At 69.0% G+C, this 114,240-nt stretch carries 102 protein-coding genes and 3 tRNA genes (1 of these 105 only partly in view); 40 read left to right on the forward strand and 65 right to left on the reverse strand.

The annotated features are described in order from the left end of the window. A protein-coding gene (locus ABIA36_RS18285; protein ID WP_369964000.1) for an ATP-dependent Clp protease ATP-binding subunit crosses the window boundary here: on the reverse strand, window positions 1-861 show its 5' portion. Its footprint begins 1,662 nt before the window's first position; only the first 861 of its 2,523 coding nucleotides appear in the window; it begins with the start codon at window positions 859-861; its stop codon lies beyond the left edge, outside the window. Window positions 862-964: 103 nt separating this feature from the next. Next, complete coding sequence (locus ABIA36_RS18290; protein WP_369964001.1) at window positions 965-1,396, reverse strand: hypothetical protein; 432 nt, start codon at window positions 1,394-1,396, stop codon at window positions 965-967. Window positions 1,397-1,484: 88 nt separating this feature from the next. On the opposite strand from ABIA36_RS18290, the gene ABIA36_RS18295 reads away from it, so the two are divergent. Then, a complete protein-coding gene (locus ABIA36_RS18295; protein ID WP_369964002.1) occupies window positions 1,485-2,468 on the forward strand; it encodes a pirin family protein in 984 nt (327 codons plus the stop codon). A gap of 12 nt (window positions 2,469-2,480) precedes the next feature. Here the strand turns inward: ABIA36_RS18295 and cls are convergent, their stop codons facing one another. Together cls and ABIA36_RS18305 are read right to left on the reverse strand one after the other, a co-directional pair. Further along, window positions 2,481-3,959, reverse strand: coding sequence for a cardiolipin synthase (gene cls / locus ABIA36_RS18300; RefSeq protein WP_369964003.1), 1,479 nt, complete (start codon window positions 3,957-3,959; stop codon window positions 2,481-2,483). A 135-nt stretch (window positions 3,960-4,094) separates the two neighbouring features. After that, window positions 4,095-4,268 carry a hypothetical protein gene (locus ABIA36_RS18305; RefSeq protein ID WP_369964004.1) on the reverse strand — a complete coding sequence of 58 codons (174 nt, stop codon included), beginning with the start codon at window positions 4,266-4,268 and terminating at the stop codon, window positions 4,095-4,097. Between the two features lie 113 nt (window positions 4,269-4,381). Here ABIA36_RS18305 and ABIA36_RS18310 point away from each other — a divergent pair, with 113 nt between their 5' ends. Continuing rightward, on the forward strand, window positions 4,382-5,206 hold the full coding sequence (locus ABIA36_RS18310) for a cytochrome c oxidase assembly protein (RefSeq protein WP_369964005.1): 825 nt from the start codon (window positions 4,382-4,384) through the stop codon (window positions 5,204-5,206). Between the two features lie 80 nt (window positions 5,207-5,286). Here the strand turns inward: ABIA36_RS18310 and lysS are convergent, their stop codons facing one another. From lysS to tilS, 14 genes are all read right to left on the reverse strand, one after another. After that, entirely contained in the window at window positions 5,287-6,813 is a 1,527-nt protein-coding gene (gene lysS / locus ABIA36_RS18315; RefSeq protein WP_369964006.1) for a lysine--tRNA ligase, read from the reverse strand. Between the two features lie 76 nt (window positions 6,814-6,889). Next, complete coding sequence (gene panC / locus ABIA36_RS18320; RefSeq protein ID WP_369964007.1) at window positions 6,890-7,765, reverse strand: pantoate--beta-alanine ligase; 876 nt, start codon at window positions 7,763-7,765, stop codon at window positions 6,890-6,892. A 66-nt stretch (window positions 7,766-7,831) separates the two neighbouring features. Next, complete coding sequence (locus ABIA36_RS18325) at window positions 7,832-8,638, reverse strand: Rossmann-like and DUF2520 domain-containing protein (RefSeq protein WP_369964008.1); 807 nt, start codon at window positions 8,636-8,638, stop codon at window positions 7,832-7,834. Further along, a complete protein-coding gene (locus ABIA36_RS18330; protein WP_369964009.1) occupies window positions 8,635-10,287 on the reverse strand; it encodes a PH domain-containing protein in 1,653 nt (550 codons plus the stop codon). The genes ABIA36_RS18325 and ABIA36_RS18330 overlap by 4 nt, the downstream gene beginning before the upstream one ends. Further along, window positions 10,284-10,769, reverse strand: coding sequence for a PH domain-containing protein (locus ABIA36_RS18335; protein ID WP_369964010.1), 486 nt, complete (start codon window positions 10,767-10,769; stop codon window positions 10,284-10,286). Before ABIA36_RS18335 ends, ABIA36_RS18330 begins: the two co-directional genes overlap by 4 nt. Continuing rightward, window positions 10,753-11,232, reverse strand: coding sequence for a DUF3180 domain-containing protein (locus tag ABIA36_RS18340; protein ID WP_369964011.1), 480 nt, complete (start codon window positions 11,230-11,232; stop codon window positions 10,753-10,755). The genes ABIA36_RS18335 and ABIA36_RS18340 overlap by 17 nt, the downstream gene beginning before the upstream one ends. Beyond that, window positions 11,229-11,762 carry a 2-amino-4-hydroxy-6-hydroxymethyldihydropteridine diphosphokinase gene (folK, locus tag ABIA36_RS18345; protein ID WP_369964012.1) on the reverse strand — a complete coding sequence of 178 codons (534 nt, stop codon included), beginning with the start codon at window positions 11,760-11,762 and terminating at the stop codon, window positions 11,229-11,231. Before folK ends, ABIA36_RS18340 begins: the two co-directional genes overlap by 4 nt. Next, a complete protein-coding gene (gene folB, locus ABIA36_RS18350) occupies window positions 11,759-12,157 on the reverse strand; it encodes a dihydroneopterin aldolase (RefSeq protein WP_369964013.1) in 399 nt (132 codons plus the stop codon). The genes folK and folB overlap by 4 nt, the downstream gene beginning before the upstream one ends. Further along, window positions 12,150-12,953 (reverse strand): dihydropteroate synthase, encoded by an 804-nt coding sequence (gene folP / locus ABIA36_RS18355; protein WP_369964014.1) that lies wholly within the window; start codon window positions 12,951-12,953, stop codon window positions 12,150-12,152. The genes folB and folP overlap by 8 nt, the downstream gene beginning before the upstream one ends. Beyond that, window positions 12,950-13,591, reverse strand: coding sequence for a GTP cyclohydrolase I FolE (folE, locus tag ABIA36_RS18360; RefSeq protein WP_369964015.1), 642 nt, complete (start codon window positions 13,589-13,591; stop codon window positions 12,950-12,952). Before folE ends, folP begins: the two co-directional genes overlap by 4 nt. Before the next feature lie 12 nt (window positions 13,592-13,603). Beyond that, the gene (ftsH, locus tag ABIA36_RS18365; RefSeq protein WP_369964016.1) at window positions 13,604-15,607 is read right to left on the reverse strand and encodes an ATP-dependent zinc metalloprotease FtsH; all 2,004 of its coding nucleotides are present in this window, start codon (window positions 15,605-15,607) and stop codon (window positions 13,604-13,606) included. Window positions 15,608-15,717: 110 nt separating this feature from the next. Then, window positions 15,718-16,068, reverse strand: coding sequence for a nuclear transport factor 2 family protein (locus tag ABIA36_RS18370; protein WP_369964017.1), 351 nt, complete (start codon window positions 16,066-16,068; stop codon window positions 15,718-15,720). 119 nt (window positions 16,069-16,187) lie between these two features. After that, window positions 16,188-16,739, reverse strand: a complete 552-nt coding sequence (gene hpt, locus ABIA36_RS18375) for a hypoxanthine phosphoribosyltransferase (RefSeq protein WP_369964018.1) — start codon at window positions 16,737-16,739, stop codon at window positions 16,188-16,190. A 16-nt stretch (window positions 16,740-16,755) separates the two neighbouring features. Continuing rightward, window positions 16,756-17,859: a tRNA lysidine(34) synthetase TilS gene (gene tilS / locus ABIA36_RS18380; RefSeq protein ID WP_369964019.1), complete on the reverse strand. Its 1,104-nt coding sequence runs from the start codon at window positions 17,857-17,859 to the stop codon at window positions 16,756-16,758. Between the two features lie 44 nt (window positions 17,860-17,903). Between tilS and ABIA36_RS18385 the strand changes: the two genes are divergently transcribed. Next, on the forward strand, window positions 17,904-18,395 hold the full coding sequence (locus ABIA36_RS18385) for an inorganic diphosphatase (protein WP_369964020.1): 492 nt from the start codon (window positions 17,904-17,906) through the stop codon (window positions 18,393-18,395). 94 nt (window positions 18,396-18,489) lie between these two features. On the opposite strand, the gene ABIA36_RS18390 is transcribed toward ABIA36_RS18385, so the two are convergent. Both ABIA36_RS18390 and ABIA36_RS18395 read right to left on the reverse strand, forming a co-directional pair. Further along, on the reverse strand, window positions 18,490-19,836 hold the full coding sequence (locus ABIA36_RS18390; protein WP_369964021.1) for a C40 family peptidase: 1,347 nt from the start codon (window positions 19,834-19,836) through the stop codon (window positions 18,490-18,492). Beyond that, window positions 19,829-21,064, reverse strand: a complete 1,236-nt coding sequence (locus ABIA36_RS18395; protein ID WP_369964022.1) for a M23 family metallopeptidase — start codon at window positions 21,062-21,064, stop codon at window positions 19,829-19,831. Before ABIA36_RS18395 ends, ABIA36_RS18390 begins: the two co-directional genes overlap by 8 nt. A 366-nt stretch (window positions 21,065-21,430) precedes the next feature. Between ABIA36_RS18395 and ABIA36_RS18400 the strand changes: the two genes are divergently transcribed. The 3 genes from ABIA36_RS18400 to ABIA36_RS18410 all read left to right on the forward strand — a co-directional run bounded on the left by ABIA36_RS18400 (window position 21,431) and on the right by ABIA36_RS18410 (window position 21,751). Further along, window positions 21,431-21,503: transfer RNA gene (locus ABIA36_RS18400), tRNA-Glu, on the forward strand. A 37-nt stretch (window positions 21,504-21,540) separates the two neighbouring features. Then, window positions 21,541-21,617 (forward strand) — tRNA-Asp (locus ABIA36_RS18405). A gap of 58 nt (window positions 21,618-21,675) precedes the next feature. Then, window positions 21,676-21,751 (forward strand) — tRNA-Phe (locus ABIA36_RS18410). Between the two features lie 73 nt (window positions 21,752-21,824). Here ABIA36_RS18410 and ABIA36_RS18415 read toward each other — a convergent pair. The 4 genes from ABIA36_RS18415 to ABIA36_RS18430 form a co-directional block, all read right to left on the reverse strand. Beyond that, entirely contained in the window at window positions 21,825-22,925 is a 1,101-nt protein-coding gene (locus tag ABIA36_RS18415) for a tyrosine-type recombinase/integrase (protein WP_369964103.1), read from the reverse strand. Window positions 22,926-24,055: 1,130 nt separating this feature from the next. Beyond that, window positions 24,056-24,430, reverse strand: a complete 375-nt coding sequence (locus tag ABIA36_RS18420) for a hypothetical protein (RefSeq protein ID WP_369964023.1) — start codon at window positions 24,428-24,430, stop codon at window positions 24,056-24,058. A gap of 441 nt (window positions 24,431-24,871) precedes the next feature. Beyond that, window positions 24,872-25,240: a hypothetical protein gene (locus tag ABIA36_RS18425; RefSeq protein WP_369964024.1), complete on the reverse strand. Its 369-nt coding sequence runs from the start codon at window positions 25,238-25,240 to the stop codon at window positions 24,872-24,874. Between the two features lie 617 nt (window positions 25,241-25,857). Beyond that, on the reverse strand, window positions 25,858-32,622 hold the full coding sequence (locus ABIA36_RS18430) for an RHS repeat-associated core domain-containing protein (protein WP_369964025.1): 6,765 nt from the start codon (window positions 32,620-32,622) through the stop codon (window positions 25,858-25,860). Window positions 32,623-32,792: 170 nt separating this feature from the next. On the opposite strand from ABIA36_RS18430, the gene ABIA36_RS18435 reads away from it, so the two are divergent. From ABIA36_RS18435 to ABIA36_RS18470, 8 genes are all read left to right on the forward strand, one after another. Then, the gene (locus tag ABIA36_RS18435) at window positions 32,793-33,680 is read left to right on the forward strand and encodes a UbiA family prenyltransferase (protein WP_369964026.1); all 888 of its coding nucleotides are present in this window, start codon (window positions 32,793-32,795) and stop codon (window positions 33,678-33,680) included. A 20-nt stretch (window positions 33,681-33,700) separates the two neighbouring features. Then, entirely contained in the window at window positions 33,701-34,732 is a 1,032-nt protein-coding gene (locus ABIA36_RS18440; RefSeq protein ID WP_369964027.1) for a sensor histidine kinase, read from the forward strand. Then, window positions 34,729-35,325: a response regulator gene (locus ABIA36_RS18445; RefSeq protein WP_369964028.1), complete on the forward strand. Its 597-nt coding sequence runs from the start codon at window positions 34,729-34,731 to the stop codon at window positions 35,323-35,325. Before ABIA36_RS18440 ends, ABIA36_RS18445 begins: the two co-directional genes overlap by 4 nt. 261 nt (window positions 35,326-35,586) lie before the next feature. Beyond that, window positions 35,587-36,048 (forward strand): hypothetical protein, encoded by a 462-nt coding sequence (locus ABIA36_RS18450; protein ID WP_369964029.1) that lies wholly within the window; start codon window positions 35,587-35,589, stop codon window positions 36,046-36,048. Window positions 36,049-36,080: 32 nt separating this feature from the next. After that, window positions 36,081-36,491: a hypothetical protein gene (locus tag ABIA36_RS18455; RefSeq protein ID WP_369964030.1), complete on the forward strand. Its 411-nt coding sequence runs from the start codon at window positions 36,081-36,083 to the stop codon at window positions 36,489-36,491. A gap of 215 nt (window positions 36,492-36,706) precedes the next feature. Continuing rightward, window positions 36,707-37,015, forward strand: coding sequence for a hypothetical protein (locus ABIA36_RS18460; protein WP_369964031.1), 309 nt, complete (start codon window positions 36,707-36,709; stop codon window positions 37,013-37,015). Window positions 37,016-37,924: 909 nt separating this feature from the next. After that, window positions 37,925-38,200 carry a hypothetical protein gene (locus ABIA36_RS18465; RefSeq protein ID WP_369964032.1) on the forward strand — a complete coding sequence of 92 codons (276 nt, stop codon included), beginning with the start codon at window positions 37,925-37,927 and terminating at the stop codon, window positions 38,198-38,200. Between the two features lie 617 nt (window positions 38,201-38,817). Continuing rightward, window positions 38,818-41,433 carry an AAA family ATPase gene (locus ABIA36_RS18470; protein ID WP_369964033.1) on the forward strand — a complete coding sequence of 872 codons (2,616 nt, stop codon included), beginning with the start codon at window positions 38,818-38,820 and terminating at the stop codon, window positions 41,431-41,433. An 11-nt stretch (window positions 41,434-41,444) separates the two neighbouring features. Here ABIA36_RS18470 and ABIA36_RS18475 read toward each other — a convergent pair whose 3' ends face one another. After that, window positions 41,445-41,846, reverse strand: a complete 402-nt coding sequence (locus ABIA36_RS18475; RefSeq protein WP_369964034.1) for a hypothetical protein — start codon at window positions 41,844-41,846, stop codon at window positions 41,445-41,447. Between the two features lie 118 nt (window positions 41,847-41,964). Between ABIA36_RS18475 and ABIA36_RS18480 the strand changes: the two genes are divergently transcribed. Continuing rightward, window positions 41,965-42,606 carry a hypothetical protein gene (locus ABIA36_RS18480; protein ID WP_369964035.1) on the forward strand — a complete coding sequence of 214 codons (642 nt, stop codon included), beginning with the start codon at window positions 41,965-41,967 and terminating at the stop codon, window positions 42,604-42,606. Window positions 42,607-42,658: 52 nt separating this feature from the next. Here the strand turns inward: ABIA36_RS18480 and ABIA36_RS18485 are convergent, their stop codons facing one another. Next, a complete protein-coding gene (locus ABIA36_RS18485) occupies window positions 42,659-46,729 on the reverse strand; it encodes an NACHT domain-containing NTPase (RefSeq protein WP_369964036.1) in 4,071 nt (1,356 codons plus the stop codon). Between the two features lie 358 nt (window positions 46,730-47,087). On the opposite strand from ABIA36_RS18485, the gene ABIA36_RS18490 reads away from it, so the two are divergent. After that, window positions 47,088-47,801 carry a hypothetical protein gene (locus ABIA36_RS18490; RefSeq protein ID WP_369964037.1) on the forward strand — a complete coding sequence of 238 codons (714 nt, stop codon included), beginning with the start codon at window positions 47,088-47,090 and terminating at the stop codon, window positions 47,799-47,801. Window positions 47,802-47,835: 34 nt separating this feature from the next. Here the strand turns inward: ABIA36_RS18490 and ABIA36_RS18495 are convergent, their stop codons facing one another. From ABIA36_RS18495 to ABIA36_RS18535, 9 genes are all read right to left on the reverse strand, one after another. Next, window positions 47,836-48,339: a flavodoxin family protein gene (locus ABIA36_RS18495; protein WP_369964038.1), complete on the reverse strand. Its 504-nt coding sequence runs from the start codon at window positions 48,337-48,339 to the stop codon at window positions 47,836-47,838. Between the two features lie 663 nt (window positions 48,340-49,002). Next, entirely contained in the window at window positions 49,003-49,869 is an 867-nt protein-coding gene (locus ABIA36_RS18500; protein ID WP_369964039.1) for a GTP-binding protein LepA, read from the reverse strand. Window positions 49,870-49,919: 50 nt separating this feature from the next. After that, window positions 49,920-51,278 (reverse strand): NtaA/DmoA family FMN-dependent monooxygenase, encoded by a 1,359-nt coding sequence (locus tag ABIA36_RS18505; RefSeq protein WP_369964040.1) that lies wholly within the window; start codon window positions 51,276-51,278, stop codon window positions 49,920-49,922. Further along, window positions 51,275-52,366, reverse strand: a complete 1,092-nt coding sequence (locus ABIA36_RS18510; protein WP_369964041.1) for an LLM class flavin-dependent oxidoreductase — start codon at window positions 52,364-52,366, stop codon at window positions 51,275-51,277. Before ABIA36_RS18510 ends, ABIA36_RS18505 begins: the two co-directional genes overlap by 4 nt. Beyond that, a complete protein-coding gene (locus tag ABIA36_RS18515) occupies window positions 52,363-53,184 on the reverse strand; it encodes a DUF1684 domain-containing protein (RefSeq protein ID WP_369964042.1) in 822 nt (273 codons plus the stop codon). Before ABIA36_RS18515 ends, ABIA36_RS18510 begins: the two co-directional genes overlap by 4 nt. A gap of 10 nt (window positions 53,185-53,194) precedes the next feature. Beyond that, on the reverse strand, window positions 53,195-54,214 hold the full coding sequence (locus ABIA36_RS18520; protein ID WP_369964043.1) for a transporter substrate-binding domain-containing protein: 1,020 nt from the start codon (window positions 54,212-54,214) through the stop codon (window positions 53,195-53,197). 36 nt (window positions 54,215-54,250) lie between these two features. Further along, window positions 54,251-55,009: an amino acid ABC transporter ATP-binding protein gene (locus ABIA36_RS18525; RefSeq protein ID WP_369964044.1), complete on the reverse strand. Its 759-nt coding sequence runs from the start codon at window positions 55,007-55,009 to the stop codon at window positions 54,251-54,253. Beyond that, window positions 55,006-55,989, reverse strand: a complete 984-nt coding sequence (locus ABIA36_RS18530; RefSeq protein ID WP_369964045.1) for an amino acid ABC transporter permease — start codon at window positions 55,987-55,989, stop codon at window positions 55,006-55,008. Before ABIA36_RS18530 ends, ABIA36_RS18525 begins: the two co-directional genes overlap by 4 nt. Beyond that, window positions 55,986-56,498, reverse strand: a complete 513-nt coding sequence (locus ABIA36_RS18535; protein ID WP_369964046.1) for a GNAT family N-acetyltransferase — start codon at window positions 56,496-56,498, stop codon at window positions 55,986-55,988. The genes ABIA36_RS18530 and ABIA36_RS18535 overlap by 4 nt, the downstream gene beginning before the upstream one ends. 151 nt (window positions 56,499-56,649) lie before the next feature. Here ABIA36_RS18535 and ABIA36_RS18540 point away from each other — a divergent pair, with 151 nt between their 5' ends. Together ABIA36_RS18540 and ABIA36_RS18545 are read left to right on the forward strand one after the other, a co-directional pair. After that, the gene (locus ABIA36_RS18540; RefSeq protein ID WP_369964047.1) at window positions 56,650-58,587 is read left to right on the forward strand and encodes an FAD/NAD(P)-binding protein; all 1,938 of its coding nucleotides are present in this window, start codon (window positions 56,650-56,652) and stop codon (window positions 58,585-58,587) included. Continuing rightward, window positions 58,584-59,012, forward strand: coding sequence for an SRPBCC domain-containing protein (locus ABIA36_RS18545; protein WP_369964048.1), 429 nt, complete (start codon window positions 58,584-58,586; stop codon window positions 59,010-59,012). The genes ABIA36_RS18540 and ABIA36_RS18545 overlap by 4 nt, the downstream gene beginning before the upstream one ends. Here the strand turns inward: ABIA36_RS18545 and ABIA36_RS18550 are convergent, their stop codons facing one another. From ABIA36_RS18550 to ABIA36_RS18605, 12 genes are all read right to left on the reverse strand, one after another. Continuing rightward, on the reverse strand, window positions 59,013-60,029 hold the full coding sequence (locus ABIA36_RS18550; RefSeq protein WP_369964049.1) for an isopenicillin N synthase family dioxygenase: 1,017 nt from the start codon (window positions 60,027-60,029) through the stop codon (window positions 59,013-59,015). 35 nt (window positions 60,030-60,064) lie between these two features. Beyond that, a complete protein-coding gene (locus ABIA36_RS18555; RefSeq protein WP_369964050.1) occupies window positions 60,065-60,643 on the reverse strand; it encodes a TetR/AcrR family transcriptional regulator in 579 nt (192 codons plus the stop codon). Window positions 60,644-60,683: 40 nt separating this feature from the next. Next, window positions 60,684-61,421, reverse strand: coding sequence for an SDR family NAD(P)-dependent oxidoreductase (locus ABIA36_RS18560; protein ID WP_369964051.1), 738 nt, complete (start codon window positions 61,419-61,421; stop codon window positions 60,684-60,686). A gap of 94 nt (window positions 61,422-61,515) precedes the next feature. Beyond that, window positions 61,516-63,177 (reverse strand): FAD-dependent oxidoreductase, encoded by a 1,662-nt coding sequence (locus ABIA36_RS18565; protein ID WP_369964052.1) that lies wholly within the window; start codon window positions 63,175-63,177, stop codon window positions 61,516-61,518. Continuing rightward, window positions 63,174-63,395 carry a UBP-type zinc finger domain-containing protein gene (locus ABIA36_RS18570; RefSeq protein WP_369964053.1) on the reverse strand — a complete coding sequence of 74 codons (222 nt, stop codon included), beginning with the start codon at window positions 63,393-63,395 and terminating at the stop codon, window positions 63,174-63,176. The genes ABIA36_RS18565 and ABIA36_RS18570 overlap by 4 nt, the downstream gene beginning before the upstream one ends. 28 nt (window positions 63,396-63,423) lie before the next feature. Then, window positions 63,424-63,927: a thioredoxin gene (gene trxA, locus ABIA36_RS18575; RefSeq protein WP_369964054.1), complete on the reverse strand. Its 504-nt coding sequence runs from the start codon at window positions 63,925-63,927 to the stop codon at window positions 63,424-63,426. After that, window positions 63,924-66,575, reverse strand: a complete 2,652-nt coding sequence (gene clpB / locus ABIA36_RS18580; RefSeq protein WP_369964055.1) for an ATP-dependent chaperone ClpB — start codon at window positions 66,573-66,575, stop codon at window positions 63,924-63,926. Before clpB ends, trxA begins: the two co-directional genes overlap by 4 nt. Then, window positions 66,566-66,883, reverse strand: a complete 318-nt coding sequence (locus ABIA36_RS18585; RefSeq protein WP_369964056.1) for a chaperone modulator CbpM — start codon at window positions 66,881-66,883, stop codon at window positions 66,566-66,568. The genes clpB and ABIA36_RS18585 overlap by 10 nt, the downstream gene beginning before the upstream one ends. Further along, complete coding sequence (locus ABIA36_RS18590; RefSeq protein WP_369964057.1) at window positions 66,880-67,830, reverse strand: DnaJ C-terminal domain-containing protein; 951 nt, start codon at window positions 67,828-67,830, stop codon at window positions 66,880-66,882. Before ABIA36_RS18590 ends, ABIA36_RS18585 begins: the two co-directional genes overlap by 4 nt. Window positions 67,831-67,834: 4 nt before the next feature. Next, a complete protein-coding gene (locus ABIA36_RS18595; protein ID WP_369964058.1) occupies window positions 67,835-68,371 on the reverse strand; it encodes a nucleotide exchange factor GrpE in 537 nt (178 codons plus the stop codon). Between the two features lie 14 nt (window positions 68,372-68,385). Continuing rightward, entirely contained in the window at window positions 68,386-70,269 is a 1,884-nt protein-coding gene (gene dnaK / locus ABIA36_RS18600; RefSeq protein ID WP_369964059.1) for a molecular chaperone DnaK, read from the reverse strand. A 30-nt stretch (window positions 70,270-70,299) separates the two neighbouring features. Continuing rightward, window positions 70,300-70,722 (reverse strand): Hsp20/alpha crystallin family protein, encoded by a 423-nt coding sequence (locus tag ABIA36_RS18605; RefSeq protein WP_369964104.1) that lies wholly within the window; start codon window positions 70,720-70,722, stop codon window positions 70,300-70,302. Window positions 70,723-70,887: 165 nt separating this feature from the next. Between ABIA36_RS18605 and ABIA36_RS18610 the strand changes: the two genes are divergently transcribed. Further along, a complete protein-coding gene (locus tag ABIA36_RS18610) occupies window positions 70,888-72,564 on the forward strand; it encodes a PucR family transcriptional regulator (protein WP_369964060.1) in 1,677 nt (558 codons plus the stop codon). A gap of 26 nt (window positions 72,565-72,590) precedes the next feature. On the opposite strand, the gene ABIA36_RS18615 is transcribed toward ABIA36_RS18610, so the two are convergent. Both ABIA36_RS18615 and ABIA36_RS18620 read right to left on the reverse strand, forming a co-directional pair. Beyond that, window positions 72,591-73,040: a DUF1931 family protein gene (locus ABIA36_RS18615; protein WP_369964061.1), complete on the reverse strand. Its 450-nt coding sequence runs from the start codon at window positions 73,038-73,040 to the stop codon at window positions 72,591-72,593. A gap of 75 nt (window positions 73,041-73,115) precedes the next feature. Beyond that, window positions 73,116-74,042 carry an SDR family oxidoreductase gene (locus ABIA36_RS18620; protein ID WP_369964062.1) on the reverse strand — a complete coding sequence of 309 codons (927 nt, stop codon included), beginning with the start codon at window positions 74,040-74,042 and terminating at the stop codon, window positions 73,116-73,118. Between the two features lie 114 nt (window positions 74,043-74,156). On the opposite strand from ABIA36_RS18620, the gene ABIA36_RS18625 reads away from it, so the two are divergent. Further along, window positions 74,157-74,723 carry a TetR/AcrR family transcriptional regulator gene (locus tag ABIA36_RS18625; protein WP_369964063.1) on the forward strand — a complete coding sequence of 189 codons (567 nt, stop codon included), beginning with the start codon at window positions 74,157-74,159 and terminating at the stop codon, window positions 74,721-74,723. A gap of 7 nt (window positions 74,724-74,730) precedes the next feature. On the opposite strand, the gene ABIA36_RS18630 is transcribed toward ABIA36_RS18625, so the two are convergent. From ABIA36_RS18630 to ABIA36_RS18655, 6 genes are all read right to left on the reverse strand, one after another. Further along, the gene (locus ABIA36_RS18630; RefSeq protein ID WP_369964064.1) at window positions 74,731-75,006 is read right to left on the reverse strand and encodes a hypothetical protein; all 276 of its coding nucleotides are present in this window, start codon (window positions 75,004-75,006) and stop codon (window positions 74,731-74,733) included. Next, window positions 75,003-75,359, reverse strand: coding sequence for an ATP-dependent DNA ligase (locus ABIA36_RS18635; RefSeq protein WP_369964065.1), 357 nt, complete (start codon window positions 75,357-75,359; stop codon window positions 75,003-75,005). The genes ABIA36_RS18630 and ABIA36_RS18635 overlap by 4 nt, the downstream gene beginning before the upstream one ends. Further along, window positions 75,359-75,661, reverse strand: coding sequence for an ATP-dependent DNA ligase (locus ABIA36_RS18640; RefSeq protein WP_369964066.1), 303 nt, complete (start codon window positions 75,659-75,661; stop codon window positions 75,359-75,361). The genes ABIA36_RS18635 and ABIA36_RS18640 overlap by 1 nt, the downstream gene beginning before the upstream one ends. 94 nt (window positions 75,662-75,755) lie before the next feature. After that, the gene (locus ABIA36_RS18645) at window positions 75,756-76,610 is read right to left on the reverse strand and encodes a serine/threonine-protein kinase (RefSeq protein WP_369964067.1); all 855 of its coding nucleotides are present in this window, start codon (window positions 76,608-76,610) and stop codon (window positions 75,756-75,758) included. Between the two features lie 77 nt (window positions 76,611-76,687). Further along, window positions 76,688-78,004 (reverse strand): diguanylate cyclase domain-containing protein, encoded by a 1,317-nt coding sequence (locus ABIA36_RS18650; RefSeq protein ID WP_369964068.1) that lies wholly within the window; start codon window positions 78,002-78,004, stop codon window positions 76,688-76,690. 102 nt (window positions 78,005-78,106) lie between these two features. After that, window positions 78,107-78,901, reverse strand: coding sequence for an EAL domain-containing protein (locus ABIA36_RS18655; RefSeq protein ID WP_369964069.1), 795 nt, complete (start codon window positions 78,899-78,901; stop codon window positions 78,107-78,109). A gap of 226 nt (window positions 78,902-79,127) precedes the next feature. Here ABIA36_RS18655 and ABIA36_RS18660 point away from each other — a divergent pair, with 226 nt between their 5' ends. Continuing rightward, window positions 79,128-80,477, forward strand: a complete 1,350-nt coding sequence (locus tag ABIA36_RS18660; protein WP_369964070.1) for an LCP family protein — start codon at window positions 79,128-79,130, stop codon at window positions 80,475-80,477. Window positions 80,478-80,510: 33 nt separating this feature from the next. After that, on the forward strand, window positions 80,511-81,338 hold the full coding sequence (locus ABIA36_RS18665; protein WP_369964071.1) for a hypothetical protein: 828 nt from the start codon (window positions 80,511-80,513) through the stop codon (window positions 81,336-81,338). A 6-nt stretch (window positions 81,339-81,344) separates the two neighbouring features. On the opposite strand, the gene ABIA36_RS18670 is transcribed toward ABIA36_RS18665, so the two are convergent. From ABIA36_RS18670 to ABIA36_RS18685, 4 genes are all read right to left on the reverse strand, one after another. Next, window positions 81,345-82,544, reverse strand: coding sequence for a mannosyltransferase family protein (locus ABIA36_RS18670; RefSeq protein WP_369964072.1), 1,200 nt, complete (start codon window positions 82,542-82,544; stop codon window positions 81,345-81,347). Between the two features lie 185 nt (window positions 82,545-82,729). Then, entirely contained in the window at window positions 82,730-84,094 is a 1,365-nt protein-coding gene (locus ABIA36_RS18675; protein WP_369964073.1) for a hypothetical protein, read from the reverse strand. 181 nt (window positions 84,095-84,275) lie between these two features. Then, window positions 84,276-84,803 (reverse strand): gluconokinase, encoded by a 528-nt coding sequence (locus tag ABIA36_RS18680; protein WP_369964074.1) that lies wholly within the window; start codon window positions 84,801-84,803, stop codon window positions 84,276-84,278. A gap of 1 nt (window position 84,804) precedes the next feature. Next, window positions 84,805-86,259: a GntP family permease gene (locus ABIA36_RS18685; RefSeq protein WP_369964075.1), complete on the reverse strand. Its 1,455-nt coding sequence runs from the start codon at window positions 86,257-86,259 to the stop codon at window positions 84,805-84,807. A gap of 143 nt (window positions 86,260-86,402) precedes the next feature. On the opposite strand from ABIA36_RS18685, the gene ABIA36_RS18690 reads away from it, so the two are divergent. Then, window positions 86,403-87,107, forward strand: coding sequence for a FadR/GntR family transcriptional regulator (locus ABIA36_RS18690; RefSeq protein ID WP_369964076.1), 705 nt, complete (start codon window positions 86,403-86,405; stop codon window positions 87,105-87,107). An 11-nt stretch (window positions 87,108-87,118) separates the two neighbouring features. Here the strand turns inward: ABIA36_RS18690 and ABIA36_RS18695 are convergent, their stop codons facing one another. Further along, window positions 87,119-88,399, reverse strand: coding sequence for a serine/threonine-protein kinase (locus ABIA36_RS18695; RefSeq protein ID WP_369964077.1), 1,281 nt, complete (start codon window positions 88,397-88,399; stop codon window positions 87,119-87,121). Further along, window positions 88,396-88,821 carry a hypothetical protein gene (locus ABIA36_RS18700; protein ID WP_369964078.1) on the reverse strand — a complete coding sequence of 142 codons (426 nt, stop codon included), beginning with the start codon at window positions 88,819-88,821 and terminating at the stop codon, window positions 88,396-88,398. The genes ABIA36_RS18695 and ABIA36_RS18700 overlap by 4 nt, the downstream gene beginning before the upstream one ends. 90 nt (window positions 88,822-88,911) lie before the next feature. Between ABIA36_RS18700 and ABIA36_RS18705 the strand changes: the two genes are divergently transcribed. The 4 genes from ABIA36_RS18705 (at window position 88,912) to ABIA36_RS18720 (ending at window position 93,342) form a co-directional block, all read left to right on the forward strand. Continuing rightward, entirely contained in the window at window positions 88,912-89,070 is a 159-nt protein-coding gene (locus ABIA36_RS18705) for a hypothetical protein (protein WP_369964079.1), read from the forward strand. A 138-nt stretch (window positions 89,071-89,208) separates the two neighbouring features. Further along, a complete protein-coding gene (gene mgrA, locus ABIA36_RS18710) occupies window positions 89,209-90,246 on the forward strand; it encodes an L-glyceraldehyde 3-phosphate reductase (RefSeq protein WP_369964080.1) in 1,038 nt (345 codons plus the stop codon). 307 nt (window positions 90,247-90,553) lie between these two features. After that, complete coding sequence (locus tag ABIA36_RS18715; protein ID WP_369964081.1) at window positions 90,554-92,146, forward strand: hypothetical protein; 1,593 nt, start codon at window positions 90,554-90,556, stop codon at window positions 92,144-92,146. A gap of 59 nt (window positions 92,147-92,205) precedes the next feature. After that, a complete protein-coding gene (locus ABIA36_RS18720; protein ID WP_369964082.1) occupies window positions 92,206-93,342 on the forward strand; it encodes a hypothetical protein in 1,137 nt (378 codons plus the stop codon). Here the strand turns inward: ABIA36_RS18720 and ABIA36_RS18725 are convergent. Continuing rightward, on the reverse strand, window positions 93,320-94,033 hold the full coding sequence (locus ABIA36_RS18725) for an SOS response-associated peptidase (protein WP_369964083.1): 714 nt from the start codon (window positions 94,031-94,033) through the stop codon (window positions 93,320-93,322). The two genes, ABIA36_RS18720 and ABIA36_RS18725, sit on opposite strands and share 23 nt — an antisense overlap. A gap of 428 nt (window positions 94,034-94,461) precedes the next feature. Between ABIA36_RS18725 and ABIA36_RS18730 the strand changes: the two genes are divergently transcribed. From ABIA36_RS18730 to ABIA36_RS18755, 6 genes are all read left to right on the forward strand, one after another. Further along, on the forward strand, window positions 94,462-95,988 hold the full coding sequence (locus tag ABIA36_RS18730) for a sugar transferase (protein WP_369964084.1): 1,527 nt from the start codon (window positions 94,462-94,464) through the stop codon (window positions 95,986-95,988). Continuing rightward, a complete protein-coding gene (locus ABIA36_RS18735; RefSeq protein ID WP_369964085.1) occupies window positions 95,988-97,193 on the forward strand; it encodes a DUF1972 domain-containing protein in 1,206 nt (401 codons plus the stop codon). The genes ABIA36_RS18730 and ABIA36_RS18735 overlap by 1 nt, the downstream gene beginning before the upstream one ends. Window positions 97,194-97,419: 226 nt before the next feature. Further along, the gene (locus ABIA36_RS18740; protein WP_369964086.1) at window positions 97,420-99,927 is read left to right on the forward strand and encodes a right-handed parallel beta-helix repeat-containing protein; all 2,508 of its coding nucleotides are present in this window, start codon (window positions 97,420-97,422) and stop codon (window positions 99,925-99,927) included. A gap of 128 nt (window positions 99,928-100,055) precedes the next feature. Beyond that, window positions 100,056-100,352, forward strand: a complete 297-nt coding sequence (locus tag ABIA36_RS18745; RefSeq protein WP_369964087.1) for a hypothetical protein — start codon at window positions 100,056-100,058, stop codon at window positions 100,350-100,352. Between the two features lie 19 nt (window positions 100,353-100,371). Beyond that, complete coding sequence (locus ABIA36_RS18750) at window positions 100,372-102,333, forward strand: alpha/beta hydrolase (RefSeq protein ID WP_369964088.1); 1,962 nt, start codon at window positions 100,372-100,374, stop codon at window positions 102,331-102,333. 92 nt (window positions 102,334-102,425) lie between these two features. Next, window positions 102,426-103,034 (forward strand): hypothetical protein, encoded by a 609-nt coding sequence (locus ABIA36_RS18755; RefSeq protein ID WP_369964089.1) that lies wholly within the window; start codon window positions 102,426-102,428, stop codon window positions 103,032-103,034. Between the two features lie 82 nt (window positions 103,035-103,116). Here ABIA36_RS18755 and ABIA36_RS18760 read toward each other — a convergent pair whose 3' ends face one another. After that, window positions 103,117-103,743: a hypothetical protein gene (locus tag ABIA36_RS18760; protein ID WP_369964090.1), complete on the reverse strand. Its 627-nt coding sequence runs from the start codon at window positions 103,741-103,743 to the stop codon at window positions 103,117-103,119. A 117-nt stretch (window positions 103,744-103,860) separates the two neighbouring features. Between ABIA36_RS18760 and ABIA36_RS18765 the strand changes: the two genes are divergently transcribed. From ABIA36_RS18765 to ABIA36_RS18790, 6 genes are all read left to right on the forward strand, one after another. Then, complete coding sequence (locus tag ABIA36_RS18765) at window positions 103,861-105,027, forward strand: glycosyltransferase (RefSeq protein WP_369964091.1); 1,167 nt, start codon at window positions 103,861-103,863, stop codon at window positions 105,025-105,027. A gap of 62 nt (window positions 105,028-105,089) precedes the next feature. After that, complete coding sequence (locus tag ABIA36_RS18770) at window positions 105,090-106,685, forward strand: polysaccharide biosynthesis tyrosine autokinase (protein WP_369964092.1); 1,596 nt, start codon at window positions 105,090-105,092, stop codon at window positions 106,683-106,685. Between the two features lie 2 nt (window positions 106,686-106,687). Beyond that, complete coding sequence (locus ABIA36_RS18775) at window positions 106,688-107,773, forward strand: glycosyltransferase (RefSeq protein ID WP_369964093.1); 1,086 nt, start codon at window positions 106,688-106,690, stop codon at window positions 107,771-107,773. Between the two features lie 26 nt (window positions 107,774-107,799). Then, on the forward strand, window positions 107,800-109,140 hold the full coding sequence (locus ABIA36_RS18780; RefSeq protein ID WP_369964094.1) for a lipopolysaccharide biosynthesis protein: 1,341 nt from the start codon (window positions 107,800-107,802) through the stop codon (window positions 109,138-109,140). A 57-nt stretch (window positions 109,141-109,197) separates the two neighbouring features. Continuing rightward, complete coding sequence (locus ABIA36_RS18785) at window positions 109,198-110,496, forward strand: hypothetical protein (protein WP_369964095.1); 1,299 nt, start codon at window positions 109,198-109,200, stop codon at window positions 110,494-110,496. Beyond that, entirely contained in the window at window positions 110,493-111,548 is a 1,056-nt protein-coding gene (locus tag ABIA36_RS18790; RefSeq protein ID WP_369964096.1) for a glycosyl transferase, read from the forward strand. Before ABIA36_RS18785 ends, ABIA36_RS18790 begins: the two co-directional genes overlap by 4 nt. On the opposite strand, the gene ABIA36_RS18795 is transcribed toward ABIA36_RS18790, so the two are convergent. Beyond that, window positions 111,524-112,468, reverse strand: a complete 945-nt coding sequence (locus ABIA36_RS18795) for a glycosyltransferase family 2 protein (protein WP_369964097.1) — start codon at window positions 112,466-112,468, stop codon at window positions 111,524-111,526. The two genes, ABIA36_RS18790 and ABIA36_RS18795, sit on opposite strands and share 25 nt — an antisense overlap. 1 nt (window position 112,469) lies before the next feature. On the opposite strand from ABIA36_RS18795, the gene ABIA36_RS18800 reads away from it, so the two are divergent. Next, on the forward strand, window positions 112,470-113,438 hold the full coding sequence (locus ABIA36_RS18800; protein ID WP_369964098.1) for a glycosyltransferase family 2 protein: 969 nt from the start codon (window positions 112,470-112,472) through the stop codon (window positions 113,436-113,438). Here the strand turns inward: ABIA36_RS18800 and ABIA36_RS18805 are convergent. Next, window positions 113,416-114,240, reverse strand: an 825-nt coding sequence (locus ABIA36_RS18805) for a PKD domain-containing protein (RefSeq protein WP_369964099.1), incomplete at its 5' end; no start/stop codon positions are given. The two genes, ABIA36_RS18800 and ABIA36_RS18805, sit on opposite strands and share 23 nt — an antisense overlap.

A 114,240-nucleotide genomic window follows, 5' to 3' on the forward strand; every position in this document is an offset into this window, starting at 1 on the left:
GTGGATCTCGTCGATGAAGGTGATGATGTCGCCGCGGGTGCGGATCTCCTTGGTGACCTTCTTCAGGCGCTCCTCGAAGTCACCGCGGTAGCGGGAGCCGGCGATGAGCGAGCCGAGGTCGAGCGTGTAGAGCTGCTTGTCCTTCAGCGTCTCCGGCACGTCGCCGCGCACGATCGCCTGGGCGAGGCCCTCCACGACGGCGGTCTTGCCGACGCCGGGCTCGCCGATCAGCACAGGGTTGTTCTTGGAGCGGCGCGACAGGATCTGCATGACGCGCTCGATCTCTTTCTCGCGCCCGATCACCGGGTCGAGTTTGTTGTCGCGCGCCGCCTGCGTGAGGTTGCGGCCGAACTGGTCGAGGATCTGGCTGCCGGCCTGCGCGGTCGCCTGATCGTTGCCGCCCACCTGGACCTGCTCCTTGCCCTGGTAGCCGGAGAGCAGCTGGATGACCTGCTGGCGCACGCGGTTGAGGTCGGCGCCCAGCTTCACGAGCACCTGGGCGGCGACGCCCTCGCCCTCGCGGATGAGGCCGAGCAGGATGTGCTCGGTTCCGATGTAGTTGTGGCCGAGCTGGAGGGCCTCGCGCAGGCTGAGCTCGAGGACCTTCTTGGCCCGCGGGGTGAACGGGATGTGGCCCGTCGGCTGCTGCTGGCCCTGGCCGATGATGTCCTGGACCTGCTCGCGGACGGCGTCCAGCGAGATACCGAGCGATTCCAGCGCCTTGGCGGCGACACCCTCACCCTCGTGGATCAGGCCGAGCAGGATGTGCTCCGTCCCGATGTAGTTGTGGTTGAGCATCTTGGCCTCTTCCTGGGCCAGGACGACGACGCGGCGAGCGCGATCGGTGAATCTCTCGAACATTTCTACTCCTCGCGACGCCGTTGCAGGGTCGGCGTCGATACATCGAGAGTAACCGCGGCATCCCGTGCTGCGGAGGCATGTTCGCTGGAGGCGTGACGCCGTGTCAGCCGCGGAGGGCGGCGATCGTGAGGGTGGTGTCGGGCAGCTTGACGGTGACGTCCGAGCTGGTCGTCAGGCCGCTGGGAGTGTCGAACACGGTGGTGTGCGGCACGATGTCGTGCGTGCAGACGCCGCCGGAGGCGGGGGCGAGCGTGGCCTCGAGCTGGTTCGACGCGACGACCTTCACCGACTGCACCGTCGGCGGGCAGGTGGAGCTCCCGTTGAGGACGATCCCGAACTGCTTGCCGTTCTGCAGCCAGGTCGCCCAGGCGGCCCCGCCCGCGCTGCTGGCCGGCGGCTGGACGCCCTGCGGCTCGCCCGCGTAGTCCTTCGCGGGTTTCACCTGCGTGCTCGTGCATCCCGCGAGCAGCAGCGCAACGGCGACGAGGGCGGCGGAGGCGGCGACGGAGGTCCGGGGGCGCGCTGCACGGTTCACGCGCTCATTCTATGGGCGACCTCCTGGGCCGCGGCAGGAGGTCCGGCCGGGCGGCCCGGAAGCGTACGCCGACGCCTAGGATGCCGCTATGAGCAACCTCGAGCGCGACCCGGTGGAGGTCCTCGCGGGCGACGACGCGGTCGTCGCGGACGCGGCGGTGGAGATCCTGGAGCCGCGCGAGGTGCCGCTCGGGGGCCCGCGCGCGATGACCGTGCGGCGCACCCTCCCGCAGCGCCGGCGCTCGCTGATCGGCGGCTGGTGCTTCGTCGACCACTACGGCCCGGACGACGTCTCGCGCACCGGCGGGATGCAGGTGCCGCCGCATCCGCACACCGGGCTGCAGACGGTGAGTTGGCTGTTCGAGGGCGAGATCGACCACCGCGACAGCGTCGGCAGCCACGCCCTGGTGCGGCCCGGCGAGCTCAACCTGATGACGGCGGGGCGCGGGATCAGCCACTCGGAGGTCTCCACGGCGGGGACCCGGCGGCTGCACGGCGTCCAGCTCTGGGTCGCGCTGCCTCGCGCGTCGAAGGATGTGGACCCGTTCTTCGAGCACCACGTCCCGGCGCCGGCGCCGCTCGGGGACGCGACGGTGCGGACGTTCGTGGGCGCGCTGGCCGGGAGCGGGACGACGGCGACCGTGTTCTCGCCGCTGGTCGGAGCCGAGCTCGCCGTGCCGGCCGGGACGAGCGTGACGGTCCCGCTCGATCCCGCGTTCGAGCACGGCGTGCTGGTCGACGCCGGCGAGGTGACCGTCGCCGGAACGGCGGTCCCGCTCGCGCATCTCGCCTACCTCTGCCCGGGGCGGGACGCCGTTGAGGTGGAGGCGAGCGCCGCCGGGCCCGCGCGCCTCCTGCTGCTCGGCGGCGAGCCGCTCGGCGAGGAGATCGTCATGTGGTGGAACTTCATCGGCCGCAGCCACGAGGACATCGTCGCGGCACGGGCCGAGTGGCAGCGCGATGTGATCGACGACGAGGACCCGGACGGCCGGTTCGGCACCGTTCGCGGGTACGAGGGCGGCGCGTTGCCGGCGCCGGCATTGCCGACAGTGCGGCTCAAGCCGCGCGGCTGAGGGCTCCTCCCTCTACTGCAGGGCGGAGGTGAGACGGGCGAGGTTGTCGAGCACGGTGGAGCGCAGGGGCTGCTTCATCCACTCGTCCAGGGTCAGCTCGCGGCTCTCGCGGCGGTAGCCGTCCTCGACCTCGCGCATCCTGTCTACGAACGAGCGTCCGCGCACCATCAGCGAGACTTCCATGTTCAGCAGGAAGGAGCGCATGTCCATGTTGCTCGACCCGATGACGGCCACGTCGTTGTCGATGGTGAAGTGCTTGGCGTGCAGGATGTAGGGCGCCTTGTACATCCAGATCCGCACGCCGGCGCGCAGCAGCGCCTCGTAGTACGAGCGCTGCGCGTGATAGACCAGCGCCTGGTCGCCGATCTCGGAGACGAACAGGTCGACGGCGATCCCCCGCTGGGTGGCGGTCGTGATGGCCGTGAGCATCGCCTCGTCGGGCACGAAGTAGGGGGAGGTGATGACGATCCGCTCCTGCGCGTAGTACAGCAGCGCCAGGAACAGCCGGAGGTTGTTCTCGCCCGCGAACCCGGGGCCGGACGGGACGACCTGGGCGTCCAGTTCCTCGGGGTCGTTGGCGTTCTGGACATCCTCGTCGGTGATCGGCTCGGTCTCGCGGCGGAGCAGTTCGTCGGTCTCGCTGTACCAGTCGGTGATGAAGATCGCGTTCAGACCGGCGACGATCGGGCCCTCCAGCCGGACGATGAGCTCCTTCCACTTGAGCCCGCGCCGGATGTTCGACCGCTTGTTGTAGCTGCGGTCGATGACGTTCTGCGAACCCATGAACCCCACCCGGCCGTCCACGATGAGGAGCTTGCGGTGGTTGCGGAGGTCGGGCCGCTGGTACTTGCCCTTCAGCGGCTGCACCGGCAGCATCAGGTGCCACTTGGCACCCATCGCGGTCAGGCGTTTGATCGTGGCCTTGTAGTCGGGCGTTCGCACCGACGCGATGTGGTCGAGCAGCACGCGCACGACGACGCCGCGGGCGACCGCGGCCTCCATCGCGTCGAAGAAGGGGGCGGTCGTCTTGTCCAACGTGAGGATGTAGAACTCGACGTGCACATACCGCTTCGCCTTGCCGATCGCCGCCGTCATCGACGCCAGCGACTCGTCGTAGTTCCCGTCGAGGGTGGCCCGGTTGCCGCCGACCAGCGGCATCGCGCCGAGGGTGCGGTTGAGCTCGACCACGGACTCCAGCCACGGCGGCCACGGGTGGTCGCGGCGCACCCGCTCGATGCCCTCGGTGCTGTCGATGATGAAACGGTTGATCTCGTCCTGCTTCTCGCGGCGCTTCTTCGGCAGCTTGTAGCTGCCGATCAGCAGGAAGAAGAGGACGCCGATGTACGGGATGAGGAAGATGGCCAGCAGCCACGCGGTGGCGGACGTGGGCTTGCGGTTGCGCGGGACGACGATGATGGCGATGACGCGGATGACGAAGTCGAGGAGCAGTGCGATCACGACGATCGTCGTGGTCAGGAAACCCGCGTCCATCCATCCCCCTCGGGCGTCAGGCGGCGAGGACGCCGGTTCGACGCCCTCGAATGCCTACCGTAGCGGGCGGCGAGCCTCCGGAGCGACACGGCGCACGCCCGCGCTCCGATCGCGAGACCGGGTCTGAGAGTGCATTCAGCCCTTGGGGGCGAGGCCGCGGCGGGCGCGTTCCTCGTTCTCCATGCGGGAATACACCATGCGCTCGGTGCGGTCGGCCCGCACGATAGCGCGCATGATCATCCAGAACAGCAGGCCCACGAGCACGGTCGGGGCCAGCGACCAGACGATTCCACCGATGATGTCTCCCATAGCGGGATAATGGTACCTCCCGCACATGTGAACCACGCCACCCCGGAGCAGCAACCACGCCTCCCATCCTCGTCTTCCTCAGCACCTGGTCCTTCGACCCGGCGGCCGCAGTCGTGCTCGTCGCGGCCGCAGGCCTCTACCTCGGGGGCGTGCTGTCGCTGCGGCGCCGCGGTCACCACTGGCCGGCGCGGCTGACGTGGCTGTACCTGCTCCTCGGGCTCGGCTCGTACGCGGTCATCTCCTTCGGCTTCCTGGGGGCCGAGAGCCGGGAACTCCGCTGGGCGTTCACGACCCGGATCGCGCTGCTGCTCTTCGTCGTCCCGGCGCTGGTGAGCCTCGGCAGGCCGATCGCGCTCGCCCGCGTCGCGCTCGGCCCGGTCGGTCAGTCACGCACGGACCGGTTCCTGCAGTCCCGCCCGGTGAAGCTGTTCGGCAACGCGATCTTCGCGACGGTGTTCGCCTGCGCGGCGTTCATGATCTTCCTGACCCCGGTCGCGGCGGTCCTCCGCGACTCGCCCTGGTCGGAGTGGACCATCTCGGTGCTGGTGCCGCTCGCCGGCCTGCTGATGGTGCTGCCGATCGCGGCCCACTCCGTGATGCACACCAGCTTCTTCATCACGGTGGAGTTCCTGCTGGCGTTCGTCGCACTGCTGCTCGACGCCATCCCCGGGCTGCTGCTGCGGCTCAACGACGCGGTGCTCGACCATGCGCCGGCGATCGTCGGCCCGTTGCCGCTCTGGTTCCCGAGCGCGCTGCACGACCAGCACCTGTCCGGCGACTTCCTGTGGTTCATCGCCGAGGTCGCGGACGTCCCGATCCTCATCATCCTGTTCATCCGGTGGATGCGCCTGGATCGCCGCGAGAGCAAGAAGCTCGACGAGCTGAGCGACGAGGAGATGGAGGCGCTCACGCAGGCGCACCTCCACCAGCGCGGCTGAGCGCCCCGCCATCGATTCCGGAGTTTTGTACGCCTGCACACGGCGTGTCGCGTACAGAACTCCGGAGCGGATTGCTGCGGCTACTTGACCAGGGGGAAGAGGATCGTTTCGCGGATGCCGAGGCCGGTGAGGGCCATGAGCAGGCGGTCGATGCCCATGCCCATGCCGCCCGTCGGCGGCATGCCGAACTCGAGCGCGCGCAGGAATTCCTCGTCCAGGCGCATCGCCTCGTCGTCGCCGGCGGCCGCGAGGCGCGCCTGCTCCACGAAGCGCTCGCGCTGCACGACCGGGTCGATCAGCTCGGAGTAGCCCGTCGCCAGCTCGAAGCCGCGCGTGTAGAGGTCCCACTTCTCCACCACGCCGTCGCGCGAACGGTGCGCGCGCACCAGCGGGCTGGTGTCGACCGGGAAGTCCATGACGAAGGTCGGGCGCACGAGGCCGGGCTTCACGTGGTGCTCCCACAGCTCCTCGACGTACTTGCCGGGCAGCGGGTGCGGCACCTCGATCTCGGCCTCCGCGGCCAGCTCGCGCAACCGCGACATCGGGGTCGCCGGGGTGATCTCCTCGCAGATGGCCTCCGAGAGGCTGTCGTACATCCGGATGCGGTCCCACTGGCCGCCGAGGTCGTACTCGGTGCCGTCGGCCCAGGTGACCACGTGCGATCCGGAGACGGCGACGGCCGCGTCCTGGATGAGCTGCTGGGTCAGGTCGGCGATGGAGTTGTAGTCGCCGTAGGCCTGGTACGCCTCCAGCATCGCGAACTCGGGCGAGTGCGTGGAGTCCGCGCCCTCGTTGCGGAAGTTGCGGTTGATCTCGAACACCCGGTCGATGCCGCCGACGACGGCGCGCTTCAGGTAGAGCTCCGGCGCGATGCGCAGGAACAGGTCGGTGTCGAACGCGTTGGAGTGCGTGACGAACGGGCGGGCGGAGGCGCCGCCGTGCATCACCTGCAGCATCGGCGTCTCGACCTCCACGAAGCCTTGGCCCGCGAAGGTGCTGCGGAGGCTCGCGACGGCCGCGGCGCGGTCGAGCACGTTGCGGCGGGCCTGCTCGCGGGCGATCAGGTCGAGGTAGCGCGAGCGGACCCGGGTCTCCTCGTTGAGCTCGTTGTGCAGGTTCGGCAGCGGCAGGATCGCCTTGGACGCGATCTCCCAGCCGCGGACCATGATCGACAGCTCGCCGCGGCGGCTGGAGATGACCTCGCCCGAGACGAAGACGTGGTCGCCCAGGTCGACCAGCTCCTTCCAGCGCGCCAGCGACTCCTCGCCCACCTCGGCGAGGGAGACCATGGCCTGGATGCGCGAGCCGTCGCCCGCCTGCAGCACCGCGAAGCAGAGCTTGCCGGTGTTGCGCTGGTGCACGACGCGGCCGGCGAGGCCGACGGTCACGCCGGAGGTCTGGTCGGCCTCCAGGTGGCCCCACTCCGCGCGCACCTCCGGGATGGTCGTCGTCACGGGGACCTGCACCGGGTACGCGCCGCCGCCCGCGTCGCCGGACTCGGCGATCAGGCGCTCGCGCTTGGCCAGGCGGACGGCCTTCTGCTCGCTGATCTCGTCGGCGGTGAGGTCGCCGTCGGCGTTGAGGTCGGTGGCGGGCGCTTCGGTCATCGTGTCTTTCCGTTCCGGCGGTTCTGTGCGGTGGAGGTTCTGTGCGGTGGAGGGCGGCGGTTCGTGCTTCGGGGGCTCAGCCGAGCGTGATGCGCGCGTTGTCGATCAGGCGGGTGGAGCCGACGCGGGCGGCGATCAGCAGGAGCGCGGGACCGCGGAGGTCCGCACCCGCTTCGAGGAAGGTGTCCTGATCGACGATCGCGAGATAGTCCAGTTTAACGACCGGCTCGGCCTCCACGCGCGCCGCCGCCGCTTCGAGAGCCGCGGCCGCTCCCCCGGAGGCGGCGGACGCGCCGGCGGCGAGCGCCTGCGACAGCGTGAGGGCGGCCCTGCGCTGGTCGTCGTCCAGGTACCGGTTGCGGCTGGAGAGCGCCAGACCATCGTCCTCGCGGACGATGTCGACCACGGCGATGGTGACGGGGAGGTCGAGGTCTTCGACCATGCGCCCGACGAGGTGCACCTGCTGGGCGTCCTTATGGCCGAACACCGCGACGTCCGGCTGGACGATGTGGAGCAGCTTGGCGACGACGGTCAGCATCCCGTCGAAGTGACCGGGACGGGAGGCTCCCTCGAAGAGCCGGCCGACCTCGCCCGCGGTGACCCGGGTGGAGGACGGACCGTGCGGGTACATCTCGGCGGCGGTCGGGGCGAAGACCAGGTCGGCGACGCCGTCGAGCGCGGCGACGTCGGCGTCGAGGGTGCGCGGGTAGCGGTCGAGGTCCTCGTCCGGGCCGAACTGCAGCGGGTTGACGAAGATCGAGACGACGACGAAGCCGCCCAGGTCGCGGGCGCGCCGCACCAGGCTGAGGTGGCCGCGGTGGAGGGCGCCCATCGTCGGGACCAGCACGACCCGGCCGGTGGGTGCGTCCGCCGGGCCGTCGAGCGCGGCCCGGCGCCGGGCGCCGGCCACCCGCTCGCGCAGTTCGGCGATGGTGGTCACGACGTCGGGCATGACGGTCCTCTCGGGGTGGTGGTGGTGGGGTCGTGGGACCGGCCCGGGGCACCGGTCGAATCCAGGCTACTCGCCGCGCAGGTACCAGCCGCGTCCGTCGTCGCCGGGGTCGCCCTCCCCTGGCGCGTCGTCCGCCCCGCCGAGCGCCTCCAGCACGTCGCCGACGTCGAGCGCGGTCGGCGCTCCCGCCCGGGTGAGGGCGTTGTCGACGGCCGAGCGCAGCAGCGAGCTGAGGAACGATCCCGGGTTCTCCACTCCGATCCCGGCGAGGATGCCGGTGGACTGCTCCACGATCGAACGGGAGAAGGCGGTCGCGGTCGCGATCGCCTCCGCGTAGGCGGGGCGGTCGGCTTCCGCGATGACGACGGGCTCGCCGCCCATCTCGACCACCAGGGCCTGCGCGATCGGGAGCACCGGGGTGGGCGCGGTGACGGCGAACCAGCTCTCCGCGAGCCGCGCCAGGTCGAGGCTGGTGCCGGTGAACTCCAGCGCGGGGTGCACCGCGAGCGGGATGGCGCCGGCCTCCGCCGCCGGGCGCAGCACCTCGATGCCGTAGGCCGGAGCGGTGTGCAGCACGAGCTGGCCGGGCTGCCAGGTCCCGGTCGCGGCGAGGCCGGAGACGAGGCCGGGCAGCTCGCGGTCCGGGACGGCGAGGATGACGAGCTCGCTGCGCTCCACAAGGGTCGGGACGTCCAGGATGGGCGCCTGGGGCAGCATCGCGCGGGCACGCTCGCGGCTCTCGGCGGATACCGCGGAGATGCCCACGATCGCGTGGCCCGCGCCGGCGAGCGCGGCGCCGAGCACAGGGCCGACGCGTCCGGCGCCGACGATGCCGAGACCGAGGCGGCCGGAGCGGCGGGTGGTGGCGTTCATGCGTCCTCCTCGGTGGGTCGCTGGTGGGGGGTGGAGTCGACCTCCGGCGCCACCCGCCAGCGGTGGCTGCGATCCGCGGTCGCGGCCTGCACCGCCCGCACGGCGACCGTCTCGAAGAGCTGCTCCCCGGTGGCCGCGTCCATCGCGCCGAGCCGGGGGTGCACCGGGCCCGACACCGTGTGGAAGCGCGCCTCCGCCAGGCCCAGCAGCCGGTCGAGCGGACCCTGCTGCAGTTCCAGGCTCTGCAGCCGGGCCAGCGGCACGACGGCGAGGCTGCGCCAGACGAAGCCGCGGCGCAACAGCACGGCGCCGTCCACCATGCGGAAGCCGGTGCGCTGCCACGACAGCGGCCGCAGCCAGATCGCGCGGCGCGGGCTGCCGGTGAAGGCGTCGCGGCCGCGGGAGGTCATCCCCTCCAGGATGGCCGCGTCATGCTCCGCGGTGAAGTCCGGCAGCACCAGCGACAAAACCTTCGCCACATCCGCCTGGTCGCCGACGGGCAGCATGGTCGTGTTCGGCTGGCCTGCCGCTCCCTTCTCGCGGGTGTGGCCGGCCGTGTCGATGCGGATCTGCCACCAGCCGAACGGCCGCCAGAGCAGCGGCTGCAGCACCTCGACGGCGTGGATGCGTCCGGGTGGCAGCGTCTCGTTGCTCAGGTTGAGCAGGCCGAAGCCGACCCGGACTCCGTCGGGCGTGCCCGCGATCGAGTAGCGCAGCGACTTCGTGAACCGGTTGATGTAGAAGCTGGCCGAGCCGATCAGTCCGGGGAGCACCACGATCAGCAGCCACGGAGCCCCCCCGGCCGAGCCGATCGCCAGCAGGACGATCACCACGGCCACGAACACCGTGAATCCGCTGAGCACGAGGGAGCCGGCGAGCCGGAGCGGTGGGATCTTGACGACCGACTCGGGCGGCGCCGCGTTCGGGTCGAGCTCTGGCGCGAGGAAGTCGTCGATGCGGCGGCCGACGAAGTCGCCCACCTGGGCGGCACGGGAGGACGTGGCCGGCAACGCGCCGGCCGGTGCCGCGGTCTCGGTCTCCCGCATCCCGGACGCGAGCCGCAGCACGTCCGACCGCAGGCCGTCGGCCAGCACCGAGCCGAGATACGCCAGCGTCACGTTCGCGTCGTGCCCCGCCACCGAGATCTCCAGCTTCGCCGCCCCGAAGATGCGGGCCAGCAGCGGCCGCGCGACGTTGATGCCCTGGATGCGGTCGAGCCGGGCCTTCCGCTGGGTGCGGAACAGGATGCCGCTGCGCACCTCCACGGCGTCGTCTGTGATCCGGAAGCTGTGCAGCCGCCACGACACGTAGAACGCGGCGAGGCAGCCGAACAGCACGACCGCGACGCCGAGCAGGGCCCAGCCCTCCCAGCCGTGGGTGTAGATCGCGTCGATCGGGTCGCCGCCGAGGTCGGGTGCGCCGACGAAGAAGCTCACCAGCCGCTCGCGGAGGTTGGAGAGCACGAAGCCGAGGACCGCGATGAAGACGATCCCGCCGCGCAGCAACGGGGTCGCGGGGTGGAGGCGGTGCCACTCGCCGTCGGTGAAGCGCTCCGCCGCGCGTTCGGCGGCGTTCAGCGGGCCGCCGGGGAGGGGTGCACCTGGCGCCCCGCTCTGCGGTGCGCCGGCCCCGGACTCCGGAACGGTCACAGTCCGGCCCGGCGGCTCTCCGCCAGCTCCACCAGCCGGTCGCGCAGCTCCGCGGCCTGTGGCTCCGGGAGGCCGGGGACGATCACGTTGGTCGCCGACGCCGCGGTCACGAACTTCAGGTCGGCCAGCCCGAGCATCCGCCCGACCGGCCCGCGCGTGATGTCGATGAGCTGCATGCGCCCGTAGGGCACCGAAACGAAGCGCTGGAACATGATCCCGCGCCGGAACAGCAGGTCGTCGGCGCGCAGGATGTACCCGATCGACCGGGTGCGCCGGTTCGCGATGAACAGCCCGATGAGCGTCGAGACCACCACCACGAGGAGGACGACCCACGCCCACGACCAGCCGGCGACCAGCCAGAGGAACACCGAGCCGGCGCTCAGCACGATCCCACTGAGGAGGGTGCTGACGACGACCACGACGACGTATTTCGGCGAGACCCGGTTCCACTCCCCGACGCTGAGGTCAATGCGAGCGGACACGGGCGGTCTCCGGGTCGTCGTCGTTGTCGTCGGGCGGGAGGGTGCAGAAGAACTCGGCGACCAGGCCGGCGACGAGCAGGATGACGGCGCCGGCCGTGCCGAGCGCGGTCAGCAGCACCGCGTTCGAGGCCGGCAGCACGTCCCGGGTGAGGATGTAGGTCAGGATGCCGGCGCCCGCGCCGGTCAGCAGCGCGCCGCTCAGGCTGCACGCCTTGGCGAACACGACGATCCGCATCGCCTGGAACGGGTCGATCCGCTGCGAGCTGCGGCCGCGCACGGCCCTGCGGATCGGGATGGCGAACGCCACGACGATGATCGCGACGGCGACCAGCGTGATCGGCAGCGTGAGCGGCGGCACGAACACGGCGAGGCCGGTGCCCGACGCCGCGAGCTCCGCGAGGAAGCCCACGACCAGCCCGAGCACCCCGAGGCCGATCAGGGAGGTGGGACGCGTGCGCCTCATGCGTCGCCGTCCTCGTACAGCGTCACCGGATCGGTCGCCTGCGCCGCCAGCGCGGCCACCGGACCGTAGCCCGGCAGCACGGCGTCCGGATCGATCTCGAGCCACGGCACCAGCACGAAGGCGCGCTCGTGCGCCCGCGGGTGCGGGAGGACGATGCGCGGATCGTCGTCGGCGACGATCCCCTGGTAGTCGACGATGTCGATGTCGATGGTGCGGTCGCCCCAGCGCTCCTCGCGCACACGGCCGAGGGCGTCCTCCACCCCGTTGACCGCGGCCAGGAGCGCCAGCGGGTCGAGGATCGTGTTCACGAGCGCGACGGCGTTGAGGTAGGCGGGCGCCTCCTCGTCGATGCCCTCGGGCTTGAGCGCGGGGGTCTCGTACAGCCGGGACACCGCCTCGACGCGGAGGCCGGGGTCGTCCGCGAGCAGGCGCAGCGCCTCCCGGATGGTGGCGACGCGATCGCCCAGGTTGCTGCCGAAGGCGAGCACCGCCGGCGCGCCCACGCGCAGGCGCTCGGGCCGCGGCCTCATGGCCGGCCCCGCAGGATGCGCACGGCGACGTCCTCGAACGGCACCTCGATCGGGGCGTCCGGCTTGTGGACGGTGACCTCCACCGAGTGCACCGGATCGTGCGCGAGGACCACTCCTGCCACCCGCTCGGCCACGGTCTCGATGAGGTCGACCGGGTCGCGGCGCACGGCGTCGGCGATCTCGGTCGCCAGCTCGCCGTAGTGCACGGTGCGGGCGAGGTCGTCGGAGGCGGCGGACGGCGACAGGTCGAGGTGCGCGGTCACGTCCACGACGAAGTCCTGGCCGTTCTCGCGCTCGAAGTCGAACACCCCGTGGTGCGCCCGCACGCGCAGGCCCGTCAGGACGATCGCATCCGGCGGCCTGAGCCGGGACGACACGGCAACGGAATCAGTCATCGCGTCCAGCTTGCCACGCCTGCACGACATCCAGGGCCATCCGCGTCGAGGGCACGTCGTGCACGCGCACAGCCCAGACGCCGGCCTGCGCGGCGAGCGCGGAGATGACGGCGGTCGGGGCGTCCCGGTCCTCCACGGTGGCGCCCTCGCCGAGCAGCGTGCCGAGGAACCGCTTGCGCGATGCGCCGATGAGGACGGGGTAGCCGAGGGTCTCGAACTCGTGCAGGCCGGCGAGCACCTGCCAGTTGTGCCGGGCGTTCTTCGAGAAGCCGAGGCCCGGATCGAGCACAAGCTTGGCCGGGTCGATGCCGTGGTCGAGGAGGCTCGTGACGCGGGCGGACAGCTCGGACCGCACCTCGGCGACCGTGTGGCTGTAGACGGCGCGCGAGTCGGCGGCGTCGAGGCGGCCGCGCCAGTGCATGACGACGTACTGGAGACCGGTGTCGAGCACCGCGTCGGGCATCCCGGCGTCGGCGAGGCCGCCGGAGACGTCGTTGATGATCGCCGCGCCCGCGTCGGCGGCGGCGCGCGCGGTGGAGGCGTTGAGCGTGTCGACGCTGACCGTCACGCCGTGCTCGGCGAGGGTGCGGATGACAGGGACGACGCGGGCGCGCTCCTCCGCCGGGTCGACGCGCAGCGCGCCGGGGCGGGTGGACTCGCCGCCCACGTCGATCAGGTCGGCCCCCTGCGCGACGAGGTCGAGCGCGTGCGCGACCGCGGCCTCCGGCTCCAGCCACAGGCCGCCGTCGCTGAAGGAGTCGGGCGTCACATTCAGGACGCCCATGATGAGCGTCACGCAGACTCCCCCGTCACGGATTCGGCACGAATGTCACGTTTGCGCTCGCGGGAGTCGACATCCGGCACGAATGTCGGCGTCATCAGCGCGATCAGTTCGGCACGGGAGGCGGGCTCGGTGAAGGCGCCGCGGGCGGCGATCGTCACGGTGGTGGCGCGGGTCTGCCGCGCGCCGCGGGTGGTCACGCACTCGTGCGCGGCGTCCAGCACCACCAGCACGCCGCGGGCCTGCGCGCCGTCCTCGATCGTGTCCGCGATCTGCTCGGTGAGCCGCTCCTGCAGCTGCGGCCTGGATGACAGCGTCTCGATCACGCGCGGGATGCGGCCCAGGCCGATCACGGCCTCCCCGGGCAGGTAGGCCACGTGCGCGACGCCGAGGAAGGGCAGCAGATGGTGCTCGCACACCGACCGGAAGGCGATGTCGCGCAGGATGACCGTCTCGGCGCGCGCGCCCTCCAGCGGCACCGGCTCACCGAGCTGCCCACGTGCGTCGACGCCCACGCCGGAGAAGAACTCGGCGTAGGCGTCGGCGACGCGCGACGGCGTATCGGTCAGGCCAGGACGCGAAGGATCCTCGCCGATGGCGGCGAGGATCTCGGCGACGGCGGCCTCGATGCGTGCGCGATCGAATCCGGTCATGCGGTGCGCGGCCTAGGCGGTCGCCGGCCGCGGCTTGATGGCGGGGGAACGCTTCGGCTTCGACGACGGCGGCTCGGAGTCGACCCCGCCGTCCACGGCTCCGGCGTCGATGGGCGCCTTCGGGAACTCGATGGGAGGTAGCGAGGAGATCGGACGCTTGTCGCTGGACAGCCACTGCGGGCGCTCCGGCAGCTTCTTCACGTCGGCGAAGATCTCGGCGATCTGGTTGTGGTCGAGCGTCTCGTGCTCCAGGAGAGCGGCGGCGAGACGGTCGAGCACGGCGCGGTTGTCGTTGATGACCTGCCACGCCTCGTCGTGCGCCTTCTCGATGAGGGCGCGCACCTCGCCGTCGACGCGCTCGGCGATCCGCTCGGAGTAGTCGCGCTGGTGGCCCATGTCGCGGCCGAGGAACATCTCGCCGTTGGCCTGGCCGAGCTTGACCGAGCCGATGTCGGCGCTCATGCCGTACTCGGTGACCATCTTGCGGGCGATGGAGGTCGCCTTCTCGATGTCGTTGGAGGCGCCGGTGGTCGGGTCGTGGAAGACGATCTCCTCCGCGACGCGGCCGCCCATCGCGTAGGCGAGCTGGTCGAGCAGCTCGTTACGGGTGACCGAGTACTTGTCCTCCAGCGGCATGACCATCGTGTAACCGAGGGCGCGACCGCGCGGGAGGATGGTGATCTTGGTCACCGGGTCGGTGTGGCGCATCGCCGCGGCGGCGAGGGCGTGGCCGCCCTCGTGGTACGCGGTGATCAGCTTCTCCTGGTCCTTCATCACGCGGGTGCGCTTCTGCGGGCCGGCGATGACGCGGTCCACGGCCTCGTCGAGCGCGCGGTTGTCGATGAGCTGCGCGTTGGAGCGGGCCGTGAGCAGGGCGGCCTCGTTGAGGACGTTGGCCAGGTCGGCGCCGGTGAAGCCCGGCGTCTTGCGGGCGAGCACCTCGAGGTCGACGGAGGCCGCCAGCGGCTTGCCGCGGCCGTGCACCTCCAGGATCTTCTTGCGGCCGAGCATGTCCGGCGCGTCCACGCCGATCTGACGGTCGAAGCGGCCCGGGCGCAGCAGCGCGGGGTCGAGGATGTCGGGACGGTTGGTCGCCGCGATCAGGATGACGTTGGTCTTCGGGTCGAAGCCGTCCATCTCCACCAGGAGCTGGTTGAGGGTCTGCTCGCGCTCGTCGTGACCGCCGCCGAGGCCGGCGCCGCGGTGACGGCCGACCGCGTCGATCTCGTCGATGAAGATGATCGCCGGGGAGTTCTCCTTGGCCTGCTGGAACAGGTCGCGGACACGGCTGGCGCCGACGCCGACGAACATCTCCACGAAGTCCGAGCCGGAGATGGAGTAGAAGGGGACGCCCGCCTCACCCGCGACGGCGCGGGCCAGCAGGGTCTTGCCGGTGCCGGGAGGGCCGTACAGCAGCACGCCCTTCGGGATGCGCGCGCCGACCGCCTGGAACTTGGCCGGCTCCTTGAGGAAGTCCTTGATCTCCTCGAGCTCTTCGATGGCCTCGTCCGAGCCGGCGACGTCGTCGAAGGTGACCTTCGGCGTCTCCTTGGTGACGAGCTTCGCCCGCGACTTGCCGAACTGCATGACCTTGTTGCCGCCGCCCTGCATGCCCGAGATCATGATCCAGAAGAAGACGCCGATGAGCAGCGCGGGGATGAGGAAGCCGAGGATGTTGACCAGCCAGTTGGGCTGCGGGACCTCGTCGTCGTAGCCCTTGGGCAGGCTGGCGTTGTCGATCGCCTTGACCACGTCCTGCCCGCGCGGGGTCACGTAGTAGAACTGCACCTGCGTGCCGTTCGCGCCGTCCGCCTGCTTCAGCGTCAGGTCGACGCGGTTCTCACCGTCGACGATCTTCGCGCTGGAGACCTTGTCCTGCTGCAGGAGGTCGAGGCCCTGCTGCGTGGTGACGGGCTTGAAGCCCGACATGGTGATCAGGCTGGAGCCGATCCAGACCGCGATGATCGCGAGCACCACGTACAGGATCGGGCCGCGGAAGATCTTCTTGAGGTTCATGGTGCGACCACAGTACCGCCTGGGCGCTGTGGGTCGGCTGCGTGTTCGCTCTGGGCGCGCTTACCGCTCCGACCCGCGTTCACGCGCGGTGTTCGGCCGGTCGTGCCGGGTCAGGAGGCCGGGAGGATGGCGGGCCAGTACTCGACGATCACACCGTCATCCACCCGCGCGAAGTCGTGCCCGGCGAACGCCATCGTCTCGTCGCCGAGATGGCAGGTCATCACCCACCGGGCTGCGACGAAACCGTCGCCGGCGAGCGGCCCCGCCTGCACGTCGAACTCGACGCTGTCGAACTGCTCCACGGTCTCGGCGATGGCGCGGGCGAAGCCGCTCGGGCCGACGACGTCCCCCGCCGGCCAGTGCCCGACGGCGTCGCCCGCGACGATCGGCTCGAGCGCCGCGCCCCTGTCGCTCCAGGCGGCCAGCCAGCGCCGGTACAGCTCAGTCGGTTCGTAGGGCATGCGGTCATCGGACCACGCCGCGGGCGGCGGCGCAAGTCGGCGGCGCCGTCTCGTGCTCCGGGTCGCGCACCGGCGCGAGGTCTACCGCGCCTTCGTCTGAGCCTTCGTCTGGGCCGGCGTCAGCTGTAGACGGCCGGGGCCAGGATGCCGACGCCGCGGAGGTTGCGGTAGCGCTCGGCGTAGTCGAGGCCGTAGCCGACGACGAACTGGTTGGGGATGTCGAAGCCGACATACTTCACGTCGATGTCGACGCGGGCGGCCTCGGGCTTGCGGAGGAGGGTGAAGACCTCGATCGACTCCGGGCCGCGGCTGCGGAGGTTCGAGAGCAGCCAGGAGAGGGTGAGGCCGGAGTCGATGATGTCCTCGACGATCAGCACGGTCTTGCCACTGAGGTCCGTGTCCAGGTCTTTGAGGATGCGCACGACGCCGCTCGACGCGGTGCCGCTGCCGTAGGAGCTGACCGCCATCCAGTCCATCGTGACCGGGATGCGCAGCTCGCGGGACAGGTCGGCCATGACCATGACGGCGCCCTTGAGGACGCCGACCAGCAGGACGTCCTTGCCTGCGTAGTCCTCCTCGACGGTCCGGCTCAGCTCGGCGATGCGGGAGCGGATCTGCTCCTCGGTGATCAGAATCTCGGTCAGGTCGTCGTGAACGTCCGTGAGTTCCATGGGGGAGGCGCTGTCCTTAGCTGTCGGGGTGAAACGTGAGCAGGCCGTTCTGCCTGACAACTCTAACGCCTGGCAGGCTGAGCGGCCCCTGACCGTGCCAGTCCGTGATGAGCTCCGCGACGGCGAGGGTGTGCGCCCTGCTCAGGGACACCCCGAACTCGGCCGAGACCACCAGCCGGATGATGCGCTGGCGGAGCGCGGCGGGGTCGGCGGCGAGGCCGCGGACGTCCAACGCGACGGCGCCGTCGTCGGTCTGGCTGACCAGCTCCTGCGCCCACTCGAGGGCGAGGCCGTCGAGGGCGTCGTCGTCCTCGCGGAGCTGCTCGGCGGTCCGCGCCAGCGCCTCGGCGACGCCCGGACCGAGCTCGTCCTCCAGTGCGGGCAGCAGCCGGGTGCGCACGCGGACCCGCGCGTACGCGGGGTCGTCGTTGTGCGGGTCGTCCCACGGGGTCAGCCTGCTGTCGGCGCAGAAGGCGCGCGTGGTCCGGCGACGCAGGCCGAGGAACGGGCGCAGCAGAGTGCCGGTGTCGGGACGCATCCCCTGGAGGCTGGTCGGGCCAGAGCCGCGGGCGAGGCCGAGCAGCACGGTCTCCGCCTGGTCGTCGAGCGTGTGGGCGAGCAGGACGCGGGCGGCGCCGGTGGCCGCGCGGGCGCGGTCGAACGCGGCGTGCCGGGCGGCGCGCGCGTCGCCCTCGGGGCCGGCGGCTCCGGTGGCGACCGTGACGTGCTCCACGATCACCGGGTCGAGGCCCAGGTCGCGGGCCTGCGCGGCGGCGGTCTCGGCGACCTGCGCCGAGCCTGGCTGGAGGCCGTGGTCGACCACGATCGCGCCGGCCCGGTAGCCGCGGCGCGGCGCCTCGAACGCCGTCGCGGCCGCGAGGGCGAGGGAGTCCGCTCCCCCGCTCAGGCCGACGAGAAGCAGCGCGCCGGGGGCCAGTGGCGCGGGCCGGACCGGGCCGTGATTGTCGTGCGGGTCCGGGGCGGGCAGGGCTGCGGCGGCGGCCAGGGCCTCCCGCACCGCGCGGCGGGCGTCGGCGATCGGCGGCGTCAGGCGCGGCCGGCGCGGAACCCCGGACGGCTCTTCACCCGGCTCTTCACCAGAGGACCCGTTGAGGCGCATCCAGTAACGTTAGTGCAGATTTCCAACACCGAAGGAGCACCGGCATGGCCGAATACGACGTCGTCATCGAGATCCCGAAGGGGAGCCACAACAAGTACGAGGTGGACCACGAGACCGGCCGGGTCTACCTGGACCGCGTGCTGTTCACCAGCTTCGTGTACCCGACCGACTACGGCTTCTTCGAGAACACCCTCGGCCTCGACGGCGACCCGGTCGACGCGCTGGTGCTGCTCGAGTACCCGGTCTTCCCGGGCGTGGGCGTCAAGGTGCGCCCGGTCGGCGTGCTGAACATGTCCGACGAGGCCGGCAGCGACGCCAAGGTGATCGCGGTGCCGTACAAGGACCCGCGCTGGCTGCACATCCAGGACGTGAACGACATCCCGGAGCAGACCCGCAAGGAGATCGAGCACTTCTTCGCCCGCTACAAGGACCTCGAGCCGGGCAAGTTCGTCAACATCGAGGGCTGGGGCGACGCCGCGGAGGCCGAGGCCATCGTGGAGGCCGGCTTCACGAAGCTCGCCGCCGAGGGCCACTGACCACACCCTCCCCAGACAGCAACCGCCGAGTACGCAGAAAGTCTGCGTACTCGGCGGTTTTCTGTTGAGTTATCGCGTACTCGAGAGCTGCGGGTCAGGCGGAGGGGCGGGCCACCTGGCCCCAGGGGGAGCCCCAGACGGACTGGATCTTGACGACCTCGCCCTCGGTCGGCGCGGCGATCATCATGCCGCCGCCGAGGTAGATGCCCACGTGGTAGAAGTTGCCGGGAGAGTCGCCCCAGAAGATGAGGTCGCCGCGCTGACGCTGGCTGTACGGCACGATCTGGCCGCGATTGGCCGCCGTGAAGAACTGGTCGTTGACCGAGTGCGAGCCGATGTACAGGCCCGCGTAGGCGTACGACTTCATCGTCAGGCCGGAGCAGTCGTAGCCGGTCGGCCCCTCGCCGCCGAAGATGTACGGCTTACCGAGCTGAGCCATGGCGTACGAGATGGCCGTGTCGACCACGTTCCCGTTCGGCGGGGCGACCGGGGCGCCGCCGCCACCGCCACCGCCTCCACCACCGCCGGAGGAGCCGCCGGACGAGCCGCCGCTCTGCTGCTGCTGGGCCTGCTGCTGCTGTTGTTGCTGCTGCGCGCGGATCGCGGCCTGGCGCTGCGCCTCCGCAGCCGCTGCGGCAGCCGCGGCGGCGGCCGCCTGCTCCTGCCGGATCTTCTCGCCCTGTAGGTACGCCGCCTCCACCTGGGTCGAGGTGTTCTTGAGCGTGGCGAGCTGGGCGACCAGCTCGGTCGACTTGCTCTGCTGCTCGACGAGCGCCGCCTGGGCCGCGGACTGCGCGTTCTGCGCGGCGGTGAGCGCCTGGTCGGCCGCGACCGACAGCTTCTCGCGCTCCGTCTTCGCCGCCTTGGCCTGCGCGTTCAGCGACTCGGCGGTGTTCTTGTCCTTGGTCGCCTGGTCGTAGACGGCCTTCGACTGCTCGGTGAGCTTGCTCATGGTGCCGAGCTGGAACAGCAGCTTGTCCGCGTCGGAGCCGGAGCCGCCGCCTTTCAGCAGCAGTTCGGTGCTGACGTCCGTGCCCCCGCCGGCCTTGGCCAGATGGGAGGCGAGGAGGCCGGCGCGCATCTGCGAGGTCTTCGCCTTCGCGGCCGCGTCCGCCGACTGCTTCTCCAGGTCGGCCTGCTTCGCCGTCGCCGCCGCGAGGGCGTCCTTCGCCTGGAAGTAGGCCTCCGCCGCCTTCTCGGAGGCGACGCGGGCGGCGTCGACGCTGGTCTGGAGGCCGCTGATCAGCGTGGTGATGTTCTCGATCATCGCCTGCTGGTTGGCGACGTTGGCCTTCGCCTGCTGCACGTCGTTCCACGACGGGTAGTCGACCGCCTGCGCGGGGGCGACGATGCCGATGGAGGCCGTGACGGCGCCCATCACGCCCGCGCCGATCGCGAGTCCGGTGCGGGTTCGGGAGTTCTTCGAAGTGTCGCTAGCCAAGGGGTGCCTGCCTTGCTCTCATGAAGGGGATTCCATCGATCTTGTCGCCGTTCACCCGCACTTCGAAATGCAGGTGGCAGCCGGTCGAGGCGCCGGTGCTGCCGACGTGGGCGATGGGCTGGCCGGCCCCGACGCTCTGGCCGATGCCGACGAGGATGCCGCCAGCGCGGATGTGCGCGTAGCCGGTGTTGATCCCGCCGCCGTGGTCGATGAGCACGAAGTTGCCGTACGTGCCCAGTGGTCCCGCATAGGTGACAGTGCCGCTGTGCGCCGCGTAGATGGGCGCGTTGCACGAGGCGCCGATGTCGATGCCCATGTGGTAGGTGCTGCCGACACCGCCGGGCGAGGGGCGCGAGCCGAAGCCGTCGGTGATCGGGCCGGCGGCGGGCACCGCCCAGCCCTGCGGTCCGACGTAGCCGCCGGGGAGACCTCCCGAGCCGCGCGCCGCCGCCGCCGCTGCCGCCGCGGCGACTCCGGCCTCGTATCCCGAGACCGTCGTGGCCGTCGCGTCGCGCAGCGCGGCGAGCTGGGCCTGCATCACGACGATCTGCTTCTGCTGCTCGGCGAGCTTGTCCTGCGCGGCCTTCGCTGCGGCGACCGCGGCCTGGAGGGCGGCGGTGGCGGAGACGCGCAACTTCTCGCGCTCGGCCTTCGCCACCTCCGCCTGCGCCGCGAGCGCCTTCGCGGTGTTCTGCGCGACCGTCGCGTCGGTGTAGACCCTGTCGGACTGCTCGGCGAGCTTGGACATGCTCCCCAGGCTGCTGAGCAGCGCCTCGGGATCCGTGCCGCTGGCGCCGTTGCCGCTGAGGAAGATGTTGGCCGTCAGGTTGCGTCCGCCGGTGCGGTAGAGCTGGGCGGCCAGCTTGCCGGCCTGCGCGCCGGCGGCGTCGGCCTTCTGCTGGCCGGCGGTGGCCTGGGACTCCAGGTCCCTGGCCTTCATGTCGGCCTCGTCGAAGGCGGCCTCCGCCGCCTGCAGCTCCTCGCCGCGCTTGGCCGCGGCGGCCTGGGTGTCGGAGACCTCCTGGCCGAGCTGCGCGATCAGGTCCGTGATGCGGGTCACCTGCGCCGCGGCGGCCGCTTCGTTGACCTTGGCGTTCTGCACGTCCTGCCAGCTCGGGTACTGGTCGGCGTATGCCGGTGCGGCGATGGAGCCGACCACCCCGGTGAGCGCGATGGCGCCGACGGCGAGGAGGCGCAGCAGCGTCCGGCGCGGCCGGCGCCGGTGCATGTCGTCTCTCGTCGCGTATCTCATCGTCACCTTCAACCCGACGGCTGGAACATCGCCTGTCACACGAATAACACGGGCCTCGTCATCACCAGGAGCAACATTAGCAACATCACCATACGCCACCCGGGTCGGGGGAGGGCGGCGCTGCTCGATGGGGACCGCGTGCGGCTCGCGCGGACGACAGGGCGCCGTCGCTCGCAATCTAACGGGACGTTCGGCTTCTCACCGGGCATTTCACCGGGGCGTGGCGAGAACCGGGAACGATCGACCCGCCCGGGCTGCAGGCCCGATTCGCTTTCTTCCAGGGACTTCCGTATGCTTATTCGTCGGTGGTCATCGAGCAGCGAAAGCGGTTCGAGACGATCCGGCCCCATCGTTTAGTGGCCTAGGACGCCGCCCTTTCACGGCGGTAGCACGGGTTCGAATCCCGTTGGGGTCACGATGGCATCCTCTACAATTCAATAGCAACACTGTTAGGCCCTGTAGCGCAGTTGGTTAGCGTGCCGCCCTGTCACGGCGGAGGTCGCGGGTTCAAGTCCCGTCAGGGTCGCCACGGCGACAAGCCCTTCCAGATGGAAGGGCTTCCGTCTAGGTAGGGCGAGAGCCCTCCCGGCTCTGTAGCTCAGTTGGTAGAGCGTTCGACTGAAAATCGAAAGGTCACCGGATCGATGCCGGTCGGAGCCACCAAGGAAAACCCCCGGTCCGATGAGGATTCCGGGGGTTTTTCGATTGTTGGACGAGGCCGTCGAACAGCGTTTGACTACATTTTGACTACAACTGCTTTTGCCGCCTGCGCATCGAGTGCGTTCGCAACGTCGTCAAGGTCATCGTCGAAGAGGTCGGCGTACACGTCGAGGGTCATCGCAGCGGAGGCGTGGCCGAGCATCCGTTGCACGGACTTGACGTTCGCGCCGGCGGAAACGGCGAGCGACGCGGCCGTGTGCCTGAGGTCGTGGGGAGTCAGGCGCGGAAAGGTGTCATCCGCTTCCATGCACCGGGCGACCGCTGCATTGAAGACACGGTTGCGGAAGTTGCCGGCCCGCAGCACACCGCCGTCGGCGCCGACGAACACCGGCTCCTCGGGGTCGCGACCAGCGCACCTCGCCTTGAGCGGAGCCGTCAGCAGATCTGGGAAGGGAACCGATCGCCGTTCGTGATTCTTCGGTGTTCCCCACACGATCACCCCGCGCGGTTCGGAAACCGCGCGGGCTATGTCAAGCCGTCGCCGCGTGAAGTCGACACGATTGATGCGGAGGCCAGCCATCTCGCCCCAACGGAGCCCGGTATATGCGAGGAAGAGGACGACGTCGCCCGGATCGCCGCATTCCGCCGCCAGCGCCCGCACTTGCGCGTGCGTCAGGTAACCGTGCTCGCGCGATGACAGCCTTGGCAGTTGAATGCCGTCGCACGGGTTGAGGGTGATGCGTCCATCACGGATCGCGTACTTCAGTACGCCCGCCAGGACGAGATGAATCTGCCGCACCATCGAAGGGCCAAGGGTGGTCGAGAGCTCCCCCACCCAGGCTTGGACATCGCTGTGCCGCACGTCCACCAACCGGATGCTGCCCCAACGCGGGAGCACGTACTTATCGAGGTGGAAGCGGTAGCCAGAGCGCGTCGTCGGTTTCACCTGCACCTGGGCACGAAACCACTCTTCGGCCACGTGCGAGACCGGCGTTCTCGCCTTCGTCGGGTCGACCCACTCGCCCTTTGCTTGCGAGACGTTAACCGATGAGAGGAACAGCTCTGCCGCGCGCTTCGTGGTGAAGCCCCGCTTCATCGTGTTGCGATGGTCAGGCGTTCGGTACTGAACCCGATATCGCTTGCCCGCAGCAGTCTCGTAGGGCTCAATCGATCCCATGTCCGACACCCCCTGAGTCGATGAGGCAATTGTCCGCCAGACCACTGACGTGAAGGCCTCGCCTGTCCCGTAGCTTGCTGAGATTCAGGAAGGGCACGCATGCCGACTCCGCGGTCCGAGCAGCCAACAGCCCGAGTGGCGTGAATGGATCGGCGGCGATCGCCCATCCATCGCCTACGTACCTGCTGACCGTCTCTACGCACTCGAGCTTCTCTTCCGGACTCGGGCTGAGGGAGCCGACCACTCCGATCAGTCCGCCCTGCAGTTCGGGACCCATTTGTCTGGTGTCGATGATGAATACCCGCATCCCGATCACTCCCCTGTCTCTCGTTCTTGTTTGCCTTCCGGCGGGGAGATCGAGAGCGAGCGGAGGGGCGGAGTGCCGGGAACGTGGAATACCGGAACGCAGCGAAGCGGAGCGAGGATATGCCGCGAAAGCTCGGCACGGAGAACCGGGAACGAACTACGATCGGCCGGCGGAAAGACAAACAAGCCCGCAGATGCAGCGCCGCCGAAGGTGGCTCCCCGTGCCGTTACCAGCGCCGTCGCGCAATTGGCAGGATCCAGTCGATCTCCGGCGCCCGCAACTCGTCTATCTCCTATGAGATCGGCTGCCGCTCGGACGACGCGAGTAGGTGTCTGCGATCCGCGCCGGATCGGGCCTTCCGAGCAACGGCGGTGGACTCCTGGCTCAGCGCGAGAGCGTCGGCCGACAGCGTTGCGCGACGTACGTCTGGATCGGCGCCTTGTGGTCTAGGGACCCCCGTAGTATCCAAACGCCCGACCTGATCGAACGTTCGACCGCCATGCGCCGATGACGCGCGACTTTTCACAGTTGCTAACGGATCAGAGCGTGTCTCCCAAGTCCACAAACACCTCAGGTGGGTGCGCCACGTGAGGTGGCGTCCAGATTCCAGACTGTCGCGGGCTCTGCGCTTATCGAAGCGGCACCGATGAAAACTAGGCCCGCGATTGACGCCTTCGCTACTTCGCTGACAAACCGCTGCTCCCGCTGTCATGTTCGCGAGGTTTGTCGATGTAACGGTTCGGTCCCCCCGCCGGTCTTGCGTGGCAAAGACCCAGGCGACAAGTTTCAACAAGAGTCGCTGGGACGCCCTGTCGGTGACGCTTCAGCCGCCGATACCGAGCATGGTGCCGGGCGGCGGCGTGGCGCAGGTCGAGTCCGTGGCCTTCGCGAACGCATCGGCTCGGAGGCCGGCGCCCGATCCGATCGGCGTGACCGTGAAGATCAACGCTTCCAGGGACATCAGCTCCGGCTCATCCACGACGGTCCCGCCGACGTTCGCTTCGTTGCCCGATTGCGGGTTGGTGCTGCTGGAAGCGACCATCATCCCCTGGCTCGGGTGCGCTCTCAGCCAGGTCAACGTGTCGTCCGCAGACATGCCGGGAAGCGTCCAGTACCCGACGGCCTGAGCCATCGGCGTGCACCACATGCGCGGCGTCGCGCCGTTCGCGACGCCTGCCGGCTGGGTGCGGGAAGTCACGGCTGCGGACGGCACGACAGCACCGGCCAGCCAGCCGTCCGCTTTGTGCTGCGAGGCCGCGTCGACCTTTCCGCCGGGGTCCGCGACTGGAAACGTGATGTGAGCCCGTGGCGCCGTCGGGCTCGGGCTCGACTCCGCGGCGGCGGGACGCGCGTCAATCCTTTCGCCAGCACACGCCGCCAGTAGTGGCCCGAGCGCGACCAGGAGGGCCATCCCCGTGAAGCCGACCGCACGCGTACGTCGAGCTCTCCTCGGAGCGACCGCTGCTTTTGACACTTTCAAAGGTCCAGTCGATTGCATTTCACTCCCCGGTTCTCTGGTGTCGCGGCGCGCTCTGCTTCCAGGATCAGAAGATGCTGGTGTTCCACGACAGAGTGGCTGTCCAACTACCCGAGACTTCTGCCGGTCGTTCCGCTTGACGCCGGCCTCGGTCTCGTCCGATCAGATCTGCGACGCCCCAGCGCCGTAATGCTGACGAGCGTATTCGCGCGCGGCTTTGAGCCCGAATCGAGTCGGCAGCGGGTCACCGCCCCGTCTCAGGACCTGGCCAGTCCGCGGGTCGCGCATCTCGACGAACTGATAGTTCAACGGCAAGGTCGTGTAGCCGTGTTTGACTTCCAGCCGCTTGATGATCGGATGGTACGCGTTTGACGCGATGAGAGCCACAACGAGCGAGATCAGCCCAGCCGACGAGATATCGCCCCCGAGCGTTCCGGGCGCCATCCATTCGAAGTCAACAAGTGCGGTTATTCCGAAGAACGCCATGCCGCAGAGGAAAACAGCCAAGACAATCAGCCGGATGAAGATCATCGAATACGCGGTGGGACCGTGCAGCAGTCCCGTCCCGGACCTAGCCACTACCCCTCGCATCCATCAGCACTCCGTTTCCGGAGTGCGGCAGCGTCAGAACCGATGCGCACGACCCATTCGTCGGTCACTTGCCCTCCTCACAAATTAGGCGCGAGCGACCGGGCTACGCATCCCCGCCACCGCGGGGACCTGTGGCGTGGCCGCCCTACCTATTGAGTCGCCCAATTTACGTTGGTTCGATTCGCCCACGTATCGAACCATTCCGTCCCTTGGAGTGCTCGGATCGGCACACGGACCTCTCGTCCGTTCGCTTGGGTCAGCGCGAACGATGAAGTCCGCGTAGCCCTTTTGCTGGCTCGCGCGGTGACTAGGGTCAAGACCAGAAACGACGTGACAGCTAATACAAGCAGTACGACGCCCGCAGTGTTCCGGTTGGGCGCTGCGACTAGATCTCGTCCGACGAGGACGACTGACACAAGCACTAGATACCAGCCCGCATTGAGCCAGAGCATGTTCTGGTAGAACCGTCTGGTGCGCGCGGCGCTCGGTCCAATGCGTCGAGCCCAATCGTCAGCGTTAGCCATGAACAAGTCCTAACACACCGCGGTAAGGCGATATCAACGATCGTCTCCTCCGTGACAGAAGTGCTGAATACCGCGAATGCCACTTACCGTGTCGGCAACGCCGCCGGCGCCGCCGAGGGAGATTCCGCTGAAGGCGCGAATGCCGAATCCGCTGACCCCACCAACGGCCGAACCTGCAAAATCCCCGCCGAGCGCTCCGGCCCCCATGTAGAACCCGAAGCAGCCCAATTGATCCCCGCCGACGAAGCATGATGCGCCGTCGCCCGCAGTACCCAGTCCCCCTGCGACGCGTCCCCAGTTTGCAAGCGACGAACCGCCGCCGCTTGCTTCTGCGGCACCGGCAGCGCCTTCAGCTGCCGTAGCTCCCTCGACTGCGCCCGCGGCCCCTTCAGCGGCAACGTCGGCTGCGACTCCCGCAGTGAGAGCCCCCTCGCCAGCTAGCACTGCAGCGTCGCCGACAATTCCGACCACCGAAATCGTGAGCGCAACTCCAACTAGCGCGAGCCCGACGATTCCGACAACAGCCCAGGTATCCGCCCAGCCCCAAAGCCCGAGCGGGTCGAGTCGGTTGAGCGGGTCGTTCGACGCGTACAGGTACGCCGCCAACGTGCGACTCACGAGCGCGTCGACGCTGACGAAAACTGCAGTGACGGGGTCGTAGTAGCGGGCCTGGAGGTAGATCAGCCCGGTTTCGGCGTCTGCATATCCGCCCCCGTACTGAAGCGGCGTCGAAGTGCCGGTGTGGCTGCTCACAGCACCCCAGGGAGTGTACGCATAGCTTCCCGTAACAGTGCCGGCCTGGTTCGCGAGCTCCACGGTGGATCCGTGAGCATCGGAGAAGAAGTATGCCTGGTTAGCACCACCTGCAGTGAACTGTTCGATTGGTGTTCCGGTCGGACCGTAGACGTAGTCCGTGGTCCCGTCGCTGAGCAGTTGCGGTACTTTGCCGCGTGCGTCCCATGTGAAGGCGAGGCTCGTCGAGCCGGATACCTTGCTCGCGCGCAGCCCATCACCGTTGTACGTGTAGGTCGCGCTGGCCGCGCCAGAGATGTTGGTTAGTTCGCCTGCTGCGTTGTACCCGTAGGTTGTGGCGGCCGTTCCGCTAGGCGCTTTGCCGGTGCGGTTGCCGTTGGCGTCGTAGCTGTAGGTGGTCGCGCCACTGGCGGGGGACGCGCACGTGGGGCTGCTTACGGTGGAGGTGGTGGTCCAGCAGAGTTGGCCGGCGGCGTCGAACACTTGGGTGGCCGACCCGACCGTTGTTGGGTCCCCGACACTGTCGTAGTTGTAGGCCGTCGTGGTAGTTCCGACTGTGGATCCGGTCAGGTACTGGTTGGTGTTGTACCCGTACGTGGTGGCTGAGCCAGGCGCACCGGCGGACGGCGTGGTCGCATTGAGGTCACCGCTGTTGTCGCGCCCGTAAGTGATGGTGCCAAGCCCCGTCCCCCCTCGCGTGAGTGCGCTCGACGCGGGCTGGTCGGCGTTGTCGACAGCGACGGTCGAGGTGTTGCCGTTGCCGTAGCCGATCGTGGTGGGCACTCCGTCGGCGTTGTAGCCGAAGGTGGTCGCGGCGTTGGCGGGATCGGTGATGCTGTCGAGTTGTTCGAGGGTGTTGAAGTGCCTCGTGACCTGGGAGCCGGTGGTCGGGTAGGTGATGCCGGTGGTGTTGCCGGCGGCGTCGTAGCTGTATCCGGTTGTGACTCCCGATCCTGTGGTGACTGAGGTTGTCTCGCCAAACGAGTCGTAGCTGTACGTGCTCGTGCCGGTTCCATCGGTCATGGAGGTGCGTCGTCCGTCACCGTCGTAGGTGTAGGTGACAGCAGGAGTGCTGGTGCCGGAGTAGCTGATGCCGGTGAGCTGGCCGGCGTTGTCCCAGGTCTGGGTGATGACGTCGTTGTTCGGCTTGGTCGTGGTCTTGAGTCTGCCCATGCCGTCGTACGTGTACGCGGTGGTCTTGCTGTCCCGGTTGGTGGACGAGGTGACCCGTGCCTGGGCGTCGTAAAGGTAGCTGGTGTTGTGTGTGGCAGCGTCGGTGACCGTGTTGATGGTGCCGTCGTCGTTGTAGACGGTGGTCGTCGCGTCAGTGGACGGTTTCTGCACCTTCGTCGGACGGTCGGCGTTGTCGTAGGTGGTTGTGGTGGTGTGGTTGTTCCCGTCGGTCGCGGTCAGCTGGTTGCCGTCTGCGTCGAAGGTGGCCTTGGTGGTGTGTCCGAGCGGGTCGGTCGTCGTCGTGATGTGACCGTAGACGTCGTATGCGTAGGTGGCGCATCCCTTGGCTGGCGGAGTGCACCCCGGCGCGACGCCGGCAGCGACGCCGACCGGAGTGACCGTGCTGGTCTTCCACCCACGGGTGGTGTCGTACCCGAACTTGGTCACGTTCGATTGCGCGTCCGTGACGGTGGTGACATCCCCGAACGAGTCGTAGCCATAGCTGGTCGCGTGGCTGTTTGGGTTGGTGAAGGTTGTGGTTTCGCCCGGGTGTGCGGCGTCCGAGTACTCGTAGCTGGAGGATCGGGCGTACGACGGATTGAGGGTGTCGTTGGCGGACTCGGCCGACTGGCCGGACAGCGATACGACGACGCTGGTTGGCTTCTCGGAAGCGTTGTAGGTCGTGGTGGTCTGCAGGCCCGTCGGGTCGGTGCTCTGGGTGACGTTGCCGGCGGCGTCGTACTGTTTGGAGGTGGTGCGTCCGAGGCCGTCGCTGGCGGAGATCTGGTGGCCGGCGTCGTCGTAGGCGAAGGTCTGCGTGGATCCGTCCGGGTTGGTCTGAACGGAGACCCCGAGGGTGACCGGGTCGTAGGCGTACGCCCAGGTCGATGCACCGGTCGCTCCGTAGCCCCTGGTCATCGCGGTGAGCAGCCCGTTCTGATAGACGTAGAGCGTCTTGTGGCCGACGGGGTCGGTGACAAGGTTCTGCCCGGCGGTCAGACCGGCGCCGCTGTTGGGCCCGTACGTGAACGTCGTCACCTTCCCGAGCGGGTCGGTCTGGGTGAGCACCCGCTCGGAGCTGTCGTACGTCATGGACGTGACAGGCGTCGGCGTCGTGGACTTGCCGTAGTTGTCCGGTGACCGTTCCGAGGTCATCAGGTTGAGGGTGTTGTACTGGTACTGGGTGTGGTCCTGGTCCCCGTTGGTGCCGCCGGTCCGGGTCGTTCCGACGCCGTACACCTCGGCGAGGTTGCCGCCCGTGTTGTAGACGTAGTCGACCTCCTGTCCGGCACCGGTGACGACCTTTGTGATGTGGGATCCGGTCCAGGTGAAGGTGTACACGCGACCGCCCGGGTCGGTGACGGTGCTGAGGTTCCCGCTCGCGTCATAGGCGACGTTCGTCGCGTACTGCGGGGACGCCGCCCGGCCCGCCGGGTCGCTGATCTTCGTCAAGTGCCCGGTCGTGACGTCGAAGGTGAACTGGTCGGTGGCGTGCCGGGTGAAGACGTACGTCGTCCCGGACTTGACGAGCGTCGCATCGAACCGCGGCGCGGACGGGGTGTAAGTGCTGCCGGAGAGCGTGAACGGCACGCTGGAGCCGTCCTCCTGGTGGATCGTCACGGCCCCGCCGGTGCCGGTGGTGGCGCTCATCCCGTAGTTGAACGTCCAGCCGTGACCGAATGCGCCGTTGACGGCGCCGGACCCAGCCGGCCCAGCGGGGTCGGCGAGGGACGAGCTGTAGGTGCGGGTGACGTTCAACGCCTCACCCAGGCCCGGCGTGCTCAGGTCCGCGACGGTTTCCCCGAAGTATCCGGTCGCCGTGTCCACGGGGTCGCCCGCGGTGCGGCGAACACAGCCGCAGTTCACCCACGCCGGGTTGGAGCCCTTCGGGGCGTCTTGGATTCCGGGAGGTCCGCCGATCGGCTGCCCGGGTGTGCCGCCCTGCGGGACGAAGGCGATGGCGTCGTAAGCGACGTCGTAGCTTTCGGCTGGCATGTTGCTGGCATTGGTGAGTTGTACGTTGCCACCGTTCTGCATGGCGAACGTGCCGATGGTGACCCACTGCTCGGATTCCCAGTCCTGGTTGACGCGGATCTTCCACGGCGAGGCGGACCCGCCGGGGTTGATCGTGTAGACGACGTCGGTGGCGGTCGCGCCGGACTGTGGGATGTGGATCTTCACTTTGTAGTACTGCAGGCTCGGCAGGGTCGGCGTCCAGGTGCCGGTGTTGATCAGGCTGGTGGCGGAGGCCGGCTCGGTGTGGGTGAAGAGGATGTGGCCGCCGAACCCGGAACCCAGCTGATGGGTGTCGATGTTGCCGACCGGGTCGCCGGAACTGTTGGTGCCGGGAGCGTAGGTGAACGTGCCGCCGTTGCTCCAGTTCATTCCCGAACAGCCTTGGAGGTTCTGTGCCGGGTTGCTGAGGTCATCGACGATGATCGACCCCGGTGGGACTTTCGACGTGTCCTGATTGCAGGTCGGCGGGTACGGATCGGTGTAACTCGGCTGGGTCGACCCAGCGCCGTCTTCGTATGCCGCCGTTGCGCAGGTGGTCGAGCAGGTGGCCACCCAGGTGACGGGCTGATGCCACCAGCACTCGGAGTCGCCGAGCGTGCAGTATCCGCCCGCCGCGTTCGCGGGGTCGCAGTGGTTGTCGCTGGTGCACATGCTGTTGAATCCGGGGACCTGCAGCCAACTGTTGCCGCCGTGGTAGTCCGGGGTGTCGTAGGCGGTGTATCCGTAGCGGATGATCGGGGAGCCCATCCAGCCGAGGATCCGCTCCTGGTAAGGCCAGCTCGACGGGTGAGCGGCGTCTCCGTAGGTGTTCTCCAGGTACGGGGCGCGGTTCGGGTCGTAGTCGGGGTTGCGCGGGTTGTTGGACCAGCCGAGTCCCCAGGTGCCGTCGGGGCCGGTGCAGGTCGGGCTGGGGGTGCAGCCGGAGGTATTGCCGAACGCGGCGGTCGGCTGGATGCCTGTGTTGTACGCCCAGGCGGCGAAGTACCAGTTCTCCAGGTAGCGGGGGTCGCCGCCGTTCGCTGTGATTCCGGCTTCGTAGAGCTGGTTCCAGGTCTCCTGCAGGATGTTCAGGCCGGCGGAGATGTTCTCCTCGTAGTCGACCGCGACCTTCATCTGCCCGTGTTGGGAGATGGAGGTGTCGCCGACGTGCATTCCGCTGGTGACCTGCGCGACGCCGTAGCCGCAGTCGGCGTTCGGATAGTCGATGGTGTCGATCGCGTCGCCGGCGCCGTAGTAGTCGGCGATCAGCGGGTCGGCGGCCAGGCCCGGCAAGGCGTGCCAGGAAGCCTGGTTGAAGTTGGACTCCTGCGATTCGATCGCCACCATCACGGAGCGCGGGACCGTCGACCAGGTGTCCGATGTCGGGTGGTCCAGCGGGATTGGCGAGAAGTCGTCACTCGGCGCGTACGCGACCAGGCCCATGTTCGCGTAGTTCGCGGGGCGCGTGTACGCCGAACCGGTGAGGAGGCCCTGCTCGGCCATCTGCGTCGCCCAGTCGACTTGCGCGTTGGAGGGCTGCATCGCTTGAAGGTTCGGCTGTAGGCGGGCGACGGCGCAGATCGGGGTGGTCGCTCCTGGCGAGGTGGCCGGAACGATCTGCCGATCGATCGCCGCGCTAATCGACGGGGTGAGGGGTCCGACGCCGACGAACGCCGAGCGCTTGGCTTCCTTCGGCGCCGGCTGGCTGTTGTCCTTCCCGCCCGAGGCACCCGCGCCGGGGAGGTCGCTTCCAGCCTGCTTCGAAGCTTTCGTTCTCCCGGTTCCGACGGTGGACTGGAACACCTGCTTCGTCTTGGTCTCCTCGACCAGCGGAGCTCCTGCGGCGGTGGCGAGTTGTGGCTGGGTCAACGGCGCCTGGGCAGCTTTCGCCGGAGCGCTGGAGGGCGCGGATCCGAACGCGCCGCTCCCGTCGAGCGTCACGTTGTCCGCGCCGAGGGGGAGCTTCGACTGGTCGGCTTCCACGAGCTGTGGCGAGCTCGCTCCCACCACGACCGTGTGTCCGCCAGCGCCGAGGAACAGTTTCGTCGTGCCAACTCTCGCTGGACTCAGGTCGGAGATCTTGCCTGACGCTTCGTGGCGGATCCGCGCGCTGCCGTCGGATCCCTCCGCGATGAAGTCGACACCACCGTCGTTGGATGGCCTCAGATCGAACGCGGCTCCCCCGGCACTGGCGAGCTCGCGCGTTTTGGCCGGATTCTTTATTGATCCACCGGACCGGACCGTCACAAGTGTTGTCCCCTGAGCACCGACCATCGTGCTGGCGACTGGGATAACGCTGGTCACTTGCCCGGCGAGAATGGCTTGGTCGATCTGCTTACCGGACTTCAGGTCGTATCGCGCCGCGACTGTGCTCGATTCGTTGGCGCCGGGGTTGCTGGTGAATACGGCTGTGTCATCGAGGCCGCACTGAGGCGAGTGGTACTTGAGACCAACGCCTGTGCCGAGCGCTTTGACGGCTCCGCTAGACACGTCGATCGAGTAGGCGAATGCGCCGTGGTCCCTGGCCGCGTTGGTGTTGATCGCGTTCCCGGGAAGTACGGCGACGGCGGCGAATCTGCCATCTGACGAGAGGCACTGGTAGCCGTACCAGCTTCCGGGATCGAGGGTTGCCGGGCGCAGCACGGCGATGTCCCGCCAGGCGTATCCCGCCGATGCTGAGGTGACACGGACGTGGTAGCCGTCGGCATCACCCCGACCGTCGACCGCGGAGCCGCCGCTGCTACCAATCGGCGCTGCAGTGAGCGCCGCGGCGGCAGGGACGCCCGAAGTCCCTGCCGCCGACGCCACCCCCTGGAGTGCCCCCGTAACCGTGACGAGTGCGGTGACCATCGCCGTGATGAGGCCGAGTTTGCGCACAATTTCCCCCTGCGTGTGTGCTGCCGCCGTCACGGCGCAGTTGGAGCCTAGGAAAGACATGGCCCTCGCAGGAATGCGACGAAGGTCACATTCCCGCGGAGCAAAAGATGTGACTTTCGTTGACCTTTTCAACGCACGGTCGGGCGGCTGCGCCTTCTGAGAATGAGCGCATGACCGACCTCGTCCTCCCGCGATCGACCCCCGTCGTGTCGTTCGCACACACCGGCCGCAAAGTTCTGCTCGCCTTCGTCGAAGCGCGTCCGGTGGTACAGATCGTCTTCCTGCTGCGCTTCGCCGTCGGTGCCGCACTGGGGGGAATCGGCGCGGTCAACGCGGTTCAGGAGCTGTTGGGAACCGCGGCGTGGTTCGCGGCCGTCTGGTTCGTCTACCTGCTCAACGGCATATCCGATGTCGCTGGAGATCGCAGGAATGGTTCCCGGCGTCCGCTCGCCTCTGGCACCCTCGACGTGCCATTCGCATTCAACCTGTGCCTCTTGCTGGCCGTTGTCTCCGTGCTGACGGCGTCCCTGCTCAGCAGCAGTTTCGTGCTGCTGGTGTCGTGCATGTTGCTCCTCGGCGTCGTATATTCGATCGGTCGCGGCGCGGCCAAGAAGTCAGCCCTCTTCGCGCTCAATGTGGCGGCGCTGGGCGCCGTCCTCACGTATGCGGCGGGCTCGGACTCCCTGGGCGCCATCGGCTCGCAAACGTGGGCGTTCGCTGCGGTGACCGGGGCTTGGATCGCGACGGCCGGTCATGCGAAAGACCTCGGTGACGAACCAGGCGATAGGGAATCCGGGAGGAGGACCTTGCCCATCCTTCTGGGCGGCCTCCAGGCGCGTGCCGTCATCGCGATCGGCTCGATCGCTGTCGGCGCCGCCGCGGTGGCTGTCGCGATCGCCGTCCCTCGGCTCGGATCCCTCCTCTGGCTCGCTCCCGGAGCTGTCGCTCTCTGGGTGTCCCTCGCAACCATCAACCACTTTCGCGCGTCGAGCAAGGCGCCCTACCGCACGTTTATGCTCGTGCAGTACATCGTGAACCTCAGCGCTTTCATCAGTTGATCCACCACGTGAGCGGGACTATGCACAACTCCGAACCGAAGCCGGCACTACGGGCCGCCGCGGCCGAAATCACCTCCACGCTTCACACCAGGCTTGCAGTACTCAACAGCGCACTTGTCGCCGATGCCGAGGTCGAGGATCAACTCCGGCACCAGGTCGAAGGGATTCTGGAGCAGACGTTCAAGCGGATGGGATTGGATCGCACCCTCACTCTGCGTCGCACGACAGGCGAAGGTACTACGGTCGGGGAACTCCGTGCGCGCCAGAACATCCACCCCGTCGACAGTCTGACGGCCGCTACTCATCTGTTCGACATCGCACTCGATGCTCTGACCCGCCGCGGCCTCGATGCCGACCAGACAGCGAAAGCGCTCAACGCGTCGATTATGGCCAACGTCATCCCTGCCTCGGTCGCGTACGTCAACGTCCTTCTCGAACGGCTCGCTGTCGCCCACAGCGAGGAGCGCCTGGGCATCTCGCGCGAGCTCCACGACCGGGTAGCCCACGGAATCGCCGCCGGGATACAACGAGTGGAACTCGCACGGAACGGTATGGGGGCGGAGGCGTCCCGCATCAGCGAGGCATTGAGCCTGTTGGAGGGCGCACTCGATGAGACCCGCGCCATCGCTCTCGACCTTCGGCACATGGTGGGCGAGAAAGATCTCGACCAAGCCTTGCGCGACTACGTCGTAGACCTGGATCCGAACGGACCGCCCGTGTATGTGAACAGCGTCGGAATGCCATACGCGCTCGCCACGGGAACGCAGGAGGAAGCTTTCATCGTTATTCGGGAAGCGATCCACAACGCCCGGCGTCACTCGAACGCCGGACGGATCATGGTCGACTTCGACTGGACGGCGAGCGGCGTCAGCGTCAAAGTTGTCGACAACGGTTCGGGTTTCCGCCACGATGCGATTCGAGCCGGCGCGCTTGGGCTTGTCGCAGCGCAGGAGCGAGCCGAGCTCATCGGGGCGGACCTCAGCATCGAGACCGAGATCGAACGCGGGACGACCGTCACGCTTACCATCGCACGTAATGAGGGACAGCTATGAGCCGGACCGTGATCCTTGCCGACGACCACCTGCTCTTCCGGCAGGGCGTCAGATCCTTGATCGAGACGGAGTTCGACGTGGTCGGTGAGGCAAGCACCGGCGACGAAGCGCTCGAGCTGGCCCAGAACTATGACGCCGACGTTCTGCTGCTCGATGTTGAAATGCCGGGCCCGACCGCTGAGCAGAACATCACCAGGATCCGGCGCGCGGCTCCAGCGACAGCCATCGTTGTTCTCACGATGCACACGGACGCGGTCCTCGAGCGGCAGTTGCTTCGAGCCGGCGCGTCCCAGTTCATCAGCAAGACGATCGATGGAGTCTCCCTCCAGAAGGTCGTCGCTGACGCCCAGGTCGGCCCGACAATCGCAGCGCCCCACCTGATCCCCGCGTCGGACGAACACATCCTGACCAGCCGAGAACGCGAGGTGCTCCGAATGATCGCGCAGGCGTACACGAACCGGGACATCAGCCAACGGCTCAGCATCGCCGAGGGAACGGTCAAGCGCCACACGACGAACATCTACGCCAAGCTCGGTGCAACGTCGCGGATCGATGCCGTCCGGAAGGCCGCACGACTCAACCTACTGAGCTGACCACGCAATACCGGAACTCAATCGACCGGAAATGTGACCTTAGCCACATTCAGAAGAGCCCCACCACCCTCCTAACCTGGCCAAACAGGCCGCCGGTAGTTCACCGACAGGCGACATCCAGATGAGTGAATGGGGAGTTGGATGAAATGGCAAAAACCGCTTGTGGCCGTTATAGCCACAGCAGTCGTCCTGGGTGGGGTTGCGCTGGCAGCCGCACCAACTTGGGCTTCGGGGAGTGGCCCGTCGAGCACGAACGGTCCGTTGACCGATTCGCAGCGAGTGCAGCCGGCGCAGTCAGTTGGCGGCCGTGAGTACTTCAGCGAGTCGCAGATCGACAAGGTTTGGACGGAGGTAACAAAGCACTTTCCCGAGCCGCTTCCCTCCGGGTACGCCTTTCCCACCACCGCCCCGGCATTCTTCCATCCCGGCACCCCTCATCCAATGTTCCAGGCTGGCCTCCCGGATGAATTCGCAGCCCAGTTCTGGAGGTGCGCCTGGCTTGCCAAGGCTTCAACGGACGCGCCGACGAACACTGCTGCCGAGAACAGCGATCATTCCGAAATGGCTAGATTTGCGTCGCTTCCTTCAGTAAGCGCGAACCTGAATGTCTCCGCCTACAACCAGCTGACAGCGTCTTACGCCAAGGCCAAGAGCGTATCGGCTGATCAGGCCGAGTACGCACTTCAATGCTCGGGCTTTACCACCGCGGGAGGCACCAAATGATTCAGTCGGCTAAGAAGCGATGGATCCGTGTGGTGGCTGCGGCCGTGGCGAGTAGTCTGCTGGTACTTGGAATCGCCGACTCTGCGTCAGCCAACACATCTGGCGTCTCCGGTTCTGGCGTCGCCGGAAACACCTACTACAACGCGACGCATTACATCAACAGCAATGCGCAGAACCAGGTAATGTTCGAGTTCACGAACATGACCGTGGGTGGCGGCGGAATGTACTTCTATATGTCGCAAGCAGGGTTCGGAAGTTACATCTACTCAGAACGCGACAACGCCGCCTACAACACGTGGTATTTGATGCAATACAACCCAACCGGCACCACGGTGTGGCCCACCGGCGGCTTCTACCTGGGTTACTACTTCGACGACCAGTGCGGCGGATCTTGCGGGACATACACGTGGAGCGGGAACCTCGAATGGAACCTTCTGTATTGACGACACCACTCCGTTCGACGCGCGTTCGGCTTTGGTCACGAACCACACGAATCGCGCAAACGCTGGTCATCGGCGCGTGCACCGCGGCGGCGTTGACGAGCTGTGCGGTTACTTCCGCTGCGGCACCCCGGACTGACGTGCCCACGTCGACGCCAACACCAACGCGGCCCCCGTTGTTCGCAGATCCCCGCGACCGGATCGGCGAAAGCTGCGCTGTGCTCGCAATCATTCAGACCGAACTCGAAAACGCCTACATGAAGCACGAAAAAGGCTCACTCTCCGATTCCGGCTTTGCAGCCGTTGTGAACACTGCACCGACATCGTTGAAAGCCCTCAATTTGCTCGCGACAGGTGGAATGCAGAGCGAGGTTGGGTCGCTCCTGGAAGACACCACATTGACACCACCCGCGGTTGCCGGAGCAACCTTCGACCCGCGCTCGCAACCGTTCCGGGCAGACATGATGCAGGCGATCTCGGTCTGCCAACAGAACGGAACCCCGATGGGGGTGCTCGAGGACGGTTAGTAGTCCAAGCTAACTGCCGAGGCAACGAATCGTCACGATGGCCACGCTCACTTGTGTGACTAGCTAGGCCACATGTTAAGGCGGCGTCGACCCGTTCCAGGTCGACGCCGCCCAACGCGCTTCTCTCGGCGCCACATAACACGAGACCTTCGAAGCGTGTCGCCAGCGTGGCGTCTGCGATGCGTCGTTCGGTCCCGGCAGAGATCAGCCTCTGCGTTGAGTGGAGCGAAGGGCGGAGGGATGCCCGCCGAAGAGACGAAGACCGAGACCAGGAAGACGGAACCAGACGAGAGATCGAATGGAACGACGGAAGGAATGACATAGACCGGAACCCAAGGAGAGATAGAAGAGCGAGGCCCAGAGAGATAAAGCCAAGAGCCAATGCACGCAGGCACTTAAGTGTCGGCCCTGTTCAACCGGGTCCAGCGTCAACCTGGTTGCCCTGATCCGAGCGGGTCTAGAGTCGAGCGATCCGTATCGGCCCTGTTCAACCGGGTCCAGCGTCAACCTGGTTGCCCTGATCCGAGCGGGTCTAGAGTCGAGCGATCCGTATCGGCCCTGATCCACGTGGACGAAGGCGTCTACTTGGGGCTGCTCGACCGGCCGATGCAAGGTGCCTCAGTACCGGGCCCCGCGTCGTTACCCGAGACGATGACGGGGCCACATTTGTGTCCTCAGGGGCCGCTGGGCGGGACCACCGCACACGGCGCTGCGTTGTTGGGTTTGAGGGCCTTTCCGCCGCCCGATCGTAGCTCCCTCCCGGTGCTCCGTGCCGGGCTTTCGCGGCGTATCCTCCTCCGCTGCGCTCCCCCGGTACTCCACAGTCCCGGCACTGCGCACCTTCCACTCGCTCTCGATCACCCGCCGGAAAGGCACTCAAAACGAACGACCCCCGAGGGGGTGAGCGGGATGCGGGTATTCATCATCGACACCAACAACATGGACCCGGAACTGCAACGCGGACTCATCGGCGTAGAAGGCTCCACGAATCCGGCCGCTGCTGAGAAGCAGGAGTGTGTGGAGATCGTCAGCCGATACGTCATGGATGGGTGGGCGGTCGCCGCTGACCCGAGCAGCCCGATCGGATGGCTCGCTGCGCTCACCGCCGAGGCCGCGTGTGTACCCTTCGTCAACCTCGCGCGACTCGCTCGAGAGGAACCCACCCCAGTCCCGACACGCGTCTAGTCAATCGACCCCCGACCCGGCCAGACAGCCGGATCAAACGATGCACTTCCGTCGACGGCCGCACCGCATCGTCGCGCCCTGGCGCTGCTAGTTTCCGACGAATTTTGGATTTGCGCGCCGAAACCACCTCGGAAACACAACGTGTAGGTATGAGGGCATTGGTTTCAGGTTCAGCTCCGCGGCCCAGCTCGCCGCACGGCCGCTCCGCGAGCCGCTGGCGCGGCAAGAGTAGCTGGCACTCGGAGGATGTGCGCACCGTAACTGAATCGGATCCCACGCCGGCGAGCGACAGTTTGCCTACCGATGCAATTGCGCGCCGAAGCCGGATCCATTCGGTCACCGGTCGCCCGGGAAGGAGCGACTTCCCGGAGAACTGCCGATGCGCGCCCCCCGCGCGCCAAAGACAGCGCCGAACCGGAAGTACTAAGTGAAAGGTCCAATCGAATAAGGACAAGACCGTCCAATTTGGAAGCCCCAGTTGCGAGGGAGGTGTGCAGGTGCGAGGCGGAGTAGCCAGATGGAAGCGGGGACAGCAGTCACACGGGGTCAAGCAAGCGGTCAACTACGCCTTCAGCGGTGTCTGCGACGCCACCCTCACCGCCAAAACTGCCAACGGTGTGATCGCCGCCGCCAGCTACGCCGACGCACTCATGACCCGGTACATCATCGAGAACGGGATCATCCGCGACGACCTCCTCACCCGGGACCAGTTGAAGCAATGGGCTGATGGGCTCGACCCCCTCACCGGGCAACGACGCGGACGCGACCTTGAGTCCCCGGTGGCGGACCTGATTCTGGATGCGACGATCAACGCACCGAAGTCGTTCTCGATCGCCGCCATGCTCGACCCCGACTTGGCCGCCGCCTACGAAGACCTCCAAGACCGCCTCCGTGACCGGATCATCAAACTGTGGCAGGCGGAGCTCAACGCTCGCCGCGGCAAGGGCGGCGCCATCCGCGAAGACCTCGTTCGGATCGAGGTCGTCGAGCTCCGCCATGAACGATCCCGGTCGCTTGATCCGCACAAGCACCGCCACCTCTGGTTGAACGTCAAAGTCCAAGGCGCCGACGGCAAATGGTCCAACATCGACACCCGGGTCGCGTTGCGTTTCCAGAACGTGATCAACGCTGAGGGCGACCTCGCCACCCGCACCGACCCCGCCTGGATACGGGCTCTCGCCGCGAAAGGATTCACCCTCGACAAGGACGGGGAGATCACCCAACTGCAGCACCTTGTGCGTCCGCTCTCGAAGCGTTCCGCGCAGATCGAAGCCAACAAGGTCGCTCGCACTGGCTGGTGGAAAGAACGTCACCCCGGTCAGGAGCCCTCCCATGATGTGCTGAACCAGATCGACCGTTGGGCATGGGCTGCCGGCCGACCGAACAAGCCAAGCGACCTGCACGAAGACGACTGGGCCCAGCTCATCCGCGAAGAGCTTGCCGCGGCCGACCCCGCGCTCCCGCGGGAGCGCTCCCCCATCGACGCACCTTCAGTATCGATCGGCGACCTCGACATCGAGTTGCTCGCCGCAAGAGCTGTCGTGGATGCGGACGCACGCTCCACTGGAACTGGGGGCCGATTCAGCATATTGGACGTCAGGGCTGGCGCAATCCGCGCGATCGCGGCGACCGGCGTCGTGGCTACTCGGGCGGACTTGGAGTCCGTCGAAACAGCGGTCGTGGCAACGGCACAACGAACGCACACCGTCACCCTGTTGTCGGACGCCAACATCCCGGGCCACATTAAAAGCCTTATGGCGACAAAGACCGCAACGCTCAAGGCAGTGCTCGCACACAGGATTGAAGCGCTCTCGGCGACGGGTACGACGATGGACCCGGACGAGGTCAGGGCTATCGCTGGCGTGGTGGAACCTGAGCGCACGCTTGACGATGGTCAGGTCGATGGCGCGACGGCAATCGCAGGGACCTCGCGCACTGTCACTGTCTCCGGAGCCGCGGGGACCGGTAAGACCACAATGCTCAAGGTGGCCAACGCGGCATTACGTCGCCACGGTCGCAACATGATCATCGTTGCTCCGACGAAGAAGGCATCAGACGTCGCCGGCCGTGAGACTCGAAGCGCGGCGTCTTCGCTCCACCAGCTTCTCTTTGATTACGGCTGGCGATGGACAACAGCCGAGACAGGTGCAACGACCTGGACATGCCTGAACGCTGGGGACTTTGACACGCTGACCGGGGGAACCTATGCGGGTCCTCGGATGAGGATCCGGCCCGGCGATCGGATCGTCGTCGATGAGGCTGGCATGCTCGACCTCGAATCTGCCAGCGCCCTCATCGACGTTCTAAACCGGACCGGGGCGGGCGCGGCCCTCGTCGGCGACGAACGCCAAGCACTCCCAGTTGGACACTCAGGTGCGATGGCACTCTTCTGGCGATACGCTGCTGACCAGGTCGAGCTCACCACCATCCATCGATACAAGGATCCAATGTGGGCGGACCTCAGTCTCCGCCTTCGAGACCCGCGAGACAATGAGGTTGCAGCCGGTGTCGCAGACGATCTCGTCGACACCCGACACGTAGTGCTTGCAGACGGCGACGCAGCGGCGCGCGAAGCAATGATCGACGGCTGGTTCGAGGCGCATCAGAGTGGGAAGTCGATCGCACTCGTGACGGCGACTCATACCGAGGCCCAATCAGTGAGCGAAGGTATACAGGCTCGTCGTATCGCGATCCGGGCGATCAAGACCAACACCTGTGTGGTTGGCCAGGCCGGTCAAGTCATCTTCGTTGGCGACGTCGTCCAGACGCGTCGCAATGACGGTTCCGCGGATGTGCAGAATCGCCAGAGCTGGATCGTGAAAAAAGTCACTCCCGACAAGGTGGTGCTCGCTTCGACGACTGATTCGTCAGACCTTCGGAACGTCAGCCACAGCTACGCCGGCTCACATCTACACCTCGGATACGCATCAACCGTGTACGGCGTGCAAGGTGAGACCACTGACCTTTCCATCGTGGGCCCGGGTGTAGACGCAGCTGGACTGTACGTGGGGCTTACGCGTGGCAAGGTCGACAATTCGGTCATCGTGGTGGCGGCGAGCGAAGCGTCTGCGAAGTCTCAGTTGATCGAGATGATGCAGCGAGGAGCCATCGAAGAGACCCTCGAAGCCTCTCGCGCGGCTGCGCGAGTCGAACTCAGCCGTGCTGCTCAAAGAACGACGGGTTCCGTCGTTGGCGCAGGCCGCCAGAGTGTCGAGGCCTCACGCTCGCTCTGATTGGGCTTGCATCAGCCCGCAATCAGACCGTCCGCACGGAGCTGCCTACCGAGGGCATTTACACCGTCAAGCGCGCCGTCGTTGGCGCGATAGCGAAGTAGAGCGACACCGAGCGAATCAGCACGCTCTCTGGCGACAGGTCGAACACCGCCGGGGATGAACACCAGCGGTATCCGGCCATCGGATGTCGCGACCGCAGCCGCACGATCTACCGCGGCCGTATCCACGTTGCCACGCTCGTCAGTTACCCAGGCTAGATAGCGACGGCTGTAAAGGTCACAGAGTTTCCGCTCACCATTCCTCGCAACCACCACGTCATGCGCGCCCAGAAAGACCATCCATCGACGGCTCAGCTCTATCGCGTCTTCGCCCGACGCGCCAAAAGGCATCGGTGCGGGTCGTTCGCGTTCCACTCGACTAGTCTGCCCGACACCTCCGCTGCGGACACTCCGTCCATAAACGGATGGGCGGACTAGCCATGTCTTTGGCCTCGACTACCTTGATGACTGGCCGACTAGAACAAGGAGCAGGATGGCAACTGAGCAGTCGCGCAAGGCAATGGGGCTATCGTTGCTGGCTCCCGGCCCGGTTCTAACCGTTGTCGTGGTTTCAGTGATTCTGGCCGCCATCTTCTCTCCAGGCGAGTGGGCACTCGGTGTTGGCCGCGGCTGGCTAGGCGCGACTGTATTGGTGGCTTTGGCCGTCCTATTCGCAGCGCCGCCACTTCAGCCTCTCCGTGAGCGAAGCCACCTGATCGGCCGAATCGAAACGCTCGCCAAGTTTCTTTGGGCGGCGGCGCTACTCTGCGTCTCCTCGTTCGTCGGCGCCCTGGTTGGTGCGCAGGTCAAGTCCGATTCCGCGGGCCTTCATATTGGCCAGACGGGCAGCCTCCTAAAGACGGTGTTCCTCCTTGCCGTTGCACTGGCCGGGTTGTGGTTCGGGGCAGGACTTACTCTCGACATTTGGCGGTTAGGGCCAGACGGCAGACTTGGAGCGGTGTCGCGCGCGATTCGATTTACCTTGCGGCCGTTGGAGCCACCTCACCTGGGTCCGATCGCGGTCAGATGGGTTCTCGCATTAACATCGCCCGCTTGGCTGACGGTCGCATTGGTAAGTGGGACCGCCTGGGTTACCCAGACGGCACTGACGCTCGCAGGGGTACGAATCGGCTAGACAAACCCAATTGGCTGCGCGCTGGCAAGCACCGCCGCGAGCGCAGGAAGACTCATGGCACGGCGTGGATTACCGGAACGACTCGAAGTTCGGATGGAAGGCTCTCTACCTGTATCGCTAACGCCTCTTCGAGGCCCCTCATGTGGCGCAAGGAGGCGCTCTGCTTCCGCGAATTGCTTATGGGTCCGCCCGAAAAATCTACGACCAGAAAGACGCCGTGCGTCAGGTTGCCTCGCCGTAGGTAGTCATCGGCTAGCTGGGTTGGCAGGCTGGTACGAACCTCAGGATTCCAGCTTCCCTTAACCTCGACGACGATCGTATACGTTTCACCAGCAGCGGTGTCCACCAGCTCAATCCGTATATCCTGCCTGTGACCGACCCCACGGCCGTTGTTCCGCACTTCTACTTCGCGGTTAACGATCAAGCCGACTGAACTCAGCCGAGTCCTGAGCCCATGGCAGTACCAGTCTGAGATCGTGTTTTCATCTTTCGGATTCTTACTCTGGCTATCACGGCTAACGTTCCACAGGGCGAAGGCCTGCGGTGTCTCGCCCGTCAGCCATCGATAGAGGACATCGAGTTCGTGAATCACTGCCTCGAGCGCATCGTCAGTGCTACGAATGATTTGGGCTGGATTCCCGCTCGCGATTGCAAGGAACTCCTGGAGCGCTAGGGGACGCCACCCATTTATTCGAAGCGCCTCGCGTGCCAACGCGACATAGTGGCCGACACCCAAATCGGGTCGGCGCTGAGCGAGATCTCGAATGGCGTCCAGCGAAGCGGAGGTTCCAGCTCTTGCTACCTGTGTGATCAGGCTGTCGGTCCAGCGAGCGAACTCGTCTTGGGGCGTGACCCGCCGGAAGGCAAGCTCATCTTCGGGGCCTGCCTCGAAGCCACCCTCTGGCGACGTGGGAAGTAGGTCCACGAGCGCTTCGTAGAGCATCATGCGGTCCATCTCTGGGACGCGGACCCAACGAGCTCTTTCAAATCGTTCAGTCACAGCGAACTGCAGCAGCGCCGAAGCAGCCTGCTCGGGTCTCCCACGAACCAATTCAATGATCTGGTGGGTTGCTACGACCGGGTAGCGGCTTAATAGTCCAGAAAGCGCTTCCACAAGGCGGTCAATGTTGTCCGAATGGTTCAGCTGCTCGACGCACCACTCCTGGGCTCTGTCGGCGTCCACCGCGAACAGCAGTCCCAGCAGTTCATCCAAGTGGAAGGTGGCTGAGTCAAGTACAGAACGCACTAATGTGGAATAGCGCTTCCCAAGGACGTGCTCGAGATCCGATACCGCCGATGTCTCACGAGGCGCCGATCCGCAGCGTTCGAGGTACCTACGTACACTCGCTCTGAATGCCTGGGCGTCCGCGTCTCTCACGAGCCTCAGAACACGCCGCCGGGTGCCGCTCACCTCGTCTCGGGTTGAATCGTAGGCGGGGTACTCGAGAATCGCAGCGACGAAGTGTCTTGGGTTTGTCCCGAGCACTGCGTTGAGCCCGCCCTCACCGCAGTGCACCATAACTGTGTGCAATGCGCGGAAAGCCGCAAGCGACGAGAAGTAGATGACGTTGAGTCGAATTCGTTTGGGCGCGACCCCGGAGTAGACATCGAGATAGCGTCTCGCTGCCTCGAGTACCTGCTCACGTTCTGAAACTGACAGGAGATCGATACCTTCAGCCGCCAAGACATCTGTTGGACCGGGGGTGTCCCATCTACCTAGCGATTCATCGAGACCAAGCCAGCGGGCGAGAATCCAGAATCTACCGGGATCGCTCTCGATCCCAACTAGCAAATCACGTACCGCCGTAATGAATCGCTCGCGAGGGACTGATTCGGCCTCTGTTCCACGTTTCATCTCTCGAGCACGAGCCGCCGCATCCCTGAAATGCGCCGCGAGGTCACTTGTGAGCTCTATTGGCTCGTAATACCCCCGCATCGCTTCCCAGACGTCAGTGCCTTGGCGCCCCCAAAAGAGTTCGAAAGTATGGGGGTCGTATGGCTGCGACACGAACTGAATCACCTCAAGCCAGCGTGGCCTATCACTTCCGCTGTGATCTAGCTGACTCAGTAGCCAGTCGATTCGATGCGGACCTACGACCGGGACCTTATGGGCGTCGAAGGCTGTAACCACCGAGTACCAGCCGTGAGGAATCTCCCGGATTCGGCGCAACTGGCGCAAGAGCATGTCCTCCCAATCGTCCTCATCGAGGTCATCGATTGCGAGGGGATATGCCGTCTCATGCTGCAGTATTCGGTCGTTCAGCAAGTCCGCGATGTCGTCGCGCAAGCCGGTATCTCGAGGGAGAGGGATAAGGCGTTGAACTGCCTCATCCGCAAGCTCCCGCATGCGGCGGCCCAGCACAAACCGGCCTTCGGGATGCAGTGACGCAGATCTCAATTCGTGGGCGTGCCATCGCGCGACCGCTTCTGCGGACCGCCTGTCCAACTCACGACCAAATCGGTGAAGGAACATCGAGTACGAACCTAGGAAGTGGGGCGCCGGGCGTACAAGAAGGTCTAGGACTGCTCGCGTCTCGAGGTGGGTCGGCCACAAGTGATTCAGCAACGCGCCCCGAAGTTCGTCGTCACTGTCGCCTTCGAAGAAACTGTCCGAAAGCCGCGAGATGTCAACGAGGTCAATCTTGCGCTGCGAGGCGAGTACATCGGCGGCAAGCTTCCTGACGCGATAGTGACCCTCACGGCTGTAGACCAATCTGAGCAGTTCGGTCTCAAGGCCCGGGACATACGAGTCACGGAGAATTCTGAGCGCGACTACGCGCTCGGAATCACGTCCGGCGAGAGCGGGCTTCAATTGTTCAACTAGCCCGGAATGATCGAGGTCGCTCAAGGTGTCTTGAAAACGTAGCAACACCTCCTCCCCGTCGGCGTCGCGCAGTAGGGCCTCAACGATCATCGGCGCCAGGTCGGATCTCTCTCTGGCGACGCCGTTCTTGGCCAGGCTAAATGGATCGCATTGGACAAGCCAGTCATGCCGCGTTGAGATGGCGAGGAGATCCGTTGCGAGACCCAGCATCTGAGGCGGGATTGAGCGCCCCCCATCCGACGTCGTGATCAGGCTCCGCAGAAGCTCGGGTCGGACATCAAGATTTCGGACGGCGTTGGCAGCAAGATAGTCACGGACGGAGCGATGGATGAACTGGCGCTGGCTGGGGCCAGCTTCGGCAAAGAGTGGGGCGTGTAATAGCCATTGCATATCCGCGAATGTGATGTCGAATACCTCGCCATCCTTGAGGGGCTGCGAACCCTCAACGCCTTCCAACGACAGTCCCGACAGATCCTGACCGGGAACAAAAAGAGATATGCCGTTGGATGGACTGACCGTCGCATACAACGCGATGCGCTCGGCGGCCGCGCGCGCTCGCGACGGGGGCAACGCCGGCTGTTCCTCGCGCGACGCTCGTGCCAAAAGGCGCGGAACCGCATTCTCAAGAATCTCGGTCCGGGACTCTCCGACGGTGCCGCTATCTACATACATCTCGCAGAGGAGCCTGAGCATAAACGGGAGCGATGCGAGGGACCCGAGCGAACGCAGTTCCAGATGCGCAAGCAGATCATCTGCGTTGATACCAAACGAGGAAACGATCGACCACGCGTCCGAGCGTCGCAAGGGAAGAAGCGTGTGTAGTGCTTCTTGCTCCATTTCCTCGAAAAGATCCCCAAGCGCAGCGACTGTCTCAGCCGTCCGACTCATCGCGATAACTCGCCAGCCCTTGTCAATAAGGTGTGGAATCTTCCGCTCAAAAAAGGCGACCGATCGATTGATCAGGGTGGGTATCTCATCGATGCTGTCCAGGAGAAGTATGTTGTCTACTCCTGGGATGGGTTCAGGTAAGCTCGCAAAATCGCGTTCTAGCGATTCGGACGAGTAGCACTGCTTAAGGTCGAGCAACGAGCTGCGAGTGTTGGCACCCGAGTCACGGATTGAGTCCGCGAGGCACCTGACCGCTGTAGATTTTCCTGAGCCAGGTTCTCCCAGAACGAGAGACGCCTTCCGCGAAATCAGCGACAAAAGCGGTTCGATGCCGTGAAGGGCGTGGTCGTCCTCAGGCGTGAAATCGCCCCGGACCGCTACCTTTCCGACGAATCGCTGCTCCACGATCATCTTCCAAACTTAGCGATCCATTTTGCCGACGCCGCGTGCCAATCGCGCGCAAGTCCGGCGTTCATTCCCGGGAACCATCTGATGGTCGAGAAGCGACGAAATCCCAAAGCGGTGAGTAAACGGTGAGTTTGGCCAAAAACCATTGACCGGGTAGGCTGCGCCGCAGCCTGACTTCCCAGTGTTTATCTGGGATTCCGGGCCGCGCGAGTGTAGTTCAATGGTAGAACTTCAGCTTCCCGAAGTTTAGGAAGCTGCTGTCCCAGTTGCGGCCAATCGCCTACGGTGCTCGCTGGATCGGTCCTTCGTGGCGGGTCTTTCGACTCTGCCGGGACGGGCCGCGGCGGCCGATGATTACGGCATGACGTGGAGCATCGAACGACAGGGCGGGGTTGCGGGCTTGGTGTCGGTGGGGATCGGACTCCTCGCGGAAGTGTTCGAACGCGGCATCGCCCGAGGGGGTACGGGCGCGGCGACGATCCGTCACTTTCAGGATCAGGCCGGCCCCGTGCGCATCCAGACGTTGCTCTTCGTCCTCGGCGCGGCGTTCCTGTTCTGGTTTCTGGCGGGGATGAGGTCCCGCCTGGCCGCGGCCGAGGGCGGCGACGGGTCGCTCGCGGTCCTGGCTCTGGTCGCGGGGGTCGGGTCGAGCACCGTCACGCTCATCGCCTTATCGGTGCAGGAGGCGTTGACGCTCGAGACGCCTTCGACGGCTCTCGCTGCACTCGACGACGCCCTGTTCTTGGTTGCCGGCCTGCCGCTGGCTGTCATGCTGGTGGCTGTCGCCGTGCTCACCTTCACGCGTCATGCGTTCGCGTCGTGGATCGGCTGGCTGTCGATCGCTGCGGCGCTTCTGGAGATCGTGCCGCTCTTCGGCATGATCGCCGGCAGCGGACCTCTGGCACCAGGCGGATGGGTATCTGCATTCCTGCCTTACCCGGCGTACCTCATTTGGCTGACTGCCGTCGCGATTCTGATGACAGTAAGACCCCTTTCAGAGAGCCGACGCGTGCGCCAGGAGGTTCCAGCGTCACTCCACGGCGCGCGGAACCCGGGCCATTCGGACGCTCTCTGACGGCCGACGCCACAGGCACTGATCCGATCGCTATTCAGGTCGTCGGGATCTTCGCCGCCAGCTCCTCGCCCCACCGACGGGCGCGTTCCAGCTCCCCCGCGGTGACGGGACCCGAGTACCCATGGACGCCGAACGTCTCCGGCTTGGCCGAAGGCCGAAAACCGAGCGCCACGAGTCGCTTCATGGCCTTCTTCGCCGCCGATCCAGGAAGGCGCGGTGTGGTGACCCTCGTGTCGAAAGTTGCTACCAGGACCGCTCGCTCTGCCGAAGAATGGGCCTCGATCCACTCCCGGATGCCTCGTGAAGGAATGTGTACGGCACCTTGTTGTCTGGCCGCCTCGCGCGTCGAGGCCGTCGACATCGAAAAGGCGTGAGTCGGACCCCCGACCACGAGCAGATCGACATCTGCGCCCAATTCCGCCGGAGCGGACACGGCATCCACTACATCCGTGCGATCAGCCCCGATCCCGGCGGCGATCTCACGGGCGACCTGCTCGGTGTTCCCCCACAGCGTCTCGAACACGACCACTACATGCATCGTCCCCCCTCTCGGCACACAGTAGCTCCCCTCCGTCCCACCCCGAAAGACCTCTTACCTGGGAGCGTGGCTCGCCGAGCCTTTGGCCGGCGATCGCGGCTCAACCGCGAGTCGGCCTCACGTTGTACCAAGGAAGCGGAACACTTCGTCGATAGCCATGCGATCGCCAGTCTGCCTCCACTCGAGCCTGCTCCCGGCCGTAGCGCTTCGAGGGGCAGTTGGTCCCATCGCAGCCAGTTCATCGCTCGTCGAACGTCATGGTTGTCCCGCTGGCCCATCACCGCGGATTCGCCGACACGAATGGAACTGCCATCGAGAGGCGACCTGCCCCGGAACTGTGATGACGCAGCGGAACTCCACGCCCGCAAGCACCCGGAGGATTGGATGCGGGAGGGGATGCATCTCGCATCACTCATCTCGATCGAGCGATCCCGGACTGGCCGCGTGACTACATTTTGACTACAAACGTCCGAGATTCAATGCGATCTATCGTGATCTCAGAGCATCGCTTTCCGCGGAAAATCAACGATGTGTCACCGTACGAGGGCCTATATCACGCCCCGATTTCGACTGAAAATCGAAAGGTCACCGGATCGATGCCGGTCGGAGCCACCAGATAAAAATCCCCGGTCCCATATGGAATCCGGGGGTTTTTGGTTGACTTCAGGCGTCGAACCCGCGTTCCCGGTAGAGGTCGATGCTCTCCTTCAGCGCCTTGAGCACGTACGGGGGGAACTCCATGCCGCTCTGCTCCGCCCAGAGCAGCTGCGCTTCGATACGGCCGACCTCGCGTGCGTACTTCTCGAGATCGTCGGCGAACCCGAGCACAGTCGCCACACCGCCCATCTGAGCGCGATAGCGGTCCTGGCCGTTCGTGCCGACGAGGTTGTAGGTCTTCTCCCTCAAGATGCGCGCCAGGTAGAGCTGCCACGGCTTGAGCTCGCCGCTCTGCACGAGTTGGGTCGCGCTCATCCGGTAGAACGCGAAGTGACCGGGCTCCTGCCGGCGGATCGGGCTGATGATGGTCTCGGCGATCGCGGCCTCGCCGAGGTCCAGCACCCCGTCGAAGAGGACGTTGTACGCCAGCACCGCCTGCCGTTCGGTACTCGCGCCGGTCAGGTAGTAGAGCAGCCGCGCGATGTCCTGGATGGACGAGAAGTGCGCGAGGGCACCCATGATCTTGATCTTGAACGAGACGGCGAGCTCGGGCTGGGCGGCCGGCCGGCCGAGATCCTGCTGCAGGCGGTCGAGGATCAGTCCGTGCTGGATCTCCTGCGGCTGCCACACGTCGGCGTAGAACATGCGGTCGACTTCGTGCACGTCAGGCAGCAGCACGAGCAGCTCCAGCACGTTCCGGTCGACCTCGAGCTCCACCCGCGCGAGGTAGTCGATGACGTGGCCATAGCGATCCGCGACGGCCTTCGGTGCGCGGACCTCACGGTCGACCGAGTCGAGAGCGATCGGCGGATGCTGCTCGCCGAGCCGCTGGACGTGCTCGAGGATCCTCTGCGGGGAGATGCGGTCAGTCATCACCTCCATCATGGACCGACATCGTCGCGGTGTCAGCGTGGAGACGGCCGTCAGGCTGTCCGGCGTGCCGCCGCGGAGTCGTACGGGCGGAGGCCGAGGTTCTCCCGCAGCGTGGTCCCCTCGTAGGCCGTCGGGTAGATGCCGCGTTCCTGCAGTTCGGGGACGAGACGGTCGACGATGTCGTCCAGGCCGGACGGGATGAGCCACGGGGTGATGTTGAAGCCGTCGACGACCCCGGCGTCGGCGTAGCGCTGCAGGGTGGCCGCCACCGATGACGGGCTGCCGACGAAGCCGCGGCCCGAGTTGAGGCGGATGACCAGCTCGCGGATGGAGAGGCCCTCCGCCTGCGCGCGCTCACGCCAGGCGTCGGCGGTGCTCTTGGCCTGGGCGGCGCGGAAGCCCGCGCCGCGCGTCTCCCCCGTCACGTCCTGGACGGGGTCGATGTCGGGCAGCGGCCCGTCCGGATGGTAGGCGCTGAGGTCGGTGCCCCAGATGTTCTCGATGAACGCGATCGCGGTCTGCGGGGTGACCTGCTTGCGGCGCACCCACCGCGCCTTCTCCTCCGCCTCCGCGTCCGTGTCGGCGAGGATGAACTCCTGGCCGGGGAAGATCCTCACATCGCCGGCCGGGCGCCCGGCTTTCAGGGTGCGCTGGCGGATGTCCGCGGCGAAGCTCTGGGCGTCGTCGAAGGCGCTGTGGGCCGAGAAGATGACGTCGGCCTGACGGGCGGCGAAGTCGCGTCCCTCCGCCGAGTCGCCGGCCTGGAAGAGCACCGGGCGTCCTTGCGGGCTCTGCGGGAGACGGCTGCGCCCCCGCGCACGGTAGTGCCCGGTGTCGACCTCCACCGTGCGAGACGGCGCGCCTGCGCTCCACACGTCCGCGTCCGGAGAGTCGGCGATTTCGGCATCCCAGGCGGCCCACAGCTCTTTTGCGGCGATCACGACAGCCTCCGCGTGACGGTAGCGGTCGGCGTGGTCGAGGTAGCCGCCGCGCCGGAAGTTCTCGCCCGTCCACGCGTTGTCCGTCGTCACCACGTTCCACGCGGCACGGCCGCCGGAGAGCAGGTCGAGGCTGGCGAAGTGGTGCGCGAGGTCCAGCGGGTCGTTGTACGTGGTGTTCTGCGTGGCCACCAGCCCGATGCGGGAGGTGACCGCGGCGAGCGCCGCCAGCTGCGTCTGCGCGTCGGGCCGGCCGGCGACGTCGAGCTGGTGGAGGCGGCCGAGGTGCTCGCGCAGTCGGAGCCCCTCCCCGAGGAAGAAGGCGGAGAACAGGCCGCGCTCGGCCGTCTGCGCGAGGCGGCGGAAGCTCTCGAAGTCGAGCTGGGAGCCGCTCTCCGGTTCGGTCCACACGGTCGAGAAGTTGACGCCCTGGAAGAAGACGCCGAAGCGGAGGACGGTCGGTGCGGTCATGCGGACTCCTGGTAGCGGTTGACGGCGTCGGGAAGGCCCAGCGTCGCGCGGAGGGTGTCGCCGGGGCGCGGGATGGCGAGCGGGATGCGGTCGCGGAGGCGCGGCGCGACGGCGAACAGGAACTCGGTGAGGTCGACGTCGAGCACGGCCGGGTGGAGGCGGACGCCGTCGACGGCGGAAGCGAGTGCGACGATCAGCTCGCTGAGCCCGTCGGCGGCTCCCGTGTAGCGCGCGCGGTGCGCGGGCCACGGTGTCCGGGCGTCGAGGGCGTGCAGCCGCTCGGTCGCCGGGACTCCCGCGGCGTCGAGCGCGAACTCGAGGTTCAGAACCGCGAGGGCGCCCGCCGAACGCAGGTGCGCCGCGGTGTCGGCCGCGCGCGCGATCAGCTCGTCCGCGCTGCCGGGCCGCACGTCGAAGAGCGCGACGTCCAGGTCGACGGTCCTGGCCAGGGCCGCCGCGCCGAACACCGGCAGGGCGCCTTGCGGCGATCGGGGCACGATCGACGGCCCCACGATCGAGTAGTCGTCGCCGGTGAAGCGGATGTGGTGCAGCCGGTCCCGGTCGAGGTACCGGCCGGTCGCGACGTCGCGGATCACGGCGTCGTACTCCCACGAGTCCCAGAGCCGGCGCGCCACCTCCACCGCATCCTGCGGTCGTCCCGGCTGCCCGTCGCGCCCATAGAGCGCCGCCGTCTCGGCGTCGTCCGCCGCGGTGGCGACCCAGCCGGCACGCCCGCGCGAGGCGTGGTCGAGCGACGCGAGCTGGGTGGCGACGTGGAACGGCTCGGTGTAGACGGTGTCGGCCTCCGGGACCAGACCGATCGCGCTGGTCAGCGGGGCGACGAACGCGGCCCGCTGGATCGCGTCCAGCCGGGCGGAGATGCCGTCGGGATCCGACGGAGGCACCGCCGAGTCGGCGAAGGTCGCGAAGGCAAAGCCAGCCCGTTCGGCCTCCTGTGCGCGCTCGGCGTGCACCCGCCCGCCGAGCAGCTCGACCGGGCTGTGCGAGGAGGCGCGCCAGGCCGCCGGGTGCGCGCCATCGCCGTCGAGCTCGACCCCGAGAAAAAGCGGCTGGTCCGCGCGGCTCATCTAGCGCTCCTCTCGTGCGGGATCTTCTCGCCGGCCTCGACCGGGAACACCAGCCGGTTGCCGGCCGGCGGCAGCGGACAGGTCGCGAAGTCGGTGTACGCGCACGGGAGGTTGACCGAACGGTTGAAGTCGAGGACGACGGACCCGTCGCGGTCAGGTGCGGCGACAGCCAGCGAGCGGTTGGCCGCGTAGGTGGTGACACCGCTGGTCACATCGGTGAACAGGAGGAACAGCGAGCCGGGGGTGCTCCCGTTGAAGGCGGTCAGCCGGTGGACGCCGCCATCGTGGGAGAACTCCACCTCCCCCGGAGCGGCGTAGACGTGCTGGAGGCCTTCGGCGACCGACCCGACCGTCACCTCGACCGGCTGGTCGAAGGGGACGAAGCGGCCCTCGACCGCCCACGCCTCATCGGGGCTGTAGGCCGGGGTCCCGCGGTACCCGGAGCGGGTGGGATGACCGGGATGCCGCGGGCGCAGCAGGTCGGACCCGCCGCGCTTCGCGATCTCGATCACCACGTCCCCGAAGGCGGCGACGCGCCCACCCCGCTCCGGGATGGGGCCGAAGGCGACACGGCACCCGACCGTGTCGCCGTCGACGAGGAGGGACTCACCATCGCGGAGCTCCACGACCGGGCCGTTCTCGGAGGTCCACCACAGCCCGGGCAGGCCGTCGTACGCGGTCGGCTCCGCGGTCAGCCAGTGCAGCGCGGTCACGGCGAGGAAGCCGTGGGCAGAGGCACGGTCGGCCTCGTGGGCCTGGTGCCACACCCTCCACTCGGACGCGAAAGCGGTGGTCGTGGTCTCTGATGCGATGGTCATCGTCGTCACCTCACTGGTTGCTGATCGGGAGCCCGGGCGGGTTGATCTCGGACGTCGGCAGGCCCTCGTTGGTGAGGTTGTACGCCTTCAGCCACTTCGCGTACTGGCCGTTGTCGATCAGGTAATTGATGGCGTCGGCGATCGGCTTGTCGAGGCCGCTGCCCTTCTTCACCGTGGCGGCGATCAGTCCCTGGAGGGTCTCCCCGGCGCCCGAGAAGGTGCCGGCGGTACGGGTGGGGTTAGCCGAGGACGCGCTCTGGGTGTTCTGGTACGCGGCTGTCGGGTTCGGCCCGAAGTTGGCGTCGATCTTGCCGGAGTCGAGCGCGAGGTAGGTGGAGTTCGCATCCGGGTAGTACTTGATGGTCAGGTCCTTGCCCTCCGCTGCGAGCTTCGACTTCCACTCCAGCAGGATCTTCTCCTGGTTGGTGCCGGAGCTGACGGCGATCGTCTTGCCGGCCAGGTTCTTGTAGTCGCCGCCGAACTCCCAGGTGTTCTTCTTCAGCACGGTGAAGGCGAGCTCGTCCTTGCGGTAGGAGGCGAAGTCGTACTTCTGCTTGCGCTGCTCGGTGTCGGTGATGTTCGAGAAGCCGACGTCGGTCGCGCCGGTGTCGATGCCGACGAAGAGGTTGTCCCAGGTCGCGTTCTTGACGTCGGGCTTCAGACCGAGCACGGCGGCGACGAGGCGGCCGAGGTCGGGCTCGGAGCCGGTGAGCGTCTTCTGGTCGTCGCCCGTGAACGCGAGCGGCGGGAAGCCGGCCGGCAGTGCACCGACGCCGATCACGAGTTTGCCGCTCGACTTCACCGTGGCGGGCAGCTCGTCGGCGATCTTCGCGACCTTCGCCACCTGGATGGTGGTCGGGGTGCCTGCGCCGTTGGTGTGCGCGGCGATGGCGACGCCGCCGTTCGAGGATCCGTCGTTCTCGGCTGACGCCTGTCCGGAGCAGGCCGCGAGAGAGACGACGAGGGCGGCCGACGCGAGGACGGCCCCGGCGACGACCAGGCGTCTGGGTGGGGTGATGCGGGGGGACATGGTTTCTCCTTGGTGAGGGGATGGGGGCTGGTGCGTTCAGAGCACGCGGCTCAGGAACTCTCGGGTGCGCGTTTCGCGCGGGTGGTCGAGCACGTCGGACGGGCGGCCCTGCTCGACCACGGCGCCGTCGTCGAGGAACACCACGCGATCGGCGACCTCGCGGGCGAAGCCGATCTCGTGGGTGACGACGACGAGGGTGACGCCACTGCCGGCGAGGGAGCGGATGACGCCCAGCACGTCGCCGACCAGCTCGGGGTCCAGGGCGGAGGTCGGCTCGTCGAACAGCAGCACCTCCGGCTCCAGTGCGAGCGCACGGGCGATGGCGACGCGCTGCTGCTGGCCTCCGGAGAGCTGCCGGGGGTAGGCCGACGCCTTGTCCGAGAGGCCGACCCGCTCCAGCAGTGCGCGCGCCTGCTCGCGAGCGGTCGCGGGAGGCGTGCCCAAAGCGATCGGGGCCTCCGACACGTTCTCGAGGATCGTCAGGTGCGGGAACAGGTTGAAGTTCTGGAAGACGAACCCGATGCGGCCCCGCTGCCGGAGGATCGCGCGCTCGCTGAGCTCCTTCAGCCGGCCACCGTGGACGCGCACCCCGATCAGCTCGCCGCCGACGACGACGTAGCCCTCGTCGAGCGGTTCGAGATGGTTGATGGCGCGCAGCAGCGTGGACTTGCCCGAACCGGACGGGCCGAGGATGACGGTGACCGTCCCGGCCTCGATCGTCAGGTCGACTCCGCGGAGCACGGGTCGGTCGCCGAAGGACTTGGTCGCGTTCGCGATCTCGATTCCGGCGCTCACGGGCGTGCTCCGATCGTGTTCCGCGTCCAGCGACGCAGCCGCTGGAACGGGGTGGGCGGCAGCGTCCGCACCGCGCCGCGTGCGTAGAAGCGCTCGACGTAGTACTGGATCACCGAGACCACGCTGGTGAGTACGAGGTACCAGATCGTGGCGACCACAAGCAGCGGGATGATGTCGGTCGGGTACGTGCTGCCGAGGTTCTGGACGACGCCGAACAGGTCGAGCAGCGACACATAGAACAGCAGGGAACTGGCTTTCAGCAGGCCGATGATCTGGTTGACGTAGGCCGGGACGATCGACCGCAGCGCCTGGGGGAGCACGATCCGGCGGAACTGCCGACCGCGCGGCAGACCGAGCGACTTCGCGGCCTCGTGCTGGCCCTGGTCGACCGAGAGGATGCCGGCGCGCACGATCTCGGAGCTGTACGCGATCTCGCTCAGGCTCAATCCGATGACGCCGAGCGTGAGGTCGGACAGCACGGACACCGTCTTCACCTGGACCTGCGGACCGAAGGGGATGCCGACCCCGATGGTCGGGTACAGGTTGCCGAGGTTGTAGAGGAAGATCAGCACGAGGATCAGCGGCACGGACCGGAACAGCCAGACGTACAGCCAGCTCACCGAGCTGAGCACCGGGTTGGCCGACAGCCGGGCCAGCGCCACGACGATGCCGCCCGCGAAGGAGACGACCGCGGAGATGGCGGTGGCCGCGAGGGTCAGTTGCAGGCCGGTGAGGATGGCCGGGCTGAACAGCCATTTGCCCACCTTCGCCCACTCCCACGACGGGTTCGTGAACAGCGTCTGCCCGAAGTTGAGCAGGAGCACGAGAACCAGGGCCGCCGCGATCCAGCGGCCGGGGTGACGAAGCGGGAGGACCGGGCGCTCGGCGAGGCGGCGTAGGTCGATTCCGTCCGGCAGCGGGCTGGTTGCCGCCCCGGTGCTGATCGCGGCCGACTGGACCGTCGGGCTGGCGGCGCTCATCGTTCTCCTCCGAGGTCCTTCTCAAAGGGGTGGATCCCGACCTCTTCGGCCGGAAGGGTGGTGTCGAAGAGCGGGCTGTAGCCGGCGGCGAGGTAGAGCGCCTTCGCCTCCGGCTGGCGGGGTCCGGTCGTCAGGTAGACCCGGGTGTACCCGCGCCGCGCCGCCTCCGCCTCGAGCTCCTCCACGACCCGGCGCGCCAGACCCTGACGGCGATGGGCGGAACTCGTCCAGATGCGCTTGAGCTCCGCGGTCTCGTCGTCGACGCGCTTGAACGCTCCGCCGGCGATGGGCACGCCTCCGCGCAGCAGCAGGACGAACGCTCCGCCATGCGAGGCGGAGAACAGCTCGGCGGGGTAGCGGCTCAGTTCGGTGGAGGCCCGCTCGCCGAAGAAGTCGCCGTAGCGGGTGTCGTATTCGAGCTCCAGCTCGGCCAGCAGCGGACCGGCCAGCTCGTCTGTCGCCTGGACATAGCGGAACTCGTCAGCGTCGACGTTCGCGACAGTCACCATGCCTCCTTTCGCGGGGTGTGAGCGGATGTTCGGACGACCGTACGGCGCATTCCACGCAGCGCGACAACCCCGGTTACGGATTGCGTCGGGCGCCGAAACAGTCCGTCACGGTCGCTTGCCGGGAGGTGGCCGCCGAGTGCAGGGTGACCGGATGCTCCCCCGTTCCACGCCTCCAGGGCTCACCACCGTCGTCGTCATCGGCGCCGGCCCGCGCGCCGTCGGCTGGCTGGAACGCTTCGCGGCGGCACGCTCGGTCACAGCCGAGCGACCGCGGGTCGTGGTGCACCTCATCGATCCGTTCCCGGCAGGCCCCGGCCGGATCTGGCGACGGGACCAGTCCTCGCTGCTCAAGCTGAACTCGATGGCGGAGGACGTCACGATGTTCACGGACGACTCGTGCGCGGTCGAGGGGCCCGTGCGTCCAGGTCCGTCGCTGCTGGAGTGGGTCGAGGCCGTCCGGGACGGGCGGATCCAGGACGTGGAGGTGGACCCGCACGTGGCGGAGGAGCTCGCCCGCCTGCGTCGCGGCGACTTCCCGACGCGACGCCTGCAGGCCCACTACCTGGACTGGTTCCTCCGCCGTGCCATTGCCGGGCTCGACGACCGCGCCGTCGTCATCCGCCGCACGGACACCGTCGTCGCCGTGGAGACCGGCGACGGCCACGAACTCGTCCGGCTCGCCGGCGGGGACGAACTCACCGCCGATGCGGTCGTCTACGCGATCGGCCACGCGGGAAGCGAGCCCGCCGGGGAGACCGCCGAACTCGTCCGGTTCGCGGAACGGCACGGCCTGCGTTACCAACCTCCCGCGTTCACAGCCGACGCCGACCTCTCGGCGTTCGGACCCAACGATGTCGTCGCCGTTCGCGGGATGGGGCTGGCCGCCATCGACCTGATCGTCCTGCTCACCGAGGGACGGGGCGGGCGTTACGTGCGCACGGGCGACGCGCTCGCGTACCTTCCGAGCGGCAGGGAGCCGAAGCTTCTCCTCGGCTCACGACGCGGCATCCCGTACCGTTCGAAGATCTCCTCGACGCTCGCCGGCGAACCACCGTCGCTGCGCTATCTGACCCCCGACGTTGTGGCGCACCTCACGCGCCAGCCGGATGCACTCGACTTCCGCCGGGACGTCTGGCCGCTCGTCGAACGCGAGATGCTGCACGGCTACTACCGCGAGTTGTTCACCGGTCATCCCGAGCGCACCACGCGTGCCTGGGAGGACTTCCGGAGCCACCTCGACGACGTCGATCCTCGTTCGGACGCGTGCCGGTCGCTGCTGGAGGACGCGATTCCCGATCCCGCCGACCATCTCCTCCTCGACCTCTTCGACCGCCCGCTGACCGGGGCACGATTCCCGGATCGGGACGAACTGCAGCGCTGGGTCCGCGCGCACCTCCACGACGACCTCCACCGACGCACGGCGCCCGAGCACAGCGCAACGCTCGGGCTCTTCACCGCCCTGCTACTGACGATGTTCGCGCTCGCGCCGGTCAGCGCCTCACCGGCGTGGACGGAGGAGTCGAGGATCCGCGACCTTCACGGTTGGTGGCCGGCCTACTTCAGCTACGTCGCGTCCGGACCACCCGGACACCGCATCGCCGAACTCATCGCGCTCTCCGAGGCCGGTGTCGTCGAATTCGCCGGCGCGGACATCAGCGTCGAGGCGGACGAGGGACTGGGTCGCTTCGTCGTCTCCAGCACCTCCGTCGACGGCAGCATCGCCGTGGACGCGCTCATCGACGCCTGGCTGCCGCCCGCGCACGCGGACCGGACCGACAACGCCGCGTTGCGCGACCTCGCCGTCTCGGCGGTCGGCTCCTTCCGTCACGGGATGCTGCGCGTCGACCCGGCGGACTCACGCGTCATCGACGCGGCCGGCCGGCCGCACCCGCGGCGGTGGGCGATCGGGCCGTTCACGGACGCGCCGTTCGCGGGAGCGTTCTCGCGCCCGAACACCAACGCGCTCTCGTTCCGCGAGAACGATCGCGCGGCCCACGCCGTGATCCAGCAGCTCGGCCGAGCCGCGGACAGTTCCATCGAGCGCTCCGTGCTTCCGCGGACGCTCGCGCTCACGGGGGAATCGCTATGACATTCGACGAGTATCTGCTCGAAGTGCGCGAGTATCTGCTCGAAGTGCGCGCGGGGATCGACCTCGACCGGCCGTCTCGCATCGCTTTCAATGCGGTCGTCGACCCGTACCAGCTCGCGCACTGGTTCGCCGATCGGGCGAGGGTCACCGCACGGCGCGGCGGCGGCTACGAGATCACCCGCGCGGGCGAGAACGCCACGGGCCGCATCCTCGACCTCGTCCCGGGCCGCCGGGTGCTGATCTCCTGGGATCCCGTGCAGCCGTCGCACATCGTCGTCCCCGGTTCGGAGCTGGAGTTCTTCGTCGAGCCGACTCCGACCGGGTCCCGAGTCCAGGCCGTGTGGTGGAAGATCCCGACAACGCGGTCGGAGCCCTTGACCCTCGACCTGAGCCGGCGCCTCGACCGGCTCCGCGAAACCGTGTAGCTACGGCGCCGACGGCGGGCTGAGCAGGTCCGCGTGATGGATGGCCGCCACGTTCGGGTGTGCTCGGAGCCGGTACCGGAGCGCGTTGTCGCCGTAGGTCTCGAGGATCGGGTTGTTCGTGGGGTCAGCGGACAGTCCGCGCGCCTCGGCCTTCAGTTCCGGCGGCAACTCCAGCCGCGGCATCGTCGACTCCAGCGCGGGGTTGAAGAAGAAGGGGATGGAGATGCGGTCCGTTCCGAGTGCCGGAGACTCCACGCGGTGCAGGGTCGCCTTCAGGTAGCCGTCGGTGGCGAGCTCGAGCATCTCGCCGATGTTGACGACGAATGCGCCGGGGATCGAGGGGGCGTCGATCCAGGCGCCCTCGTGCTCCACCTGCAGGCCGCCCTTGCCCGGTTCGACGAGGAGCAGCGTCAGAACGCCGCCATCCCGGTGCGCGCCCACGCCCTGCTCGGGAACCTCGGCGCTCCTCCCCGGGTAGCGCACGATCTTGATCAGCGAGAAGGGGTGGTCGGCGAACGCGTCGTCGAACACGTCCGCCGGGGAGCCCAGTGCCACAGCCCACGTACGCAGGAGGCGCAGGGACAGCGCGCTGAGCCGCTCGCGCCACTCGGTGATCGCGGTCTCGAGCTGCGGGAGGGCGGCCGGCCACAGGTTCGGGCCCTCCAGCCTGTGGAAGGCCGGGCCGCCATCCACGGTCTCGCGCTCTTCACCGATGTCGATCTGCTCGCGCCAGTCGACCTCCCCGTTGGTGAGCTCCTCACCGGTGCGCGTGTACCCGCGGAACTGCGGGCTGCGCACGCTCTCGATCGCGAGCTTCTCGGCTTCGGGCAGGTCGAAGAACCGGCGTGAGACGTCCAGGACCTCGTCGATCAGCTCCTGCGGGATGCCATGGCCGACCAGGTAGAAGAACCCCACGTCGTGCGTGACCTGCCGCAGCGTGTCGCGGAAAGCCGCCGCGGACTCATCGCCCTGGTCGAGTTCCGAGATGTCGAGGATGGGAAGCGCATCGAGAGCCATTCCTCCATCGTCGCACGGAGACGATCGTCGCCGCTTCAGCGTGACGCGTCGATGAGCAGCGCCGCCATGCGCCGTGCGGCCGTGGCGGCTGAGACCTGCTTGTCCATCTGCGCGGTCGTCGTGGCGCCGTCGTAGAGGATCACCAGCTGCTGGGTCGTCCAGGCCGGATCGGTGACGCCGAGCTCGGCGACGAGTCCACCGATGAGCCCGTGGAGCCAGTCGCGGAACCTCTCGCTCGCCGCCTCTTCCACGCCACCCGGCTCGGCTTCCGCGACCGCGTTCACGAATGCGCAGCCGCGGTAATCGGGCTTCGCGAAGAGGATGCCGAGGGAGTCGAAGATCGAGAGGAGGCGGTCCCGAGGGTCCGGCCCGGCTGATGCGATCCCGTCGTCGATGGTCTTCTCCCAGGCGGCGTGGCGACCGGCCAGGTACGCGGAGACGAGCTCGTCCTTCCCGCCTTCGAAGTTGTAGTAGAGCGATCCCTTGGCGACCTGCGCCTTCTCGAGCACGCGATCGATGCCGACGGTGTGGATGCCCTCGGTGTAGAACAACTCGTCGCTGGCGCGAAGCAGTCGTTCGCGCGCGGACTGCTTCTTGGACGGAGAATCGGTCATCCGGTTCACTGTACCTTTTCGACGCCGGCGAACCCGTCGGTCAGATGGCCGCCCGGCCGCCGTCGACCGCCAGGGTGACGCCGGTGATGTAACTCGCCGCCGGCGAGGCGAGGAAGCCGATGGCGTCCGCGATCTCCTGGTCGGTCCCCGGGCGCCCCATGATGGTCGTCTCGCCCAGTGCCGCAGTGTCCCCCTTCGCGCCCGGGGTGGCGACGGGGCCGGGTGCGACCGCGTTGACCCGGACTCCACGCGGGCTGAACTCAGCGGCCCAGGCGCGGGTGAGGGCGGACAACGCAGCCTTGGTCGCGCTGTAGGCCGCGCCGCCGGCGAGGCCCACGTTGGCGGCCATGCTGGAGACGCTCACGACCGCACCGTCGCCTCGATCGGCCATGGCGGCGGCCAACCGGGAGGTCAGCAGGTAGGCCGACTCCACGTTCCCGGTGAACAGGTCGCCGAGCGTCTCCGCCGAGAGCTGGTCGCTCGGCCCGAACCACGCGAGCCCGGCGTTGTTGATGAGGATGTCGACCTCGCCCGCGTCCTCCGCCAATCGCAGAGCCTGGGCGGGGTCGGAGAGGTCGGCCGCGACGAATCGCGCTCGGCCTCCGGCCAGCTCGATCTCTTCCACGACCTGCGTGCCGCGGTCGACGTTGCGGCCGTGCACGACGACGTTCGCGCCCTGCGCGGCGAGCTGGAAGGCGGCAGCCCGCCCGAGTCCGGAGGTCGCGCCGGTGACGAGGGCCGTCTTTCCTGCGAGCGACCAGGAGTTCTGGGTTTCCATGAGAGCAATCCTTTACGTTTGTACCGATCTGTCTAAAGACACTTTAGACAGGTCTGTCTAATAACGCAAGGGTCTCTGGCTCCGATGTTCCGGGTCAGAATCTGCAGCCTCCTGTGGCGAGGTAGTCGTGCACCATCTTCACGACGCTCGCCCCCTCGCCGACCGCCGCGGACATCCGCTTGACCGAACCGCTGCGCACGTCGCCCACGGCGAAGACGCCCGGGAGCGAGGTCTCGAAGGGCTGCGATCGCGACTCGACGGCGCTCGACCGTGGGCCCGTCGTGAGATACCCGCGTTCGTCGCGGTCGATATCGGAGCCGAGCCAGGCGGTCGCGGGCCGCGCCCCGATGAAGACGAAGAGGTGGGCCGTGTCGAGCTCCTCGCGTTCGCCGGAGGTCCGGTGCGCGACGGTGACGGATTCGAGCCGGTCTCCCCCGCCGGCCTCCACGACTTCGGACTGCAGATGCACGCTGATGCGCGGGTGGTCCTCCACCTGGACGACCAGGTACCGCGACATGTCTGCGCCGAGCTCGGCCCCGCGGACGACGAGGTGGACGCGGGAGGCGGTTCCGGCGAGGAAGACGGCCGCCTGTCCCGCCGAGTTGCCGCCGCCGACGACCACGACCGGATCGATTCCGCACTCGCGCGCCTCGTTGATCGTCGCCGCGTAGAAGACGCTCGTGTACTCGAAGCGTTCGAGGTTCTTCGCCGGCAGCCGGCGGTACTCCATCCCGGACGCCACGACGACGGCCCGAGGGGACACCGTCGTCCCGTCGGAGAAGCGCACCGTGAGCGCGCCATCGACGGAGCCGAGTTCCTGGGCGGCGGCCGGCGCGAAGAGGGTGGCGCCGAACTTGGCAGCCTGGAGGCCGGCACGCTCGGCGAGTTCTGCGCCCGAGATCCCGGCGGGGAAGCCGAGATAGTTCTCGATCCGGGCCGATCGCGCGGCCTGGCCGCCCGTGGCGACGGCGTCGGAGAGGACCACCGACAGGCCGTCCGAAGCGGCGTACACCGCCGCGGCAAGGCCCGCCGGCCCGGCGCCCACGACCAGGAGGTCGCACGTGGCACGCGGGCGGGTCCGGGCGAGACCGAGCGCACTCGAGAGCTCTTCGATGGACGGATTCCGTAGGATGCGCGAGCCGCCGACGATCACGACGGGGAGGTCGCTCGTCGCGAGGCGCATCCGCCGCACTATGGCCTCCGCCGATGGATCGCCCTCCAGGTCAAGCAGCCGGTGCGGGACGCGGTTGCGCGCTGCCAGATCGAGTAAGCGGCGGGTGTCCGGGGAGAATCGGGATCCGACGATGCGAAGCCCCTCTCCCAGCCCGATCGCCATCGAGCGCCGGATGAGGTACGCGCGCAGGATCAGATCGCCGAGGAGCGGGTCGCTGGTGATGATCCGCTCCAGGGCGGGCAGGGGCACGGCGAGCACGGTGCTGCTTTCGACCACAGTGATCGTGGCGAACGAGGGCTGCCCCTCGAGCAGCCCGATGTCGCCGACGAAACGGCCGGGCCCGTGGAGCTGATGGCCCTCGCCGTCATCGACGGCGAGCCGGCCCTCGACGACCGCGAAGAAGGAGTCGAGCGGCTCGCCCGCCCGAGCGAGAACCTGCCCTGCGGCGACGGCTTCGGTGCTGCCGTGCTCGCGGAGCACCTGCAACTGCGGCGGTGAGAGCCGCGGGTACGCCCCGAACGCGTCGGGTGTCTCGGCTTCTGGCGTCTCAGCGTCCGGCGTCTCCGCGCCCGCGACGCTCACGCGAAGTTCTCATCGACGTAGCACCACATCCAGTCCTCGCCCGGCTCGATCGAACGGACGATGGGGTGCAGGTCGTGCAACGCATGCGCTCGCGCGTGTTTCATCGGCGAGGAGTCGCAACAGCCGACCTTGCCGCAGGTCAGGCACAACCGCAGGTGCACCCAGGGCGTGCCGAGCGCCAGGCAGTCCTCGCACGCACCCGGGGTGCGCGGGGTCACGGGGCGCACGTACACGAGGTGCGGATCGCTAAGGACGGCCACGATCCGCCCCCGCAGCCTCGTCTTCTCTCTTCATCTTCTTCTCCTGAGTGCGCCGCAGCATCGCGTCGTCGAACCAGCGGCGGAGGACCGCGACGGGCGCCGCCCCGGCCTGGCGCGCGATGACCTCGCCGTGGTCCATGATGAGCAGGGTCGGCACGGCCTGAACGGTGAAACGGGACGACAGCCGGGGCGCCCTGTCGACATCCACCTTGACCAGTTTCACCTCGCCCGCCCGCTCTCTGGCCAGTTCCGCCAGCACCGGGCTGACCATCCGGCAGGGGCCGCACCAGGTGGCCCACATGTCGACGATCACCGGCGGGTCCGACTTCACCGCGATCTCCTCGAAGGTGTCATCGAGTGCGTCGACGATCCACGGGAGGGGCTTGTGACAGTTCGCGCAGCGGGGGCGCCCGCTCGCGGCGACAGGGACGCGGTTCTTCCGGCCGCAGTTCGGGCAGCGGATGATCGTGGTGGCGGTGGGAGTCGTCATACCGCGACCTCGGCGTCGGCGTCCGCGGCCGCCGGCGCCTGCACCGCGTCGACGACGATGTCGCCGTCGCGCACATCGATCCGGACCGTCGAGCCGTCTACCACCGCCCCCGAGAGGAGCGCCCTCCCCAACCGGGTCTCGATGTCGTGCGAAATGTATCGGCGCAGCGGTCTCGCGCCGTACAGCGGATCGTAGCCGCGCTCCGCGATGAGGCGCCGCGCCTCCGGGGTCACTTCGAGCGTGATCTGGCGTTCCGCGAGCCGGCGCTCCAGGTCGCCCATCAGCAGGTCGACGATGGACTCGATCTGCTCCAGCCCGAGCGGGGCGAAGACGATGATGTCGTCGACCCGGTTGAGGAACTCGGGCCGGAACCGGCCGCGCAGCTCCGCCAGCACCAGATCCTTGACGTCCTGGGGGATCGCTCCGCTGCTGTCCCGGGACCCGGTCAGCAAGTGCTCGGCGCCGATGTTGGAGGTCATGATCACGATGGTGTTGCGGAAGTCGACCGTGCGGCCCTGGCTGTCGGTGATGCGCCCGTCGTCCAGCACCTGCAGCAGCGTGTTGAACACGTCCGGATGCGCCTTCTCGATCTCATCGAAGAGCACGACGCTGTACGGTCGGCGTCGCACGGCCTCGGTGAGCTGACCGCCCTCGTCGTACCCGACGTATCCCGGCGGGGCTCCGACCAGCCGGCTCACCGTGTGCCGCTCCTGGTACTCGCTCATGTCGAGCCGGATCATCGCGGACTCGCTGTCGAACAGGGCACCGGCCAGGGCTTTCGCGAGCTCGGTCTTGCCGACGCCGGTGGGGCCGAGGAAGATGAACGACCCGATCGGCCGCCGCGGGTCGCGGATGCCCGACCGGGCACGGATGATCGCCTCGGTGACCAGGGTCACGGCCTCCTCCTGGCCGACCACACGCTCGTGCAGGACCTCGTCGAGCTTCAGCACCTTCGAGCGCTCCCCCTCCTGGAGTCGCGCCACGGGGATGCCCGTCCAGGCCGCGACGATCTCGGCGATCTCCTCGTCGGTCACCACCTCGCGCAGCAGCCGCTGCGTGCCCTGTTTCGACTGCAGCCTCTGCTCTTCGGCCGCGAGCTGCCGCTCGAGTTCGGCGAGCTTGCCGTAGCGCAGTTCGGCCGCCCGGTTGAGGTCGTACCTGCGCTCGGCGTCTTCGGCGTCGCGGCGCACCCTCTCGAGCTCGCTGCGGAGCTCCTGCACCTTGCGGATCGCTTGACGTTCGGCCTCCCATTGCGCTCGTTTCGCGTTCGCCTCCGCCTGCAGGTCGGCGAGTTCGCGCCGCAACTCCTCCAGCCGGATCCGGCTCGGCTTGTCCTTCTCCTTCGACAGGGCCGCCTCCTCGATCTCCAGTCGGGTCACGCGCCGGGTGAGCTCGTCGAGGTCGGCCGGCATCGAGTCGATCTCCGTGCGCAGCCGCGCGCAGGCCTCATCGACGAGGTCGATGGCCTTGTCGGGCAGGAACCGGTCGGTGATGTAGCGGTGCGAGAGGGTCGCGGCGGCCACGAGCGCATTGTCCTGGATGCGCACCCCGTGGAAGACCTCCAGGCGTTCGCGCAGCCCGCGGAGGATCGAGATGGCGTCCTCGACGCTCGGCTCGTCCACCATCACGGTCTGGAAGCGCCGTTCGAGGGCGGCGTCCTTCTCGATGTGCTGCCGGTACTCGTCCAGCGTCGTCGCGCCGATGAGGTGGAGCTCGCCGCGGGCAAGCATGGGCTTCAGCATGTTCCCCGCGTCCATCGCTCCCTCGGTGGCTCCCGCTCCGACGAGGGTGTGCAGTTCGTCGATGAACAGCAGGATGCGCCCTTCCGCGGCCACGACCTCGGCGAGGACGGCCTTCATCCGCTCCTCGAACTCGCCGCGGTACTTGGCCCCGGCGACAAGGGCTGCGAGATCGAGCTGGAAGACCGTCTTGTCGCGGAGCCCTTCGGGGACGTCGGTGTTGACGATCCGCTGGGCGAGCCCCTCCACGATCGCCGTCTTGCCGACGCCCGGCTCACCGATCAGGACCGGGTTGTTCTTCGTCTTGCGCGACAGGATCTGGATGACGCGGCGGATCTCGGTGTCGCGCCCGATCACCGGGTCGAGCCGGCCGGCGCGCGCGTCGGCCACCAGGTCGCGGCCGTATTTCTCCAGCGCCTCGTAGGTCTGCTCGGGCGTCGCGGAGTTCACGTGCTGGTTGCCGCGGACGGCGGTCAGCGCGTTGAGGAAGCTCTCCCGGGTCACGCCGTTGCTCTGCAGCAGGCGCGAGGCCGCACTGCCGCTGGGATCGTCGGCGAGCGCGAGCAGCAGGTGCTCGACCGAGACGTAGGAGTCCTTCAGTCGGTTCGCCTCCCGCTCGGCCCGGTCGAGGGTCGCCGCGAGGGTCTTGGAGAGGAACACCTGGCCGGGCGTCGCACCGGGGCCGGTCGTCCTCGGCTTGCGCTCGATGGCGTGCTGCACCTCGTTCAGCAGGACGGTCAGGTCGACGCCGGCGGCTTCGAGCAGCCGAGGGATCAGGCCGCCCTCCTGCGTGAGCAGCGCGAGCAGCAGGTGCTCGTTCTCCGTCTCCGTCTGCCCGTTGCGGCTCGCGATGCTCTGCGCCTCCTGCAGGGCTTCCTGGGACTTCTGGGTCAGCTTGTTCATCTCCATGGCGGAGTCTCCTTTCCGGAGCGGATCACCGACCGCCGGCCCTCGAGCAGGTCGATCCGGGCGAGCAGGTCGAGAACGAGGGCGACGGCCGCGTAGTTGAGCGACAGGTCGGCGTGCAGCCGCACGACGCGCCGTACCTGTTCCGGCGCGTCCGGGGCGAACCACAACCGACCCGACCCGTCCACCCGGGCGGGGACCAGCCCGAGCTCGAAGAACCGCCGGACCAGCTCCGGATGGACGCCGGCCGCGACCGCGACCATCCCGAGGTCCAGACGGGGCGGGATCACCGGGAGGAAGGGGGAACTCATGATGACGACCTCGGATCGAAGGAGGATTCGCGCTTCAACTGCTCGAAGAGCTCGCGTTCACGGTCGGTGGGGTGTGGCGGCACCATGATCTTGATCCGGGCGAACAGGTCGCCCGGCTTACCTCCGGGCTGCGGCATCCCTTCGCCCTTCAGCCGCAGGCGTCGCCCGCTCGACGAGCCGGGCGGCACGCGTACGGTGATGGGACCGCCCGGAGCACGGGTGGAGACGTTCGCCCCGAGAGCGGCCTCCCACGGGGTGATGGGCAGGTCCATCTCGATGTTGTTGCCGTCGAGGCGGAGGCGGCGGTCCGGCTTCACCCGGAAGGTGATGACCAGGTCCCCGGCCGCGCCGTCCTGCCTCCCGGGCCGGCCACCGCCGGAGACCCGGATGCGCTGGCCGTCGAGGGCGCCGGGAGGGATCTGGACCTCGAACGTCTGACGGTCGCCGTCCGGTCCGGACAGGACGACCGTCCTCGGGCCGCCGCGGAAGGCCTCCTCGACGGTCAGGACGAGTTCGGCCTCGGAGTCCATTCCCCTCATCGAGCCGAAGACGTCGCCGAAGAGATCGTCCCAGTCGACCGAAGCGCCGCCCGGACCGGCTCCGGCCTGCGCGCTCGACCAGCTGAACCCGGACGCCCCGGGGCGGGCCCTGGTCCGGCCTCCAGCACGGCCGGCACCGGCACCGGCGGCGGCCCCCGGTGAGGCGTACTCGCGCTCGGCGCCCGCGTAGCGGCGGAAGTCCGGTCCGAAGCGGTCGTACTGGGCGCGCGACTCGGGGTCGTTCAGCACGTGGTACGCCTCGCTGATCTGCTTGAACGTGTCCTCGGCGCCCGGCTGCTTGTTCACGTCCGGGTGATACTTCCGCGCCAGCTTGCGGTAGGCGCGCTGGATCTCCTTGGCGTCGGCCGACCGCGAGACGCCCAGGAGCTGGTAGTAGTCGTCCGCCACGGCGTCACTCCCGCGTCGCTGTGACGACCACGCCGGCGGGCCGCAGCAGTCGCTCGGGAGTGCCGAACCCGAGCCGGGTGACCGCCACCACCGTCCGCGGCGCGAGCTCGTCGCTGTCGATGACCGACACGACCTCGTGGATGCGCGGGTCGAACGGCACGCCCGCGGCATCGATGCGCGGGTAGCCGAGGCGCTCGAGCGCGGAGACCGCTTGTTCGCGGATCGACTCGATGCCTTCGGCCAGCGGGTCGTCCACCTGCTTGGCGTAGGTGACCGCATCCGCGAGCCCGTCCACGACGGGGAGGAAGACGGCTGCGGCGCGGGCGCGCTCGGCGTCGCGGGCCACGGCGAGTTCGCGGGCGGCCCGCTTGCGGGTGTTGTCCAGATCCGCGGCCGCACGGCGCCAGCGATCGTCGAGCTCCGCGAGCCGGGCATCCCGGTCGTCCGGAGGCTGTGCGGCCGGCTCGTCCGTCGCGTCGGCCCGGTCGGCGGACGCGAACTCCTCCTCGCCTTCCGCGCTGCGCGCGTCCGAGGTCTCCATGTCGGCAGGACCCTTCAGTTCCGGTCGAAGTCGGCGTCGACGACGTCGTCGTCTTCGGTGTCGTCGGCCTCGGCCGCGCTGTCCGGGGAGGACGCGCCCTGGGCACCGCGGGCGACGGACAGGGCGGCGTCCACCTGCTGCAACTCGCTCGTCAGCTCGCGCGCCTCGGCCGCGGGCACCTCGCGCCCGACGGCGTCCCGCGCCTGCCCGATCAGCATCTCGGCGCGCGACCGCTCGTGCGCCGGCACGGACTCGCCGCGCTCCGCGAGCGCCCGCTCGACCCGGTAGGCGGCCGAGTCCAACTCGTTGCGGGCGTCGATGTCTTCGCGCAATTGCTGATCTTCGGCGCGATGCTGCTCGGCCTCGCGCACCATCCGTTCGATCTCTGCCTGGTCGAGCGTGGTGGTGCCGCTGATGGTGATGCCCTGCTCCGCCCCGGTGTCCTTGTCTCGGGCAGTGACATTGAGGATGCCGTTGGCGTCGATGTCGAACGTCACTTCGACCTGGGGTTCGCCGCGCGGTGCGGGCCGGATGCCGGTCAGCGTGAACCGACCGAGCACGCGGTTGTCCGCGGCGCGCTCGCGTTCGCCCTGCAGCACGACGATCTCGACCGAGTCCTGGTTGTCCTGAGCGGTGGAGAACACTTCGCTCCGGCGCGCCGGGATGGTGGTGTTGCGTTCGATGATCGTCGTCATCACCCCGCCGCGCGTCTCCACCCCGAGCGAGAGCGGCGTCACGTCGAGCAGGAGCACGTCGCTGACCTCGCCCTTCAGCACTCCCGCCTGGATGGCCGCACCGATGGCGACCACTTCGTCCGGGTTCACGGTCATGTTCGGGTCTTTGCCGCCGGTGAGCCGCTTGACGAGGTTCTGCACGGCGGGGATCCTCGTCGAACCGCCCACCAGGATCACCTCGTCGATGTCGTTCTCTGTGACCTTGGCGTCCTCCATCGCCTGACGCACCGGGCCGAGGCAGCGCTCGACCAGGTCGGCGGTGATGTTGTCGAAGGTGGCGCGCTTGAGCGTCGTCGTCAGGTGCTTCGGACCGGCGGCGTCCGCGGTGATGAACGGCAGGCTCACCTGCGTCTGGCTCACCGTGCTGAGTTCGACCTTCGCCTTCTCGGCCGCCTCGAACAGCCGCTGCAGGGCCTGGGGGTCGTTGCGGAGGTCGATGCCGTTCTCCTTCTGGAACTCGTCCGCGAGGTAGTCCACGATCCGTCGATCGAAGTCGTCGCCGCCGAGGTGCGTGTCACCCGCGGTCGAGCGCACCTCCACGACGCCGTCGCCGACATCGAGCAGGCTCACGTCGAAGGTGCCGCCGCCGAGGTCGAAGACGAGCACGGTCTCGTGCTCCTTTTTATCCAGCCCGTACGCGAGTGCGGCCGCGGTCGGTTCGTTGATGATGCGGAGCACCTCGAGGCCGGCGATGCGCCCGGCGTCCTTCGTCGCCGTGCGCTGCGCGTCGTTGAAGTACGCCGGGACGGTGATGACCGCCTCGGTGACCTTCTCGCCGAGGAACTTGCCGGCATCGTCGGCCAGCTTGCGCAGCACGAGCGCGCTGATCTCCTCCGGGGCGTACAGCTTGCCCCGGATGGTGAACCTGGCTTCGCCGTTCGGACCCGCCACGATATCGAATCCGACGGCTTTGGCCTCCTCGTCGATCTCCTCGAAGGAGCGCCCGATAAAGCGCTTGGCCGACGAGATGGTCCCCTTCGGGTTCAAGATCGCCTGCCGTCGGGCGAGCTGCCCGACGAGTCGCTCACCGGTGTCGGTGAAGGCGACGACCGAGGGCGTCGTGCGAGCGCCCTCCGCGTTCGGGATGACCTTCGCCTCGCCTCCCTCCCATACCGCGATCACCGAGTTCGTGGTGCCGAGGTCGATGCCCACTGCTTTGGCCATGGAACGCTCCTTCTTCGCACTGCCGCCGGGTCAGTCACCCGAGGGCGTCTCGCTGGTGCCAGGCGACGGGGAGATGTCCACCTGGCGAGGTCTGCTCGATTCGTCGACCGGAACGAGCACGGTCAGCACACCGTTGCCGAAGTGCGCCATGAGCTTCGCGCTGTCGAGGCCGTCGCTGAGGAAGAGCTGGCGGACGAACTCGCCGCGCGGACGCTCGTCGATGAGGACGATGTCGTCCGGCGCGAACTTCGGGCGCCGCTGCACCGTGATGGTGACGACGTTGCGTTCGACCCGCACATCGATGTCGCCGATGTCCGCGCCGGGCGCATCCGCTATGACGACGTACTGATCCCCTCGCCGGTACGCCTCCAGCGGCACCGCGTAGGTTCGCCGGTTCGCGCCGAGCGCCTGCTCGACGACGCGATCGGCGTCACGGAACGCGTCGAATCCCATCAGAGTCACGAGACCCTCCTCCGCGCTTCGATCACGCCGCACCCGGTGTCGAGTGTGCGCCGCCGGGTACGCGTTCTCTTCGACCCGCGAGGGCGAAAGAAACCCCCGACGTTGCACTGTCAGGTCGAACCGAGGAGGCTTAGCGTTGGCGTGGGAGTTCACACAATGGGCGTATCCAACGATCCGGACCCTGTCGCGCACCCCGGCCCCGACCCCGAGGCCCAGGCCGGGCTGTACGACATCTTCAGAATGGGTTCCCGGATGTTCGAGCATCCGTCGACTCGCGAGACGCTGCGCCTCGCGGCGGCCTCCGCCGAGAGGATCGCCGGGTGCGCCGTCGCCGCCGTGTATGTGTCCTCGCACGGGCGTCTGGTCCGGTATTCGGGCGACGCCGACGCCCGACTCGACCTGCTCGTGGACGAACGCGCGGGAATCAGCGGTGTGCTCGCCCCCGCGGACGATGGGGCGTGGCGCTATGCGCTCGTCTTCCGCGGGACCGGGAAGGTGAAGGGAGCCTTCGTGCTCCAGGCGGCGGCGGAGCCGTCCAGCGCCGAGATGTTCCTCCTCCTCGCCCTGACGGAGCCGACCGGAGCCGCGCTGGCCGCGGCGGAGCTCATCGACCGCGAGCGGCGTCAGGCCCGCGAGTTGCGCCGGCTCGGCAAGGCGCAGGAGGCCTCCAATCGCACGATGGCCGCCACGATCGTGCGGCTGAACGCCCAGCAGCAGATCCGCGACTCGATCGTGGTCGCGGCCGGGTCCGGAAAGGGCGAGGCGCAGATCGTCGCGACCGTGAGCGACATCACCCAGCGATCGGTCGTGCTGCAGGACTCCTTCGGCAATGAGCTCGCGCTCGTCAGCGTCACCGACCCCTCACCGCCCTCCGGGATCATCCTGTCCGCCGGAGACCTGTCAGCGGGCGGCCACTCGAACGCGGGTTGGCGGTCGACACCGATCCGCTCGCGCGGGGAGACGCTCGGCGTCATCGGCATCTACGATCCGGAGGACAGCCGGAGCGACGACGACCGCTTCGCCGTCGAGTACGCGAGCGCGACGATCGCCGTCGAGCTCGCCCATCGCCGGAATGTCGCGGAAGTCGAACTCCGGCTCGGTCGCGACCTGGCGGACGACCTCGTCGCAGGCGCCCAGGTCGACGCTCTCGCGCGAGCCGAAGCGCTGCACTTCGACCTCGGCGGCTTCCAGCGCGCGGTGCTCGTCGTGTGGGAGTCGCCGACGCCGAACCGCGTCGACGTCAGTGCCGCCGTCCGCTACGAGCTCGCGGACATGCACGTTCCCGCCCTGGTCTCACGGCGGCCGGAGGCGACGCTCGCGGTGGTCGCGGACGGCCATGACCTGTCGAGCCTGTACGAGCGGGTGTCCGCCGCCCTGACCAGCGTGCGAGGCACGATCGGCATCGGGGGACGGTGCGCTGCGGAGGACCTCCCCCGCTCCTTCGCCGAGGCGGCACAGGCCGTGCGCATCCGGACCGAGTCCCGTCAGCCGCTCGGGCTGTCGAATCACGACGACCTCGGGCTGCTCCGCATCCTCGACACCTCCGATGACGCGGTGCGGCTCGAGCGCTACGTCGACGAATGGCTCGGCGTGCTCATCGAGCACGACCGCCGGCACCGCTCCGAACTCGTCCGCACCCTGGCCGTGTACCTCGACTCCGGCGGGAACTACGACCGGACGTCCGCAGCCCTCATCATCCACCGGAGCACGTTGCGCTATCGCCTCAACCGGATCCGCGAAGTGACCGGCCGGGACATCGGCGACCCCGAAGCCCAGCTCAATCTGCACATCGCCATCCGGGCACGGGCGGCTCTGCAGGACAACTTCCGCTGAGACCCAGCCCGCGGCACAGCGAGAACTCAGAGGAGCTGGTCGAAGACGCGCGTGACCTTGTCCCAGTGCTCCGTCGACGGGTTCTTCACTTTCTCGTCGAGGATCCGGAACGTCCGGGCCAGCGCCACGCCGAGGCCGCCGGCGATCCGCGGAAGCCTCTCCTCGGTCTCGTCGCTGTAGACGGCGTCGAGCGGGGGCCGCCTGGTGAGCTGTTCGAGGATCGCGTCCAAGGACACGTCCTCATCGATCGCTTCGTACGCCTGGATGGACTCCTGCAAACCTTTCGTGATCGGCAGGTCCTGCGGCTCGATGACGTCGCGGCCGTTGGCTTTCGCATTCGCCACGCCCCGCAGAAGCAGGTCGTAGATCTTGTCGTTGACGAAGTCGTCGAAGCGCCGCAGATCGTCCTTGTCGACGTCGAGACTGGCGGCCAGACGGAAAAAGCGTTCGAACTTGGCTATACCGAAAAGTTCCATGATGTCGGTGCTCCTGATGTGCTCGATTTACCCTCGGGAAGGCACGAACCGTCACCCTCGGGAGGCACAACGCTGTCAATCTACTCGGGCTGCGTCGCGCGGGATACCCTCATCCGATTCCGACGCGAAGTAGTGTCCGAGGTCGATGTCTTCGAGGAGCGTGACGTGTGTGGGCTCCCACCCGAGGAGGTTCCGAGTCAGGGCGCTCGAGGCGGGCATGTCGGTGCCGAGGAGCGCTCCGAGCGGCATGCCGAACTCCGGCTGGGGGCGCGACTCGGCGGGGAGGCCGAGGTGGCGCCCGATGGCCTCGGCGATGTCGCGGACCCGCACGCCCTCCTCCCCGACCGCATGCAGCACGGAGCCTGCCGGCGCGGATTCGACGGCGAGCCGGTAGAGGACCGCGGCGTCGGACACGTGGACCGCTGGCCAGCGGTTGCTCCCGTCTCCGACGTATCCGGAGAAGCCGTTCTGGCGTGCGCGGGCGATGAGCTGCGGGACGAACCCGTGCCGCTCACCCTCGCCGTGCACAGTGCGGGGGATCATCACCAGACTGACGTTCGCTCCGTCCTGCGCTGCGGCGAGAGCATTCCGGAGGTTCTCGATGCGAGCGGCGATCGGGCCGACGGGCGTCAGGGGGTCTTCTTCCGTCGCGGCGCGGCCGGGCGTCGTGATCGTCGCCCCGGTGACGATCACGCGCTTGTCCGTCCCCGCCGCGGCATCGAGAAAGGCCCGGATCGCTCCGGCGTCGGCGTCGGCGCCGCCGATCTGGCCGAGGTCGTGCCGGTAGGCCAGGTGGATGACCGCATCGGTCTCCTCCGCGGCCTTCCGGAGCAGTCCGACGTCCTCGAGGTCACCCCGCAGGACAGCGGCTCCCGCACGCAGGACCGCCGCCGCGGACGCGTCGGAGCGCGCGAGGGCGAGCACCTGGTGGCCGTGGGAGATGAGTTCTGGGACGACGGCCGAGCCGATCCAGCCGGACGTTCCGGTGACGAAGATTCGCATGATGCTCCTCACGGTGGTGCAACTGAACAGTGATGCAGCTGGACAGTGATGCAACTGCGTCGCATCAGATGCTACACCCCATGCGACGGCGTCGCATCAGTTAGAATCCGTGACATGGCTAGGTGGGCCGCCGACGCGCGCGAACGACTCGAAGCGGCGGCGTTCGACCTGTTCGAGGAGCACGGCTACGACGCGACGACCGTGACGCAGATCGCCGAACGGGCCGGACTCAACCGTGCGACCTTCTTCCGGCACTACGCGGACAAGCGCGAGATCCTCCTCGCCGGCGAGACTGTGCTCGTGGAGGTCTTCGCCGACACCATCCGCACCGAGGACGACGCGACCGGCGTCTACGAGTGCCTCCGCCGTGCGCTGAGTGCCGCCGAGCCGATCATGACCCCGCAACGGAAGGCGACCGCGCTGCGGCGCATCCGGGTGGTGGCCCAGAGCCCTGCCCTCCAAGAACGCGGCGCACTCAAGCTGGCGCATGTCGCATCGGCGATCGCCGACGCGCTCCACGACCGGGGCTCCGACGAGCTCGAGTCACGACTCGCCGCCGAGCTGCTGCTGCTCGCCTTCCGGATCAGCTTCGGCTGGTGGCTGGCACAGGACGACGAGCCGTTCGCGCCCCACGCGCTGACCGTGCTCGACGACCTCCGGGAGCGGGCCGCGTCCCTCTGACCGCTGTTTACAGCCCGTCGAACGTGTCGTCGTCGATGGCCGACTGCGACGCCTCCGCGCCGTCGGTCTCCGCGCCCGGGTCGCCTCCGACGTCGATCTGGCTCCACACCACCGGCATGCCCGGCGAGAACAGGATGTCGATTCCGGGGCCGGAGTGCAGCGGCGGGATGTTCACGTAGTCGCCGCCGGCCTGGATCGCCGCCCGGATCTTCTCACGCAGCTCGGTCACGGATCCGGGCAGGAAGTAGTCCTTGCCGTCCACGGTCAGCCTGTTGACGATCACTGTTCATCCGTTCTATCGGTCTTGTCCTGGGCCTGCGCCTGCGCCTCGGGGCCGGCTGCGGGTTCGTCGACGACCCGGAGGCCGGAGACGCTGTTCGCCGTGCGGACGAGCGCCTCCACCCAGGCGCGGTTGATCGGCTCGCGTGTGTGCGTCGGGTAGGTGAAGCGGAGGCCGACGGTCGGGGACAACCACACCGAGTTGGAGCCGCTTCCGCTCGCGACCGGGATGTCCCAGGAGAACACGAAGCTCTCGTTGCGACGCAGCTTGGTGATGATCGCCAACTGCAGGTGAGCGAGCAGGCGGTCGTCGAACTCGACCGAGGACAGCGCGTCCCCGTAGAAGAGCGTCCCCATCAGTGCGCCGGAGGCTCGGGGACGACGCGCAGACCGCCGACACTGTTGGCGGCGTCCATCAGCGCTTCCGTCCACGCGCGGTTGAGCGCGGGGCGCCGGCTGCCCACGTACTGGAAGTGCACCGGGACGGACGGGTTGATCCAGAGGGCCGTCCGGCCGCGCGAGTAGGCCTCGTCGTGCTCCCACTCGAAGAGGAACTGTTCGTTGCGTCGCAGCTTCGACGTGATGACGAGCTGAAGATGCGCGAGCAGGCGATCGTCGATGTCGATCTTCGCTCCGGAACCGTAGATCAGGGTGCCCAACCGGTGCTCTCCTTCCGAAGACGGGCGCCGGGGGGTGTCGCACCGGCCCGTCGATCATATGCTGTCCGAGCCGACGATCCGGCGATGCGCGCGCTCACGCGGGCTCGTGTTCCCGGTCCGCGCGCAGCACCCCGCGCGCAGCGGTCGCCACGTCCGCAGCGGACGGCCTCTGCGAGGGGTCCGAGTGCGTCATCGCCTGGATGAGCTCGCGCCAGCGGTCGGGGACGATGTCGGGCATCTCCGGGTCGCGGTCGAGCCGCGAGAGCGCGGACTCCACCGGCGTGCCAGGGAAGGCGACGGTCCTCGTGAAGCACTCCAGCAGCACGAGACCGAGCGAATAGATGTCCGACGCCGGGGTCAGCGTCTCACTCCGCACCTGCTCGGGGCTCAGATAGGCGGCCGTTCCGAACGTCGCCTCCGCGAGCTCCTGCGGCCGCGTCGCGTGGATGGCGATGCCGAAGTCGGTCAGCCGCGCCCGCGGACGCGAGAAGCGGGTGCCGTAGTCGACGATCATGATGTTCGACGGTGTGACGTCGCGATGGATGACGCCGCGCGCGTGCACGTACTCGAGCGTCTCGGCGACCTCGAACGCGACCTCGCCGATCTGCCGTGTCGTCAGCGGATCCGCATTCAGCACCGCGCGGAGCGTGTCGCCTTCGACGAGCTCGATCACCAGGAAGGGACGTGGGTCCTTGGGCGACGAGTCGTCGACGCCCGCGTCGAGGATCGACACGACGCCGTGGTGACGGAGGCCGGCCAGCACTCCCACTTCCGCCCGGAACCGCGCGACGTCCGCGTGACGCCCCGAGGAGAACAGCTTGACCGCGACGTCGCGACCGAGGTTCTCATCGCGAGCGCGGAAGACCATCGAGGTGCCGCCGCGAGCGAGCAGCCGAATCGGCCGGTACCTTCCGAGCAGGAGCGGAACCGGGGTCTCGGGTTTGTTCACCTCGACATTCTCCGGCATTCTCGCCGTCGCCGCCCCCCATAGACCTGGGGGCGACGACGGAGTAAGGAGAGTGCGCGCTACCGCTCCACCGCGTGGACGACCGCCTGGTCGCCGCCGCCCCGTTTCGCGGCGTACATCGCCTGGTCCGCAAGCCGGATGAGGTGGTCGATCGACTGCTCGCCCGGCTCCCCGTCCGCGATGGCGATCCCGACGCTGGCTGTGATGTTCAGCTCGGTGGGGATGCCGCGGAAGTCTTCGGCGATGGCCGCACGGGCCCGGTCGGCCAGTTCGAGCGCGACGGACGCGTCGGCGACGTGCAGCGCGGCGATGAACTCGTCGCCGCCGTAGCGGGCGATCATGTCGTCCTGGCGGAAGACGCGGCTCAGGCGCTCGGCCACCTCCTTGAGCACCCTGTCCCCCGCGGCGTGCCCGAGGGTGTCGTTGATGGCCTTGAACCCGTCGAGGTCGACGAAGAGCACGGCGACCTGGTCGGCGTGCGCGCGCTCGGTCTGGTGCAGGTTCTCGTCGAACAGGCGCCGGTTCGGCAGGCCCGTCACCTCGTCGAGCATCGCCGCACGCCGCAGCCGCGCCTCCAGGCGCAACCGCAGCATGACCTGCCCGGCGAGCTGGGCCAGCGCCTCGGCCAGCGGCACGGCCTGATCGTCGAACTTTCGGGGCTGGTCGAAGTAGCAGGCGAACGCGCCGTACAGGACGCCGTCCTCGATGATGGGCACACCGATGACGGCCGAGACCCCCGACCGCTCGAAGACACCGCTCAATCCGAGGCCCGGCGCCACCTCGTCGGCCTCAGCGGGTGACTGGACCGTCACCACACCGCCGAGCGGGGTCGTCCTTCCCTCCGCGTCCTTCGGCCACTCCGCCTCCAGCAGGTTCTCGCCCGCGATGAGCGTGTAGTTCCCCGGTTCGCCGGTGTGCACGCTGCTCGCGGTCGCATTGAACGCCCGGCGCGCGGTCTCCGCCAGCAGTTCACCGAGCTCCTCCTCGCTTTGCGTCTTCGCGAACGCGACGGAGGCGGAGAGCAGCAACTGCAACCGCTCGCTCTCGCGACGTCCGAGCGCTGCGGTGCGCTCGCCGACGGCGGCGAGTTCCGGGTCGAAGGCGACGATCGTGTGGCCCCCGGAGATCCGCACGGCGCGGATCACCACCGAGCTGCGCGTGCCCTGGTAGCCGTGCGCCGTGGACGCCAGGCGGATACCGCCGGTGTTGCCGGTCGCCAGTGCCGCGGCCAGCTCCTCGGGGTCGACACCGAGGACCGTGGCGAGCGGCGTCCCGACGAGTTGCTCCGCGGGTCGGGCGGCCCAGACCTCCAGTGCCAGGTTGGCGTCGACAACGACGTGGGATCGGTCGATGAGGGCTCGGGGGAACGGCTGCATATGCGCGACTTCATCGCGCAACTCCCGCCTCAAATGCGTGACCGGTGAGAAGACATAGGTTGAGAGTGACGGTTGACGAGGCAATCGTCAAGTTCACACGCCCTAACTACCGGCGCGGAAGCCCCCGGCGCCGACCAGGAGGCTGTCCACATCCGCCTTGGTCGTCGGACGCGACAGCAGATATCCCTGGCCGCGATCGCAGTGCAGCGCGCGGACCCGCGCGAGCTGCGCCTCCGTCTCGATGCCCTCGGCCACCAGGCGCATCCCGTGCTCCTTGCCGAACGCGACCGCTTGCGCCAGGTCTTCGGCGTGCTCGCCCTGGGTCTCCTGCACGAGGGACTGGTCGACCTTCAGCTCGGTCGCCTGCAGTGCGATGACCTGCTCCCGCGACGCATACGCTGCGCCGAAATCGTCGATCGAGATGTTGACGCCGAGACCGCGCAGCGCGTGGACGGTGCCGATCGCCTCCGGGACGTCGCTCACCGGAGTGGTCTCGGTCACTTCGAGCGTCAGCAGGCGCGGCTGGAGGGAGAAATCGTCCAGCAGCCCGGCGACCGTGTCCACGATCGCGGTCGTGCGGAGCTGAAGGATCGACACATTGACCGCCACCTCGATCGGGTGCCCGTGGTTCTGCCAATCGCGGGCGGCGTGGCAGCCGAGCCGCAGCATGACGTCCCCGATCCCGCCGACGAGCCCCAGACGCTCGGCCATCGGGATGAACTCGCCCGGAGCGATCAGGCCGAACCGGGGGTGGATCCAGCGGCTCAGCGCCTCCGCGCCGACGACCTCCCCGGTCTCCAGCGAGAACTGCGGCTGGAACAACGCGATGATCTCGCCGCGGCCCGCGGCGCCCGGGAGGTCGTGTTCGAGCAGCGCGAGGCGTTCCTCAGTGCGCATGTCGGACCTCCCGGCTCGTATCGGTTGTCCTAGTTTCCCGTATCGGTTCGCAAGGACGGGGGCGTTGGCAAACCGGTCGCAATGTTCTATACTGCCGCGCTCGCCTCCAGAAGGCAGCCGGATTCCGACGAGACCTGCCAACGAGCCTCCCCGGTTTCGGCGCCCCCAGCGGTGACAATGGCTGGGTCGGCTGTCTCTTCCCGGTCGGCCGGAGGAGTGATCTCGAGTGAAGCCGCCCGTGCTGCCACCCCCGCGCAGGCCGGTCGCGCCCGACGGCGTGACCGAGCGGCCCGGCGCGGCCGGCCCCCCGACGCCCGCGCGGCGACCCGTGGCACGCCGCCACCCGCGCAGCGTCTACGTGCGCAGGCGGATCGTCGTCGGCACCCTCGGGCTCGGCCTCCTCCTGGTCGTGGCCATCGTCGCGTTCGCGGTGTTCTCGTTCGCCGACCTGATGACCGGCCTGCACCGCTCCGACCTCGCCTCCGCCGCCGGAGGCGACCAGAACATCCTCGTGATGGGGCTCGACAGCCGGCTGGACGAGAACGGCGACGCCCTCCCGGCGGACGTCTACAACGCGCTGCACGCCGGCGGCCAGGGCGACGGCGGCTACAACGCCAACGTGCTGATGCTCATCCACATCCCGGCCGGCGGCGGCAAAGCGGTCGGGATCTCCATCCCGCGCGACGACTACGTCCCGCTGTCCGGCAAACCCGACGGCGTCGCCCGGTCGAAGATCAAGGAGGCGTACGGGCTCGCCCTCGACCAGAAGCTCACCGAGCTGATGAAGGCGGGCACGACGAGCCGCGCCGACGCGTACCAGGAGGCCCGCGCGGCGGCCAGGCGGACCGAGATCGCCACGGTCTCGGATTTCCTCGGCGGGGTGCCGATCAACCACTTCATCGAGGTCACGATGGCCGCGTTCTACCAGGTGGCCCAAGCGGTCCAGCCGGTCACAGTGTGCGTCGCCGAGGACACCAAGGACCCCTACTCCGGCGCCGACTTCAGCGCAGGGGTCCAGCAGCTCTCGGCCTCCCAGGCGGTCAGTTTCGTGCGGCAGCGCCGGGACGAGAGCAATCCGTCGCTGAACTTCACGGACCTCGACCGCGAGCGCCGCCAGCAGGCGTTCATCGTCTCGCTCGCGACCAAGCTGAAGAAGGCGGACACGTTCGCGAACCCCGCAACGTTGGAGTCCCTGATCTCGGCGGCCAAGCAGAACATCGCCCTCGACTCCGGCCTGAACCTGCTCGACTTCGCGTCGGACGCCTCCCACTTCGCCGGAGGGAACATCACGTTCGACACGCTCCCGATCGCCGGCTACGGCGTCCGCGACGGCAAGGACGTCAACCTCGTCGACACCGCGCAGGTCCGCGCCACCGTGCGCCGGCTCCTCGATCCGGCCACCCCGAGCCCCGCGCCGGCCGCGCCGGCGAAGGCGGCGAAGCCGTCCACGGCCGCGCAGCCGTCCGGAGGGGCGGCCCCGGCGCCAGCGGCGGGCGCGACCCCCTCGTCGCCGAACGGCACCTACACGGACCCCACCGCGCCCCTTCCCTCCGGCGGGGTTCCGTGCGTGAAGTGACGTCGCTCGGGTGAGAACCACTAGGGTCGAGGCATGATCCGTCGGGGGGTGGGTCGCGTCGCCGCGGCCGTGGTCGCAGCAGGTGTCGTCGCGCTGATGGCGGGCTGCGCACCGGCCGCTCCCCCGGCGCACCCGACGCCGGTGGCGAAGGCGGGGACGCCCGATCCGGTGTCGATCGAGGACGGGCTCCCGAATCTGCTCGTCGCCGGGCAGACGATCGGGACGGGCCGCCTCCAGGTCGTCGACCATGAGCCGATCGCGGCGGCCGCCGCCCAGCATCCGCTGACCGGGACCGTGCGCGTCGTCGTCGGCGCGGACCGCGGCCTCGAGGTGCGCATCCGGCCGGACGACCCCGCGACCGCCGACCTGACCGGGCTCGATCTGATGATCTCGGGCAAGCGCTACGACGGCCGGCCGGAGAACATCCAGGACGCCGACCGGTTCGGCCTCGTGAGCACGTCGCCGGGCGCCGCGCCCGACGGCGAGGTGCGCCTGCTGCTGCCGCTGGACTCGCCCGCGGGCGGCGACCCCACGTTCCTGCACTCGATCGAGGAGTCGCCCTCCGGCGACGGGCGTGTGCTGGCCGCGGCGGCGATCACCTGGACCCTCCCGTCCCCGTACCCGGGTCTGAAAGCCGTGGACAGCGGCGTCGAGACGTATGCCCACGGTCGCGCGGTCCTCGACGGCGCCACCATCGCCTACTACGTCCCGAACCCGTACGACACGATCTACGCGGTGTCCCGCCGGTTCGGGCTGAGCGAGGTGCAACTCGTCTGGCTCAACCCCGAACTCCTGATGGGCACACCGCAGCCCGAGCTGACCAGCGGGATCGGCGTCAACCTCGACCCGGGGCGTCGCTGACCGGCGTCAGTCGACCCACACCGCGTTCGTGAACAGCGCCGTGTTGACCGCGAGGAGGACCAGCCCCGCAGCGATCGCGGTACGGAGGATCCAGCGTCGCCGGTCGTCCGTCGCGGTCGTCGCCACCAGGATCGTCACGGGGAAGAGCACGACCGTCGAGCGGGCGATCGAGAGGTAGGTGGTGCTCGTCATCATGGCCAGCGCGGTCAGGCCGACGTAGGTGGCGTACGCCCACTCGCGCCGGCGGATCAGCACGACCAGGGCGGTGACGATGAGTACCGCGAAGACGAGGTCGAGGGCGTTCTGGAGGCTGTGCGGCCACGGCGGGACGAAGATCGACTCGACGGTGTTGCGCAGGGTGATCCACGGCCAGGTGAGCGCGCGGTGCCAGCCGGTGTGCTGCGCGGTGAACCACGCCGTCGGGTTGCCCGTCCACGCCCAGAGCGCGGCCCAGTAGCCGAGGATGCCCGCGGAGCCGATCGCGGCGGTTCCGAATGCTTTCGCCAGGAACGGCTCGCCGCGGCGGTGGAGGCGGACGGCGACCGCCACGGCGAGACCGGCGATCAGGAAGACGCCGTCGATCCGGGCGACCGACGCGCACGCGGCGAGCAGGCCGGCCTCCCACCAGCGCCCGCGCTCCGCGCACAGCCACGCGCCGAGGGCGAAGGCGACGAAGAGCGCCTCGGAGTACGGGGCCACCAGGAACAGTGCGTACGGCCCGAGCACGAACAGGACCGTCGCGGCGACCGCCACCCGGTCGCCGTAGCGGCGCTCCGCCAGCCGCCACACCAGCAGCGCGGCCGCGAGCGAGGCGATCGCCGTGACCGCCTCCAGCGCGATGACGACCTGCTGCAGGTCCGGATGCGGGAGCCCGACCAGGGCGAGCGCGACGCGGGCGGCCGCGGGGTAGCCGGGGAAGAACGCGGCCCAGGTCGGCCCGGTGCCCGGCCCCACGTAGCCGTGGAGGGCGATCGACCCGAAGTAGACGCTGTCCCAGTGGTAGAAGAGCGCGGCGGGCGACACCGCGGCGGCATGGCCGCTCAGCACGAGCACGACGGCACGGACCACCACCGCCCAGCCGACGATCGCCGCGTGCGCGACGGCCCACAGCGTCACGGGCACGACCACCGCCCGTGAGCGCAGCCGGGCGGCGAGCCGGGCGCCGATCGCGATCGGGCGCTCGGACGCTCGCGTGTCCGTCGTCAACTCGCCGTCTCCGGCACGATTCTCACCACGAGTCCATCCAACCTGAGCCACCTCCCGCAGAGGCCGGAGTCACCGTTCGTTCACCATCGAAAGCGCTCAGAGAACGGCCCCGACGCGCGTTGGGCCTTCGTGCGGACGAACGGTCTCTCCGCTCGTGACTCCGTCCCGTCCCGCCGACGTGGCGGTCATCGGGAGCCCTCCGTGGTCCCGTCCCCGAGGTACCGGCAGGGCACCGTCACCTTCCACCCGATCGTCTCGCGCACGTTGACGAACGTCAGCTCGTCATCCCGGCGGCACTGCGCGGAGGCGCTCGCGAGCTGCGGCTGCCAGGCGGGACCGTGCGAGCGGCGGGTCGGCTGCGGCCCGGCCTGCGCGAGGATCAGCGCCGCGCACAGCCCGGCCGCGGCCAGCACCGACCACGCCGGCCACTGCGCGCGACCGTGACGGAGTCCGCGGCGGCGCCACACGATCGCCGCGCCCACCGCCGGCACGAGCGCGAGCAGCATCGACGGGACGACGCCGTAGCGGGTGAGCCACACGCTGTCGAGCTGGCCGGGGGTCCGGGCGGCGTAGTCGTACAACGGGTTGGGGTTGGTCTCCACGCTCACGGCGTAGAGCAGCACCGACCCGGCCAGCGCCGCCGCGACGAGCAGCCGCTGCCCACCCGCGCCGCGGAGGACGACGTACACCGCCGTCGCGAGGACGATCGCGAGCACCAGGAGGCCGACGGCCGGCCCGGTCGCGGCGAGGACGTGCCCGAGCTGCGACTGCGGGACCGCGAGGGGCAGGACGGCGTTGATCAGATACCCGTACGCGATCGACAGCGGGTCGACGGCGGGGTCGGTGTTCTCCGCGCGCGGCCAGGCGGACGTGACGACGAGCTGGGCCACGATGCCTGCGCTCAGGCCGGCGCGCACGATCCACACCCGTCGGTCGTGCGAGCGCAGCAGCAGGAGCGGCGCGAGGAAGACCGCCTGGATCTCGGTCAGCGCACCCAGCAGCGCCACGGCCGAGAGCGTGACGGCGGCCCGCGTCGTCCGTGGCCGGGACAGTGCGACCCAGAACAGGGTCCAGAGGATGAGGGAGTGCAGGTCCGCCAGGGTGCCCAGCACCTCCCGCGGCACGAGCGGGGCGAGGACGGTCAGCCCGGCGACGAAGAGCCGGGCGGGAAGCCAGGGAACCAGCTCGCGCGCGCAGACGAACACGACGACGGCGAGGCCGCCCGCGATCGCGCACGCGGCCGCCGTGGTCGCGAGCGCCGACCAGGACACCGGGAGCAGCACCACGACGGCGGCGACGAGGCGCGGGACGGTGTGCAGGTACCCGGCGTAGGGCTGCAGGAGCACCCTCGGGCCGCCCAGCGCCGCGGCCGAGACGAAGGTCCGCCCGTCCTCCGCCCAGAAGGTGTCGTGCGCGATCGCCGGGAGGCGCAGCCACGCGACGAGCGCGCAGGCCAGCCCGAGCGCGACCAGCAGCAGGACCGGCCGGCGGCCGACCGCGTCCCACACCCGGTGGTTCCGGGAGCGCGGGGCGATCGGCGCGAGAGTCATCCCCGTCACCTCGGCCACGCGACTTCCGCGGCGGCCTGCGCGGGGTCGGGGATAGGCGAGTGCATCCTTCTATTCCACGCCCCCGCCTCCCAGTTTCGGCACAGAATCCGGGGCGGGGCCTGGGAAATCGTTATGCGTCTCCGATCGATCCGCCGAGGCGGCCCGGATCGCGAGAGAGGCCTCACAGAGCGGCGGCCGCCGCCACCCGATCGAGCCTGCTGAGGATCCCGGCGACGATCGTCTCCGGCTCCGCGGCGATGTCGACGGTCACGGACGCCTCGTCCGGCTGCGGCGGCTCGAGGGTGCGGAGCTGGGAGTCCAGCATCCCGGGCTTCATGAAGTGGCCGCTCCGCGCGGCGATCCGGCTCTCGAGCAGTTCGCGCGTGCCCGTCAGGTAGGCGAAGACCACGCCGGGACCGCGGAGGATGTCGCGGTAGCGCCGGGCGAGCGCGGAGCACGCGACGACCAGCGGCCTCCCGGCGGCGGACCCGTCGCGGATGCGGTCCGCGATCGACGCGAGCCAGGGAGCACGGTCGGCGTCGTCGAGCGGGACGCCCGCGCTCATCCGTTCGACGTTGCGGGCGGGGTGGAGGCTGTCGCCCTCCAGCAGTTCCCAGCCCAGCCGGTCGGCGAGGAGGGCGGCGACGGTGGACTTGCCGCAGCCCGCCACGCCCATGACGACGATCGTGCTCACCTGGCTCGCGGTCATGTCAGCCTCCGATGACCAGGGCGATCACCAGGGTCCCGGCGAGGCCGACGACCGAGGCGATGCACTCCAGGACGGTCCAGCTCTTCAGCGTCTGCGGGATGCTGAGGCCGAGGTACTCCTTGACCAGCCAGAACCCGGCGTCGTTGACGTGCGAGAGGAACAGCGAGCCGGACCCGATCGCGAGCACCAGCAGCGACACCATCGGGGTCGAGAGGTGGGCGGCGAGCGGCACCATGATGCCGGCCGCGGTGACGGTCGCGACCGTCGCCGAACCGGTGGCGACGCGGATCAGCGCCGCGATGAACCAGGCGAGCAGCAGGATGCCGATGCCGCTGCTGCCGTGCGCGAACGACGCGATGACCTGGCCGATGCCGGTGTCGACGAGCACCTGCTTGAAGCCGCCGCCGGCGCCGACGATGAGCAGGATGCCGGCGATGGGGGGCAGCGACGAGGTGAGACTGGCCTGCAGCGACTTGCGGTTCATGCCGCCGGGCAGGCCGAGCAGGAAGAAGCCGGCGAGCACGGCGATGGTGAGCGCGATGGCCGGGGTGCCGAGGAAGTCGAGGATCGTCTTCCACTCGGCCGTGCTCTTCGGCGCGGTGATGTCCACGAGGGCCTTGCCCAGCATGAGGACGACGGGGAGCAGGATGCTGATCAGCGCGAGGGCGAACGAGGGGCGCTTGCGGTCGGCGGCGGCGTTCATCGCGTCGGCGTCGTCGCCCTCGGTGCCGAGGAACAGGCCGGGCACGTCGACCGGCACCCACTTGGCGGCGAAGCGGCTGAACACCGGACCCGCGAGGATGATGACCGGGATGGCGACGAGCACGCCGAAGGCGAGGGTGACGCCGAGGTTCGCGCCGAGCGCGCCGATGGCCACGAGCGGGCCCGGGTGCGGCGGGACCAGGCCGTGCATCGCCGAGAGACCGGCGATGGCCGGGAGCGCGACGCGCATCAGCGGCAGCTTGGACCGGCGGGTCACCAGGATGATGACCGGGATGAGCAGCACGAGGCCGATCTCGAAGAACATCGGCAGGCCGATGATCGCGCCGACGAGGCCCATCACCCAGGGGAGGGCGCGGACGCTCGTGCGGGACACCAGCGTGTCGACGATGCGGTCGGCGCCGCCGGAGTCGGCGAGCAGCTTGCCGTACATCGCGCCGAGCGCGATGAGGATCCCGACGCTGCCCTCGGTCGCGCCGAAGCCGGTGATGAAGCTCGTCGTCGCGGCGTCGGCGGCCATGCCGGCGACCAGGCCGGTGACGAGCGAGCCGAGCAGGAGGGAGAGGAAGGGGTGGATCCGCAGCCAGGTGATGAGGACCACGATGACGGCGACGCCGACGACGGCGGCGAGGATCAGCTGCGGCTCGGAGGAGGCGGGGTGCGGGGCGGGCGCGGGTGCGGCGGCTGCGGAGACGGCAGCAGCGACGCGGAGCGCGCTTGCGGGAAGGGTGATCATGAGCATCCTTGGTCGTGATGGGACGTGTGCGGGGCTACCTTACATATAAATCAGGTTAATTGGAAAATCTATGCATTTTCGTATGTATTAAGCCGCGTATCACGGCGTTTGTTCGCACGTAAGCGATCCTCGATAATGAGGCCATGTCTCCCACGGACTCCCTCCACGAGCTCGCCCTCGAGTCCGTCGGCCGCGGCATCGTCACCGGCGAGATCCCGCCGGGCTCCGTGCTGACACCGGAAGGCCTCGGCATCTCCCGCACCGTCCTCCGCGAGTGCATCCGCGTCCTGGAGGCGCTCGGCCTGGTGCAGGCCCGGCGGCGGCGCGGCACGGTCGTTCAGCCGGACACCGAGTGGCGCGTCCTCGACCCGCGCGTCATCGCGTGGCGCCTCGCCGGCCCCGACCGCCTCGCCGCGCTCGGCACCCTCAGCGAGCTGCGACTCGCGATCGAGCCCGTCGCCGCCCGCCTCGCCAGCACGCGCGCGACCCCCGAGCAGTGCGGCGCCCTGACGGAGGCGATCGTCGGCATGGCCTCCACCCAGCGCGCGGCCGACCACGCCGAATACCTGGCCTACGACCAGGCCTTCCACCGCACCCTCCTGGAGGCCTCGGGCAACCCCGGCTTCCGCGCCCTCAGCAAAGCCATCGTGGAAGCCCTCTCCGGCCGAACCGCTCACGCACTGATGCCGCACACGGCCAACCCTGAAGCCATCCGCCTGCACGAGGAGGTCGCGGGCGCGGTGCGCGCGGGCGACGGGGTGCGTGCGGAGGCGGCGATGCGGGCGATCGTCGAGGAGGCCGATGCGGCAGTTCAGGCGATGGCGCGCGGGGAGGTCCCCGGCGACTGAGCCGGCTCGGACTACGGCCCCGAGTTCGACACGTCGTGTTCGAGCTGCTTCAGGTGGTCGCCCAGGGTACCGCTCACCGCGGGGTAGCTCTTCACCGGGTCCGGCGTCGCCTGCCCTCCGGCCGTGAGCGCGCCGACCGCGACCGCGACGACCACGACGATCAGGACGACGGCGGCGGCCAGGATCGCGAGCAGGCCGCGTCGCTTCCCCAGGAGCCGGCCGCGGGGCGACGACGGCACGGCGGGAGCCTCGGACCGCGTCGTCAGTGGCGTCGTCAGTGGCGTCGTCAGTGGCGTCGTCAGCGCCGTCGTCCGCGGGAGCACGGTCGTGGCCGCGGTCGCCCGGTCCTCGGGCGCGGGCAGCAGCAGGGTCCGCGCGAGCCCTTCGGCGTCGGCGTCCGGCGACGGGGCGTCCTCCGGCTCCCGGTCGCGGCTCGCGAGGATGTCGGCCAGCCGGTCGGCCACAGCGTCGGCGGCCGGGCGCTGCTCGGGCTCGCGGGCCACCATCGACCGGATCAGTTGCCGCCACTCCGGGGCCAGGGTCTCCGGCACGTCCGGGTCGCGCGACACGCGCGCGACGGCCGACTCCACGCCGCTGCCCGGGAACTGCCGCGTGCCGGTCAGGCACTCGAGGAGGACGAGCCCCAGCGAGTACACGTCGCTCGGCGGCCCGACCGGCCGGCCGGCGGCCTGCTCGGGGCTCAGATAGCTGGCCGTGCCGATCACGAAACCGGTGGAGGTGATGCGGGCGTCGTCGACGAGGCGCGCGATCCCGAGGTCCGTGAGCTTGGCGGCGACGCCGGACGACGTCGCACTCGGGAGCAGGATGTTGGCCGGCGCGATGTCGCGGTGCACCACGCCCCGACCGTGGATGTAGGCGAGCGCCCGCGCGATGTCCACGCCGAGCGCGGCGACGGCGGGGGCGGGCAACGGCCCTGCCTTGAGGCGCGCGCCGGCGTCGGTGCCGTCGACGAACTCCAGGACCAGCACGCCGCGGCCCTCATCGTCGGAGGTGGTGTCGAACAGGGTGACCAGCGACGGGTGCGACAGGTTGGCGAGGATCCGGACCTCGCCCTTCTGCCGGCGGAGGTCGTCGGCGGAGGCGAACTCGCGGCGGAAGATCTTGAGGGCCACGTCGCGGCCGAGAAGCTCGTCGTGGGCGCGGAAGACCTCCGCCATGCCACCGGAGCCGACGCGACCCAGGAGCCGATAGCGGTCGGCGATGCGATCGCCCGAGTCGTGCGCGCCGGCGTCGTGCGCCGCGGCCGCCGGGCTGGGACCGGTCGGGCTCATCCCCCGTCACCGCCCTTGCCTTTGTCCTTCTTGTCCGGCGGCTGATGCGGTTGCGGGTGTTCCTGTTTTTGCTGCTGCTGTTGCTGCTGGAGCTGATCGAGCTGCTGCTGAAGCCGGGCGCGCTCGGCGGCGTCCTTCAGCGCGGTGAGGTCGGCCTGGACGACAGCGATGGACTTCGCGATCGCGTCGTGCCGGTCGGCGGCGATGGTCCCGGCCTTCAGCGCGGCGTCGTTCCGCTTCTGGATTGCGGCGAGCTGCGTCAGCGCTCCGGCGTAGTCCTTCCCGTTCGCGGCGGTCGCCACACTCAGCACGCCGTGCTGAAGGCTGCTCGCCGTCTCCGCCGAGTACGTCGGCGCCCCGGCGCAGCCGGTGAGACCGAGCGCGAGAGCGACGCCGGCGGCCGCGATGGGTAGTCGTCTCATAGCCCAGAGCACAGTAGCCGCCGAACGACGGCCTGTCGAGTCCGGTGCTGAGCCGTTGACGAAACCCTCAGCAGGGAGTTCGGTGGCGCCATGATCGCACTGATAATCGTCCTCCTCGTCATCTGGCTCGTCCTCGCCATTCTCGGCTTCGCCATCAAGGGGCTGATCTGGCTCGCGATCCTGGGGATCGTCTTCTTCGTCGTCACCCTCATCGTCGGCTGGATGCGGCGCGGGGCTTCGCGGAGCTAGCGGCGGGAGGGCGCGCGGCTGTCGTCAGCCGCGCGCCCTCCTCTCAGTCCCGGTGGCTCCCGATTGATCCGCGCCCCGGCACAATCGCATCGGCGCCGCCTGTTGGACGAACCCGCTCGCGTCGGCGAGGCTGGTGACATGACCTACGTACCGAACCCGTCCCGCTACGACCGGATGCTGTACCGCCGCACCGGGCGCAGCGGTCTCGACCTGCCCGCGCTGTCCCTCGGGCTCTGGCACAACTTCGGCGACGACCGCCCGTTCGAGACGCAGCGCGCGATCGTGCGCCGCGCGTTCGACCTCGGGATCACGCACTTCGACCTCGCCAACAACTACGGTCCGCCCTACGGCGCCGCCGAACGCAACTTCGGCCGCATCCTCGACGAGGACCTGCGGCCGTACCGCGACGAGATCATCGTCTCGTCCAAGGCCGGCTGGGACATGTGGCCCGGCCCGTACGGCCAGGGCGGCGGCAGCCGCAAGTACGTGCTCGCCAGCCTCGACCAGTCGCTCTCCCGGCTCGGCCTCGACTATGTCGACATCTTCTACTCGCACCGGCCGGACCCCAGCACGCCGCTGGAGGAGACGATGCAGGCGCTCGACACCGCCGTCCGCAGCGGCAAGGCGCTCTACGTCGGCATCTCCTCGTACGGCGAGGAGGACACCCGGCGTGCGGCGGAGATCCTCCGCGAGCTCGGCACGCCGCTGCTCATCCACCAGCCCAGCTACTCCATGCTGAATCGCTGGATCGAGACCGAGGGCCTGCTCGACGCCGCCGGCGAGCTCGGCGTCGGCGTCATCGGGTTCACCGCTCTGGCGCAGGGCATGCTGACCGGCAAGTACCTGGACGGCGTGCCAGAGGGCTCCCGGGCGGCGGCCGGCACGTCCTTCGACGCGGACTGGCTCACCGACGAGGCCGTGGAGCGGCTGCGCGGCCTGAACGCGATCGCCGAGCGCCGCGGGCAGTCGCTGGCCCAGCTCGCGCTGGCCTGGGCGCTGCGCGACCCGCGCGTCACCTCGCTGGTCATCGGCGCCAGCAGCGTCGCCCAGCTCGAGCAGAACGTCGGCGCGCTCGACACCCTCGAGTTCTCGGCGGAGGAGCTCGCGGCGATCGACGAGCTCGCCGTCGACGCGGGCGTCGACCTCTGGGCCGGGGCGCGCCGCGGCGAGCTGTAGCCGCACGCATACCACCACGGAAGCGCGGCGTTAATCCCCTGCCCCGGATGAGTGCGGCCACGTACCGTGCATTTCAGCACGCTGGATGCGGCGGAGCGTGGATCACGGACACCCCGTCTTCCCGGCGTGTGTGGGGAGGATCCCGGGCGGCTGGGCCGGCGTGCCCGCCACCCGGGATCCAGCACTTCCACCCGGTGGAAGGCCAGCGTGTGAAATATGGGTTTCCGCAGCCGACCCCCAGGGTCTCCCCGGGGACGTCTGCTTGGCTGGACACTGCACGTGCGTGGACAGAGAGACCGGGGGTGGGATGAGCGCGCCGACAGCGACAGAGCGCGAGGTCGCCGCCCCGCCGCTGCGCGCGGTCCGGCCGTGGGTCATCGCCGTGGCGTTCGGTCTCGTCGCCGCCGTTATCTGCGCGGCCGGGAGCTGGATCCCGTCGCTCTGGGGCGACGAGGCGGCCACGCTGATGTCGGCGAAGCGACCGGTGTCGACGCTCATCCCGATGCTGTTCCACGTCGACGCGGTGCACGGGCTCTACTACCTCGGCATGCACGGCTGGATCCGGATCGCGGGCGACAGCCCGTTCGCCCTGCGCCTGCCGAGCGCCGTGGCCATCGGCTTCGCCGTCGCCGCGGTCACGCTGCTGGCGGGACGCCGGGGCGGTCCGAAGGCCGCGATCGTCGCCGGTGTGGTCGCCTGCGTCCTCCCCCGCATGACCTACGCGGGCGAGGAGGCGCGGTCGTTCGCGTTCACGGCCGCCGCCGCGGCCTGGCTGACCCTGCTGCTGGTCTGGCTGATCGACGGCGGCGGACGCGCGGCGCCCCCGTCGGTGCGCCGCGCCTGCTGGGCGGTCTACGCGGCCGGCCTCGCACTCACCTCGTACCTCTTCCTCTATACGGCGTCGCTCCTGCTGGCGCACCTCGGCATCCTGCTGCTCTCCCGGGCCTCGCGGCCGACGCTGCGGGCCTGGCTGATCGCCTCCGGCTGCGTCCTGGTGGCGCTCGCGCCGCTGGGCCTGCTCGCGTACTTCGAGCGCAGCCAGATCGGCTACCTCGCCGATCAGCCCCTCGACGCGTGGAGCCTGCTCTGGCAGCCCTGGTTCGACAACGGCTGGGTGGCGCTCGTGGCCTGGGCGCTGATCCTGCTCGCGATCGGTACGTGGGCACGAAGCCGCTGGGGACGGCACGCCCGGACGGCATCCGACGCCGATCCAGAGCCCGCCGGCCCGGCCCCCGTCGACGCCACGCTCGTCGGCGCGACCTGGCTCGTCCTGCCGACCGGGGCGATGCTGCTGATCAACCTCGTCTTCCCGATGTACACCGGCCGCTACTCCACCTTCGCCGCCCCTGCGGCCGCGCTGCTCATCGCGGAGGGCCTGCTCGTCCTCGGCCGGTTCGTCAGCCGGCGCAGCGCGATCCCCGCCATCGCGGCGACCGGCGCGGGCGCACTGCTGTTCATCGCCATCAGCACGCCCGCGTACCTGAACCAGCGCGGACCGTACTCGAAGAACGACTCGGACTGGTCGGAGGTCAGCAGCGCGATGGCGTCGGTGCGGCAGCCGGGCGACGCCGTCGTGTTCGACGAGACGACCCGTCCGTCGCAGCGGCCGCGGCTCGCGATGCGCACCTACCCCGCGGGCTTCGCGGGCGTCGCCGACCCCACGCTGCGGACCCCGTACACGCACAACATCGGCTGGGCCGACCGGGTCTGGACCATCCCCCAGGCCGCCGAGCGCGGCCGCTTCGACGGCGTCACGCGGGTGTGGCTGATCGAGAACGACGTGGACGGCCGGCTGCACAGCTACGGCCTGGCCGACCTGGAGGCGCTCGGCTTCCACACGACCGGACGCACCGTGCCCACGCACCGGAGCATGCTCATCGAGCTGACCCGCTCGAACTGACCCGCGGGCGCGCTGGAATACCCCTCGGCAGGGCGGGAACCGCCGCCTAAGCTCTGACCATGAGGGAAGCCGTCTCGGAGCACGGCGTCGGCGAGCACGGCGCGGCGGACCGTCTCTCCCGGCGGTTGCGCGCGGCCTCCGTGGAGTCGCTGGCTCTGGGCGCCGGCGGCGTGGCGTTCGTCGCCGTCGGCCTGGTGGCGTTCTTCGTCTTCGCCGGGCACGACCTCTCCATCTCCGGCGCGGGCTCGGTCGGCCAGTTCGCGGCCATCGCCTGCTGCGTCGTGACCCTGGTCGTCTACGGCGGCGGGCGGGTCGCGACCTGGAGCATCCCCTGGTACCGCCGCCCCAAGGAGCACCGCTCACGCATCGGCGCCGCGATCGAGGTCTTCGACTCGCTGGCCATCGCGGTCGCGCACGCCGTCGTGGTGCTGCTGCTCTGGACGGTGCTGAGCGACGTGCTCGCCCGCAGCTTCCAGGACGCCCAGGTCTTCGCCATCCCGGCCACCCTGCTGGTCGGCACGGCCGCGGCGGTCACCGGGTACTACGTGTTCCTCGCGGCGGCGAACATGAACCCGCTGCTGCTGTCGGCGGTGCTGGCGGTCTTCCTGGTCGTCGGGGCGCTGACCAGCATGCTCACGGCGTCCAACCCGCACTGGTGGAAGCAGAACCTCAGCGTGCTGGGCATCACGGACGACTGGTCGTCGGCGACCTTCAACATCACCGTGATCGTGGGCGGCGTCCTCGTCACGGCCATCGCCCGCTACGCCACCGACAGCGGGTCCGACCGGCGACCGTCGCGCGGTGAGCTGCAGGTCCGCACCGCACTGGTGATCGTGGGAGCGATGCTCGCCTGCGTCGGGCTGTTCCCGGTCAATCGCTTCTTCCTGCTGCACAACACGGCGGCGACCGGGATGGCGGTGGTGTTCTGCCTGCTGGCGATCGGCATCCGCTGGGCGATGCCGCAGCTGCCCCGCGCCTTCTACGCGCTCGGCTGGGTGTTCATCGGCGTGATCGCGCTGGTCGCGCTGTTCTTCGCGGTGGGCTACTACAACCTGACGGCCGTGGAACTGGTCGCGGCCGTGCTGATCTTCAGTTGGATCATCGTGTTCCTGCGGGTGAGCGTGGCGGCCGGGAGCGACGTGCGCGACGAGGCGCGCGGCGACGGCTCCGCCGTCACTCCTCGCCGACCGGCCTGATCAGCTCCGGACCGTCGCCGACGACCGGCCCCACCCGGTCGAACACCAGGGCGTCCGCCACCGGCAGCGCGGCCCGCACGGCTTCGTCGACCAGGGCCTGGTCGCCCACGACGGTGGGGTCGATCCAGTGGTCCCAGAACTCGCGCGGCAGGGGCACCGGGTTGCGGTCGTGGATGTGCTCGAGGGTCTGCACGGCGTCGGAGGTGAGGATGGTCGCCGTGAGATGCCAGCGCTCTGGATCGTCGCGGGACATCGCCGGGTCGGCCCACCACGCGTAGAGGCCGGCGAAGCCGAGCAGCTCGCCGTCGGCCGAGTGGATGAAGTACGGCGTCTTCTTCTTCGTCGCCGGGTCGGTCTGCCACTCGTAGTAGCCGCGCGCCGGGACGATCGCACGCCGGGAGACGACGGAGGCCTTGAACATCGGCTTCTCGGCCGCCGTCTCGGCGCGGGCGTTGAAAGTGGGCACCTTGGTCTTGAGCTCCTTGGACCAGGACGGCACGAGCGACCAGCGGGCCAGCTCCAGCCGGCGCACGCTCGGCTCCTCGCCGCGCTTGCTCTCCAGGAAGACCGGGATCGGGTCGGTGGGCGCGATGTTCCAGCTCGGCCGCCAGTCGCGGAAGTCGCCGCCCTCGGCGACGAACTCCTGGATCATGTCGTCGGTCTCTTTGTCCAACGCGAAGCGCCCGCACATGCCGCCAGCTTAGGCGCGACCTCCGACACCCAGGGGGGAAGGACGCCGATCGGCCACACCCCCCGAACGCGGGTCCCCCCAACCCCTAAAAACGATGTATTCTCACCTTTGTGAATTGGTGAGGAACAATCACTTTATGCCGGGGAAACGACCCGAATCCCGGCGTGGAGGCTCCCCACCGGTCCACCTCAACCCGAAGAACGCACCATCCGAACCCAGGGACGACCCGTGAACCCGACACGATCGCACCGAGCGCCTCACGCACTCGACCCCAGCAGGGGCGCGCGGAGCACCGGGAGCGCGGGTCGTCCCTTGCGGAACGGAGCCGGCGGCGGTGAATCCGTTCGAGACCACGGTTTCCCCCAAGCCGCCGTCGGCTCTTCCACCCGCGCCCTCGCGGCGCACCCCGCGGAGACGGAGGCGGCACCGTGACCGTCCTCCGCCCCCGCCTCGGCACGCTCGCCCACGCGCACGCCAACGCGCGCCCGCTCAGCTCCGAGCGGAGCTGGGCCCGGCACTACCGCTACCGGCTGCTCGCCACCGACTCCGCCCTCATCCTGCTGAGCACGATCGGCGCCATCTTCGTGCGCTTCGGCTTCGAGGACACCACCCCCACCACCACGGGGGACGGCTTCCGCGTCGACTACCTCACCGTCTCGCTGCTCATCGCGGCCACCTGGCTGTTCGCGCTCACGGTGTATCACACCCGCGACCCGCGCGTCGTCGGCGTCGGCGTCACGGAGTACCGCCGCGTCGTGGCGGCCACGGCCATCACCTTCGGGCTGCTCGCCATCTTCTTCCTCGTGGGCAAGATCGACATCGCCCGCGGCTACTTCGTGCTCGCCCTCCCGCTCGGGATGGGCGCCGTGCTGGTCTCGCGCTGGCTCTGGCGGCACTGGCTGATCAAGCAGCGCACGTTCGACCACTACCTCTCCCGCGCGCTGGTGGTCGGCCGGTTCGCCGACGTCGACGCGGTCGTGCGCCAGATCCACGCGAACTCGGGAGCGGCCTACAACGTCGTAGGCGCCGCTCTCGACACCGGTAAGCGCACCGGCGCGAAGAAGGATGCGGAGCTGAGCCGCCGCATCGCCTCCCCGCACCGGGAGGTGCCCGTCGTCTCGGACCTGTCGGGGGTCCCGGAGGCGGCCGCCCGGCTCGGCGCCGACACTGTGATCGTCGCCGGCCGGGCGCTCAGCGGCGGGGATTTCGTCCGACAGCTCGCGTGGAAGCTGGAGGGCACCGCCACCGAGCTCGTGCTCGCGGCGCCGCTGACGGACATCGCGGGCCCGCGCATCCACTTCCGCCCGGTCGAGGGGCTCCCGCTGATCCAGGTGGAGATCCCGCAGTTCGAGGGCGGCAAGCACGTGCTCAAGCGCGCCTTCGACTTCTTCGCCTCCGGGTTCGCGCTGATCCTGCTCGCCCCGGTCTTCCTCGCGGTCGCGATCGCGATCAAGCTCGACGACGGCGGGCCGGTCATCTTCTCCCAGGAGCGCGTCGGCCGCGGCGGCGAGAAGTTCCGGATGCTCAAGTTCCGTTCCATGTGCGTCGACGCGGAGGCCCGACTCGCCGAGCTGCAGGCGAAGAACGAGGGCAACGGCCTGCTCTTCAAGCTGCACGACGACCCGCGGGTGACCCGCGTCGGACGGACCCTGCGCAAGTTCTCGCTGGACGAGCTCCCGCAGATCCTCAACGTCTTCCTCGGCGACATGAGCCTCGTCGGGCCGCGGCCGCCCCTCCCCTCGGAGGTCGCGGGCTACGAGAACCACGTGCACAGACGCCTCTACATCAAGCCGGGACTGACCGGGATGTGGCAGGTCAACGGCCGCTCGGACCTCTCCTGGCAGGAGAGCGTCCGCCTGGATCTCTACTACGTGGAGAACTGGTCGCTCACCGGCGACCTCGTCATCATGTGGCGCACCGTCAAGGTGCTGACACATCCCGTCGGGGCGTACTGATGGCACGCTCGGCGGTCCGCCCGCTGCGGGTGGCGATGATCGGCACCCGCGGTGTCCCTGCGGCCTACGGCGGGTTCGAGACCGCGGTCGACGAGATCGGCCGGCGGATGGCCGCGGACGGCGCCGAGATCACCGTGTACTGCCGCACGAAGAAGGGCGCGGAGCGGCCGTCGAGCTACGCGGGGATGCGGCTGGTCCACCTCCCGGCGCTGCGGTCGAAGACCCTCGAGACGCTCAGCCACACCGGACTGTCGGTGCTGCACGCCGTGCTGCGTCGCCGCTACGACGCGGCCTTCGTGTTCAACGCCGCCAACTCGCCGTTCCTGCCGGTTCTCCGGCTCGCCCGGGTCCCGGTCGCCGTGCACGTCGACGGTCTCGAGTGGAAGCGCGGCAAGTGGGGGCGCGTCGGCCGCAAGTACTACCGCGTGGCCGAGTCGCTGGCCGTGCGCTGGGCCGACGCGCTGATCGCGGACGCCCAGGGGATCGCCGACTACTACGACCGCGAGTTCGGCGTCGGGACGACACTGCTGACCTACGGCGCGAAGGCGATCGACGCGGCCCCGGACCGGAGGCTTCTGGACCTGGGGGTCGAGCCGGGCGCGTACCACCTCGTCGTCGCCCGGTTCGAGCCGGAGAACCACGTCGACCTCATCGTGGACGGTTATCGCCGCAGCTCCGCCCGCCTGCCGCTCGTGGTCGTCGGCTCGGCGCCGTACGCGGCCGAGTACTCACGACGGATCGCCGCGCTCGCGGAGGGCGACGAGCGCATCCGGATGCTGGGCGGGGTGTGGGACCAGGAGCTGCTCGACCAGCTCTACGCCAACGCGCTGACCTACCTGCACGGGCACTCGGTCGGCGGCACGAATCCGTCCCTGCTGCGCGCGATGGGAGCCGCCACCGCGGTGGTCGCGTACGACGTCGATTTCAATCGCGAGGTCGCCGGACCGGACGCCCGGTACTTCGCAGACGCGGACGGCGCGCGCGCGAGCGTCGAGGCGGCGGAGGAGAAGCCCGAAACCACAAAGTCTGCTGGGAGTAGACTGCAAGATCGAGCCCTTCAGCGCTATGATTGGAGCCTCGTTGCGCGGGGGTATACCGACCTGGCTGTCCACCTCCAAGAGGGGCACAGTTCTGCGGGAGCACGGTCGAGAAAGCGCTCTTCCCCTGTCGTCCAGGAGGTGTTCTCGGAGACGACGTCAGCCTGAGTGGACGCCTCCGGGCGGTTAGACATCGGCGTGCGGGTAGTGAATACTCCCATTCAGCACGCCGCTCTCGGAAACCCCCCATTGCCATGTCCGGCTGCCATCCCTAGCCGAGGCGGCGGGAAAACACAACCCGCTTATGACGCGCAGAACCCCCCGCGAAAAGAACCACGGTCGGCACTCCGCCACCAGCCACACATCCGAAAACAGAAGACCGCGCACCAGAACGGTGGCCCTCGCCGCCGTCGTCGCCGCGGCGATCGCCGTCCCCGCCGGGGTGGGCGCCGCCGGGGCCATGGCCGCACCCGCACCGCTCGTCTCCGACTCGTTCACCCGGACCGTCGGATCGGGCTGGGGCACCGCGACCAACGGAGGCGCCTACTCGCTGACGAACGCGTCCGCGAGCTCGGTCTCGTCCGGCGCCGGCGTCTTCGCCTTCGCCAAGCCCGGCACGAGCGCGAGCTCCGTGCTGCGGTCCGTCTCCGCCTCCGACGTGACCTCGTCGGTGAAGTTCACCGTCCCCGTGCTGCCCACCAAGGGCGCCGGCATCTCCGCCGCGCTCCAGGAGCGCGTCTCGGGCTCGAGCCGGTATGAGGCCGTGGTGCGGTTCACCTCCGCGAAGACGATCACGCTGCTCATCCGCCGGATCGACGGCTCCGCCTCGACCCGGATCGTCGCCGAGCGCCAGGTCGCCGCCCACGTGACCGCCGGCACGGCGTACACGCTCGACTTCGCCGTCAACGGCTCGTCGCCCGTGTCGCTCCAGGCGCGCGTGACGCCCGCCGGCGCAACCCCCGGCGCCTGGCAGGCCTCCGGCACCGACGCCAGCGCCAAGCGCCTGAGCAGCGGAGCCATCGGCATCTGGTCGTACCTGTCCAAGGCCTCCACGCCCGCGAAGGTGCTGGTCGACAACCTGACCGCCACCTCGGGCAGCGCCCCGTCGGCCCCCGCGACGAGCACCCCCGCTCCGAGCACGCCGGCCACGACGCCCACGGCCACCCCCACCCCGTCGGCCACGCCGACGACCCCGGCCACCACCCCGTCGGCTCCGTCGGCCCCGTCGGCCCCGTCGGCTCCGGCCGGCCCGTCCAACGGCGTCTCGACGACCGGTGCCCGCCACGCGGTCGGCTCGGCCGCGATCGGCTCGACGAACTACGCCATCCCCGCTGGCGCGGTCTTCGCCTCGGCGAGCGCCGGAGCCGGCGGCGACGGCAGCCAGTCCCGCCCGTTCGCCACGGCGCAGGCCGCGGTCAACGCGGCCCCGAGCGGCGCGACGGTCGTTCTGCGCGGCGGCACCTACCACGAGACCGTGGCGGTGCCCTCGGGCAAGAAGCTGACCATCCAGAACTACCCCGGTGAGGCCGTCTGGTTCGACGGCAGCCAGAGCTGGGGCGGCTGGAGCGCATCCGGGTCCACCTGGGTCTCCGGCGGCTACGGCTACGCCTTCGACACCAGCCCGTCGTTCAGCGGCGGCCTGAGCGACGCCTCGCGGTACCTCTCCCCGTCGTACCCGATGGCGGCGACCCCCGACCAGGTGTTCGTCGACGGCGTCTCGCAGCGCCAGGTCTCCTCGCGTGCCGCGGTGACCGCCGGCACGTTCTACGCCGACAAGGCGGCCAAGCAGCTCGTGCTGGGCACCAACCCCGCCGGGCACTCGGTGCGGGTCAGCACCCTGCAGCAGGCGATGACCATCCAGGGCGCCGGCACCACCGTGCGCGGCATCGGCTTCGAGCGCTACGCCACCTCGGCGAAGCAGATGGGCGCCGTCACGGCGCAGGTCGACGGCATCACGCTGGAGAACCTGACGATCGTCGACAACGCGACCATCGGCCTCTACACCTGGGGCACGAACAACACGCTGCGCAACCTCACGATCGCCCGCAACGGGATGCTCGGCGCCGGCGCGAACGGCGCATACGGCCTCCAGGCCAACGGGCTGCTCGTGGCGGACAACAACAGCGAGCACTTCAAGCAGGAGCCCGTCTCCGGTGGCTTGAAGATCACCCGCACCCGCACCGTCTCGGTCACGAACAGCGCCTTCCTGCGCAACACGACGACCGGGCTGTGGCTGGACGAGTCGGTGTACAACGCGACCATCGCAGGCAACGACTTCGTCTCCAACGGAGGCGACGGCATGGAGGCGGAGCTCTCGGCCCACGTCACCGTGGCGAACAACGTCGCCAACGACAACACCGGCAACGGGATCCGGCTGTTCGACACCTCGGACAGCGCGATCTGGAACAACACCGCCCAGCGCAACAACCGCAACATCGCGCTGATGCAGGACGCGCGCCGTGAGACGAACCCCGCGGTGCCCGGCCACGACCCGAAGCGGCCGCAGCCGGACCCGACGTTCACCTGGGTGCTCGGCAACATCAGCATCTCGAACAACGTGCTCGCCGACGCGAAGGGCATCGCCCAGTTCACGGTCGAGGACCAGGCGCACGCCCTGTCCGCCGGCTCGATGAACCTGACGGTCAACGGCAACCTGTACCACCGGACGACCGCGGGTTCGCCCTCGGTCGACATCGACTGGCAGCAGACGCCGACCTCGATGAAGGGCTATGCGACCGCCGCGGCGTTCGCCGCCGCGACCGGTCAGGACTCCGCGTCCCAGTCGGTCACCGGCGCGAGCCCGATGGCGGCGCAGCCGACCTCGGTCGCCCGGCCGCTGCCGGCCTCCATCGCGAGCGTGATCGGCCAGCCGACCGGCACCGTGCACCTCGGCACGTGGTGAGCCTTCCGGCACACGCCTGACCGAAGCCCCGTCTCCCTTTGGGAGGCGGGGCTTCGTCGTTAATGATTGCCGTCATCTCCCTGATATGGTCAGCACTGCAATATAGCGTGTGAATGTTTGGGGGGCAGATGACCAAGGCGGTCGCCGTCGACACGGCTCAGTTGAGGGCGGGTGCGAAGAAGCTGAAGGGGGCCGCGACCGGTTCTCGTCCTTCAGCGGACGGGTCGGACGGTTTCGGTTCGTCGGTGGCGCGGGGTGCGGTGAGCCGGTACGAGGGGTACTGGGTCCGCGGTCAGTCGACGGTCGACGAGCTCGTCGCCGGGTTGGGCGGCGCTCTCGACCAGGCCGCCGACACGTATCACCGTCGGGACGCAGAGGACGCCGCGGCGTTCCCGGGCGACCGGGGCGTCTTCTATGGGTTCTAGGTGGGCGGACTGGTCGCCGGTGGGGTTCGAGACGGATCCGACACCGGGCGATCAGGAGCTGGTGGAGGCGCTGGTCGCCCATTTGCGTAAGTGGTCCGGCCGGCTGGAGCGTCAGTCGGTGGTGGCGCGCGAGGTGCTGAACGAGAACCTCGGGCCGTCGTCGTGGTCGGGCCTGGCCGCCGAGGTGTTCTCGGATCGGTTGCGGGCGCTGACGGCGGGGGCGTTGAAAGCGGCCGAACAGCACAACGAGGGGGCCGTGGCCGCGAGCAGGTGGTCGATGGCGTTGGAGTACACGCAGCGGGAGGCGGATCGGGCGCTGCAGGACGCCGAGGAGGCGGTGGCGGACCTGGAGCTGGCGGAGGCGTCCGTGGCGGCGCTGGGCGCCGAGCAGGCGGCGCTGCTGTCCGTGCTGATCGCGCTGCAGAAGGCGTACAACTCGCCCGAGAAGCCGCCGCCGGGCTCATCGGCCCCGGCGGCCGTGGACGTGTCCAATGCGCGGAGGCGGGAGCAGGAGGCGGCCGACGAGCTGGCGCGAGCACGGCGAACGGTCGTAGACGCCCAAGAGCGACTGGACGACGCGAAGCGGAGAGCCGAACGAGCCAAGCACGACTACGACGCGGCCGAGAGGACATTCGCCCGGTCGCTGGACGACGCGTTGCACGGCGCCCTGACGCCCGCACCGAAGCCGGAGCTGAAAGCGTTCGCGTCGATGGTCGGCAAGCTCTCCGGCATCCCCGCCTCGGCGAGCGTGAACGCGTCGCTGATGGACACGTTGCAGCGGTTGACTCCCGAGGAGCTGGCGGTGCTCGTCGCGGAGAATCCGCAGCTTGTGCAGGAGTTCTGGAAGCATCCGCCGTCCCCGGACAAGGTCGCGAAATGGTGGGCCGGCCTCGGTGACGAGGCGAAGGAGGCGTTCCAGACGGCGGCGCCCGGTGTGCTGGGGAACCTGGCCGGGCTGCCGTACGGCGTGAGACATCGGTGCAACATGACTGTGTATTCAGCCGCCAAGGACAGGCCAGGCCGAACTCCGGAGCAGCAGAAGGTTCTTGACGCACTCAGGAAGGTGCTGACCGACCCGTTGGCGTCGTTGGTGTCTTTCAATCTGGACGCATCGGTGCCGATGGTCGCGGTCGGGTACGGCGACCTGGACACCGCGGACACGGTGACGTGGGCGGCCCCCGGGATGAACTCCGACGCGGCGGAGGCCACCCAGAGCTGGTCGCAGGCCGCGAGGAACCTGTACGACCAGCAGATCGATCTTGATGACGGCCATACGCATGCCGTGGTGGGCTGGCTGGGGTATGACACTCCTGACCTGGTGAGTGTGAACAATCCGGCGTTGGCGCAGGACGGGTCGTGGCGGTTCGCGAACGAGCTGGACGGGACCCACGCCACCCGGACAGCGCACGCAGCGGTGCCGTTTCCGTACGTGTCGGTGGTGGCTCACTCCTATGGGACGACGATGGCCGCCGATGCGTTGACGCGGGTGAAACACCAGGTGGACTCCTTCACGATGATCGGGTCGGCGGGGATCGACACTCACGTCGTAACGTCGCTGACGGACCTCCGTGTGAAGCACCCGGGCGGGCAGCCGGCGATCTTCACAACGACCGCTCAATCGGACCTCCTCGCACCATTCGGCTCGGCAGTCGGCGGGCGTGCCGAACCGAACCCCGAAGCGCTCCGCTCCCAAGGAACCGGGTGGGCGATGCCCTTCATCGGGTTGAACGTGCCGCAATCAATGGGCGGCGCGCAATCGTTCTCCGCCGAGGGAGCAGTCCTCCCGAACGGTGAGGTCTTGAAACAGACCAAGGGCCACAGCACGGTGGGTGAGCACACGGACGGATGGAACCCGCTCAACGGGATCGCCCCCGAAGGCTTCGGCTACCTCGACACGGGCACGGAAGCCTTGAGGAACGCGGCTTACACGTCGATCGGTCAGCCCGAGAATGTCGTCGGTGGATTAAGGCCCACCCGATGAATCACAGATCGGATGCCTTTGTGAATCGAATCGTGACATCGTGCGGCCTGGCAATCGTCGCAGCCGTGACGGTATCTCTCCTAGGAGGTTGTATGTCTGTTCACGCTCTAAGCGACCCCATCCCACAATCCCCGGGCACCCCGCAGAAGACGATCACCGAACTACTGACCCAATGGGCCGACCTCACCAACGCCGCCATCGCCGCCACCGGCAACACCGAAGGCTGGTACCGCGGCGCGATCCTGGACAACAAGCCCTGGGACCCGACCGCGGAGGAAGTCGGCCTGCTGCCGTGCGGGACGGTCGGAGCGAAGAGCGCTCACCAGGTTGAGGCTGTGGTTAGGCATGCCGCGTTCGAGGATGACCCGCACCCGATCGCGGACAAACTCACCACGTACTGGGAAAGCCAAGGATTCACCATCGTTCGAACGGTCGATTGGACCTCCCCCTCCGGCAAGATGGACATCGCGATCCGCGCCACACGACCAGACGGCGTCTACTACGGACTCACCGCGACCAGCAATCAAGTGTCGGTCCACGTCTCGTCGGAGTGCTCCACCCACCCCTCCATCGACACGTGGGCCGAGGAGCGTGTGCAAGAGAGACTGAACTCGCTGCTTCCCACCCCCAGCACACCCCCACCGTCGCCAACCGCCTCCGCCCCCACGGATGACACGGATGAAAGGTTCCTCTGGGGCTGATCCGCATACGCCGCACCGGCTCCGTCCGGAATCGCCCGCCGTCGTGTGGACAGTGGGGCACCGGACAGTGGAACACCGGCCCTCACACCGGCACGGCCGCATCCTCCCGCAACAGCCGGGACAGCTCCTCCGCCGCGGCCGTGACCTCGTGCACGACATCCGCGTGCGACTTCGGTCCCTTGTGGTGCCCGTCGACGATGTCCAGCGGGTGGCGGCGCCGGCCCGGTCCCCCGAACCCCCTGCCCCGGCCGCTGCCCGGCGTGACGATGGTCGCGCGCAGCGTGTTGAGCCGTTCGACGGACTCGGAGAAGTCGAGGGGCTCCGGCTCGCTGGCACGCAGCCGGGCGGCGCCCTCCAGCAGGTAGGTCGCCTCCCGCAGCGTGAAGGTCCGCGAACGCGCCGCGGTGGAGAGCTGGGCGACGATGGCGCGCTGCGCCGTGTCGGCGGTGAGGATGAGGTCCGCGGTGTCGACCAGCCCGGTGTCGAGCTGGCCCGCACGCGAGCGCTCGGCGACGTAGCCCGGAATGCGCCGGGCCGCGAGCTGACGGACGGTCGAGGCGCAGAGCTCCTGCTCGTCGCGCACCGCAGTCCCCGCACTCAGCAGCGTGAGGGTTCCCGGGTAGGACGACCGCAGTCCTGCGTCGAGGATCGCCGCCGCCAGAGGCGAACGGCACACGTTCGCGGTGCACACCACGACGATGACGGGCATGAGCACTCCCTCTTTTTGAAGATTGCTCAGTATTGTAAGGGAGGATACCTCCCCCAGGGCGCACCGCGATAGAGTCGACCGATTCCGCGTGTCCCGTCAGCGATCGCAGGAGACCAGATGGCCACCACCCGGCGACGATCGGTGCTCGTCGCGCACCCGAGCGCGGAGCTCTACGGCTCGGATCGCGTGATGCTGGAGACCGTGGCCGCCCTCACCGCCCGCGGCGAGCGCGTCGTCGTGACGGTGCCGGCCGACGGTCCACTGCTGGCGGAGGCCCGCCGGCGCGGGGCCGTCGCCGAGATCGTCCCCTTCCCCGTGCTCCGCAAGCGGCTTCTCTCCGCGTCCGGACTGGCCGAGCTCGCTGTCGCGCTGCCCGCGGCGATCGGCCGCGCGATCCGGCTGATCCGCCGCAATCGGGTGACCACGGTCTACGTGAGCACGCTGACCATCCCCGTCTGGCTCGTCGCTGCCCGGCTGAGCGGCCGCGCGGCGGTGTGCCACGTCCACGAAGCCGAGGCGGCCGCACGGCCGATCATGAAGCGCGCCCTCTCCACTCCGCTCCTGCTCGCCCGGGCGATCGCCACGAACAGCGACTTCAGCGCGGGCGTGCTCGCGGAGCCGTATCCGTCGCTCGGCGCGCGCACCACGGTGGTGCTCAACGCCGTCGACGGGCCTCCCGCCTCGACGCCGCCCCGGGAGGCGCTGACCGGTCCGATCCGGCTGGTGTACGTCGGCCGCCTCTCGGAGCGCAAGGGCGTCGACCTCTGTGTGGAGGCCGTCAAGCTGCTCGTCGACCGCGGCAGGGACGCCGTCCTGGACATCGTCGGCGACGTCTTCGACGGTTACGAGTGGTTCGCGGAGCGGCTCCATCGGTACGTCGCCGACAACGGGCTCGGGGAGCGGGTGCGCTTCCTCGGCTTCCGGCCGAGCGTGTGGGACGAGCTGGCCGCGGCGGACATCGCCCTGGTTCCCTCCCGGCTCGACGAGCCGTTCGGCAACACGGCCGTGGAGGCGGTGCTCGCACGCCGGCCGGTCGTGGTCTCGGAGACGTCGGGCCTGCGGGAGGCGGCGGCCGGCTATCCGTCGGCCGTCTTCGTCCGGCCCGGCGACGCCGCGGCGGTCGCCGACGCCGTGGAGCGGATCGCAGACGACTGGGACTTCTTCCGGCGGAGCGCCGAGTCCGCGCGCGACGACGCCGCCGGACGGCACTCCCGCGAACGCTACGACGCCGCCATCCTGGCGGTGATCGATCGGGTCGACCCCCACGACGGGGGTCAATTTTGAGCTTTACTCAACAAGGCGGCGGGGCCTACGGTTAACGCACCCGACCGAGAGGACCACCGATCGTGGACCTGCATCAGTACCTCACAGCGATCCGCAAGCGCTGGATAACGATCGTCGCACTGACCCTCATCGGCGGTGCGCTCGGGTTCGCCATCTCCTCGCAGATCACTCCCATCTACCGCTCATCCTCGAGCGTGTTCATCTCCGCCCGCCAGGGCGACAACACCTCCGAACTCCTCCAGGGGTCGACGTTCGCCCAGAACGTCGTGCAGTCGTACGCCGCGCTCGCGACCACCGACAGCGTCCTCCGGCCCGCGATGGACGCCGTGGGGTACACCGGGAACATCGGAGCGTTCTCCTCGAAGATCACGGCGGACACCCCGATCAACACGGTGATCATCAACATCTCCGCCGACGACCCCGACCCGGCGATGGCCCAGAAGATCGCCGGAGCGGTGACCACCTCGCTCTCGAGGGCGATCAGCGCGATCGCCCCGGTGACGACCAGCCACCAGCCCGCGATCACGACGTCCGTCATCGCACCGGCGACGCTGCCGAAGGTGCCGATCTCACCGAACAGGACGCTCGCGATCATCCTCGGCGCCGGGGCCGGCCTCGCGCTCGGACTCATCTACGCCGTCACCCGGCAGCTCCTCGACACGCGCGTGCGCACCAGCCAGGACATCCAGAACGTGGCCGAACTGCCCGTGCTGGGCCGCATCCCGCGCGGCCGGCGACGCACCGACCCGCTGGCGGTGCTCGCGTCGCCCGCCTCGGCCGAGGCGGAGGCCTACCGCGGACTGGTCTCCAATCTGGAGTTCGCCGACCTCGACCGGTCGATCCGGGTCGTGGTCGTCTCCTCGCCCTCCGTCGACGACGGCAAGAGCACCGTGTCCATCAACCTCGCCCTCGCGATGGCGGAGCGCGTCGGGCGCGTGCTGCTGGTCGACGCCGACCTGCGGCGGCCCTCCGTCGCCGGCCTCTGCCAGATCGAGGGCTCGGTCGGCCTCACCTCGGTGCTCGTCGGGCGCGCCTCGCTCTCCGAGGCCGTGCAGCAGTGGGGTGCTCCGAATCTCGATGTGCTGGCCTCTGGCACGATCCCCTCCAATCCGAGCCAGCTCCTCAGCTCCACCGCCTTCTCCGACCTCGTGCGGACCATGGCAGCCGAGTACGACTTCGTCGTCTTCGACTCGGTTCCGCTGCTCACCGTGACCGACACCCTGCCGCTGGCCCGGCTGACCGACGGCGCCCTCATCACGGTCCGCTACAACGGAACGCACCGGCACGACCTCCAGCTCGCCCTCGAGTCGCTGCAGCGGGTCAACGCCCCCGTGCTCGGCGCGGTGCTCAATTTCGTCCCCGCCGCCCCGCGGAGCCCGTACAACGCCTACGTCACCCCGGCGGCGAACGTCTCCCGGTCGACGTCCGCGGCCCGCCGGGCGGGCACCTCCGCGCGAGCCGATCGCGCCGCGGGCTGGGGCGTGCGGGATGCGCTGCCCGCTGCCGCGGAGGCCACGCACCGCGCCAAGGCGCGCACGGCCGCCCGCGAGCCGAAGGAACAGTCCGAGGCAGCACGCGACACCGTTCCGGACGACGACCCCATGGTGGACGAGAACGCTGTGCCTGCGGAGAACGCGGTGCGGTCGGGACGCGATTGACCATGACCGCCACCCGGACCGCACATCACGATGTGCGGCTGTACGAAGTCGTCCGATCGGCGCACCTCGAGCGCGCCCATGACTTCGAGCCGGCGACCATCATCTACCGCGACCGGCGTTACGACTACGACCCGTCGCTCGAGCCCGGCCTCGACCTGACCCAGGCGGGCGACCTGACGGCGGCGCGCATCATCGCCCGGTCGCACGTCGCGACCCTGGAGGTCAACGAGCCCCTGATGCTCTCGGCCGCCCGGCGCACCGCCCTCTCCGTCGCCGCCGTCCGGATGCTCGACCTGCTGCGCGGAAGCCACACCTCGATCGTGAGCTACGCCATCGAGAACCTCGAGCCGCCGCTGCCCGCCGGGACGCGCGGGCGTCTCGGCCGCTGGGGCCGGATGCGGCTCGCCCGGTACGTCCACCGCAACATCGACCGGCTCGCGTTCGGCACCGACGCGTCCTGGGACCTCTACCACGACATCTTCGCTCCCGGCCGGCGCCAGTCGACGCGCATCATCCCCGCCCTCCCCGCACCGGCCGAGGGCGCCGCCACCGGACCGCGCGAGGCCGTCGTCGGCTTCCTCGGCGCGTTCGACGAGCGCAAGGGACTCAGGGAGCTGCTCGCGGCGTGGCCCCTGGTGCGTGCGGCCCGCCCGTCCGCCCGGCTCGTGCTCCTGGGGAAGGGCCCGCTGCAGGAGCTCGCGGAGGAGGCCGCCGCGGACGACCCGTCGATCGAGCTGACCGTGGACCCGCCGCGCTCGGCGATCCCGGACGCGCTCCGGTCGATCAAGGCCCTGGCGCTGCCGTCTCAGCCGCGCGCACGCTGGCGCGAGCAGGTCGGCCTCCCGATCGTCGAAGGCCTCGCCAACGGCTGCGTGATCGTCACCACCCGCGAGAGCGGCCTCAGCTCCTGGCTGGAGACGGAGGGTCATCACGTGGTCCCCTCGGTCTCCGGAGCCGAGACCCTTGCCGCCGCGCTGATCGCGGCGCTCGACGACCCCCGCACGCCGGAGGACGTCCTCCACTCGCTTCCCCCCGTGGACGGCCGACGGGCGGCCGACCAGTGGCTGTTCGAGCGCGCCACCGCATGAGACGCGGGCTCGGCGTCTCTCGCGCAGTGTCCTCCACCGCGCTGACGAAGGTGCTCGTGATGGGCGCCTCCGGGCTCATCGGCATCTTCACGAGCCGCCTGATCATCACGCACTTCGGGACGGCGGCCTACGCGCAGTACGGCCTGCTCTCCACACTCTCGACGCTGCTCCCGTTCGCCGACCTCGGCATGGCCGCCGTCGTGATCAACGCCATCGCCGGCTCGGCGGCGCCGCGGACCGACCCGATGGTGCGGCGCTCGATCACCACCGCCCTGCGCATCCTCATCGTCGCGGGCGGGATCATCGCGCTCGTCGCCCTCGCGATCACGCTGCTGGGCTGGTGGCCGGCGATCCTCGGCTCTGGGCTCACGCCGGGCTCGGGGAGCATCGCGGCGTTCCTCTGCCTGGCGGTGTTCGGGATCACGCTGCCGCTGACCGTCGGCCAGCGCATCCTGGTCGGGCTCGACAAGACCACCCTGCAGACGGCGACGCAGTTCGTGGTCGCGCCGTTCATGTTCCTCTCCATCGCCGTGCTGATCGTGCTGGCCGTCCCGGCGGACAGCTTCCTCGCCGTCCTCTCCTACATCGCCGGCGGCCTGGTCTCGGTGATCTGCCTGGTGCTCGCCGCGCGCTCGCTGCACCCGCAGGTCGGCGCCGCGTTCCGCGCGGTGCCCCGCGTCCGGAGCGAGCCGAACGTGGCGGCCTTCGGGCTCGCCGGGCCGATGCTGGCGCAGATGCTCGCCCTCCCGATCGCGATGCAGACCGACCGCCTGCTGCTCAGCCACCTCACGCACGGCACCGAGCTCGCGCAGTACAACCTGGCGACGCAGCTCTACGGGATGATCCTGCAGACGATCGCGGCCGCGGGGGTCGCGTTCTGGCCGGTGTACGCCCGCGCCCGCTCGGCCGCGCGCGTGGAGTCGCCGTTCCGGCCGACCCTGGTCTTCACTGCGGGCGGCCTGGTGGTGGGGCTGCTCCTGACGGCAGTGCTGCCCTGGGTCACCCAGTTCGTCTCCAGCGGCAAGCTCACGCTCGACGGCTGGCTGGTCGGCGGGTACATCGCCTTCGTCGCCGTCCAGGCCGCCAAGTACCCGATCGGGATGTACATGACCGATCAGCGCGGGCTGAGGTTCCAGGTGCTGCCGATCGTCATCATGGTGCCGATCAACCTCGGCATCTCGTGGTGGCTGACCCTCACCATCGGTGCGGGCGGCCCGATCATCGGCTCCGCCATCGCCGTGCTGCTCTGCCAGGTCATCCCGAACCTCTGGTACGTGCGGCGCGACCTCGCCCGGAGGCGGGCGGAGGCCGATGCACCGCTGACGGAGCCCGCATCCGACGACGCCCTGCCCAGGATGGGGGACTAGGACCCCGCCCCCACGTGATGAGATAATCTCACAATATAGGTCGAAAGGACTCGCCCGATGGCCTTCGCGAACCCGTCTCCGCAGCGCGTCGCCGCGCCCGCGAGCACGCGCGCGGGGCGGAACGGCGCAGCGGCGGGAACGCATGAGACGGCGGCGACCATCGGCCGCGCGGTCGCCGCGGTCGCCCTCGTGATCATCGGGGCCCGCATCCAGCTCCCCCAGGGCCTGACGGCCGGCTACCTCGTCGCCACCCTGCTGATCCCGGTGTGGGTGCCGGTGCTGCGGCGATTCCACGGCGGTGTCCTGCTGATCCTCCTCGGCCTGGCGGCGGCGCTGAACGGGATGATCCTCACCGACCTCGCGAACGGCACCACGCACACGGGCAACGGGCTCATGCTTCAGAACACGTTCGTGCTCGTGGGCACCATGCTCACGATCGGCGTCGTGCTCTGGGCCCGAACGCTGATGCCGATCTGGGCGGTCGGGCTGCTCTTCGGCATCGGGCTGGTCGTCGGGATCGACCCGCACGGCATCCTGGCCGGCGGCAACCCGTGGAAGTTCGTCTTCGCCGTCCCGGTGACCATCGTCGCACTGAGTCTCGCCATGATCCGGCACAGCCGCCCGGTCGAGCTCGTGATGCTCGTCGCGCTCTCCGGACTGTCGATGGTCAGCGACGCCCGCAGCGGCTTCGCCATCCTCCTGCTCACCGCCGTGCTCGTCGTCTGGCAGATGCGGCCCACGGCGGTGACCAGACGCGCGTCCACGGCACGGGTCGTGCTCGGGCTGCTGGTGATCTCGGCCATCGCGTACAACGTCGGGCAGTCCCTCATCGTCGACGGGGCGCTCGGCCAGGCGACCCAGCAGCGGACGATCACGCAGATCGACACCTCCGGGTCGCTGATCCTGGGCGGCCGGCCCGAGCTCGCCGCCACGACGGCGCTCGTGCAGCACTTCCCCTTCGGCTTCGGCTCGGGCGTGTACGCGAACTCGACGCAGATCCTGGTCGCCAAGCAGGGCATGCACGCGATCAACTACGCGCCGAACAACGGCTACGTCGACAACTTCATGTTCGGGACCGGCTTCGAACTGCACTCCATGATCGGGGACCTCTGGGCCGGCTACGGCGTCGCCGGCGTCGCCCTGGCGATCGCCCTGCTCTGGTACACGCTGCGCGGGCTCGGCCACACCATCGCGGCGCGTACCGCGAGCGCGCTGCTGATCTACCTCGCCGTGCGCACGCTGTGGTCGCTGTTCTTCGGGCCGTGGTACTCGTCGGTCGTGCTCCTCACCCTCCTGATCGGGATCGCGCTGATTCCGCGCGAGTCCGCGGACGGGCGGAAGAGCGTGCTGCCATGACCGCCCGGCCGCTGGTGGTGCTGCAGTCGTTCCCGGACCCACGGCCGACCACCAACCCGTACATCGTCATGCTCGCGGACGCCATCCGCCGCCAGCCGGACGTCGCGCTCCGGACGTTCTCGTGGCGGAACGCCCTGCTGACCCGGTACGACGTCGTCCACCTGCACTGGCCCGAGACCCTGCTGGAGGGCCGCACGCCCCTGCGAGCCCTCGTGCGGCAGCTCCTCGCCGCCGTCCTGCTGCTGCGGATCGCGATCCTGCGCACGCCGGTCGTTCGGACGGTGCACAACCTGGAGCTGCCGGACGGCATCGGCCGCCGGCAGCGCTTCCTGCTCACCCGGTTCGACCGGCTCACGACGCTGCGGATCGTGCTCAACGAGCACACCCCGGTGCCGCCCGGCACGGAGGCGGTGACCATCCTGCACGGCCACTACCGCGAGTGGTTCCGCGATGTGCCGCGCCGTCCGCAGGTCGACGGGCGGCTGGCGTACTTCGGCCTCATCCGGCGCTACAAGAACGTCCAGGCCCTGGTCAGGGCCTTCTCCGGCATGCCTCCGGACGCCAGCCTGCAGGTCGGCGGCCGGCCGTCGACCCCCGAGCTCGCCGCGGAGATCGCCGGGCTCGCGGGCGACGACGACCGGATCGGTCTCATGCTCGAGTTCCTCACCGACGAGCAGCTCGTCGGCATCGCCTCGGCCGCCCAGCTCGTCGTGCTGCCGTACCGCGAGATGCACAACTCCGGAGGGACGCTCGCGGCACTCTCCCTCGACCGGCCCGTGCTGGTCCCGGACAACGAGGTCAACCGCGCTCTCGCCCGGGAGGTCGGCGACCGGTGGGTGCGCCGCTATGCCGCCCCGCTGACGACCGACACGCTCGATCGCACGCTCGCCGAGCTGCGGGCGGAGCCGCCGCACGGCCGGCCCGACCTCTCGGCCCGGGACTGGTCGACGGTCGGCGCGGCGCACGTCAGCGCCTACCGCCGCGCGCTGAAGCCCGCGTCCGCGCGCGCCAGAGCCGCAGCGGCGCCTCAGCCGCGCCGGTACTCCTGGTAGCCGTACCCGAACGCGCCGGAGAGCATCCCGAGGCCGCGGGCGATCGTCCGCGCTCCCCTGGCCCGGTGGCGGAGCGACCGCAGCACGATCCCGGCCGCCACCCGCAGGCACCCCAGCACGACGCGCGCGGCGCCGGATACGCTCGAGACCCAGAACGCCCGCATCCGCTCGGCGGGCGTGCCCGCGAGCTTCGCCGACGTCGTCGACCAGCTGTTGCCGCTGCTGAACGCGCGCAGCATCACCCAGCGATGCGTGACCCGCGCGGCGGGCACCACGTCGACCACCATGGCCTCCGCGCACCAGACGATGCGGCCTCCCGCCCGCACCAGCTCGCGCGTGAACATCGTGTCGTCGCCGCCGGTGATGCCGAAGTCGAGGTCGAAGCGGAGGCCGTGCTCCCGCACGAAGTCGAGCCGGAGCAGGAGGTTGTTCGTCGCGGCGACCGCGACCTCCGTCCCGGTCGCCAGGCGCCGGCGGACGAAGAAGCCGCCGGCCTCCATCCACGCGTCGGGGGCGACCTCGAACGTCGAGGTCACCGGGCCGACCACCGCCTCCGCACCGGTGGCCCGCCACGTCGCCAGGAGCGCGGCGAGCCAGCCGGGCTCCGGACGCTCGTCGTCGTCGATGAAGATCAGCAGGTCGTCGTCGGCAGCGGCCGCGAGGGCGCGGTTGCGCGCGGCCGAGATCCCCGGTGTCGGCTCGACGACGTAGTCGACGCGCACGTCGAGCTGCCGGGCGACCTCGCCGACCGCGTCCGCCGCACTGCCGTCCGGGTCGTTGTCGACCACCTGGACGCGCACCTCGACGCCGGTGCCCGCGACCGAGGCCGCCTCCCGCGCGAGCACGGGCAGGATCGCCCGGATGTCGGTGGGCCGGCGGAAGGTGAGCACAGCGAGGACGATGTGGTGCACGATTGTCATCATGGCAGCCTCAGGCCTTCCCAGCGAGCTCGACGGGCTCGCGATCGTCGTGGTGAACTACGGGTCGTCCGCCCTGCTCGACCGGACGCTGGGCGCCGTGGCGGCGTCGGCTCCGGAGGCGGTGGTGGTGGTCGTCGACAACTTCTCCACGCCGGAGGAGCTGGCCGCCCTGCGCGCGCTCGCCTCCCCGCGCGGCTGGGACGTCGTCGCCTCCGAGCGGAACCTCGGCTTCGGCACCGGGATGAACGCGGGCGTCGCCCGCGCCCGGGGGCTCGGCGCCCGCCGCTTCCTCCTGATCAACCCGGACGCCACGATCGACCGCGCGAGCCTCGAGGCGCTGGCCGCGCGTTCCGCCGCCGAGCCGCTCGCCCTGCTCTCGCCGGTGGTCCGGCGCTCGGACGGCTCGCCCTGGTCGGTGGGCTCCGACGTGTACCTCCGGGACGGCCGCATCCGGTCCGCCGTCCGCCGCGGCACCGTGCCGGGCGAGCGGGTACCGTGGCTGAGCGGCGCGTGCCTGTTCGTCACCGCCGAGCTCTGGGACGCCGTGGGCGGGTTCGCCGACGAGTACTTCCTCTACTGGGAGGACGTCGACCTGTCGCTGCGCGTCACCCGCGCCGGCGGGACGCTCGCGCTCGTCGAGGAGGCCACCGCCGTCCACGACGAGGGCGGCACGCAGGGCACGGACGGGTCGCACTCCGGCGCCCGCAAGTCCGGGACCTACTACTACTACAACATCCGGAACCGGCTGCTGTTCGCGGCCAGGAACCTGCCGCCGGAGACCGTCCGCGCGTGGCGGCGCTCCACTGTCCCGGTCGCGTGGGAGATCCTGCTGCAGGGCGGCCGCCGGCAGTTCCTGACCTCGACGGAGGCCGTACGCGCCGGATGGCGGGGAGTCCGGGACGGCCTTCGCCTGTCCCGCACTCCCCGCCATCCTGACCGTCCGAGGACTACTGAGCCGTCTTCGCGCTGAAGTTGTCCACGGTGACGTTGGTCGTCGGGTCCGTCGCCGAGGAGGAGACGTAGGCGACGACGCCGACGCTGCCGGCGGGCTGCATGGCGGCCGTGGTGCTGGTGGCCGTCACCTGCCAGGTCGCCGGCTCGGCCTGGGAGGCATCCCAGACCTTGGCGTTCATCGTGGTGGTGGTCCCGTTGCCGACCGTGGTCATCCGGACGTTGAGCACCATGCCCGGCGTCCAGGTGAGCCCGGTGACGTTGAGCGCCTTCAGCGTGGTCCCGCCCTCCAGGATCTGGATCTGGACGGCGCCGCCGGCCTTGATCCAGGCCCGGCCGTAGAACGCCGTGCTGCCGACCTGCCGGCCGTTCACCCCGACGTACTGGCCGCCGCCGGTCGCCGCCCGGTCGACGGTGAAGGACGCCTGCACGTCCGACGCCGCCGAGGAGACTGCGGCCAGCCGCTCGGCGCGGGTCATGCCCACCGGGACCGCGATGGACCCGACGCCGTTGCCGACGGCGAAGTTCGCCGCCGTCCCGGTCGCGGTCCAGGCGCCGCCGGTGTCCGCCGTGCCCCAGCCGTTGGCGACCGTCCTGCCGAAGGCGTCCGCGGCGAGCACGGCGCCGGTGGTGGCGGTGACCACGACCTGCTTGGACGTGGTGCCCGTCGCTGACTGGTTGTCGGTGACGGTCAGCGTGATCGTGTACGTCCCGGCCGCCGCGTACGTGTGCGACGCCGTCGCCCCGGTGCCGGTCGAGCCGTCACCGAAGTTCCACGCGTACGACGCGATCGTGCCGTCCGGGTCGCTGGAGCTCGTCCC

Origin of the sequence: Leifsonia sp. EB34 (assembly GCF_041260585.1) — a bacterium.
Classification (GTDB): domain Bacteria; phylum Actinomycetota; class Actinomycetes; order Actinomycetales; family Microbacteriaceae; genus Leifsonia.

What these genes read in the sequence shown, in the direction of transcription:
- ABIA36_RS18295 (WP_369964002.1), top strand. Translation starts at nt 1,485, where the DNA reads ATGAGCAACCTCGAGCGCGACCCGGTGGAGGTCCTCGCGGGCGACGAC.
- cls (WP_369964003.1), bottom strand. Translation starts at nt 3,959, where the DNA reads ATGGACGCGGGTTTCCTGACCACGACGATCGTCGTGATCGCACTGCTC.
- ABIA36_RS18305 (WP_369964004.1), bottom strand. Translation starts at nt 4,268, where the DNA reads ATGGGAGACATCATCGGTGGAATCGTCTGGTCGCTGGCCCCGACCGTG.
- lysS (WP_369964006.1), bottom strand. Translation starts at nt 6,813, where the DNA reads ATGACCGAAGCGCCCGCCACCGACCTCAACGCCGACGGCGACCTCACC.
- panC (WP_369964007.1), bottom strand. Translation starts at nt 7,765, where the DNA reads ATGCCCGACGTCGTGACCACCATCGCCGAACTGCGCGAGCGGGTGGCC.
- ABIA36_RS18325 (WP_369964008.1), bottom strand. Translation starts at nt 8,638, where the DNA reads ATGAACGCCACCACCCGCCGCTCCGGCCGCCTCGGTCTCGGCATCGTC.
- ABIA36_RS18340 (WP_369964011.1), bottom strand. Translation starts at nt 11,232, where the DNA reads ATGAGGCGCACGCGTCCCACCTCCCTGATCGGCCTCGGGGTGCTCGGG.
- folK (WP_369964012.1), bottom strand. Translation starts at nt 11,762, where the DNA reads ATGAGGCCGCGGCCCGAGCGCCTGCGCGTGGGCGCGCCGGCGGTGCTC.
- folB (WP_369964013.1), bottom strand. Translation starts at nt 12,157, where the DNA reads ATGACTGATTCCGTTGCCGTGTCGTCCCGGCTCAGGCCGCCGGATGCG.
- folE (WP_369964015.1), bottom strand. Translation starts at nt 13,591, where the DNA reads ATGACCGGATTCGATCGCGCACGCATCGAGGCCGCCGTCGCCGAGATC.
- ftsH (WP_369964016.1), bottom strand. Translation starts at nt 15,607, where the DNA reads ATGAACCTCAAGAAGATCTTCCGCGGCCCGATCCTGTACGTGGTGCTC.
- ABIA36_RS18370 (WP_369964017.1), bottom strand. Translation starts at nt 16,068, where the DNA reads ATGCCCTACGAACCGACTGAGCTGTACCGGCGCTGGCTGGCCGCCTGG.
- hpt (WP_369964018.1), bottom strand. Translation starts at nt 16,739, where the DNA reads ATGGAACTCACGGACGTTCACGACGACCTGACCGAGATTCTGATCACC.
- tilS (WP_369964019.1), bottom strand. Translation starts at nt 17,859, where the DNA reads ATGCGCCTCAACGGGTCCTCTGGTGAAGAGCCGGGTGAAGAGCCGTCC.
- ABIA36_RS18385 (WP_369964020.1), top strand. Translation starts at nt 17,904, where the DNA reads ATGGCCGAATACGACGTCGTCATCGAGATCCCGAAGGGGAGCCACAAC.
- ABIA36_RS18395 (WP_369964022.1), bottom strand. Translation starts at nt 21,064, where the DNA reads ATGCACCGGCGCCGGCCGCGCCGGACGCTGCTGCGCCTCCTCGCCGTC.
- ABIA36_RS18415 (WP_369964103.1), bottom strand. Translation starts at nt 22,925, where the DNA reads ATGGGATCGATTGAGCCCTACGAGACTGCTGCGGGCAAGCGATATCGG.
- ABIA36_RS18425 (WP_369964024.1), bottom strand. Translation starts at nt 25,240, where the DNA reads ATGATCTTCATCCGGCTGATTGTCTTGGCTGTTTTCCTCTGCGGCATG.
- ABIA36_RS18435 (WP_369964026.1), top strand. Translation starts at nt 32,793, where the DNA reads ATGACCGACCTCGTCCTCCCGCGATCGACCCCCGTCGTGTCGTTCGCA.
- ABIA36_RS18440 (WP_369964027.1), top strand. Translation starts at nt 33,701, where the DNA reads ATGCACAACTCCGAACCGAAGCCGGCACTACGGGCCGCCGCGGCCGAA.
- ABIA36_RS18445 (WP_369964028.1), top strand. Translation starts at nt 34,729, where the DNA reads ATGAGCCGGACCGTGATCCTTGCCGACGACCACCTGCTCTTCCGGCAG.
- ABIA36_RS18465 (WP_369964032.1), top strand. Translation starts at nt 37,925, where the DNA reads ATGCGGGTATTCATCATCGACACCAACAACATGGACCCGGAACTGCAA.
- ABIA36_RS18480 (WP_369964035.1), top strand. Translation starts at nt 41,965, where the DNA reads ATGGCAACTGAGCAGTCGCGCAAGGCAATGGGGCTATCGTTGCTGGCT.
- ABIA36_RS18485 (WP_369964036.1), bottom strand. Translation starts at nt 46,729, where the DNA reads ATGATCGTGGAGCAGCGATTCGTCGGAAAGGTAGCGGTCCGGGGCGAT.
- ABIA36_RS18490 (WP_369964037.1), top strand. Translation starts at nt 47,088, where the DNA reads ATGACGTGGAGCATCGAACGACAGGGCGGGGTTGCGGGCTTGGTGTCG.
- ABIA36_RS18495 (WP_369964038.1), bottom strand. Translation starts at nt 48,339, where the DNA reads ATGCATGTAGTGGTCGTGTTCGAGACGCTGTGGGGGAACACCGAGCAG.
- ABIA36_RS18500 (WP_369964039.1), bottom strand. Translation starts at nt 49,869, where the DNA reads ATGACTGACCGCATCTCCCCGCAGAGGATCCTCGAGCACGTCCAGCGG.
- ABIA36_RS18505 (WP_369964040.1), bottom strand. Translation starts at nt 51,278, where the DNA reads ATGACCGCACCGACCGTCCTCCGCTTCGGCGTCTTCTTCCAGGGCGTC.
- ABIA36_RS18510 (WP_369964041.1), bottom strand. Translation starts at nt 52,366, where the DNA reads ATGAGCCGCGCGGACCAGCCGCTTTTTCTCGGGGTCGAGCTCGACGGC.
- ABIA36_RS18515 (WP_369964042.1), bottom strand. Translation starts at nt 53,184, where the DNA reads ATGACCATCGCATCAGAGACCACGACCACCGCTTTCGCGTCCGAGTGG.
- ABIA36_RS18520 (WP_369964043.1), bottom strand. Translation starts at nt 54,214, where the DNA reads ATGTCCCCCCGCATCACCCCACCCAGACGCCTGGTCGTCGCCGGGGCC.
- ABIA36_RS18530 (WP_369964045.1), bottom strand. Translation starts at nt 55,989, where the DNA reads ATGAGCGCCGCCAGCCCGACGGTCCAGTCGGCCGCGATCAGCACCGGG.
- ABIA36_RS18535 (WP_369964046.1), bottom strand. Translation starts at nt 56,498, where the DNA reads ATGGTGACTGTCGCGAACGTCGACGCTGACGAGTTCCGCTATGTCCAG.
- ABIA36_RS18540 (WP_369964047.1), top strand. Translation starts at nt 56,650, where the DNA reads ATGCTCCCCCGTTCCACGCCTCCAGGGCTCACCACCGTCGTCGTCATC.
- ABIA36_RS18545 (WP_369964048.1), top strand. Translation starts at nt 58,584, where the DNA reads ATGACATTCGACGAGTATCTGCTCGAAGTGCGCGAGTATCTGCTCGAA.
- ABIA36_RS18550 (WP_369964049.1), bottom strand. Translation starts at nt 60,029, where the DNA reads ATGGCTCTCGATGCGCTTCCCATCCTCGACATCTCGGAACTCGACCAG.
- ABIA36_RS18555 (WP_369964050.1), bottom strand. Translation starts at nt 60,643, where the DNA reads ATGACCGATTCTCCGTCCAAGAAGCAGTCCGCGCGCGAACGACTGCTT.
- ABIA36_RS18560 (WP_369964051.1), bottom strand. Translation starts at nt 61,421, where the DNA reads ATGGAAACCCAGAACTCCTGGTCGCTCGCAGGAAAGACGGCCCTCGTC.
- trxA (WP_369964054.1), bottom strand. Translation starts at nt 63,927, where the DNA reads ATGACGACTCCCACCGCCACCACGATCATCCGCTGCCCGAACTGCGGC.
- clpB (WP_369964055.1), bottom strand. Translation starts at nt 66,575, where the DNA reads ATGGAGATGAACAAGCTGACCCAGAAGTCCCAGGAAGCCCTGCAGGAG.
- ABIA36_RS18585 (WP_369964056.1), bottom strand. Translation starts at nt 66,883, where the DNA reads ATGAGTTCCCCCTTCCTCCCGGTGATCCCGCCCCGTCTGGACCTCGGG.
- ABIA36_RS18595 (WP_369964058.1), bottom strand. Translation starts at nt 68,371, where the DNA reads ATGGAGACCTCGGACGCGCGCAGCGCGGAAGGCGAGGAGGAGTTCGCG.
- dnaK (WP_369964059.1), bottom strand. Translation starts at nt 70,269, where the DNA reads ATGGCCAAAGCAGTGGGCATCGACCTCGGCACCACGAACTCGGTGATC.
- ABIA36_RS18605 (WP_369964104.1), bottom strand. Translation starts at nt 70,722, where the DNA reads ATGGGATTCGACGCGTTCCGTGACGCCGATCGCGTCGTCGAGCAGGCG.
- ABIA36_RS18610 (WP_369964060.1), top strand. Translation starts at nt 70,888, where the DNA reads ATGGGCGTATCCAACGATCCGGACCCTGTCGCGCACCCCGGCCCCGAC.
- ABIA36_RS18615 (WP_369964061.1), bottom strand. Translation starts at nt 73,040, where the DNA reads ATGGAACTTTTCGGTATAGCCAAGTTCGAACGCTTTTTCCGTCTGGCC.
- ABIA36_RS18620 (WP_369964062.1), bottom strand. Translation starts at nt 74,042, where the DNA reads ATGCGAATCTTCGTCACCGGAACGTCCGGCTGGATCGGCTCGGCCGTC.
- ABIA36_RS18625 (WP_369964063.1), top strand. Translation starts at nt 74,157, where the DNA reads ATGGCTAGGTGGGCCGCCGACGCGCGCGAACGACTCGAAGCGGCGGCG.
- ABIA36_RS18635 (WP_369964065.1), bottom strand. Translation starts at nt 75,359, where the DNA reads ATGGGGACGCTCTTCTACGGGGACGCGCTGTCCTCGGTCGAGTTCGAC.
- ABIA36_RS18650 (WP_369964068.1), bottom strand. Translation starts at nt 78,004, where the DNA reads ATGCAGCCGTTCCCCCGAGCCCTCATCGACCGATCCCACGTCGTTGTC.
- ABIA36_RS18655 (WP_369964069.1), bottom strand. Translation starts at nt 78,901, where the DNA reads ATGCGCACTGAGGAACGCCTCGCGCTGCTCGAACACGACCTCCCGGGC.
- ABIA36_RS18665 (WP_369964071.1), top strand. Translation starts at nt 80,511, where the DNA reads ATGATCCGTCGGGGGGTGGGTCGCGTCGCCGCGGCCGTGGTCGCAGCA.
- ABIA36_RS18675 (WP_369964073.1), bottom strand. Translation starts at nt 84,094, where the DNA reads ATGACTCTCGCGCCGATCGCCCCGCGCTCCCGGAACCACCGGGTGTGG.
- ABIA36_RS18680 (WP_369964074.1), bottom strand. Translation starts at nt 84,803, where the DNA reads ATGACCGCGAGCCAGGTGAGCACGATCGTCGTCATGGGCGTGGCGGGC.
- ABIA36_RS18685 (WP_369964075.1), bottom strand. Translation starts at nt 86,259, where the DNA reads ATGATCACCCTTCCCGCAAGCGCGCTCCGCGTCGCTGCTGCCGTCTCC.
- ABIA36_RS18690 (WP_369964076.1), top strand. Translation starts at nt 86,403, where the DNA reads ATGTCTCCCACGGACTCCCTCCACGAGCTCGCCCTCGAGTCCGTCGGC.
- ABIA36_RS18695 (WP_369964077.1), bottom strand. Translation starts at nt 88,399, where the DNA reads ATGAGCCCGACCGGTCCCAGCCCGGCGGCCGCGGCGCACGACGCCGGC.
- ABIA36_RS18700 (WP_369964078.1), bottom strand. Translation starts at nt 88,821, where the DNA reads ATGAGACGACTACCCATCGCGGCCGCCGGCGTCGCTCTCGCGCTCGGT.
- ABIA36_RS18705 (WP_369964079.1), top strand. Translation starts at nt 88,912, where the DNA reads ATGATCGCACTGATAATCGTCCTCCTCGTCATCTGGCTCGTCCTCGCC.
- mgrA (WP_369964080.1), top strand. Translation starts at nt 89,209, where the DNA reads ATGACCTACGTACCGAACCCGTCCCGCTACGACCGGATGCTGTACCGC.
- ABIA36_RS18715 (WP_369964081.1), top strand. Translation starts at nt 90,554, where the DNA reads ATGAGCGCGCCGACAGCGACAGAGCGCGAGGTCGCCGCCCCGCCGCTG.
- ABIA36_RS18720 (WP_369964082.1), top strand. Translation starts at nt 92,206, where the DNA reads ATGAGGGAAGCCGTCTCGGAGCACGGCGTCGGCGAGCACGGCGCGGCG.
- ABIA36_RS18725 (WP_369964083.1), bottom strand. Translation starts at nt 94,033, where the DNA reads ATGTGCGGGCGCTTCGCGTTGGACAAAGAGACCGACGACATGATCCAG.
- ABIA36_RS18735 (WP_369964085.1), top strand. Translation starts at nt 95,988, where the DNA reads ATGGCACGCTCGGCGGTCCGCCCGCTGCGGGTGGCGATGATCGGCACC.
- ABIA36_RS18745 (WP_369964087.1), top strand. Translation starts at nt 100,056, where the DNA reads ATGACCAAGGCGGTCGCCGTCGACACGGCTCAGTTGAGGGCGGGTGCG.
- ABIA36_RS18755 (WP_369964089.1), top strand. Translation starts at nt 102,426, where the DNA reads ATGTCTGTTCACGCTCTAAGCGACCCCATCCCACAATCCCCGGGCACC.
- ABIA36_RS18760 (WP_369964090.1), bottom strand. Translation starts at nt 103,743, where the DNA reads ATGCCCGTCATCGTCGTGGTGTGCACCGCGAACGTGTGCCGTTCGCCT.
- ABIA36_RS18765 (WP_369964091.1), top strand. Translation starts at nt 103,861, where the DNA reads ATGGCCACCACCCGGCGACGATCGGTGCTCGTCGCGCACCCGAGCGCG.
- ABIA36_RS18775 (WP_369964093.1), top strand. Translation starts at nt 106,688, where the DNA reads ATGACCGCCACCCGGACCGCACATCACGATGTGCGGCTGTACGAAGTC.
- ABIA36_RS18785 (WP_369964095.1), top strand. Translation starts at nt 109,198, where the DNA reads ATGGCCTTCGCGAACCCGTCTCCGCAGCGCGTCGCCGCGCCCGCGAGC.
- ABIA36_RS18790 (WP_369964096.1), top strand. Translation starts at nt 110,493, where the DNA reads ATGACCGCCCGGCCGCTGGTGGTGCTGCAGTCGTTCCCGGACCCACGG.
- ABIA36_RS18795 (WP_369964097.1), bottom strand. Translation starts at nt 112,468, where the DNA reads ATGACAATCGTGCACCACATCGTCCTCGCTGTGCTCACCTTCCGCCGG.
- ABIA36_RS18800 (WP_369964098.1), top strand. Translation starts at nt 112,470, where the DNA reads ATGGCAGCCTCAGGCCTTCCCAGCGAGCTCGACGGGCTCGCGATCGTC.